Annotated in this window: 96 protein-coding genes and 1 pseudogene (2 of these 97 only partly in view); 43 read left to right on the plus strand and 54 right to left on the minus strand. The window is 69.0% G+C overall.

Annotated elements, in window-relative coordinates:
• Positions 1–1083: the 5' portion of a DUF4139 domain-containing protein gene (locus D8I30_RS00580; RefSeq protein WP_121481000.1), read on the minus strand. Its footprint begins 534 nt before the window's first position; only the first 1083 of its 1617 coding nucleotides appear in the window; it begins with the start codon at positions 1081–1083; its stop codon lies off the left edge, out of view.
• Positions 1084–1086: 3 nt separating this feature from the next.
• A complete protein-coding gene (locus tag D8I30_RS00585; RefSeq protein ID WP_121481001.1) occupies positions 1087–2514 on the minus strand; it encodes a DUF4139 domain-containing protein in 1428 nt (475 codons plus the stop codon).
• A gap of 127 nt (positions 2515–2641) precedes the next feature.
• On the opposite strand from D8I30_RS00585, the gene D8I30_RS00590 reads away from it, so the two are divergent.
• The 6 genes from D8I30_RS00590 to D8I30_RS00615 all read left to right on the plus strand — a co-directional run bounded on the left by D8I30_RS00590 (position 2642) and on the right by D8I30_RS00615 (position 9034).
• Positions 2642–3028, plus strand: coding sequence for a DUF2946 family protein (locus tag D8I30_RS00590; protein ID WP_121481002.1), 387 nt, complete (start codon positions 2642–2644; stop codon positions 3026–3028).
• A 78-nt stretch (positions 3029–3106) separates the two neighbouring features.
• The gene (locus D8I30_RS00595) at positions 3107–5191 is read left to right on the plus strand and encodes a TonB-dependent receptor family protein (protein WP_121481003.1); all 2085 of its coding nucleotides are present in this window, start codon (positions 3107–3109) and stop codon (positions 5189–5191) included.
• 14 nt (positions 5192–5205) lie between these two features.
• Positions 5206–5715, plus strand: a complete 510-nt coding sequence (locus tag D8I30_RS00600; protein ID WP_121481004.1) for a YcnI family protein — start codon at positions 5206–5208, stop codon at positions 5713–5715.
• Between the two features lie 20 nt (positions 5716–5735).
• Positions 5736–6233 (plus strand): copper chaperone PCu(A)C, encoded by a 498-nt coding sequence (locus D8I30_RS00605; protein ID WP_121481005.1) that lies wholly within the window; start codon positions 5736–5738, stop codon positions 6231–6233.
• Between the two features lie 301 nt (positions 6234–6534).
• Positions 6535–7632, plus strand: coding sequence for a redox-regulated ATPase YchF (gene ychF / locus D8I30_RS00610; RefSeq protein WP_121481006.1), 1098 nt, complete (start codon positions 6535–6537; stop codon positions 7630–7632).
• Positions 7633–7762: 130 nt separating this feature from the next.
• On the plus strand, positions 7763–9034 hold the full coding sequence (locus D8I30_RS00615; protein WP_121481007.1) for an O-acetylhomoserine aminocarboxypropyltransferase/cysteine synthase family protein: 1272 nt from the start codon (positions 7763–7765) through the stop codon (positions 9032–9034).
• A 3-nt stretch (positions 9035–9037) separates the two neighbouring features.
• Here the strand turns inward: D8I30_RS00615 and D8I30_RS00620 are convergent, their stop codons facing one another.
• The 6 genes from D8I30_RS00620 to petA all read right to left on the minus strand — a co-directional run bounded on the left by D8I30_RS00620 (position 9038) and on the right by petA (position 15863).
• The gene (locus D8I30_RS00620) at positions 9038–9517 is read right to left on the minus strand and encodes a hypothetical protein (protein ID WP_162938751.1); all 480 of its coding nucleotides are present in this window, start codon (positions 9515–9517) and stop codon (positions 9038–9040) included.
• A gap of 105 nt (positions 9518–9622) precedes the next feature.
• Positions 9623–11221 carry a M28 family peptidase gene (locus D8I30_RS00625; protein WP_121481009.1) on the minus strand — a complete coding sequence of 533 codons (1599 nt, stop codon included), beginning with the start codon at positions 11219–11221 and terminating at the stop codon, positions 9623–9625.
• Positions 11222–11320: 99 nt separating this feature from the next.
• Positions 11321–12970 carry a M28 family metallopeptidase gene (locus D8I30_RS00630; RefSeq protein WP_121481010.1) on the minus strand — a complete coding sequence of 550 codons (1650 nt, stop codon included), beginning with the start codon at positions 12968–12970 and terminating at the stop codon, positions 11321–11323.
• A gap of 141 nt (positions 12971–13111) precedes the next feature.
• Complete coding sequence (locus D8I30_RS00635) at positions 13112–13987, minus strand: cytochrome c1 (protein WP_121481011.1); 876 nt, start codon at positions 13985–13987, stop codon at positions 13112–13114.
• A 5-nt stretch (positions 13988–13992) separates the two neighbouring features.
• A complete protein-coding gene (locus D8I30_RS00640) occupies positions 13993–15291 on the minus strand; it encodes a cytochrome b (RefSeq protein WP_121481012.1) in 1299 nt (432 codons plus the stop codon).
• A 17-nt stretch (positions 15292–15308) separates the two neighbouring features.
• Positions 15309–15863, minus strand: coding sequence for a ubiquinol-cytochrome c reductase iron-sulfur subunit (gene petA / locus D8I30_RS00645; RefSeq protein ID WP_121481013.1), 555 nt, complete (start codon positions 15861–15863; stop codon positions 15309–15311).
• A gap of 195 nt (positions 15864–16058) precedes the next feature.
• On the opposite strand from petA, the gene D8I30_RS00650 reads away from it, so the two are divergent.
• Positions 16059–16514, plus strand: a complete 456-nt coding sequence (locus D8I30_RS00650) for a tRNA (cytidine(34)-2'-O)-methyltransferase (protein ID WP_121481014.1) — start codon at positions 16059–16061, stop codon at positions 16512–16514.
• 151 nt (positions 16515–16665) lie between these two features.
• On the opposite strand, the gene D8I30_RS00655 is transcribed toward D8I30_RS00650, so the two are convergent.
• Complete coding sequence (locus tag D8I30_RS00655; RefSeq protein ID WP_121481015.1) at positions 16666–17949, minus strand: dipeptidase; 1284 nt, start codon at positions 17947–17949, stop codon at positions 16666–16668.
• Positions 17950–18184: 235 nt separating this feature from the next.
• On the opposite strand from D8I30_RS00655, the gene hemF reads away from it, so the two are divergent.
• Positions 18185–19039 (plus strand): oxygen-dependent coproporphyrinogen oxidase, encoded by an 855-nt coding sequence (hemF, locus tag D8I30_RS00660; protein ID WP_205570757.1) that lies wholly within the window; start codon positions 18185–18187, stop codon positions 19037–19039.
• A 33-nt stretch (positions 19040–19072) separates the two neighbouring features.
• On the opposite strand, the gene D8I30_RS14620 is transcribed toward hemF, so the two are convergent.
• The 3 genes from D8I30_RS14620 to D8I30_RS00670 form a co-directional block, all read right to left on the minus strand.
• Positions 19073–19411, minus strand: coding sequence for a response regulator (locus D8I30_RS14620; protein ID WP_240387269.1), 339 nt, complete (start codon positions 19409–19411; stop codon positions 19073–19075).
• A complete protein-coding gene (locus D8I30_RS00665; protein WP_240387270.1) occupies positions 19384–21588 on the minus strand; it encodes an ATP-binding protein in 2205 nt (734 codons plus the stop codon). Before D8I30_RS00665 ends, D8I30_RS14620 begins: the two co-directional genes overlap by 28 nt.
• A gap of 87 nt (positions 21589–21675) precedes the next feature.
• A complete protein-coding gene (locus D8I30_RS00670) occupies positions 21676–22374 on the minus strand; it encodes a type 1 glutamine amidotransferase (RefSeq protein WP_121481017.1) in 699 nt (232 codons plus the stop codon).
• Positions 22375–22463: 89 nt separating this feature from the next.
• Between D8I30_RS00670 and D8I30_RS00675 the strand changes: the two genes are divergently transcribed.
• Positions 22464–22802, plus strand: coding sequence for an antibiotic biosynthesis monooxygenase family protein (locus tag D8I30_RS00675; protein ID WP_121481018.1), 339 nt, complete (start codon positions 22464–22466; stop codon positions 22800–22802).
• Here the strand turns inward: D8I30_RS00675 and rlmJ are convergent.
• Positions 22799–23620 carry a 23S rRNA (adenine(2030)-N(6))-methyltransferase RlmJ gene (gene rlmJ / locus D8I30_RS00680; protein ID WP_121481019.1) on the minus strand — a complete coding sequence of 274 codons (822 nt, stop codon included), beginning with the start codon at positions 23618–23620 and terminating at the stop codon, positions 22799–22801. The two genes, D8I30_RS00675 and rlmJ, sit on opposite strands and share 4 nt — an antisense overlap.
• 274 nt (positions 23621–23894) lie before the next feature.
• On the opposite strand from rlmJ, the gene D8I30_RS00685 reads away from it, so the two are divergent.
• On the plus strand, positions 23895–24299 hold the full coding sequence (locus D8I30_RS00685; RefSeq protein WP_121481020.1) for a hypothetical protein: 405 nt from the start codon (positions 23895–23897) through the stop codon (positions 24297–24299).
• Positions 24300–24470: 171 nt separating this feature from the next.
• Here the strand turns inward: D8I30_RS00685 and tdh are convergent, their stop codons facing one another.
• The 3 genes from tdh to D8I30_RS00700 form a co-directional block, all read right to left on the minus strand.
• Complete coding sequence (tdh, locus tag D8I30_RS00690) at positions 24471–25517, minus strand: L-threonine 3-dehydrogenase (RefSeq protein ID WP_121481021.1); 1047 nt, start codon at positions 25515–25517, stop codon at positions 24471–24473.
• A 115-nt stretch (positions 25518–25632) separates the two neighbouring features.
• A complete protein-coding gene (locus D8I30_RS00695) occupies positions 25633–26823 on the minus strand; it encodes a glycine C-acetyltransferase (RefSeq protein ID WP_121483329.1) in 1191 nt (396 codons plus the stop codon).
• Between the two features lie 51 nt (positions 26824–26874).
• Positions 26875–27732 carry a DUF4232 domain-containing protein gene (locus D8I30_RS00700; protein WP_121481022.1) on the minus strand — a complete coding sequence of 286 codons (858 nt, stop codon included), beginning with the start codon at positions 27730–27732 and terminating at the stop codon, positions 26875–26877.
• Positions 27733–27871: 139 nt separating this feature from the next.
• Between D8I30_RS00700 and D8I30_RS00705 the strand changes: the two genes are divergently transcribed.
• Positions 27872–29965, plus strand: a complete 2094-nt coding sequence (locus D8I30_RS00705) for a TonB-dependent receptor domain-containing protein (RefSeq protein WP_240387271.1) — start codon at positions 27872–27874, stop codon at positions 29963–29965.
• Positions 29966–30188: 223 nt separating this feature from the next.
• Entirely contained in the window at positions 30189–32996 is a 2808-nt protein-coding gene (locus D8I30_RS00710; RefSeq protein WP_121481024.1) for a TonB-dependent receptor, read from the plus strand.
• A 198-nt stretch (positions 32997–33194) separates the two neighbouring features.
• On the opposite strand, the gene mce is transcribed toward D8I30_RS00710, so the two are convergent.
• The 5 genes from mce to D8I30_RS00735 all read right to left on the minus strand — a co-directional run bounded on the left by mce (position 33195) and on the right by D8I30_RS00735 (position 40888).
• Positions 33195–33617, minus strand: coding sequence for a methylmalonyl-CoA epimerase (gene mce / locus D8I30_RS00715; protein ID WP_205570731.1), 423 nt, complete (start codon positions 33615–33617; stop codon positions 33195–33197).
• Positions 33617–35773, minus strand: coding sequence for a methylmalonyl-CoA mutase (scpA, locus tag D8I30_RS00720; RefSeq protein WP_121481026.1), 2157 nt, complete (start codon positions 35771–35773; stop codon positions 33617–33619). Before scpA ends, mce begins: the two co-directional genes overlap by 1 nt.
• Positions 35770–37146 (minus strand): methylmalonyl-CoA mutase family protein, encoded by a 1377-nt coding sequence (locus D8I30_RS00725; RefSeq protein WP_121481027.1) that lies wholly within the window; start codon positions 37144–37146, stop codon positions 35770–35772. The genes scpA and D8I30_RS00725 overlap by 4 nt, the downstream gene beginning before the upstream one ends.
• A gap of 208 nt (positions 37147–37354) precedes the next feature.
• Positions 37355–39343, minus strand: coding sequence for an acetyl-CoA carboxylase biotin carboxylase subunit (locus D8I30_RS00730; protein WP_121481028.1), 1989 nt, complete (start codon positions 39341–39343; stop codon positions 37355–37357).
• Between the two features lie 9 nt (positions 39344–39352).
• On the minus strand, positions 39353–40888 hold the full coding sequence (locus D8I30_RS00735) for an acyl-CoA carboxylase subunit beta (RefSeq protein WP_121481029.1): 1536 nt from the start codon (positions 40886–40888) through the stop codon (positions 39353–39355).
• Positions 40889–41040: 152 nt separating this feature from the next.
• Between D8I30_RS00735 and D8I30_RS00740 the strand changes: the two genes are divergently transcribed.
• Positions 41041–42453 (plus strand): short-chain fatty acyl-CoA regulator family protein, encoded by a 1413-nt coding sequence (locus D8I30_RS00740; RefSeq protein ID WP_121481030.1) that lies wholly within the window; start codon positions 41041–41043, stop codon positions 42451–42453.
• 200 nt (positions 42454–42653) lie between these two features.
• Here the strand turns inward: D8I30_RS00740 and D8I30_RS00745 are convergent, their stop codons facing one another.
• Positions 42654–44156, minus strand: a complete 1503-nt coding sequence (locus tag D8I30_RS00745; protein ID WP_121481031.1) for a CoA-acylating methylmalonate-semialdehyde dehydrogenase — start codon at positions 44154–44156, stop codon at positions 42654–42656.
• Positions 44157–44260: 104 nt separating this feature from the next.
• Between D8I30_RS00745 and D8I30_RS00750 the strand changes: the two genes are divergently transcribed.
• Positions 44261–45157: a LysR family transcriptional regulator gene (locus D8I30_RS00750; RefSeq protein WP_121481032.1), complete on the plus strand. Its 897-nt coding sequence runs from the start codon at positions 44261–44263 to the stop codon at positions 45155–45157.
• A 44-nt stretch (positions 45158–45201) separates the two neighbouring features.
• Here D8I30_RS00750 and D8I30_RS00755 read toward each other — a convergent pair whose 3' ends face one another.
• The 3 genes from D8I30_RS00755 to D8I30_RS00765 all read right to left on the minus strand — a co-directional run bounded on the left by D8I30_RS00755 (position 45202) and on the right by D8I30_RS00765 (position 49817).
• On the minus strand, positions 45202–45681 hold the full coding sequence (locus D8I30_RS00755; RefSeq protein WP_121481033.1) for a protein activator of alkane oxidation PraB: 480 nt from the start codon (positions 45679–45681) through the stop codon (positions 45202–45204).
• 181 nt (positions 45682–45862) lie between these two features.
• The gene (locus D8I30_RS00760; protein ID WP_121481034.1) at positions 45863–48829 is read right to left on the minus strand and encodes a TonB-dependent receptor; all 2967 of its coding nucleotides are present in this window, start codon (positions 48827–48829) and stop codon (positions 45863–45865) included.
• 277 nt (positions 48830–49106) lie between these two features.
• The gene (locus D8I30_RS00765) at positions 49107–49817 is read right to left on the minus strand and encodes a Coq4 family protein (RefSeq protein ID WP_240387272.1); all 711 of its coding nucleotides are present in this window, start codon (positions 49815–49817) and stop codon (positions 49107–49109) included.
• Between the two features lie 135 nt (positions 49818–49952).
• Here D8I30_RS00765 and D8I30_RS00770 point away from each other — a divergent pair, with 135 nt between their 5' ends.
• Positions 49953–50582: a TetR/AcrR family transcriptional regulator gene (locus tag D8I30_RS00770; protein ID WP_121481036.1), complete on the plus strand. Its 630-nt coding sequence runs from the start codon at positions 49953–49955 to the stop codon at positions 50580–50582.
• Between the two features lie 6 nt (positions 50583–50588).
• Here the strand turns inward: D8I30_RS00770 and gspM are convergent, their stop codons facing one another.
• From gspM to D8I30_RS00835, 13 genes are all read right to left on the minus strand, one after another.
• The gene (gspM, locus tag D8I30_RS00775) at positions 50589–51053 is read right to left on the minus strand and encodes a type II secretion system protein GspM (protein ID WP_121481037.1); all 465 of its coding nucleotides are present in this window, start codon (positions 51051–51053) and stop codon (positions 50589–50591) included.
• Positions 51050–52153: a type II secretion system protein GspL gene (gspL, locus tag D8I30_RS00780; RefSeq protein WP_162938752.1), complete on the minus strand. Its 1104-nt coding sequence runs from the start codon at positions 52151–52153 to the stop codon at positions 51050–51052. Before gspL ends, gspM begins: the two co-directional genes overlap by 4 nt.
• A 10-nt stretch (positions 52154–52163) precedes the next feature.
• Positions 52164–53120 (minus strand): type II secretion system minor pseudopilin GspK, encoded by a 957-nt coding sequence (gene gspK, locus D8I30_RS00785; protein WP_240387273.1) that lies wholly within the window; start codon positions 53118–53120, stop codon positions 52164–52166.
• 26 nt (positions 53121–53146) lie between these two features.
• The gene (gene gspJ, locus D8I30_RS00790) at positions 53147–53791 is read right to left on the minus strand and encodes a type II secretion system minor pseudopilin GspJ (RefSeq protein ID WP_162938753.1); all 645 of its coding nucleotides are present in this window, start codon (positions 53789–53791) and stop codon (positions 53147–53149) included.
• On the minus strand, positions 53788–54153 hold the full coding sequence (gene gspI / locus D8I30_RS00795; protein WP_121481040.1) for a type II secretion system minor pseudopilin GspI: 366 nt from the start codon (positions 54151–54153) through the stop codon (positions 53788–53790). Before gspI ends, gspJ begins: the two co-directional genes overlap by 4 nt.
• Entirely contained in the window at positions 54146–54559 is a 414-nt protein-coding gene (locus tag D8I30_RS00800; protein WP_121483331.1) for a GspH/FimT family pseudopilin, read from the minus strand. The genes gspI and D8I30_RS00800 overlap by 8 nt, the downstream gene beginning before the upstream one ends.
• A gap of 121 nt (positions 54560–54680) precedes the next feature.
• The gene (gene gspG, locus D8I30_RS00805) at positions 54681–55160 is read right to left on the minus strand and encodes a type II secretion system major pseudopilin GspG (protein ID WP_276118940.1); all 480 of its coding nucleotides are present in this window, start codon (positions 55158–55160) and stop codon (positions 54681–54683) included.
• A 50-nt stretch (positions 55161–55210) separates the two neighbouring features.
• The gene (gene gspF / locus D8I30_RS00810; RefSeq protein ID WP_121481042.1) at positions 55211–56425 is read right to left on the minus strand and encodes a type II secretion system inner membrane protein GspF; all 1215 of its coding nucleotides are present in this window, start codon (positions 56423–56425) and stop codon (positions 55211–55213) included.
• Complete coding sequence (gene gspE / locus D8I30_RS00815; protein WP_121481043.1) at positions 56425–57918, minus strand: type II secretion system ATPase GspE; 1494 nt, start codon at positions 57916–57918, stop codon at positions 56425–56427. The genes gspF and gspE overlap by 1 nt, the downstream gene beginning before the upstream one ends.
• Positions 57915–60035, minus strand: a complete 2121-nt coding sequence (gene gspD / locus D8I30_RS00820; protein ID WP_121481044.1) for a type II secretion system secretin GspD — start codon at positions 60033–60035, stop codon at positions 57915–57917. Before gspD ends, gspE begins: the two co-directional genes overlap by 4 nt.
• Positions 60032–60844, minus strand: coding sequence for a type II secretion system protein N (locus D8I30_RS00825; RefSeq protein WP_240387275.1), 813 nt, complete (start codon positions 60842–60844; stop codon positions 60032–60034). Before D8I30_RS00825 ends, gspD begins: the two co-directional genes overlap by 4 nt.
• A 250-nt stretch (positions 60845–61094) precedes the next feature.
• Entirely contained in the window at positions 61095–63800 is a 2706-nt protein-coding gene (locus D8I30_RS00830; RefSeq protein ID WP_121481046.1) for a TonB-dependent receptor domain-containing protein, read from the minus strand.
• An 89-nt stretch (positions 63801–63889) separates the two neighbouring features.
• Positions 63890–65398 carry a hypothetical protein gene (locus D8I30_RS00835; protein WP_205570732.1) on the minus strand — a complete coding sequence of 503 codons (1509 nt, stop codon included), beginning with the start codon at positions 65396–65398 and terminating at the stop codon, positions 63890–63892.
• 314 nt (positions 65399–65712) lie between these two features.
• Here D8I30_RS00835 and D8I30_RS00840 point away from each other — a divergent pair, with 314 nt between their 5' ends.
• The 5 genes from D8I30_RS00840 to D8I30_RS00860 all read left to right on the plus strand — a co-directional run bounded on the left by D8I30_RS00840 (position 65713) and on the right by D8I30_RS00860 (position 72544).
• Complete coding sequence (locus D8I30_RS00840) at positions 65713–67137, plus strand: amino acid permease (protein WP_121481048.1); 1425 nt, start codon at positions 65713–65715, stop codon at positions 67135–67137.
• 237 nt (positions 67138–67374) lie between these two features.
• Entirely contained in the window at positions 67375–69543 is a 2169-nt protein-coding gene (locus D8I30_RS00845) for a TonB-dependent receptor (RefSeq protein WP_121481049.1), read from the plus strand.
• A gap of 66 nt (positions 69544–69609) precedes the next feature.
• On the plus strand, positions 69610–70758 hold the full coding sequence (locus D8I30_RS00850; protein ID WP_121481050.1) for a hypothetical protein: 1149 nt from the start codon (positions 69610–69612) through the stop codon (positions 70756–70758).
• Between the two features lie 15 nt (positions 70759–70773).
• The gene (locus D8I30_RS00855) at positions 70774–71172 is read left to right on the plus strand and encodes a nuclear transport factor 2 family protein (RefSeq protein WP_121481051.1); all 399 of its coding nucleotides are present in this window, start codon (positions 70774–70776) and stop codon (positions 71170–71172) included.
• Positions 71173–71215: 43 nt separating this feature from the next.
• Entirely contained in the window at positions 71216–72544 is a 1329-nt protein-coding gene (locus D8I30_RS00860) for a spinster family MFS transporter (RefSeq protein WP_121481052.1), read from the plus strand.
• A gap of 95 nt (positions 72545–72639) precedes the next feature.
• Here D8I30_RS00860 and D8I30_RS00865 read toward each other — a convergent pair whose 3' ends face one another.
• Positions 72640–74175: an acyl-CoA synthetase gene (locus D8I30_RS00865; protein ID WP_121481053.1), complete on the minus strand. Its 1536-nt coding sequence runs from the start codon at positions 74173–74175 to the stop codon at positions 72640–72642.
• Between the two features lie 150 nt (positions 74176–74325).
• On the opposite strand from D8I30_RS00865, the gene D8I30_RS00870 reads away from it, so the two are divergent.
• The gene (locus D8I30_RS00870; RefSeq protein ID WP_121481054.1) at positions 74326–75489 is read left to right on the plus strand and encodes a CaiB/BaiF CoA transferase family protein; all 1164 of its coding nucleotides are present in this window, start codon (positions 74326–74328) and stop codon (positions 75487–75489) included.
• An 86-nt stretch (positions 75490–75575) separates the two neighbouring features.
• On the opposite strand, the gene leuD is transcribed toward D8I30_RS00870, so the two are convergent.
• The 3 genes from leuD to D8I30_RS00885 are packed head-to-tail and all read right to left on the minus strand — an operon-like array spanning position 75576 to position 78356.
• On the minus strand, positions 75576–76181 hold the full coding sequence (gene leuD, locus D8I30_RS00875; protein ID WP_121481055.1) for a 3-isopropylmalate dehydratase small subunit: 606 nt from the start codon (positions 76179–76181) through the stop codon (positions 75576–75578).
• A complete protein-coding gene (gene leuC / locus D8I30_RS00880; RefSeq protein WP_121483332.1) occupies positions 76181–77587 on the minus strand; it encodes a 3-isopropylmalate dehydratase large subunit in 1407 nt (468 codons plus the stop codon). The genes leuD and leuC overlap by 1 nt, the downstream gene beginning before the upstream one ends.
• 10 nt (positions 77588–77597) lie before the next feature.
• Complete coding sequence (locus D8I30_RS00885; RefSeq protein ID WP_162938754.1) at positions 77598–78356, minus strand: enoyl-CoA hydratase-related protein; 759 nt, start codon at positions 78354–78356, stop codon at positions 77598–77600.
• Positions 78357–78513: 157 nt separating this feature from the next.
• Here D8I30_RS00885 and D8I30_RS00890 point away from each other — a divergent pair, with 157 nt between their 5' ends.
• Positions 78514–80058, plus strand: a complete 1545-nt coding sequence (locus D8I30_RS00890) for a long-chain-fatty-acid--CoA ligase (RefSeq protein WP_121481057.1) — start codon at positions 78514–78516, stop codon at positions 80056–80058.
• 262 nt (positions 80059–80320) lie between these two features.
• Here the strand turns inward: D8I30_RS00890 and D8I30_RS00895 are convergent, their stop codons facing one another.
• From D8I30_RS00895 to D8I30_RS00910, 4 genes are all read right to left on the minus strand, one after another.
• Positions 80321–82492: a 3-hydroxyacyl-CoA dehydrogenase NAD-binding domain-containing protein gene (locus tag D8I30_RS00895; RefSeq protein ID WP_121481058.1), complete on the minus strand. Its 2172-nt coding sequence runs from the start codon at positions 82490–82492 to the stop codon at positions 80321–80323.
• 133 nt (positions 82493–82625) lie between these two features.
• Positions 82626–83828, minus strand: a complete 1203-nt coding sequence (locus D8I30_RS00900) for an acetyl-CoA C-acetyltransferase (protein ID WP_121481059.1) — start codon at positions 83826–83828, stop codon at positions 82626–82628.
• 21 nt (positions 83829–83849) lie between these two features.
• A complete protein-coding gene (locus D8I30_RS00905) occupies positions 83850–84914 on the minus strand; it encodes a CaiB/BaiF CoA transferase family protein (protein WP_121481060.1) in 1065 nt (354 codons plus the stop codon).
• A gap of 112 nt (positions 84915–85026) precedes the next feature.
• The gene (locus D8I30_RS00910; protein ID WP_162938755.1) at positions 85027–85479 is read right to left on the minus strand and encodes a MarR family winged helix-turn-helix transcriptional regulator; all 453 of its coding nucleotides are present in this window, start codon (positions 85477–85479) and stop codon (positions 85027–85029) included.
• Between the two features lie 130 nt (positions 85480–85609).
• On the opposite strand from D8I30_RS00910, the gene D8I30_RS00915 reads away from it, so the two are divergent.
• The gene (locus D8I30_RS00915; RefSeq protein ID WP_121481062.1) at positions 85610–86851 is read left to right on the plus strand and encodes an acyl-CoA dehydrogenase family protein; all 1242 of its coding nucleotides are present in this window, start codon (positions 85610–85612) and stop codon (positions 86849–86851) included.
• A gap of 86 nt (positions 86852–86937) precedes the next feature.
• On the opposite strand, the gene D8I30_RS00920 is transcribed toward D8I30_RS00915, so the two are convergent.
• From D8I30_RS00920 to D8I30_RS00935, 4 genes are read right to left on the minus strand one after another with little or no spacing between them, the layout of a single operon-like run.
• Positions 86938–87702, minus strand: a complete 765-nt coding sequence (locus tag D8I30_RS00920) for an SDR family NAD(P)-dependent oxidoreductase (protein ID WP_121481063.1) — start codon at positions 87700–87702, stop codon at positions 86938–86940.
• Positions 87699–88592, minus strand: coding sequence for a hydroxymethylglutaryl-CoA lyase (locus D8I30_RS00925; protein ID WP_121481064.1), 894 nt, complete (start codon positions 88590–88592; stop codon positions 87699–87701). Before D8I30_RS00925 ends, D8I30_RS00920 begins: the two co-directional genes overlap by 4 nt.
• Positions 88589–88951 carry a DUF6285 domain-containing protein gene (locus D8I30_RS00930; RefSeq protein WP_121481065.1) on the minus strand — a complete coding sequence of 121 codons (363 nt, stop codon included), beginning with the start codon at positions 88949–88951 and terminating at the stop codon, positions 88589–88591. Before D8I30_RS00930 ends, D8I30_RS00925 begins: the two co-directional genes overlap by 4 nt.
• A complete protein-coding gene (locus D8I30_RS00935; protein WP_121481066.1) occupies positions 88948–89979 on the minus strand; it encodes a phosphotransferase family protein in 1032 nt (343 codons plus the stop codon). The genes D8I30_RS00930 and D8I30_RS00935 overlap by 4 nt, the downstream gene beginning before the upstream one ends.
• Positions 89980–90083: 104 nt before the next feature.
• On the opposite strand from D8I30_RS00935, the gene D8I30_RS00940 reads away from it, so the two are divergent.
• The 3 genes from D8I30_RS00940 (at position 90084) to D8I30_RS00950 (ending at position 94155) form a co-directional block, all read left to right on the plus strand.
• Positions 90084–91235, plus strand: coding sequence for an acyl-CoA dehydrogenase family protein (locus D8I30_RS00940; protein ID WP_121481067.1), 1152 nt, complete (start codon positions 90084–90086; stop codon positions 91233–91235).
• A gap of 76 nt (positions 91236–91311) precedes the next feature.
• Positions 91312–91806 carry a MarR family winged helix-turn-helix transcriptional regulator gene (locus tag D8I30_RS00945; RefSeq protein ID WP_121481068.1) on the plus strand — a complete coding sequence of 165 codons (495 nt, stop codon included), beginning with the start codon at positions 91312–91314 and terminating at the stop codon, positions 91804–91806.
• Positions 91807–91977: 171 nt separating this feature from the next.
• The gene (locus D8I30_RS00950; protein ID WP_121481069.1) at positions 91978–94155 is read left to right on the plus strand and encodes a TonB-dependent receptor; all 2178 of its coding nucleotides are present in this window, start codon (positions 91978–91980) and stop codon (positions 94153–94155) included.
• Between the two features lie 151 nt (positions 94156–94306).
• Here the strand turns inward: D8I30_RS00950 and D8I30_RS00955 are convergent, their stop codons facing one another.
• On the minus strand, positions 94307–95473 hold the full coding sequence (locus D8I30_RS00955; RefSeq protein WP_121481070.1) for an alpha/beta hydrolase: 1167 nt from the start codon (positions 95471–95473) through the stop codon (positions 94307–94309).
• On the minus strand, positions 95470–96060 hold the full coding sequence (locus tag D8I30_RS00960) for a VOC family protein (RefSeq protein ID WP_121481071.1): 591 nt from the start codon (positions 96058–96060) through the stop codon (positions 95470–95472). The genes D8I30_RS00955 and D8I30_RS00960 overlap by 4 nt, the downstream gene beginning before the upstream one ends.
• Positions 96061–96186: 126 nt before the next feature.
• On the opposite strand from D8I30_RS00960, the gene D8I30_RS00965 reads away from it, so the two are divergent.
• The 4 genes from D8I30_RS00965 (at position 96187) to D8I30_RS00980 (ending at position 100288) form a co-directional block, all read left to right on the plus strand.
• Complete coding sequence (locus D8I30_RS00965) at positions 96187–97476, plus strand: acyl-CoA dehydrogenase family protein (protein ID WP_121481072.1); 1290 nt, start codon at positions 96187–96189, stop codon at positions 97474–97476.
• Positions 97473–97958, plus strand: coding sequence for a MaoC family dehydratase (locus tag D8I30_RS00970; protein ID WP_121481073.1), 486 nt, complete (start codon positions 97473–97475; stop codon positions 97956–97958). The genes D8I30_RS00965 and D8I30_RS00970 overlap by 4 nt, the downstream gene beginning before the upstream one ends.
• A 93-nt stretch (positions 97959–98051) precedes the next feature.
• Positions 98052–98543, plus strand: coding sequence for a flavin reductase family protein (locus tag D8I30_RS00975; protein WP_121481074.1), 492 nt, complete (start codon positions 98052–98054; stop codon positions 98541–98543).
• Positions 98544–98596: 53 nt separating this feature from the next.
• A complete protein-coding gene (locus D8I30_RS00980; RefSeq protein WP_121481075.1) occupies positions 98597–100288 on the plus strand; it encodes a sulfatase-like hydrolase/transferase in 1692 nt (563 codons plus the stop codon).
• 31 nt (positions 100289–100319) lie between these two features.
• Here the strand turns inward: D8I30_RS00980 and D8I30_RS00985 are convergent, their stop codons facing one another.
• Positions 100320–102500, minus strand: coding sequence for a TonB-dependent receptor (locus D8I30_RS00985; protein WP_121481076.1), 2181 nt, complete (start codon positions 102498–102500; stop codon positions 100320–100322).
• A 161-nt stretch (positions 102501–102661) separates the two neighbouring features.
• Here D8I30_RS00985 and D8I30_RS00990 point away from each other — a divergent pair, with 161 nt between their 5' ends.
• Entirely contained in the window at positions 102662–103402 is a 741-nt protein-coding gene (locus tag D8I30_RS00990) for a glutathione S-transferase (RefSeq protein ID WP_121481077.1), read from the plus strand.
• Here D8I30_RS00990 and D8I30_RS00995 read toward each other — a convergent pair.
• Positions 103397–104720, minus strand: a pseudogene (locus tag D8I30_RS00995) (cryptochrome/photolyase family protein). The gene D8I30_RS00990 and the pseudogene D8I30_RS00995 sit on opposite strands and share 6 nt — an antisense overlap.
• Positions 104721–104888: 168 nt before the next feature.
• Here D8I30_RS00995 and D8I30_RS14260 point away from each other — a divergent pair.
• From D8I30_RS14260 to D8I30_RS01050, 12 genes are all read left to right on the plus strand, one after another.
• Entirely contained in the window at positions 104889–105056 is a 168-nt protein-coding gene (locus tag D8I30_RS14260; RefSeq protein ID WP_162938756.1) for a hypothetical protein, read from the plus strand.
• Positions 105057–105067: 11 nt separating this feature from the next.
• Positions 105068–106261, plus strand: coding sequence for a hypothetical protein (locus D8I30_RS01000; protein ID WP_162938757.1), 1194 nt, complete (start codon positions 105068–105070; stop codon positions 106259–106261).
• On the plus strand, positions 106258–106833 hold the full coding sequence (locus D8I30_RS01005) for a TadE family protein (protein ID WP_162938758.1): 576 nt from the start codon (positions 106258–106260) through the stop codon (positions 106831–106833). The genes D8I30_RS01000 and D8I30_RS01005 overlap by 4 nt, the downstream gene beginning before the upstream one ends.
• The gene (locus D8I30_RS01010) at positions 106833–107219 is read left to right on the plus strand and encodes a TadE/TadG family type IV pilus assembly protein (RefSeq protein ID WP_121481080.1); all 387 of its coding nucleotides are present in this window, start codon (positions 106833–106835) and stop codon (positions 107217–107219) included. Before D8I30_RS01005 ends, D8I30_RS01010 begins: the two co-directional genes overlap by 1 nt.
• A 70-nt stretch (positions 107220–107289) precedes the next feature.
• Positions 107290–108267, plus strand: coding sequence for an ABC transporter ATP-binding protein (locus D8I30_RS01015; RefSeq protein WP_121481081.1), 978 nt, complete (start codon positions 107290–107292; stop codon positions 108265–108267).
• Positions 108264–109451, plus strand: a complete 1188-nt coding sequence (locus D8I30_RS01020; RefSeq protein WP_121481082.1) for an ABC transporter permease — start codon at positions 108264–108266, stop codon at positions 109449–109451. The genes D8I30_RS01015 and D8I30_RS01020 overlap by 4 nt, the downstream gene beginning before the upstream one ends.
• A 324-nt stretch (positions 109452–109775) precedes the next feature.
• The gene (locus D8I30_RS01025) at positions 109776–109958 is read left to right on the plus strand and encodes a Flp family type IVb pilin (protein WP_121481083.1); all 183 of its coding nucleotides are present in this window, start codon (positions 109776–109778) and stop codon (positions 109956–109958) included.
• 155 nt (positions 109959–110113) lie between these two features.
• Positions 110114–111004, plus strand: coding sequence for a Flp pilus assembly protein CpaB (gene cpaB / locus D8I30_RS01030; protein ID WP_121481084.1), 891 nt, complete (start codon positions 110114–110116; stop codon positions 111002–111004).
• 14 nt (positions 111005–111018) lie between these two features.
• Positions 111019–112482, plus strand: a complete 1464-nt coding sequence (locus D8I30_RS01035; RefSeq protein ID WP_121481085.1) for a type II and III secretion system protein family protein — start codon at positions 111019–111021, stop codon at positions 112480–112482.
• A 10-nt stretch (positions 112483–112492) separates the two neighbouring features.
• A complete protein-coding gene (locus D8I30_RS01040) occupies positions 112493–112786 on the plus strand; it encodes a hypothetical protein (RefSeq protein WP_121481086.1) in 294 nt (97 codons plus the stop codon).
• 51 nt (positions 112787–112837) lie between these two features.
• The gene (locus tag D8I30_RS01045) at positions 112838–114040 is read left to right on the plus strand and encodes an AAA family ATPase (protein WP_162938759.1); all 1203 of its coding nucleotides are present in this window, start codon (positions 112838–112840) and stop codon (positions 114038–114040) included.
• A gap of 2 nt (positions 114041–114042) precedes the next feature.
• Positions 114043–114718, plus strand: partial view of a CpaF family protein gene (locus tag D8I30_RS01050; protein ID WP_121481088.1) — the 5' portion only. 674 nt of this gene lie beyond the right edge of the window; only the first 676 of its 1350 coding nucleotides appear in the window; the start codon lies at positions 114043–114045; its stop codon lies beyond the right edge, outside the window.

A 114718-nucleotide genomic window follows, 5' to 3' on the forward strand; every position in this document is an offset into this window, starting at 1 on the left:
GCGCACCTGTTTAGTCTGGCGCGCCGCGACGGTCGTCGGTTCGGGCAGGGTATAAATCTTGTAGTCGCCCAGTTCACCTTGCCGGGCGATCCGACTGCCGGTGACGACGATGTCCTCGACCGCCGAACGCATGGCCATACGAGCGGGAGCAGGCATTCCCGGTACGATCACGGGCGGACCGTTGTATTCGACGCGATCCTGTTTGTAAGCCGGTTCGAGCCCGCTGCCGAGGGTCGTCGTCCCCTGCGGCCAGCATTCGTTCTGCTGATAGCGGACCATCGGCTCGACCGGCGTGGTGCCCGCATCCTTCCGCAGCGTCCCGGCCACCACCTGGACCGGGGCGTCGGGGAAGCCGGTGCCGCCGAAGTTGGCCAGCGTCACCCAACCAGTCAGATCCAGCGTGCCGTCCGTCGGGTCCAGCCGCGCCACATAGTCGGCCGACCACTGCAGCCCCGTGGTCAGATAGGCCAGCGTCACCTTGTGCCGCCCCGCCCGCTCGGCGCGCGTCCGCACCGACAGCACCGGCTGGTCGCCCAACCCCTCGGGGATGCGGTCGAAAACGACCCGCTCGGTCTGGCCCGAGCAGTCCAGCGCCTCGAACCGGCCGTCGATCTCCAGCACCGTGCCTTGCGCGCCCGCGCGGATCACGGCGGGCTTTTCGACCTGTTCGCCGGTCGCGGGGTTGGTGCGGACGACGCGCACCACCTCGCCGACGGACTTCTCCATCAGGCTGGCGGGCGACAGCAGGTCGAAGTCGGCGTTGCGCTCGACCACATGGGCCGGCAGGCCCTCCAGCACCGCGCTCTGCGGCACGACGCCGGTAGCCAGGCCGCGAAAGCGGATGATCCCCTCGCCCGCCGGAAGATCGACCGTGCGCGTCTCGACGATCAGGGCCAGGCCCTGCCGGTCCAGCCGATTCCATGGCTGACGCGACTGCGCCATCAGGGCGACCGTATCGACCGGCTGGTCGCGATAGATCACCACCGTCGCTGTGTCCGGCCGCGCGGACACGCTCTCGGTCTGCGCCCAGGCGGCGGGCGCCAGCAACGTCAGGGCCGTGGTGATCGCCAGCAGGCGGCGCATGGATCAGCCGCCCGTGGTGATGGTCGCGGTCAGCTTGGTCTCGCCGTTGGCGGGCACCGGCACGCGCCAGACGACGGTGCGCGCGTCGCGCATCTCGCCCGTGATGCTCTGATCCGACAGTTCGGTGTCGCGGCCCAGACCGCGCTGGCGCACCTCGACCATCACCGGCTCGGGCCGGGCGTTGCGAACGGTGTATTCCATCGCATAGCGGGTGCGGAAATAGTCGACCAGGCGCTTGGACACCCGCTCGGACGAGACCAGGCGCGGCTGCACCGTCACGTCGAAGGCGTCGCCCGTCGTCACCACGATCTCGGACCCGGCGGGCGAGTGGTCGACCTGGCTTTCGCCGATGAAGCGCGGCTCGCCCGCCTCGTCCTTCACATAGACGCGGATCACCCCGGCCGGCAGGGCGCGCGCGGCGGCGCCCGAGCCGTTGGCGAAGATGACCCCGACCTCGGCGGCGATCGGCTCCTCGGCGGTGGAGAACCCGTTGAAGACGTTCAGGTAGCGCTTGGTCGCCGGCACGCCCGCCGCGTCGATCAGGCCGACCTGCTTGGTCTGGTTGTTGGCGACGGTGACAGCCTCCGGCAGCGGATAGACATAGACGTCGGCCAGGGCGCCCTGCCCGCCCGTCTGCGTGCCGTTTCCGCGCGTCGGACGCGGCGGCTGGCCATAGCGGGGGTTGTAGCCGCCCTGGTTGACCAGGTTGACGTCGCCCGCCACCACCCGCGTCTGGGCGTTGCTGAAGGTCGCGCCGGAGTTGTTGGTGATCGTCACCCAGCCGGTCAGGTCCAGCTTGCCCGCCTTCTCGTCGAACCGGGCGACATAGTCCGCCTTCCACGCCAGGCCGGTGGTCAGGTAGCTGAGCGTTGTCTCGCGCCGCCCCGCGCCCTCGGCGTCCAGGGTGACGCTGAGCGTCGGGCGCGGGCGCAGGTTCTGCGGCACCCGGTCGAAGATGACGCGCGTGGGCACGCCGTCGTCGCGCAGCACCTCGATGCGGTTGCCGATCTGCAGCACCACGCCCTGATTCGCCGCGAGGACGCGGGCGCGCTCGGTCTCTTGCGCGCCCGAGCCGGGGTTGGTGCGGACGATGCCGATCTCGTTGCCGACGGCGCTTTCCATCAGCTTGCCCGGCGTCAGCAGGTCATAGTCGAAGTTCTGTTCCACCACCGACAGGCCGCGCCCGGACAGGCCGACCGTCTCGGGCCGGATGCTGGCGGACACGCCCGGAAACTCCTGACGCGAGCGCCCGGCGGGCACGTTCAGGGTCCGCACGTCCTCCACCAGGGCGATGTTCTGGTTGTAGACGGTCAGGGAGACGCGGTCGGGACCGCCCGGCCCCTCCTCCACCTGTTGCGCCGCTGCCTGAGAAAGACTGGGGGACGCGGCCAGCAGCATGGCGACGGCGAAGGGTCCGAGGGCGCGGATCATGAAGGGCCTCCTTGGCGGTCCGACGGCCACGCTGGCACGGAGAAACGGCCGTTGTCGAGGGCGCGCGGCGTCCGGTCGCCCCTGTCGCGTCTGGCTTCCCCGCATGGGAAGGTTTAAGCCCGACCGCGTGACCCGATCCCAGAGCGAAAACTGGTCGATGACGCGCTCGCTGGCCTTCCTGGCCGCGACGTTCGCCATCGTGATCGGCAGCCTGATGCCCTTCGCGGCCATGGCAGCGGCCCAGCCGGGCCAGCCCATCGTCATCTGCTCGGCCGAGGGGCTGCAGACCATCCAGACGGGCGGACTGGACGGGCCGATCAAGCAACAGGTCGGGGCCAAATGCGCCGCCTGCGTCATGCCCCTGCTGGCGGCCCTGCCCGCCCCGGCGCCCCCGCAACCGGCGCCGGTCCTGCGTCTCGCCGAGGCGGTGGTCTACGCGCCCTTCGTCGCCGCGCCCCCGCCGCCCGCCCGGGCGCCGCCGCGCCCGCCGTCCCGCGCTCCGCCCCACGCCTGAAACCAGAACCTTCGCCTCGTCGCGCGCGTCCAATGACGACGCCCGAGGCCGCACCTCTGTTTTCAGGATTCCAGTCTCATGTCCCTCAAGACCCATGCGGCGCCGTGCGCGCTGCTGATCGGCGCCTGTCTGGCGCCCGCCTCCGCCCAAGCCGCTGATCTGGCGGCCGACCTCGCGGCGGTTGAAGACCCCGTCACCGTCGTCGACAGCATCATCGTCACCGGCCGCCGCCACGCCGAGGATCCGGCCGTGGTGGCCGAGGCCCGCGACCGCCTCAGCCGCACCCCCGGCGCCGTGGCCGTCGTCTCGGCCGAAAGCTATGCCGACCGCTTCGCCCAGGGCTTTTCCGACACCCTGCGCAACGTCCCCGGCGTCCTGGCGCAGAAGCGCTATGGCGAGGAAAGCCGCCTCTCCATCCGCGGCTCGGGCATCGCCCAGGGCTTTCACCAGCGCGGCGTCCTGCTGGCCCAGGACGGCGTGCCCTTCGCCGACGCCGACGGCTTTTCCGACTTCCAGGGCGTGGACGCGCTGAGCGCCCGTTATGTCGAGGTGTGGAAGGGATCGAACACCCTGCGCTTCGGCGGGGCGCAGTTGGGCGGGGCGATCAACCTGGTCACGCCGACCGGCCGCACGGCGCGCCAGCGCGCCCTGATGCAGGTCGAGGGCGGCAGTTACGGCTTCCTGCGCGGCCACGCCGCCGTGGCCGGGACGCATGGCGACTGGGACCTCTACGCCGCCGCCACGGCGATGCAGGGCGACGGCTGGCGGGACCACAGCGAGCAGTCGCAGGGGCGTCTGACCGTCAACGCAGGCCGTTCGTTCGGCGAAGACCGCGAGGTGCGCCTGATCGCCCAGGCGGCGGACATCAAGCAGGACCTGCCCGGCCCCCTGACGCTGAAACAGGCGCTGGAGACTCCGCGCATGGCCTCGACCAGCGCCCTGTCCGGCGACCAGGCGCGCGATCTGACGGTCAAACGGCTGACGCTTCAGACCCGCTGGCGCTTCGACGAGTCGACCCTGTTCGAGGGCGCCGTCTGGGGCTGGGAGAAGTCGCTCTACCATCCGATCTTCCAGGTGATGGACCAGGACAGCGCCACGCGTGGCGCCTTCGGCCGCATCGACTGGACCGGCCAGGTCGGGGGCCTGCGCGCCGACGCCTTCTACGGCTTCTCCTGGCGCGACGGAGCAATCGACGCCCTGCGCTATGTGAACCTGGCGGGGCTGCGCGGCGCCAAGACCGCCGATGCGCGGCAGGAGGCGTCGGGCCTCGACGTCTTCGCCGAGGGACGGCTGTTCGTCACCGACCGACTGGCCCTGGTCGCGGGCGGGTCGTGGGGCCGAGCGACGCGCGACTACGCCGACCGCCTGACCCCGGCGAACGACGACAGCGTCGACTACGACTGGTTCTCGCCGCGCCTGGGCCTGCTGTGGGAGGCGGAAGACGGCGCCCAGGTCTTCGCCAACCTGACCCGCTCGGTCGAGCCGCCGACCTATGGCGCCCTGGTGCAGGCGCCGCTGACCGGCTTCGCCCCGGTTCGGGTTCAGGACGCCTGGACCGCCGAGATCGGCACGCGCGGGCGACGCGGCCCCCTGGCCTGGGACCTGACCGCCTATCGCAGCGAGATCGACGGCGAGATGCTGAATTTCATCACCGGCCCCGATATCCCGGCCGCGACCTTCAACGCCGACAAGACCCTCCATCAGGGGATCGAGGCCGGGCTGGACTGGACCCTGCCGATCGAGCTGGCGGGCGGCTCCCTGATGCTGCGTCAGGTCTATAACTGGAGCGACTTCCGTTTCGACGGCGATGCGCGCTGGGGCGACAACCGCCTGCCGGTCGTGCCTGAGCACCAGTACCGGGCCGAACTGACCTGGCGCCATCCCTCGGGTGTCTTCCTCACCCCGTCGGTCAAGTGGCGGATTTCGAGCCCCTTCGTCGACTACGCCAACACCCTGCAGGCGCCGGACTATGCGGTGCTGGGCCTGACCGGCAGCTTCAACGTCGGGGCGAACACCTCAGTCTATGTCGATGCACGCAACCTGACGGATGAGCGTTACGTCGGCGAGTTCTCGGCGGTGACCGACGCCCGAACGGCGTCCACGGCCGTCTTCTTCCCCGGCGAGGGCCGTTCGGTCTTCGTCGGCCTGCGGCTGGCCTATTGAGAAGGATCGGATCCATGACCCTTAGCCCCCTGATGACGGCCCTGGCGGCCGCCGCCCTGCTGCCGTCGGCCGCCTCGGCGCACATCGGCCTGACCCAGCGCCAGGGCGAGGCGGGCGCCTATCACGGCGCCTTCTCCCGCGTCGGCCACGGCTGGGGCGAGGCGGCGACCACGGCGTTCACCGTCCGCCTGCCCGACGCCGTTCCCGCCGTTCGGCCCCAGCCCAAGCCGGGCTGGACGATCACCGTCGAGCGCGAGCCGCTGGACCCGCCCATGATGCAGAACGGGCGGCCGCTGACCGAGCGCATCCGTTCCGTCACCTGGAACGGCGGCCCCCTGGCGGCCGATCAGTTCGACGACTTCGGCCTGCTGATGCCGCTGCCGTCCACGCCGGGCGACCTCGCCTTCACGGCCGTGCAGACCTGCGGCGCCGAGAGCGTGGCCTGGGACGGCGCCGACGCGGCCCATCCGCAACCCATCCTGACCGTGGCGCCCGCCGCGCCGACGGTCCATCATCACCAATGAGCCCTCTGGAGACCCCAAGCATGAAGACTGTTTCCGCCGCCCTGCCCCAGCCCCTGCTGCTGGCCGCCGCCGCCCTGGCCCTGACCGCCTGCGGTCAGCCGACGGAGAAGGCGGTCGACGCCGCCGCCGTCGCTCCGGGGACCGTCCAGGCGGCCGACGCCTGGTGCCGTCCGACGCCCAAGGGCGCCAAGGTCGGCGGCTGCTACCTGACCCTGACGGCGGGGTCGGATGATCGGCTGGTCAGCGTCTCGACCGCCCTGGCCCAGTCGGCCGAGGTGCATGAGATGAAGACCGAGAACGGCGTGATGAGCATGGGCCACCTGCACGACGGCCTGGCCCTGCCCGCCGGAACCCCGGTCGAACTGAAGCCCGGCGGGAACCACATCATGCTGATGGGCCTGCGCGATCCGCTGGTCGACGGCGGCGTGGCGTCCTTCACCCTGACGTTCGAGAAGGCCGGGCCGATCAGCGTCCACGCGGCGGTGAAGCAGCCGCCGGTGGTGGATTCGGAGGAGTAGAACCCTCTCCCAATGGGAGAGGGCTTGAGCCTCCAAGAGCCGAAGGCGATTGGTAAAGGCGAAAGGGTGAGGGTTCGCGGTTGAAGGCGGCCAAAGGCCGTCATGCAACGGCTCACGCCGACTGAAAGGACAAGCCCCTCACCCTTTGGCTGCTTCGCGCCGCCCTTCGGGTCGCGCCAGAACGACGGCTCTGCCGCCGTGCGCTCAAGCCCTCTCCCGCCGGGAGAGGGTTCCCTGTCTGTCGCCCGCACCTGACAAACCGGACCGAACCGGCTAAAGGCACGCGCTCACGAGGAATACCATGGCTCTTAAAGTCGCGATCGTCGGCCTGCCCAACGTCGGCAAGTCCACCCTGTTCAACGCCCTGACCAAGACGGCGGCGGCCCAGGCCGCCAACTATCCGTTCTGCACCATCGAGCCGAACACCGGCGACGTGGCCGTGCCGGAAGAACGCCTGAACGCCTTGGCGGCCATCGCCGGGTCCAAGGAGATCATCCCCGCGCGGATCACCTTCGTCGACGTGGCCGGCCTGGTGCGCGGCGCGTCCAAGGGCGAGGGCCTGGGCAACCAGTTCCTGGCCAACATCCGCGACTGCGACGCCATCGCCTTCGTCGCCCGCTGCTTCGTCGACGACGACATCACCCACGTCGAGAACCGCATCGACCCCATCTCGGACCTCGAGATCATCGAGACCGAGCTGATGCTGGCCGACCTGGAGAGCCTGGAGCGCCGCCGCGTCCAGATCGAGAAGCGCGCCAAGGGCGGCGACAAGGAATCCCAGCTGAACCTCAAGCTGATCGACGCGGCCCTGGCGCAACTGCGCGACGGCAAGCCCGCGCGTCTGGCCGAGGTGTCCAAGGAAGACCGCAAGGCCTGGGACATGCTGCAACTGCTGACCGCCCTGCCCGCCCTCTACGTCGCCAACGTCGAGGAAGGCTCGGCGGCCGAGGGCAACGACCTGTCGGCCAAGGTCGCCGAGCGCGCCAAGGCGGACAACGCCCAGACCGTGGTCATCTCGGCCCAGATCGAGTCCGAGATCGCCGTGCTGGACGACGCCGAACAGGCCGAATTCCTGGACACCCTGGGTCTGACGGAGCCGGGCCTGAACCGCCTGATCCGCGGCGCCTACGACCTGCTGGGCCTGCAGACCTATTTCACCGTCGGGCCGAAGGAAGCGCGCGCCTGGACCATCCCCGTCGGCGCCACGGCCCCGCAGGCCGCGGGCGTGATCCACACCGACTTTGAAAAGGGCTTTATCCGCGCCGAAACCATCGCCTTCGACGACTACGTCACGCTGAAGGGCGAAGCCGGCGCCAAGGAAGCCGGCAAGATGCGCGCCGAGGGCAAGGCCTACGTCGTCAAGGACGGCGACGTCATGCACTTCCTGTTCAACAACTGACGCCTTCCTGCAGGGCGGTTAGAAAATCTGACCGCCCTCGCAGAAAAACTGAAATCCCATTTCACGGCGGGCTTTGCTAAGCCTCGGGATGAATCGGCGCGATCCGGCGCCGCTCCTCCCGGGGACAGCCATGAAGTTCGACACCCTCGCCGTGCACGCCGGCTATGCGCCGGATCCGACCACCCGGTCGGTGGCCGTGCCCATCTATCAGACCACCAGCTACGCCTTCGACGACACCCAGCACGGGGCGGACCTGTTCGACCTGAAGGTGGCGGGCAACATCTACACCCGCATCATGAACCCGACGTCCGACGTGCTGGAGCAGCGTCTGGCGGCGCTGGAAGGCGGCATAGCGGCCCTGACGGTGGCCTCGGGCCAAGCGGCGATCACCTACGCCATCCTGACCATCGCCGAGGCGGGCGACAACATCATCGCCACCTCGACCCTGTACGGCGGCACCTACAATCTGTTCGCCCACACCCTGCCCCAGTACGGGATCACGGTGCGCTTCATCGACGCCGCTGATCCGGCGGCCATCGCCGCCAACACGGATGAGCGCACCAAGGCGGTCTTCTGCGAGTCCATCGGCAACCCGTTGGGCAATGTCGTGGACTTCGGCGCCCTGGCCGACGCGGCCCACGCGCAAGGGTTGCCGCTGATCGTCGACAACACCGTGCCGACCCCCTACCTGACCCGCCCGATCGAGCATGGGGCGGACATCGTCATCCATTCCCTGACCAAATACATCGGCGGGCACGGCACCTCGATCGGCGGCGCCATCGTCGACAGCGGCAACTTCCCCTGGGCCGAGCACAAGGCGCGCTTCCGTCGTCTGAACGAGCCGGAGGTCAGCTACCACGGCGTCGTCTATACCGAGGCGCTGGGCCCGGCGGCCTTCATCGGCCGGGTGCGGACGGTGCTGCTGAGGAACACCGGCGCCGCCATCTCGCCGTTCAACAGCTTCCTGATCCTGCAGGGGCTGGAGACCCTGGCCCTGCGCATGGATCGCCACGTCGAGAACGCCACCGCCATCGCCCAGTGGCTGAAGGCCCACCCCAAGGTGGAATGGGTCAACTACGCCGGCCTGGAAGATCATCCCTCCAACCCGCTGATTCAGAAGTATTTCGGCGGCAAGGCGTCGGGCCTGCTGACCTTCGGCGTGAAGGGCGGGCGTGAGGCCGGCGCCCGCTTCCAGGACGCGGTCAAGCTGTTCACCCGCCTGGTCAACATCGGCGACGCCAAGTCGCTGGTCTGCCACCCGGCCTCGACCACCCACCGTCAGCTGTCGCCGGACGAGCTGAGGAAGGCGGGCGTGACCGAGGACACGGTGCGCCTGTCGGTCGGCATCGAGCACATCGACGACCTGATCGCCGACCTGGATCAAGCGCTGGCGGCGGTCTGAGGGTCAGTTCGCCAGACTGGTGCAGCGGATCAGCCGGACCGGCAGAGCCGTCCCCTGGTCCAGCCAGGTCAGGCGTAAGGTCTCCTCCGTGGCCTCGAAGCGCACGCGCTCGCGGCTGGAGGCGCCCTCGGCTTCACAATCAAGCACGGCGTCATAGCCCATGCCCCGCTCGTCGATGCTCACGATGGCGCAGCGGTTCTCATAGCCCCGCAATTCAGTGGTGGTGATCTCGATCGGCACGCGATCGCCGCGTGGATTGGCGCACCAGTCGGCCGCGGCGGCCCAACGCCCGATGAAGCTGGCCGCCCCCGCGCCGCGCATCAGGGGCTCCATGCCCGGCGGCCGGGGCGGCGGGGCCGCCGAGGTTCCCGGCCCCTGGACAGGGAGCGCCGGCTCGGTCGGCGGGTTGACGCGCTGAGGTCCGTCGCAGGCGGTCAGGGCCACCGTCAGGCCCGCGACGGACAAGATAGGATGAGGTTTCATCCGCGTTCCAACGTCCGAAAGGTTCGGGACGTTGCGCCTGCCCCCCGGGCGCCGGCAGGCTTCCCCAGCCCGGCCTCCGTTGAGACCCGGCTTATGACTGCACGCCTACTGCCGCGCGGCGTCGCTGCGGGCGCGGACCTGGCCGAACTCGGAGGTCGGCTTCCAGCTCGGCCAGTGGTCGCCGTTGGCCAGTTGCAAGCCCAGGCGATACAGCAGCGTCAGGTTCTCGACCGCCGAGCGCAGGTCCCAGTCGGCCGACCATTCGTCGCTGGCGCGGTGATAATCGGCCCCGAACTTGGCCTTCCACGCCGCCAGCCCCGCCTCGCGGCCGCCCTCTACCCAGTCCACCCCGTGCCACGGCATCAGGGCGGGCACGCCCGCGCGGGCGAAGGGGAAATGGTCGGAGCGATAGTAGAAGTTCTGCTCGGGCTGGCCGTCGTCGGAGACGTAGCGGCCCTGGGCGTCGGCCAGGGTCTGCAGGTCATCCTCAAGGCTGGTCTGGCCCTTGCCGAAGATGGCCACGTCGCGCGTCGGCCCGCTGAGGGGCAGCATGTCGATGTTGATATCGGCCACGGTCATCTCCAGCGGGTAGACCGGATCGGCGGCATAGGCGTAGGCCCCCATCAGGCCCATCTCCTCGGCGGCCATGTGGGCGAAGACAATGGTGCGGCTGGGCGCGGGCGCGGCCTTCAGCTGGCGCGCCATCTCGACCACGCCGATGGTGCCCGAGGCGTTGTCCCAGGCGCCGTTGAACACCTGATCCGCGCCCGCTCCGTGGCCGCCGACGCCCAGATGGTCCCAGTGGGCCGAATAGATGATCACCTCGTCAGGCCGTGTCGTGCCGGGCAGCTTCGCCAGCAGATTGCGGGTGCGAAGGACCTTGATCGTCTCCTGGGCCGAGGCGGTCAGGCGAACGTCGGGAAGGGCGAAGGCGCGGAAGTCGCCGGTCTGCAGATGCGGCCGCAGCGCGGTCAGGTCCAGCCCCAGGGCCATGGCCGTCTCGCGGGTCAGCGCGCCGCCCAACTCCAGATCGGCGGCGCCGGGCGTCATGGTGCGGGTGCGCGTCGCGCCGTTCGTCTCGCGCCGCCAGGCCGCCTCATCGTCGATGACCGTGAGCACGGCCAGTGCGCCGCGCCGCTTGGCCTCGTCGGCCTTGTAGGAGGCGTATTGATAGGCGGTGGCGTAGGGGCCGTTGAACAGGTCGCCGTCCGGCTCGCCCGCCACGACCAGAACCACCTTGCCGCGCACGTCCAGGTCGCCGTAGTCGTCCCAGCCTCGCTCGGGCGCGAAGATGCCGTAGCCGGCGAAGACGACGGGCGCGTCAGCGACCGCGCCCCGGCCGCGCGGGTTCACGGCGCGCAGCGTCAGGTCCGTTCCCGGCGTCAGGGGATGGCGCACGCCGTCCATGCCCGTCCAGGCGGCGACAGCGGCTCCCGCGGGCGTCAGTTGCAGCAGGTCGACGGGCTGCAGCCACTGGCCGTTCGGGCCGCCGGGCGCCAACCCCATGGCCTCATACTGGGCCTGCAGCCAGTCCAGGGTCTTCTTTTCGCCGTCCGTGCCCGGATAGCGGCCCTGGAAGTCGTCGGCGCTGATGATGCGGATCTCGTCCGAAAGGCGCTGGGCCGAGAAGTCCTGGGCCGAGGCCGCGCCCGCGACGAGCAGCAGAGCGGCGGCGGCGACGCCGCGAATGAGACGATGATACATGGCGATTCCCTTGCCCCCTCGAGGCGCCTGCGCACAGTCATAGGGCGGCCCCTTGCGAGGCCGCCCCTAACTTTTTTGTAATGATCCGGGACCGGAGCGTCAGCGGCGCTGATCGGCGCTCTTGGCGCGTTCGAGGCCGAACTCGGAGCCCGGCTTCCACTGCGGCCAGTCACGGCTGTCAGCCAGGTCCCGGCCGACCTTGAACAGGACATCCAGATCCTGGAGCATGCCGGAATAGTCCCAGTCGGCCTCCCACTCGTCCGCTGCCTGGTGATAGCGGTTGGCGCGGTAGTCGGCGGCGCGGGCCTGACGCGGCTCGATCGGCGCGTCGACGAACTCGCCCGTCGAGGACAGATAGGCCATCGGCACCCCCTTCTTGGCGAGCGGGAAGTGGTCGGAGCGGAAATAGATGCCCGCCGCCGCGCCGGCGTCGCCGACGAAGCCGCGCCCTTGCGCCGCCGCGGCCGCGATAACCGGCTCGTCCAGTTCCGAATGGCCGTAGCCGGTCACGCCCAGCTTGCTCATCCGGCCGAAGACGGCGGTCGAATCCAGGTTGAACCCGCCGACCGTCTTCGCCAGCGGATACAGGGGATTGGCGGCGTAGAACTCCGAGCCGAGCAGGCCGCTTTCCTCGCCGGTGAAGCTGATCATGACGATGGTGCGCTCAGGTCGCGGCCCGGCGGCGAAGGCGCGCGCCAGTTCCAGCAGACCCGCCGTGCCCGAGGCGTTGTCGATGGCGCCGTTGAAGATGCGGTCGCCGTTGGCGTCCGGCTCGCCCATGCCGATGTGGTCCCAGTGGCCGGTGTAGAGGATGGTCTCGTCCGGATGGGTCGCGCCCTCCAGCTTGGCCACGACGTTGTGGGTGACGATGCGGTCGGTCTTCACGTCGAAGCTGGCGTCGAGGGTCGCGCCCTTCAGCTCAACCGGCTGGAAGTCGGGGCTGCGCGCCTTGATCTTCTCCTGCTCGAAATCGAGGCCGGCGCGTCGGAACAGGTCGACGGCCAGGTCGCGCTGGATCCAGCCCTCCATCGGCACGCGCTCGGCCGAGGGGTTCTGGCGCACGATGTCGAACTGCGGCACGCCCCAGGAGTTGGCGACCGTGGTCCAGCCGTAGGAGGCCGGCTTGGTCTCGTGGACGATCAGCACGCCCGCCGCGCCCTGGCGGGCCGCCTCTTCATACTTGTAGGTCCAGCGGCCGTAGTAGGTCATGGCCGAGCCGCCGAAGGTGTTCAGCGACGGGTCCTCGAAGTCGGCGTCGTTGACCAGGACCACGATGACCTTGCCGCGCACGTCGGTCTTGAAGTCGTTCCACTGGCGCTCGGGGGCGTTGATGCCGTAGCCGACGAAGACGAGGGGCTTGTCCTTCAGGTCCACGGCCGCGCCCGGCAGGCGGGTGGTCATGGTGACCTCCTGGCCCTGCGTCAGCGACTGGCTCCAGTCGCCCAGCTTGAGGCGGCCCGAGACGTTGGAGACGGCGAAACGGTTCAGGCCCACGGCCTGGGTCCAGCCGCCGTTCTCGCCGCCCGGGGCGAAGCCTGCGGCCGCATACTGGCGGCTCAGGTAGTCGATGACCTTCTGTTCGGCCGGGGTGGCGATGCCGCGCCCCTCGAAGCTGTCATCGGACAGGACGCGAATGTCCTCGGAGATGCGCCCGGCGTCGAACTGGGGCGCGGTCTGCGCCTGGGCTGCGGCGGCGCTCGCCAGGGCGGCGGCGAACGCCAGGACGGCGGCGGAAGAGGAAAGACGCATACAGACGAACCCTTCGGCAAATGACGGTGCGACCGTAGTGGTCGAAATCGCCCGAGTCGACAGGCGCAAGGGCTGGATCGGACACGAAAAAACCCGCCGGATCGCTCCGGCGGGTCTTGTCGTCTTGCAAAGGCGGACGCCTTAGTGGGCGACACCCTTCCAGATGCGGCGGTAGCTGGCGTAGGTCACGCCGGCGAAGCCCAGCAGGAAGATCAGCACGCCGAAGCCCATCTGCTTGCGCTCGACCATTTTCGGCTCGGACGTCCAGGCGATGAAGGCCGCGACGTCCTTGGCCATCTGGTCGACCGTGGCCTCGGTGCCGTCGTCAAAGGTGACCTGGCCGTTCTGCAGCGGCGCGGGCATGGCGATGAAGCCGCCCGGCGGCACGTGGCCCTTGCCTTCCCAGAACGGGGTCATGTCGCCCGCCATATAGGGGTTGTAGTGCTGGCCCGGCGCCATCTTCAGACCGGCCGGCGGGGTCGAATAGCCCGACAGCAGCGAATAGATGTAGTTGGCGCCGTCGTGGCGAGCCTTGGCCATGACCGACAGGTCCGGCGGCATGGCGCCGCCGTTGGCCGCCGCGGCGGCCGTGGCGTTCGGATAGGGATTGGGGAAGCGGTCGGCCGTGGTGGCGTCGCGCATCAGGGCCTCGCCCGTTTCCGAGTCGATGTCGGCGACCTGGATCTCCTTGGCCAGAGCCTTCACGACCGGGTTGTCGTTCGGGTTCGGATACTTCGGATTCCAGAACGGCCCGTGCTTGTCGCCCAGGTTGCGGAAGTGCACCAGGTCCATGCCGTGGCAGGAGGCGCAGACCTCGCGATAGACCTTGTAGCCGCGCTGCAGCTGGCCCTGATCGAAGGTGCCGAACGGCCCGGCGAAGCTGAAGCCGCCGTCGCGCGGATGCTTGGCGGCCCCGGCGGCCATCGCCGGGGCGGCGATGGCGACCAGGCCGACAGCGGCCGTCACGGAAACGAGGATCTTGCGGAAGGACACGGTCTTTTTCTCGTTGCTCATCATCGCGCTCAGGCCTTCTCGGCTGCGGTCGACGGGAGCACGGGCTCCGAGATCGTCGCCGGGATCGGCAGCGGCTTCTCCCGCAGGCCGATGAGCGGCATCAGCACCAGGAAGAAGACGAAGTAGTAGGCCGTGAACAGACGGGTCAGCCACAGGTAGGAGTTCAGCTGGCCGTCGATCAGGTTGAAGCTGGGCATGCCCGGGACCACCGGAGCGTCCGGCAGCTGCGCGCCGCACCAGCCGAGGCCGAAGCAGACGAACAGGAAGATGATGAAGAAGGTCTTCATCGTCGGGCGGTAGCGCATCGAGCGCACCTTGGACGTATCCAGCCAGGGCAGGACGAACAGCACGCCGATCGCCGCGAACATGGCCACCACGCCGCCGAACTTGTCGGGGATGGCGCGCAGGATCGCGTAGAAGGGCAGCATGTACCACTCAGGCACGATGTGCGCCGGGGTCTGCAGCGGGTTGGCCGGGATGTAGTTGTCGGCGTGGCCCAGGGCGTTCGGGTTGTAGAAGACGAAGACCGCGAACAGGATCAGGAACAGGATGATGGCGAAGCCGTCCTTGACCGTGAAGTACGGGTGGAAGGGCAGCATGTCCTTCTTCTGGCGGTCCTTCGGGATCAGGATGCCGACCGGGTTGTTCTGACCGGCGGCGTGCAGGGCCCACAGGTGCAGCACCACGCAGCCGGCGATGACGAACGGCAGCAGGTAGTGCAGCGAGAAGAAGCGGTTCAGGGTGGCGTTGTCGATAGCCGGGCCGCCGCGCAGCCAGACCAGGATCGGCTCGCCGACGACCGGGATGGCCCCGATCAGGTTGGTGATGACCTCAGCGCCCCAGAAGGACATCTGGCCCCACGGCAGGACGTAGCCGAGGAAGGCGGTGGCGATCATCAGGAAGAAGATGACGCAGCCGACGATCCAGATCATCTCGCGCGGCGCCTTGTAGGAGCCGTAGTAGAGACCGCGCAGCATGTGCAGGTAGACGGCGACGAAGAACATCGACGCGCCGTTGGCGTGCACATAGCGGATCAGCCAGCCGCCGTTCACGTCGCGCATGATGCGCTCGACCGAGGCGAAGGCCAGGTCAACGTGCGGGGTGTAGTGCATGGCCAAGACGATGCCGGTGATGATCTGCGTCATCAGGCAGAGGGCCAGGATGCCGCCGAAGGTCCACCAGTAGTTCAGGTTCTTCGGGGTCGGCAGGTTGGCGTAGTCCATGCCGAAACGGATGATCGGCAGGCGGGTGTCCATCCACCGCTCAACGGCGGTTTTCGGGACGTAGGTGGATTCGTGATCGCTCATGGTTCCTCGGTCCGTCCTCAGCCGATCTTCACGCGGGTGTCGGACAAGTATTCGTAGTTCGGCACGATCAGGTTCAACGGCGCCGGTCCCTTACGAATACGGCCCGAGGCGTCGTAGTGCGAACCGTGGCACGGGCAGAACCAGCCGCCGTAGTCGCCGGCGTTGAAGGTCGGCACGCAGCCCAGGTGGGTGCACGAGCCGATGACCACGAGATATTTCTCGTGACCCGGCTTGGTGCGTTCGGCGTCGGTCTGAGCCGGGCTGCCCACGGCGCCCTCGTCGATGACCTTCTTGAGCTCGGCCGGGGTGCGATAGCGCACGAAGACCGGCTTGCCCTGCCACTTGATGACGACCTGCTGGCCTTCCTGGACCTTGGTGACGTCGAACTCGATCGACGCCAGGGCCAGGGTGTCGGCCGCCGGGTTCATCTGATTGATCAGGGGCCAGGCCACCATCACGCCGGCGCCGGCCGCAGCCGCGCCCGCCGCAATGTGGATGAAGTCGCGGCGAGTGGCGTCGCCACCCCCGTGTTGGCCGTCAGGCCCGTCAGCATTCACGACCGATTCGGCCACGCGTTTCACCTCTGCAACGCCGGTCGCCCGTCCCGATATGGAACGTCCACCGGATGGAACCCTTCATGCGATGGCAAACCCCTGCCTGTCCGGCCTCGATTTCGACCCCTTCGGACAAGCTGGAAAGACAGCTTGCGAAACGGTCGCAACAAAAGCCGCGACAAGGCCCCGCCCCGCGCGTATGAGGGCCTTAGAATGCGTCTCGCCCTTTTTCAACCTGACATCCCCCATAATGTCGGCGCCTGCATCCGACTGAGCGCCTGTTTCGGCGTGGAATTGCACGTCATCGAGCCGACGAGCTTCCAATTCGACGACCGCGCCATGAAGCGGGCGGCCCTGGATTACGGCCCCTTGTCCCATATGACGCGCCACGCCGACTGGGACGCCTTCCAGCGCGACCGGGCGCCGGGGCGGCTGGTGCTGTTCACCACGCGCGCGGCCGAGCCGCTGACGGATTTCGTCTTCCGTCCCGACGACGTCCTGCTGTTCGGCAAGGAAAGCGCCGGGGCGCCCGACTACGTCCACGCGGCGGCGGATGCGCGAATCTTCATCCCGATCCGGGCGGAGACCCGGTCGCTGAACCTGTCGGTCAGCGCGGGAATCGGCCTGCACGAGGCGTTGAGGCAGACGCAGGCGTTGCCGTCGCGCTGATCCTTCTCCCCTTGTGGGAGAAGGTGGACGGCGCAGCCGGACGGATGAGGGGTCTCGGGACGCCAAGACCGTGGCCTATTCTCCGCTGAGAAACCCCTCATCCGCCCCTGCGGGGCACCTTCTCCCACAAGGGGAGAAGGCTTCTATCGGATCACTCCGGCGCGCCGTCGTTCGGCAGTTGCGCCAGGTTCGGGCGTTCGCCGCGCTTCGACGCCGCCACGCGCTCGACCGCGCGCATGACGCGCAGCAGGTTCTCGCCCGAGATCTTGCGGATGTCGGCCTCGCTCCAGCCCCGGCGCATCAGTTCGGCCAGCAGGCGCGGATAGCCGTCCACCCCCTCCAAGCCGACCGGCAGGCTGTCCACCCCGTCATAATCCCCGCCCAGGCCGACATGGTCGATGCCCGCGACGTCGCGCACGTGCTGGATGTGGGCCACCACGTCGTCCATCGTCGCCTTGGGCGCGGGGTTGGCCGCGACCCAGGCGTCGAGGCCCGCCTTGACCGCCGCCGGGTCGCCGGGGTTCAGGCTCTTCAGCCGCGCGTCCTCGGCCGAGCGAGCGGCGCCCCAGGCGCGCACCGGCTCGCTGATGAAGCCCGGCACGAAGGTGACCATGACGACGCCGCCGTTGGCGGCCATCTGGCGAAGCACGGCGTCCGGCACGTTGCGCGGATGGGCCGTCACGGCCCGCGCCGAAGAGTGGGAGAAGATCACCGGCGCCTCGGACACGCGCAGGGCGTCGACCATGGTGTCCTCGGACACGTGGCTGAGGTCGACCATCATGCCCAGGCGGTTCATCTCCTTGACCACCTCCTCGCCAAAGGCGTTGAGGCCGCCCCATTTGGGCGCGTCGGTGCCGCTGTCGGCCCAGGTCGTGCTCTTGGAGTGGGTCAGCGTCATGTAGCGCGCGCCCGAATCGTAGAACTCGCGCAGCAGGCCCAGGGAATCGTCGATGGAGTAGCCGCCCTCCATGCCGATCAGGCTGGCGATCTTGCCGCCGCGGTGGATGCGGGCCAGGTCGTCGGCGGTCGTGGCGATCTCGAAGGTCTCGGGGTGGGCGGCGACGATGCGCTTGACCGTGTCGATCTGCTCGAAGGTGGCCTTGGCGGCGTCGACCGGGGCCATGCTGGCGGGCACGTACACCGACCAGAACTGGCCGCCCACGCCCCCGGCGCGCAGGCGCGGAATGTCGGTGTGCAGACGCGTCGTGGCCGACAGATTCGCATTCAGATCAACGCGGTAGGGATCGTTCCCAAAGCCCTGACGCAGAGCCCAGGGCAGGTCATTGTGACCGTCGATCAGAGGGGTGCGCTTGAGAATCTGCATCACGCGCGCCTCATCGGCGCCCGCCTTCGTCGATTGAGCCAGGGCCGGACCGGACAGGACGGCGAGCGAGGCGGCGGCCAGCAGGGTGGCGCTCAGGGCGGTGCGGATCATGGGTTCCCCTCATATGAACTGGCCCGCGCGACGCCCCCGGCGCCGCTTGGCGGGCGCGGCACGCTGACACAGGCGGGCCGCCGAGGGAACCGCCTGCGGGGCTCGCTTGTGATCTGGATCAAGGCCCCCTCGCCCGCCCTGCGGCATCTGGCTTTCGTCCGCGCGATCAGCCCGGACTGTTCAGAAAGGCCGCGCCATGGTTGAAGCCCTCATGATCCAAGCTGACCCCGCCCTGATGGTTGAGCGCCGCGAGCGCGCCCGCGTCTGGTTCGAGACCCTGCGCGACAAGATTCACGCCGGTTTCGAGGCCCTTGAAGACGCCGCCCCCGCCGAGCTGTTCGCCGGAGAGGCCGGCCGCTTCGTCCGTACGCCCTGGGACCGGCCCGAGGGCGGCGGCGGCGTCATGGGCATGATGCGCGGCCGCCTGTTCGAGAAGGTCGGCGTTCACTGCTCGACCGTGCATGGGACCTTCCCGGCCGACTACGCCCGCAACGTGCCGGGCGCCGAGGAAGACCCGCGCTTCTACGCCACGGGCATCAGCCTGATCTGCCACCCGGTCAGCCCGCGCGTGCCCGCCGTGCACATGAACACCCGGCTGATCTCGACGACGAAGACCTGGTTCGGCGGCGGCGGCGACCTGACGCCCGTGCTGGACACGGACCGTCGTGACGACCACCCGGACACGGTGGACTTCCACGCCGCCATGAAGGGCGCCTGCGACGCCTTCGACCCGTCCTGGCACGCCAAATACAAGCAGTGGTGCGACGAGTATTTCTTCCTGCCGCACCGCAATGAGCCGCGCGGCACCGGCGGCATCTTCTACGACCACCACGACAGCGGCGACTGGGAAAAGGATTTCGCCTTCACCCAGGCCGTCGGCGAGGCGTTCCTCAAGGTCTATTGCGACATCGTGGCCCGCCGCATGAACGAGCCCTGGACCGCCGAGGAGCGCGAGGAACAGCTGATCCGACGCGGCCGCTACGTCGAGTTCAACCTGCTCTACGACCGCGGCACCATGTTCGGGCTGAAGACCGGCGGCAACGTCGAGGCCATCCTCAGCTCCATGCCGCCCGAGGTGAAGTGGCCCTGAGCCCGTCCTCGCATCACGGCCTGGGGTCTCGCCTCAGGCCGTGACCTGATCGGTCGTCCGTTCCAGGGCCTCGGCGACGGCCCGGGTCAGGCCCGCGACGCTGAGCGGCTTGGTCAGGTGGCCGTCGGCGCCCGCGCGACGACTGGCCTCGACGTGTTCGCTCATGGCGTTGGCGGTCAGCATGAGGATGGGCGTGGCCTCGGCCCCGGTGCGTCGCTCGTAAGCGCGGATTTCGACGGTCGCCGTCAGCCCGTCCATCACCGGCATCTGCATATCCATCAGCACCAGATCGAACCCGCCTCGCCGGAAGGCGGCCAGGGCCTGGGCGCCGTCCTCGACCGCCGTCAGTTCGACCCCCAGAGGCTCGAGCATGGCCTCCACCACCTTGCGATTGGCCGGATGGTCGTCGGCCAGCAGGATGCGCGGCGCCCCCTGACGGCCCGAAAGGACGGCCTGGGCCGGCCCGGCGACGGGCGCAGGCGTCGTGTCCGGCGCGGCCTCATCCTCCGCCTCCTCCACGAGCGGCAGAGCCAGATCGAACCAGAAGCGCGCGCCCTCGCCCGGCGGCGAGTCGCAATCCAGCCGCCCCCCATCAGCCGCACGAGATCGGCCGAAATCGCCAGACCCAGGCCGCTGCCGCCGAAGCGGCGGGTGATGGAACCATCGGCCTGCTGGAAGCGATGGAAGATGCGCGACTTGAAATCGGCGTCGAAGCCGATGCCGGTGTCCGTGACGACGAAGCGGACACGGCCGTCGTCCGTCAGCACGACCTCCAGATCGACCGTCCCCGCCTGGGTGAACTTCAGCGCATTGCTGACAAGGTTGGTCAGCACCTGCCGCAGCCGCACCGCATCGCCCGTGACCCGGCGAGGAAGGCGTGGATCCTGTTCCAGCCGCAACTCGACCTGCTTGCCGAGGGCCAAAGGCTCCCACATGGCGACGACGTCGCGGACCGCCTGACCCAGATCGAAGGGCGCGGGGTCGATGGCCAGCTCGCCCGTCTCGATCCGGGCCAGGTCCAGAATATCCGACAGCAGCCGCTCCAGGGTGACGCCGGACGAGCGAATGACGTCCACCAGTTCGCGGTCCCGTTCAGGCAGGCCCCGTTGGGACAAGGCGTCGGCCATGGCCACCACCCCGTTCAGGGGCGTGCGGATCTCGTGACTCATATTGGCCAGGAATTCGCTCTTGGCCCGGTTGGCGGCCTCGGCGCGCAGCTGGGCCTTCTTGAGACGTCGTGACTGCCGCCTCTGCCACAGCAGGACGAACAGCACGGACAGGGCGAAGACCAGGCTGATGCCCAGAATCCAGTTCTGCCCCCGGATCACGGCGCGCTGCAGCTGGGTGTTCGCCCTCGCCGTCTCCAGCTGGCGGCGCCGCTCGGCCAGTTGCTGCTGCATGTCGCCGGTGACCTGATGGATCCCGGCGCTGAAGCGACGCGCTGCGTGCACGTCGCGCTGGCGTTCATAGTCGCGCAGGACCGCGAACGCCTCGCTCGGGCGGCCCGAGCCGAACAGGAGTTCAGCCTCGACCAGGCGCTCCCTGGGATCGACGATGCCCGCCGGCGCCAGTTCGCGCAGCCGCCGCAGGTCGCTGCGAGCGCCGGCCAGATCGCCCAGCCGCGCCCGCGCCACGCCTCTGAGCGGCAGGATGTCGAGCGCCAGGAAGGCCTCGCCGTCGATCAGGGCCGTAAAGGGCGCCAGGCAGTCCAGCACGCCGCGCGAATCCTGGCGGCCATCGGCCACGAAGGCGCACAGGGCGGCGTCATAGGCCCTCAGGCTCTCCAGGCCGGCGCGCTGGGCCAGGCGATGGTGGGCCGCGTAATAGTGCTCGGCTCGCGGCAGGTCCCCGACCTGAAGGGCCATCCGGGTCAGGTTGTAGAGGCTGTCGAAATCCGGACGCGGATAGTCGGGGTTGGAATCGTCGATCTCGAACCGGCGAAAGGCGGCGGCCGCGCCGACCACGTCGCTCAGCTTCATCAGCCCCATGCCGGTCATTTCCCACACCCCGGCGCGGGCGGTGGCGGCGAAGGGATCGTCGACGGGGATTTCCGCCTCCGCCGTGGTGAGCAGGCGCAGCCCCTCGCCGATGCGGTCCTGGTCCATCAGCGCCAGGGCGCTCAACCGAGACGCATGAGCCTTGACGAACCAGTCCTCGGCCGTGCGGGCGACGCGCTCCAGTTCCGGGACGACCGACACGTCGCCCTGATCGTAGCGAATGGTCAGGCCGTTCAGCCGGGCGATGGCGAGATAGCGGTCGTCGCCCTGGGCCCGCGCGCGCGCGGCCAGGCGCTCGTTCCACAGGGTCGCCTTGTCGAAATCCCCCTGGTTCAGCACCGTCCAGGTCACATGATAGAGGCGATTGAGCCCTTCGCGGTCGTGACGCTTCAGGGCTTCCAGCCCGAAGGCCTCGAGGGCCGCGAAATCGGTGCCGGCGGCGCGCTCCTCGACCGCGCGCGCCAGTTCCACGACCTGCGACGGCGCCGCCGAGGCCGGCGGGGCCGCCACCAGCACGGCGGCGGCGATCAGGGACGTGCGAAGAATGGACATGGCGCTTCCAGACGGCATCCCCGTCACCCTAGACCGACGGAAGTTGAACAAGGCTTAGCGCCGTTCACCGAAATGCGACGTCGCGGCTCAGGCCGTGACGCCGAGGTAGGCGCGAATCCAGGCGCCCAGCACCGCCCGGTCGTTGGGCTCGGCCAGGCTGGCCTGGGCCTGGTCGATCATGGCGTCGGGAATGCGGCCGCGCCGCCCCTCGGTCAGGTCGGCGGCGAAGGCCGGCTCAAACTCCGGATGGCACTGGAAACTGATCGCGTCCTGCCCCCAGGCCAAGCCGGCGTAGGGCGTGAAGGCGCTGGCGATCAGCACCCGCGCGTCGGACGGAGGGACGATCACCTGGTCCTGGTGCGAGACCGGGATGGCGAGAGAGGCGGCCGGCGGCTGCATCCAGGCCTCGTCGCCGACCACGTCATAGCGGTGCAGGCCCACGCCCCAGCCCTTCTCCGACTTCTCCACCCGGCCGCCGAAGGCCTGGGCCAGAATCTGATGGCCGAAGCAGACGCCTACCAGGCGCGTCTTGCCGCGCGCCGCCCGCAGCCAGGCGGACAGGGGTTCGATCCACGGCAGATCCTCATAGACCCCGGCCGCCGAGCCCGTGACGATGGTCCCGGCGAAGGCCGCGGGATCCTCGGGCAGTTCGCCCGCCTGGACGTCGAAGCGCTGGGTGGCCGCGCCGTCGCCCAGCAGGACGCGAAGCTGGGCCGTGTAATCGCCGAAGACCTCGGCCAGATGGGCGGGTGGGCGGCCGGTCTCGAGGATGGCGATGGCGGTCATGAATTCTACTCGGTCAGCGAAGGCGAAAGGCAGCCTCCGCCCCTCGATTGAGGTAGAAGGAGGAGGAAAGCAATGAGGCCAAAGACGCCATGTCCTCCGACGCCCATCACGCCCATGACGACGCCGCCCGTGACGAGCCGGTGGTGCTGATCAATATCTTCAAGTGCGACGCCCGCCATCAGGACGCGCTGATGGAGGGCCTGGAGGATCTCGTTCGCACCCAGACCGCCCTGCCCGGCTTCGTCTCGGCGACCCTGCACAGGGGCCTGAACGGCCGGGTCGCGGCCAATCACGCCGTCTGGGCCAGCGCCGACCACTGGAAGGCCATGACCCGCCATCCCAAGGTGGTGGCCGCCATGGGGCCGATCCTGGCCATCGCCACCTTCGAGCCTCACCTCTATGAGCCAGGCGAGGTCATCAAGGCCTAGCCCGCGCGCCAGACCTCGGCCCGTCCCCCGGCGTCGCCCAGGGCCTGGACGGTCCAGCCGCAGATTTCGGCGGCGGCGGCCTCGGCGCCCGAGGGCGGATTGACCACCGTCATGGCGCAGCCGTTCATCTTCATCGGGTTGTTCAGCGGCCGCAGGCGCGCCTCGGCCACCAGCACCCGCGCCAGGCCCGCCTTCTCCAGTCGACGGATGAAGCCGTCGAAGGTCTCCAGGTCCTTGAGCGGCGTCCAGATCGCCACCGTCGCGGTCGGGTCGGCGCGCACCACCGCCGCCGCCGTCTCGGCCGAGCGCACATAGTCGTCGGGCCGCTCGAACGGCGGGTCGATCAGCACCAGGGGCGACTTGAGGCCGCGCGCCGCGCGCTGCGCCCCCTCATAGCCGTCGCCCGCCTGGCCCGTCGCATTGGGCCAAGTCGCCAGCGCCTCCTGGAGCAGGGCCTCGACCGGGGGGTTCAACTCGAACCCCCGATAGGAATCCTCCGGCCGCAGGGCGCGCGCGACCAGCACCGGTGAGCCGGGATAGAAGCGGACCCCGCCCTGGGGGTTCAAGGCCGCGACCTCGGCGGCCAGGGCCTCGATCAGCGGCGGCCGGGCCTCGGCCGTCATCAACCGCGCCACGCCCGCCTCGGCCTCGCGAGAGCGGACCGCGTCGCCCGACAGGTCATAGAGGCCGGCGCCCGCGTGGGTGTCCAGCACCGCGACCGACCCGCGCGCCTGCCGTTCCTTCAGCAGCCACAGCACCAGGGCGTGCTTGACCAGGTCGGCGAAGTTTCCGGCGTGAAAGCTGTGACGATAGTTCATGGCCGCTCGTCCCTCGGTCCGCGCGCGGGGTCAAGGGGAAGGCGCCGGTGGCGCGTGAACGGCGTGCGTCTTTCCTCTCCATTTCATGGGGAGGGGGACCGCGAAGCGGTGGAGGGGACGACGCCAACGTCCAATGTCGAGACGCCCCCTCCGTCACGGCGCTCGCGCGCCGCGCCACCTCCCCATGAAATGGAGAGGAAAGCTGAAATGACGGTTGTTTCAATTGACCAACCCTTGTTCCATGGAGGAGCCTCAACGCCTCACGAGGGCGCCCATGGACCAGCAGCTTTCCAACCGCTTCCTGCGCCTGGCCGTGGCCTTCGCCCTGATCGGCATGGTGTTGGGCTACTGGATGGGGTCCAGTCGGGACTTCACGGCCTCGCCGGTGCACGCCCACATCAACCTGCTGGGCTGGGTGTCGATGGCCCTCTACGGCCTGTTCTACCGTATCCTGCCCCAGGCCGCGCGCGGTCGGCTGCCCCAGGTCCATTTCTGGACCGCCCTGATCGGCCTGCTGATCTTCATGCCGGCCCTGACGGCGGAGCTGATCGGCGGCCCCGCGTGGGCGTCGTTCGCCCACATCGGCCTGATCGCGGGGCCGACCCTGACCCTGCTGTCGATGGCGGTGTTCGCCCTGATCGTGTTCCGCGCCACCGGGCCGCGCGCGGCGACGGCCTGAAGCGCTCGACCTTCTCCCGCCCCGTCCCGGGGAGGGTGGCTGAGCCTGTAAGGCGAAGCCGGGTGGGGCGGCCAAGCAAATCAACCGCGCCCTTAAATCACCCAGCCCTCCCCACCCGGTCGCTGCGCGACCACCCTCCCCGGGACGGGGAGGGAGAGAGGATGCGTGCCGTCAGTCAGCCCAGTTCAGAACCACCTTGCCCGACTGGCCCGACCGCATGGCCTCGAAGCCCTCGCGATAGTTCTCATAGGACATCTGGTGGGTGATCAGCGGCTGCAGGTCCAGGCCGGCCTTCAGCAGGCCCAGCATCTTGCGCCAGGTGGTGAACATCTCGCGGCCATAGACGCCCTTGATGTTCAGGGCCTTCAGGATGATGCGGCCCCAGTCGGTCTCGGTCGGCTTGGCCGGAATGCCGAGAAGCGCCAGCCCGCCGCCCATGATCAGGGTGTCGACGCACTGGTTGAAGGCGATGGGCGAGCCCGACATCTCCAGCGCCACGTCGAAGCCGACCTTGAGGCCCTGCTCCTTCATGACGTCGCGCAGATCCTCGCGCAGGGTGTTCACCGTGCGCACGCCCGGCGCCACCTTCTGCGCCAGCTCCAGCCGGTAGTCGTTGATGTCGGTCAGGACCACGGTGCGCGCGCCCGCGTGGCGGGCCACGGCGGCGGCCATGACGCCGATCGGCCCGGCGCCGGTGACCAGGACGTCCTCGCCTAGCAGGTCGAACTGCTGCGCCGTGTGCACGGCGTTGCCGAAGGGATCGAGGATGGAGCCGATCTCATAGGGCACGTCGTCCGGCAGCTCGATGACGTTGAAGGCCGGGGCCACGACGTATTCGGCGAAGCAGCCCTGGCGGTTCACGCCGATGCCGCGCGTGTCGGGGTCCAGATGGAAGTGGCCCGCGCGCGCCGCCTCGGAGTTCAGGTCGATGACGTGGCCCTCGGCCGAGACGCGCTGGCCGACCTTGAGGCGACGATCCACGTCCTTGCCGATGGCGACGATCTCGCCGGCAAACTCATGGCCGGTGATCATGGGGACCGGGACGTTCTTTTGGGACCACTCGTCCCAGTTCCAGATGTGGATGTCGGTGCCGCACACGGCGGTGCGGTGCACCTTGATCAGCACGTCCTCGTCGCCCGCGACAGGGATGGGCGCCTCGATCAGGTCCAGCCCCTCGGCCGGCTTCATCTTGGCCAGGGCCTTCATCATGTCAGCCATGTCGTTTCCTCATTCTTTTTCGTCACTCCGGAGGCCCGCAGGGCCATCCGGGGCCGCCGGAAGCGCCGGCATATGCTGCGGTCCGGATAGCGGCTGCGCCGCTTCCAGGATGACGTCAGATGACGCCCAGTTCCTTGCCCGCCTGGGTGAAGGCGGCCACGGCGGCGTCAATCTGCTCGAAGGTGTGGGCCGCCGACATCTGGGTGCGGATGCGGGCCTGGCCGCGCGGCACCACGGGGAAGCTGAAGCCGATGACATAGACGCCCAGCTCGAGCAGGCGCGCCGCCATGTCCTGCGCCAGCTTGGCGTCGCCTAGCATGACCGGAATGATCGGATGCTCGCCCGGCAGCAGGTCGAAACCGGCCTCGGCCATGGCCGAGCGGAAGCGCGCGGCGTTGGCGAACAGTTGCGTCCGCAGCTTGTCGCCCTCCTCACCCGAGGCGATGCGGATGGCCTCCAGCGACGAGCCGCAGACGGCGGGCGCCAGGGCGTTGGAGAAGAGGTAGGGCCGCGCGCGCTGCTTCAGCAGCTCCACGACGTTCTTGCGGGCGCAGATGAAGCCGCCCATGGCGCCGCCCAGGGCCTTGCCGAAGGTGCCGGTGACGAAGTCGACCTCGACGCCGCAATGGGCGAAGGAGCCCTTGCCCTTGGGGCCCAGGAAGCCCGTGGCGTGACAGTCGTCGACCATGATCAGGGCTTCGTACTGGTCGGCGAGGGCGCGGATCTGATCGATCTTGCCGATGTAGCCGTCCATCGAGAAGGCGCCGTCGGTGGCGATGATGATGTTGCGGGCGCCGGCGGCGCGCGCCTCCTTCAGCTTGGCCTCCAGGTCGGCCATGTCCGAGTTGGCGAAGCGGTAGCGCTGGGCCTTGGACAGGCGCACGCCGTCGATGATCGAGGCGTGGTTCAGGCTGTCCGAGACGATGGCGTCCTCGGCCCCGAACAGCGGCTCGAAGATGCCGCCGTTGGCGTCGAAGGCGGCGGCGAACAGGATGGCGTCCTCGAAGCCGAGGTAGTCGGCGATGGCGCGCTCCAGCTCCTTGTGGATCTCCAGCGTGCCGCAAATGAAGCGGACCGAGGCCGTGCCCGCGCCCCACTTCTCCTGCGCCTTGATCCCGGCCTGCACGACGCGCTCGTCGCCCGCCAGGCCGAGATAGTTGTTGGCGCAGAAGTTCAGCACATCGCGGCCGTTGACGGAGATCACCGGCCCCTGGCGCGAGGCGATGACGCGCTCGGGCTTGGTCAGGCCCTGGGCGTCGATGTCGGCCAGTTCGGCGGAGACGCGGTCGTAGAAAGCCATGTTCATGTTCTGGGTCATGTTTGCTCCGCTACGCTGAATCCCGGCAGGTTTGAACCCCTAGTTTGTCGCAGCTGGGGCGGGTCCGGTCGAGGCCTCGGCGACGGGCCGGACAGGGCTGACCTCGACCTGGCCGCCGCAGGGCGTGAAGGCCAGCGGCAAGTCGATCGGCGCCGCCGCCCCCGGCGCGACGACGCGCACCGTCCGGGCCGAAGGGCAGACCGTCTCGCCCTGGTCCTCATGCGGGATGACGCTCCAGGCCAGGTCGAACCAGGCCGCCTGCCCGGGGCGGATTGCGACCGGCGTCGGGGCGCGGCCCTGAACGAGATAGCCGCCTGTCGCCTGAACCGCGCGGACCGAGGTCAGGGCCCGTTCCTTGTCGTCCAGCAGGCTCACCGTCGGATAGCCGCTCACGGTGCAGGCCGCCGCCCCCGCGTTGCGCAACGCCAGGGTGGTGAGGCGATGGCCCATGCCCGCATCCCCGCCCTCGACCGCCAACCGCAGATCGGCGGCCGCGCAGGGCGCGCCGGAGGGGGGCGGGGCGGCGGCGGCGACCGGGCGACTGCATCGCTCGATGACCGCGCCGCCATCCGGGTCGAGACGGGTCAGGACAGCGCTCTCCTGCGCGCCGCGACTGGCGGTCCGCCATTCCAGCCCCTCGCCCGCATAACGCGCGCCGCTGGCCGAGACGGCGCTGGTCAGCAGATAATCGCGGCCGTCATAGGTCAGCCGGGCCGTCTGGGCGTCGGGATAGACGACGGCGATGGTCCGGCCGCTCTCGCAGGCATAGCCGACGGTCGCCAGAGGCTGCCCCTCCGGCGCCTCGACCGGCGAGGTCGGCTGCGCCGCATCCTGGCGCGAGCAGGCGGCAGCCAGAAGGCCCAGGCAGACGGTCAGGACAATTGCGGATCGTGTCATGGAGCCCCCGGAGTTCGCGGCCCTGCTGCAACGCCGGAGGATCAGGAAAGCTCCGCTTCAAGGAAATCGCGAGAGGCGGTTGCAGAGTGATATACTATAACATATCAAACCTCCCGTCATTGTAACGGGGATGCGTGCCATGCGACTTCAAACCCTCCTGCTGAGCGCCGCCGGAGCGGCCGTCCTGTCCGGCCTGGCCCTGGCCGGTCCGGCCCTGGCCGAGGATGTGGTCCAGCCCCAGAAGTCCCAGGCCGACCCGCATGACCACGCCACCGAGGTCGAAGAGGTCGTGGTGCGCGCCCTGCCGCTGGGCCGGACGGGCCACGACGTCGGCTCCCACGTCGCCCTGCTGAGCGGCGACGACCTGGTGCACCGGCGCCAGTCGACCCTGGGCGACACCCTCAGCGGCATTCCCGGCGTCAGCTCCGACACCTTCGGCGGCGGGGCCAGCCGCCCGGTGGTGCGCGGCCAGGCGTCGCCGCGCGTCAAGGTGCTGAGCGAGGGTGCGGGCCTGATGGACGCCTCGGAGGTCTCCCCCGACCACGCCATCTCGGGCGAGCCGCTGCTGATGGAGGGCATCGAAATCCTGCGCGGCCCGGCCGCCCTGCTCTACGGCGGCGGCGCCATCGGCGGGGCGGTGAACCTGCTGGACAAGAAGGTCCCCACCCGCGTTCCCGCGAACGGCGGCGAGGGCGTGGCCGAATACCGTCGCGGCTCGGTCGACAACGAGGAAGCCGGGGTGGTCGGGCTGACCGCCGGGGCCGGAAACTTCGCCGTCCGCGTCGAGGCGGCGGCGCGCAAGGCCGACGACTACAAGGTCCCCGGCTGGGACGAGCCGCGCCTGGACGGCTCCTACAACGAGACCTCGACCGCGACCCTGGGCGGGTCCTGGATCGGCGCGCGCGGCTATCTGGGCGCGGCCTATACGGAACAGACCAGCCGCTACGGCCTGGCCGGCCACGCCCATGAGTTCGAGGGCTGCCACCCGGACGGCGACCACCTGCACTGCGACAGCCATGACGGCCATGATCACGGCAGCCACGATGGCCACGACGCCGAGGAGGGCGAGGACGGTCACGGCGTGCCCGAGGTGCGGCTGAAGAGCCGCCGCGTCGATCTGCGCGGCGAACTGCGCGATCCCCTGCCCGGCATCGAGAACATTCGTCTGCGCGCCGGCTACACCGACTATGAGCACAGCGAACAGGAAGGCGGCGTCGTTTCGACCACCTTCACCAACGAAGGCTATGACGGCCGGCTGGAGGCGCAGCACAAGCCCGTCGCCGGCTTCAAGGGCGTCGTCGGCCTGCAGTTGAGCAAGAGCGATTTCGCCGCCATCGGCGAGGAAAGCTTCCTGGCCCCCAGCACGACCAAGAACACCGGCCTGTTCGTGATGGAGGAGTACGAGATCGGCCTGTGGCACCTGGAAGGCGCCCTGCGTCAGGAATGGCAGGAGGCCTCGGCCCTGGGCCTGCCCGACGTGAAGCACAAGCCCTTCTCCCTGTCCGGCTCGGCGGTGTGGCACTTCACCCCCGGCTGGTCGGGCGCCCTGTCACTGTCGCGCTCGCAGCGCGCGCCCTCGGCCCAGGAGCTGTACGCCGACGGCGTCCACCTGGCGACCAACACCTATGAGATCGGCGACGCCGGCCTGCACGTCGAGACGGCCAATGCGGTCGAACTGACGCTGAGGAAGAACGAAGGCCCCCTGACCGGCTCGGTCAGCGCCTATCACTACGTCTATGACGACTACATCTTCGCCCGCACTCTGGATCAGTTCGAGGACTTCCGCCTGATCCGCTACAGCCAGGCCGACGCGACCTTCACCGGCGTCGAGGGCGAGCTGACCCAGCGCTTCACGCCCTGGCTGTCGGGCACGGTGTTCGGCGACTATGTGCGTGGCGAGCTGAAGGGCGCCGGCGGCAACCTGCCGCGCATCCCGGCGGCCCGGGCGGGCGTGCGGCTGGAGGCCTTCCACGGCCCCTGGTCCGGCGACGTCGAATACGCCCGCACCTTCAAGCAGGCCGACATCGCCGCCTTCGAGACCGAGACGCCGGGCCATGACATGGTCAACGCCACCCTCGCCTATGACGTCGACCTGGGGCCGGTGCGGTCCCAGATCTTCCTGCGCGGGACCAATCTGCTGGACGAGACGGCGTTCAACCACGCCTCCTTCCTGGCCGAGACGGCGCCCCTGCGCGGCCGCAACCTGAGCGTCGGAATCCGCGCCCGGTTCTGATCGCTTCGCATCCGCGAAAATCGAGGCGGCGGCGTCCGACGGATTCCGCCCCCTTCTCCGTTGGAGAGAGGTCGGTTCGGGCAGGACTAAGCGCCTCATTACAGGGGTTTAATCCGGCGGGACGAAATGCGCCATTTTTCGGCGCACATCGGTCTCTAACGAGTCGTCGCGTGTCGGCGGGTCAGGGCGTCGGTCCTGATCCGTGGTTGCCTTAGGACTCCTCATGTCGCCAGTCGCCCTGCTGCTCGCCCTCGCCTCCCTGTCTCCGACGCCGGAGACGGCGCCCGCAACGCCCCTGGGCGAGGCTTCGCCCCAGTCCGCCCCCGGAACGCCTGGGACCGCGCCCGACGGCGCCTATGACCTGGGCACCCTGGAGACGGTGACGACGGCGCGGCGCGGCGCGGCCCTGGGCGACTATGAGCCCGAACTGACTCTCGATGAGGAACAGATCAAGGCCTACGGCGCCAGCACCATCCAGGAACTGATGGCCCTGCTGGAGCCGGTGACGCGCAGTTCGCGCGGCGGCTCCCCGGTCTTCCTGGTCAACGGCCGGCGCATTTCCGGCTTCCGCGAAATTCGCGGCATCCCGCCCGAGGCGATCGAGCGCACCGAGGTCCTGCCCGAGGAGACGGCCCTAGCCTACGGCTACAGCGCCGACCAGCGGGTGGTGAACTTCGTGCTAAAGGCCGACTTCCGCTCCCTGACCATGCAGGCCAGCCTGCGCCGCCCGGACCAGGGCGGCCGCACCTCCACCCAGCTCGAGAACAACGTCCTGCGCATCGCCGGGAAGGAGCGCTGGACGCTGGACCTGGGCTATCAGAACGACACCCCCCTGTTCGAGACCGAGCGCCACATCGTCCGCACGGCGACCGGCGCGCCCTATGACCTGCTGGGCAACGTCACCGCGCCCACCAAGGGCCAGGAGATCGACCCGGCCCTGTCCGCCCTGCTGGGCCAGACCGTGACGACCGCCTCGGTCGGCGCCGGCGCGGCGGGCGGAGCGACCCTGGCCGATTTCGGGGTCGGGCCGCGCACGGACGACCTGACCGCCTATCGCACCCTCCTGCCCAAGCGCGAGAACGCCTCGCTGAACGGCTCCATGGTCCGCGACCTGAACCGGACCATGTCGCTGACCCTCAGCGGCGGGCTGGAGGACACGTCGAGCCTGTCCTACCTGGGCCTGCCGGGGATCAGCCTGACCCTGCCCTCGACCAGCCCCTATTCGCCGTTCGGCGGCGACGTCCTGGTGAACCGCTTCATCGACGCGCCGGGCGCCATGACCCGCAACACCGACACCCGGACCGGCAACGCCAGCTTCCTGGTCGACGGCTATCTGGGGGACTGGCGCTGGACGGTGAACGGCGGCTACGACCGCACCGAGACCAAGACCCGCACCGGGCGCGGCGTCGACCCCGCAACGCTGCAGGCGGGCGTGACGGCCGGGACCATCGACCCGTTCGGCGACCTGGGCCAACTGCCGTTCAATCCGTTCGACACGGCGAAGTCCGTCTCCAGCAAGTCCAGCCTCGAAGGCGTGATTAACGGCGAGGCCTGGGACGGCCCGGCGGGGTCGCTGACCTCGACCTTCAAGATCGGCTTCGACAGCCAGTCGCTGGATTCGGAGACCCTGCGCTCAGGCGACTTCTCCGAACGCTCCCTGTCGCGCGATCGCGCCAGCGCCTCGGGCAACTTCAACCTGCCCATCGCCAGCCGCGACCGCGAGGTCCTGGGCGTCCTGGGCGACCTGTCGGCCAATCTGAACCTGGCCTATGAGGACCTGTCCGACTTCGGCGGGCTGAGCGCCTATACGGTCGGGTTGAACTGGTCGCCGTGGGAGCCGCTCAACTTCACCGCCAGCTGGGCCGACGAGCAGAAGGCGCCGTCGATGTCACAGTTGAACGACCCGACCATCTCGACGCCCAACGTGCCGGTCTTCGACTTCGCCAAGAGCCAGTCGGTGAACATCACCCGCATCGACGGCGGCAACCCCAATCTGTCCGAAGAAACCAAGCGGGTGCTGAAGCTGGGCGTCAACCTAACCCCGCTGAAGGACAAGGACCTGCGGTTCACGGCCAACTACACCCGGACCGAGACGGAGGGCTCCATCGCCGCCTTCCCGACCATCACGCCGGAACTGGAAGCCGCCCTGCCCGAGCGCTTCACCCGCGACCTGGACGGCAATCTGCTGTCGATCGACGCGCGGCCGCTGAACTTCCAGATGGCCGAGCAGCAGGAGATCCGCTGGGGCCTGAACTTCTCGACCGCCTTCGGCAAGCCGGACCCGGCGGCCATGGCGCGCATCAACGCGCGCGGCGGCGGTGGCCCGCGCGGCCCCGGCGCGCCTCAGGGCGGGCCCGGCGCGGGCGGCCGTCCCGGAGGGGCCGGCGCTCCCGGCGGCGGATCCCCCGCCGTGATGCGGATCGAAGGCGGCCCGCCTCCGGGCGGCGGCGCGGGGGGCCCTCCGCCGGGCGGCGGCATACGGATGCAGGTCGGCGGGCCGGGCGGCCCGGGCGGTCGCGGCCGGGGCGGCGGCATGCTGCCGGGCCAGGGGCGCTTCAACGTCTCGCTCTACCACACCTATCGCATCCAGGATGAGATCACGATCCGCAACGGCCTGCCGGTGCTCGACCTGCTGGACGGGGCCGCCATCGGCGCGCGCGGCGGCCAGCCGCGCAACGAGGTCCAGTTCCAGATGGGCGTGTTCAAGAGCGGCATGGGCGGCTTCCTGAACGCCAACTGGAAGGAATCCACGCGCATCAACGGCGGCGCCAACCCCAGCGACGACCTGACCTTCTCGGACCTGACGACGGTGAACCTGAACCTGTTCGCCGACCTATCGTCGCGCCAGAGTCTCGTGTCGCGCTATCCGTGGCTGAAGGGGGCGCGCGTCAGCGTCGGGGTCGAGAACCTGTTCGACCAGCGGCTGGACGTACGCGACGGCCTAGGGAACGCGCCGCTGTCCTATCAACCCGACTACCTGGACCCGCTGGGCCGCACGTTCCGCATCAGCCTACGGAAGATTTTGTACTGAAGCCCCTTCCACTGCCGTCATCCTCCGGCTTGACCGGAGGACCCAGCGGCGCCGAAGGCGATCTTTAGGACCAACGCGGCGCGCGGGCTTTTCGCCCTGACGGGCACCGCTGAGTTCCCCGGTCTGCGCCGCTGACGCGGCTTGCCGGAGAATGACGAATATCAAAAAGGCCCGGTCTCACGACCGGGCCTTTTATCTTCAGTGCGCCTCTTTCGGCGTCTCCATCAATTCGATCAGCACCCCGCCCATCTCCTTGGGATGCAGGAAGACCACCGGCGTCCCATGCGCGCCGATGCGGGGTTCGCCCGTGCCCAGGATGGTCACGCCCTTGGCGCGCATCTCGGCGATGGCCGCGTGGATGTCGGCCACCTCGAAGCAGACGTGGTGCTGTCCGCCCTTGGGATTCTTGGCCAGGAAGCCGGTGATCGGGCTGGTCTCGTCATAGGGCTCGATCAGTTCGATCTGAGCGGTCGGCGTATCGATGAAGCAAACCTTCACCCCCTGCGCCGGCAGGTCGAACGGCTCGCCGATCTTCGTCGCGCCCAGAATATCACGATACAGTTTGATCGACTCGGCGATGGAGGGCGTGGCGACGCCGACGTGGTTGAGAGCGCCGATCATCATTTCTTCTCCGCAGGCGCGGGCTGGGCATAGCCCAGGCGCTGGTTCAGCTTCTCGATCAGGTCCACGGCCGTCTCGGCGATGACCGAGCCGGGCGGATAGACGGCCGCCGCGCCCATATCGATCAGGGGCTGCACGTCCGACGGCGGGATGACGCCGCCGACCACGATCATGATGTCCTCGCGCCCCAGCTTGGCCAGTTCGGCCTTCAGCTCGGGCACAAGCGTAAGGTGCCCCGCCGCCAGCGACGAGGCGCCGACCGCGTGGACGTTCTTCTCGACCGCATCGCGCGCGGCCTCGGCGGGCGTCTGGAACAGAGCCCCCGCCGTCACGTCGAAGCCGATGTCGCCATAGCCAGTGGCGACGACCTTCTGGCCCCGGTCGTGGCCGTCCTGGCCCAGCTTGGCGATCAGGATGCGCGGCGGGCCGCCGTCGTTCTCGACGAAGGCCGCGACCATCGAGCGGGCGCGGGCGACCTTGGGATCGTTCCCGGCCTCCTTGGCGTAGACGCCCGAGACGGTCTTCACCGTGGCGATGTGGCGGCCGAAGGCGGCCTCCAGCGCGTCGGAGATTTCGCCGACGGTGGCCTTGGCGCGGGCGGCCCGCACCGACAGCTCCATCAGGTTGGCGTTCCCGCGCGCGCCCTCGGTCAGGGCGTCCAGCGCGGCCTGCGTCGCCGCCTCGTCGCGCTCGGCCTTCAGGCGTTGCAGCTTCTCGATCTGGCGGGCGCGCACCTCGGCGTTGTCGACCTTCAGCATCGGAATGTCGTCGACCACGGGGTTCAGATATTTGTTCACCCCCACGACCGTCTGCTGGCCGGTGTCGATGCGGGCCTGAGTCTTGGCGGCGGATTCCTCGATCCGCAGCTTGGGAATGCCCGCCTCGATGGCCTTGGCCATGCCGCCGTAGGCCTCGACCTCCTCCATCAGGGCGCGAGCCTTGGTGGCCAGCTCCTGGGTCAAGCGCTCGACGTAGAAGCTGCCGCCCCACGGGTCGATGACGCGGGTCAGGCCCGTCTCGGCCTGCGCCAGAATCTGGGTGTTGCGCGCGATCCGGGCCGAGAAGTCGGTCGGCAGGGCCAGCGCCTCGTCCAGCGCATTGGTGTGCAGGCTCTGCGTCTGGCCGCCCGCCGCCGCCATGCACTCGACCATGGTGCGCGGTACATTATTGAACACGTCCTGCGCCGCCAGCGACCAGCCCGAGGTCTGGCAGTGGGTCCGCAGGGACAGCGACTTCGGATTGACGCCGCCTTCGCGCTTGACCGCCTCGGCCCACAGCAGGCGGCCGGCGCGCATCTTGGCGACCTCCATGAAGTAGTTCATGCCGATGGCCCAGAAGAAGCTCAGGCGCGGCGCGAACCGGTCGATCTCCATGCCCGCCGCCTTGCCCGCGCGCAGGTATTCGATCCCGTCCGACAGTGTGTAGGCCAGTTCGATGTCCGCCGAGGCCCCCGCCTCCTGCATGTGGTAGCCGGAGATGGAGATGGAGTTGAACTTGGGCGTTTCCTTCGCCGTCCACTCGAAGATGTCGGCGATGATTCGCATCGAGGGCGCGGGCGGATAGATGTAGGTGTTGCGGACCATGAACTCCTTCAGAATGTCGTTCTGAATGGTCCCGGTCAGCTTGGCGTGATCGACGCCCTGCTCCTCGCCCGCCACGACGTAGAGGGCCAGGATCGGCAGCACCGCCCCGTTCATGGTCATGGACACCGACATCTGGTCCAGCGGAATGCCGTCGAACAGGGTCCGCATGTCCAGAATGCTGTCGATGGCCACGCCGGCCATGCCGACGTCGCCCTTCACCCGAGGGTGGTCGCTGTCATAGCCTCGGTGGGTGGCCAGATCGAAGGCGACCGACAGACCTTTCTGACCGGCGGCCAGGTTGCGGCGATAGAAGGCGTTGGACTCCTCGGCGGTCGAGAAGCCCGCATACTGGCGGATCGTCCAGGGCGCGCCCGCATACATGGTCGGATAGGGCCCGCGGACGAAGGGGGCGAAGCCCGGCAGGCCGTGGATGAAGTCCAGCCCCTCGACAGCCTCGGGGCCATAGGTGGTCTCGACCGTCAGGCCTTCGGGCGTGCTCCACGGCGCGCGCTCAGGCCCGGCGCCGGTGGCGTCGAGGTCGAGGGCGATCTTGGAGAAGTCAGGAAAGCTCATTGGGCGGCCTCCTCGAAGGCGGCGGCGAAGCGCACGGGAGCCAAGGCCTCGAACGCCCCGATGACGACAGGCGCGGCGGGCGCGGGCGTCACGGGCGCGGGGCGCACGTCCGGGTCGACGAATTTGGTGACGCCGACAATCTGGGCGACGCCGTCCTTGAAGGCTTTTTGCGCCATGTCGCGGGCGCGGGCGATGCGGGGCTGGATCACCCCGCCTTCCAGACAGGCGATGACGCCGCCTTCCGCCTCATAGACCTGAAACTCGGCCCAGGCGGCTTCCGCCAGTTCCCGGGTCCGCGCGTCCAGATACCAGGAGCCGCTGGCCGGATCATCGACGCGGCCCAGGTTGGATTCTTCCATCAGGATCAACTGGGTGTTGCGCGCCTGACGCTTGGCGAAGTCGTCCGGCAGGCCCGCCGCGCGGGTGAAGCCGTCCAGCACCAAGGCATCGGCCCCGCCCACGGCCCCGGCGAATCCGGCCGCCGTCAGGCGCAGCATGTTCGGCCACGGATCGCGCGCCGACAGCATCCGTCGCGACGAGCGTGCTTCGATGATCGCCGGAACCTCGGCGCCGAACGCCTTGGAAACGCTGGCCCAGATCAGGCGCAGGGCGCGGATCTTCGCCAGGGAGTCGAAATAGGCCTGGTCCACGGCCACGCCCAGAACCACGCCCTTCAGCGCCGCCTCGGCCGACAGGCCCGCTTCGACGGCCGCCTTCACATAGGCCACGGCCGACGATGCGGCGAAGGCCAGTTCCTGCGCGATGGAGCCGCCCGCCTCATGCGCCACGCGGCCCGAGGCCATGAACAGCGTCGCCTCGGGATAGGTCGCGGCATGGGTCGCCGCCGCCTTGGCCGTTTCGGTCATGATGGCCGCGAAGTCGCCCGGCGCCCCGCCCGCCTCGGCATAGGCCGAGATCGGATCGAGGTGGAAGGCCAGCTTGGCGCGGGGCGAGCCCTTGGCGGCCATCGACAGGGCCTCCGCCGCCTTCACGCCCTCGAACCCGGCATCCAGCGCCACCGGCGCCAGTTCCAGCGCCACGCCGTCGAGGGCGCGCGCCAGTTTCGCAGCGTCCGCCGCTGCCGGCCCAGCGATCAGGATGGACGCCGCCCCGTTCTCCAGATCGGTCAGGATAGCGCGGTTCAGGGCGTCCGCGTCCTCGCCCTCGTTCAGCGCCCGCACGTCCCAGGCCCGGCCTTCGGAGTCCGAGGGCCGGGGCGCGAACACCAGCTCGGCGCCGTTCGCCGCCCCATACAGCGGCTTGGTCGCCAGATGGTCCGCATCCAGATGGATGAGGCTTTCCAGCGGACGCTCTTTCAGCGCCTTGACGGCGGCTTCGCGCCACTCCAGCGGGGTGGGATTGGGGAAGGTCATGCGGCCGCTCCTTCTACCTTCGTCATCCTCCGGCCAGCCGCGCAGCGGCGCAGACCGGGGGACCCAGCGGCGCGCGAAAGCGCGAAGCTGTCACGCACGCCGTGCGCCCCATCGAAACGCGGCGCTGTCGCCTTCGCTTCGCTGCGGCGCCGCTGGGTCCCCCGGTCGCTCCTGCGGAGCGCCGGAGGATGACGAAAGAGAGGAAGCATCACTCGAACTCCACCAGCACGTCGTCGGCGGCGACCGGATCGCCGGCCTTGGCCTTCACCGCCTTCACCTTGCCGTCGAGCTCGGCCTTGAGGATGTTCTGCATCTTCATGGCCTCGATGATGGCCACGGTCTCGCCGGACTTGACCTCCTGGCCCTCGGTCACGGGGATGTCGACCACCAGACCCGGCATCGGCGACAGCACCTGCTTGGAGGTGTCCGCCGCCTGCTTCTCGGGCAGCAGGGCGTAGAGATGCGCCACGTCGGGGCGCAGCACGCGCACCCGCGCCTTGGCCGCGCGGTGGCGGATGTCGAAGCCATCGGCGGCGCGCTTCACCTCGGCGGTGAAGGCGTCCTCGTCCAGCACCGCCTTGAACAGCGAAAGGCCCGGACGCCAGTCGATCTCCGACAGGGAGACTTCCTCGCCGTCGATGGCCACGATCAGGTCTTCGGCCTCGTCATAACCGACCTCGACCTCATAGGCCGCCTTGTCGACCAGCACGGTCCAGTCAGTGCGCTCGCTGGGGTCGCCGTCCTGTTCGGCGATGACCTCGTTCATGGCCACGGCCGAGGCGATCAGGATCTTCACCTGCTCCGGAGTCGGCGCCAGGCCGTGGAAGCCCTCGGGGAACTCGTCCTTGATGTAGCTGGTCGACAGCTGGCCGGACCGGAAGCGTTCCTGATCCATGACCGCCGCCAGGAAGGGCACATTGTGGCCCAGTCCCGCCAGATGGGTGTCCTCCAGCGCGCGGGCCATGCCGCGCACGGCGTCGTCACGCGTCTCGCCCCAGGCGCACAGCTTGGCGATCATGGGGTCGTAGAACATGCTGATCTCGTCGCCCTCGCGGACGCCGGAATCGTTGCGGACGGTGTAGTCGCCCCCAGAATTGGAGTGTTCGCCCTCTTCCGGCTGCTCATAGCGCACCAGACGGCCGATCGACGGCAGGAAGCCGCGATAGGGGTCTTCGGCGTAGATGCGGCTCTCGATGGCCCAGCCGTTGATCGACAGGTCGTCCTGCTTGATCGCCAGTTGCTCGCCCCAGGCCGAGCGGATCATCTGCTCGACCAGATCGACGCCGGTGATCAGCTCCGTCACCGGATGCTCGACCTGCAGACGCGTGTTCATCTCCAGGAAGAAGAAGGACTTGTCCTGACCGGCGACGAACTCGACCGTGCCGGCCGAGTCATAATTCACCGCCTTGGCCAGGGCGACGGCCTGCGCCCCCATGGCGGCGCGGGTCGCCTCGTCCAGCAGGGGCGACGGCGCCTCCTCGATGACCTTCTGGTTGCGGCGCTGGATCGAGCATTCGCGCTCGAACAGGTGGATGACGTTGCCGTGCTTGTCGCCCAGCACCTGAATCTCGATGTGGCGCGGGTCGACGATGAACTTCTCGAGGAAGACGCGGTCGTCGCCGAAGGCGTTCAGCGCCTCGGCCTTCACGGCGGCGAAGCCCTCGGCCATGTCGTCGTCCGAATGGGCGACGCGGATGCCCTTGCCCCCGCCCCCGGCCGAGGCCTTGATCATCACCGGATAGCCGATCTCGCGCGCGATCTTCACCGCCTCGTCCGGCGTTTCGATCAGGCCCATGTGGCCCGGCACGGTCGAGACGCCGGCCTCGGCGGCGAACTTCTTGGAGGTGATCTTGTCGCCCATGGCGTCGATCGCCTCGGGGTTCGGCCCGATGAAGGCGATGCCCTCGGCCTTCAACCGCCGCGCAAACCCGGCGTTCTCCGACAGGAAGCCGAAACCGGGGTGCACCGCCTGCGCCCCCGTCTGCTTCACGGCGTCCACGATCTTGTCCTGGATCAGATAGGACTGCGCGGCGGGCGACGGGCCGATGTGAACCGTCTCGTCCGCCATCTCGCACGCCAGCGAACCGGCGTCGGCGTCGGAGTAGACGACCACCGTCTTGATGCCCATGCGACGGCAGGTCTTGATGACGCGAACAGCAATTTCGCCGCGGTTGGCGATCAGAATTTTATCGAACATTTCTGGGCCTTACAGCGGGATGTTGTCGTGCTTCTTCCAGGGATTTTCCTGGGTCTTGTTCTTCAGCGTCTTCAGCGCCTTGATCAGGCGACGGCGGGTGCCGTGGGGCATGATGACGTCGTCGATGTAGCCGAGCCCGGCCGCCACGAAGGGGTTGGCGAAGCGTTCCTTGTACTCGGCCTCGCGCGCCGCCAGGGCCTCGGGGTCGCCGGCTTCCTTGCGGAAGATGATCTCGACCGCGCCCTTGGCGCCCATGACCGCGATCTCGGCGGTGGGCCAGGCGTAGTTGACGTCGCCGCGCAGGTGTTTGGAGCTCATGACGTCATAGGCGCCGCCATAGGCCTTGCGCGTGATGACCGTCAGCTTGGGCACCGTGGCCTCGGCATAGGCGAACAGCAGCTTGGCGCCGTGCTTGATCAGGGCGCCGTACTCCTGCTTCGTGCCCGGCATGAAGCCCGGCACGTCGACGAAGGTCACCAGCGGGATATGGAAGGCGTCGCAGAAACGCACGAAGCGCGCGGCCTTGCGGCTGCTGTCGATGTCCAGCACGCCCGCCAGGGTCTGGGGCTGGTTGCCGACGACGCCGACCGGCTGGCCGTCCAGACGTCCGAAGCCGCAGATGATGTTCTTGGCGAAGTCGGCGCCGATCTCGAAGAAGTCGGCCTCGTCGACCGTCTTCAGGATCAGTTCCTTCATGTCATAGGGCTGGTTCGGATTGGCCGGGACCAGGGTGTCGAGGCTGGCCTCGTCGCGATCCGGCTCGTCATAGGTTTCGCGGACCGGCGGCGTCTCGCGGTTCGACAGCGGCAGGAAGCCGATCAGGCGGCGCACCTCCGACAGGGCCTCCAGATCGTTCTCGAAGGCGCCGTCGGCGACCCCCGACTTGCCCGCATGGACGCGGGCGCCGCCCAGGTCCTCGTGGCTGACGACCTCGTTGGTGACGGTCTTCACCACGTCGGGGCCGGTCACATACATGTAGGAGGTGTCCTTCACCATGAAGATGAAGTCGGTGATCGCGGGCGAATAGACGTCGCCGCCCGCGCACGGCCCCATGATGACCGAGATCTGCGGAATGACGCCCGAGGCCAGGGTGTTCTGCAGGAAGATGTCGGCGTAACCGGCGAGGCTCTCCACGCCCTCCTGAATACGCGCGCCGCCCGCGTCGAACAGGCCGATGATCGGCGCGCCCGCCGTCAGGGCCATCTTCTGGATCTTGACGATCTTGGCCGCGTGGGCGCCCGACAGCGAGCCGCCGAACACCGTGAAGTCCTTCGAGAAGACATAGACCAGGCGGCCATTGATGGTGCCGCGCCCGGTGACGACGCCGTCGCCGGGGATGCGCTGCTCGGCCATGCCGAAGTCGTGGCTGCGGTGCTCCACGAACATGTCGGTCTCTTCGAAGGAGCCTTCGTCCAGCAGGACGCCGATGCGTTCGCGGGCGGTCAGCTTGCCCTTGGCGTGCTGGCTGGCGATGCGCTTCTCGCCCCCGCCCAGCTTGGCGGCGGCGCGACGGCGCTCGAGCTCCTCGAGGATGGCCTGGCTCATGGTTGGGCGACTCCCTGACTTCGTTCAGGGTCCAACAAGCCGGTTCATCGCAGAAAGGCAATCGCAACTTTGCAAAAGGTGCGTAAGTGCGTAAGCCTGCCAAGGAGGGCAGGCATTTTTGCAAAGTTGCAACGCCCAGAGCGGCGCGGATTATGGCTGAGAAACTCTACTTCGGGACCAAGGTCCGCAAGCTGCGCGAGACGCGCGGCTGGACGCTGGAGCAGTGCGCCGGGCGGCTGGCGCTGTCGCCCTCCTACCTGTCGCAGATCGAGACCAACCAGCGCCCGGCCACGGCGCGGGTGCTGATCGCCCTGACGCGCGCCTTCGACGTGGACGCCAGCCTGTTCGACCTGGACGGCGACGCGCGCCTGATCGCCGACCTGCGCGAGGCGACCACCGACGTCGCTGGCCACGCCGAGGCGCCGACGGCGGGCGAGCTGAAGCAGGCGGCCATGAACGCGCCCCGGCTGGCGCGGCAGTTCCTGGCCCTGCACCAGGACTATCGCCGTCTGGACGAGCGGCTGAAGACGCTGAACGAAACCCTGGGCCGGGACGAGCGCGGCACGGCGGCCGCCCCCGCCCTGCCCTATGAGGCGGTGCGCGACTTCTTCCACTATCGCGACAACTACATCGACGCCCTGGACCGGGCGGCGGAGGACTTGGCCGCGCAGCTGAACCTGGGCGACGGCGTCCATCCGGAGCGCGCGCTTGAGGCCGCGCTGAACGACCTGTGCGGCGTGCGCGTCGCCACGGGTCAGGCGCGCGGCGCCATGCGGCGCTTCGATCCGAGCGCGCGCATCCTCTACGTCGACGCCAGCCTGCCGGGCGCCACCCGCGCCTTCCAGATGGCGCACCAGCTGGTGCGGCTGCGGTTCGAAGATCTGATCGAGCACGAACTGGATCACGCCGCCTTCGACATTCCCGCCGCGCGCGACGTGTGCCGGGTCGGCCTGGCCAACTACGCCGCGGGGGCGCTGCTGCTGCCTTATCGCGCCTTTCTGGAGGCGGCGCGGGAGCTGCGGCACGACGTGGACCGTCTGCGCAACCGCTTCCACGTCAGCTTCGAGCAGGCCTGCCACCGGCTGAGCACGTTACAGAGGCCCGGCTGGCGCGGCGTGCCCTTCTACTTCGCGCGGGTGGACATGGCGGGGAACATCACCAAGCGGCACAGCGCGACGCGCTTCCAGTTCGCCCGCTTCGGGGGCGCCTGCCCCCTGTGGAACGTGCACGAGGCCTTCAGCGCCCCGGACCGCATCCTGGTCAATCTGTCGGAAATGCCGGACGGCGCCCGCTACGTCTGCCTCGCCAAGAGCGTGTCCAAGCCGGGCGGGTCGTTCCTCGAGCCGGACCGACGCTATGCTCTGGGCCTGGGCTGCGAGATCGAGCACGCGGCGCAGCTGGTCTATGCCGACGGGCTGGACCTGAACGGGCCGCCGACGCGCATGGGGGTCAACTGCCGCATCTGCGAGCGGACGGACTGCACGCAGCGGGCGTTTCCGCCGATCGACCGCACGCTGGCCGTGCCTGAGAATGAGCGGGGGGTGATCCCGTATACGCTCACCTGAATCCTTCACACCCATAGGAATCCTTCTCCCGATGGGAGAAGGTGCCCCGAAGGGGCGGATGAGGGTTCCCAGCCACAGTCGGCGTAAGCCGTATCGCAACGGCTGCCGCCGACTGACAGCTTGAACCCTCACCCTTTCGCCTTAGCGGATCGCTTCGCTCTCCGAGGCTCAAGCCCTCTCCCATCGGGAGAGGGTCAGGATCAGCCCATCGTCGGGATGACGAAGCTGCTGTCGGCGTGCTCCAGCGCGCTGTCCGGCCAGCGGGCCGTCACGGTCTTGGTCTTGGTCCAGAAGCGGACGCCTTCCATGCCGTGCTGGTTGATGTCGCCGAAGGCCGAACGCTTCCAGCCGCCGAAGGTGTGATAGGCCACCGGCACCGGGATCGGCACGTTGATGCCGACCATGCCGACGTTGACGCGGGCGGCGAAGTCGCGGGCCGCGCGGCCGTTCTGGGTGAAGATGGCGACGCCGTTGCCGTACTGGTGCTTGCTGGGCAGGCTCAGCGCCTCCTCGAAGCTGGCGGCGCGGACGATCTGCAGCACCGGGCCGAAGATCTCCTCGCGGTAGGACTCCATTTCCGGCTTCACATGATCGAACAGCGACGGGCCGATAAAGTAGCCCTTCTCGTGCCCCTGCAGGCTGAAGTCGCGGCCGTCGACGACCAGTTCGGCGCCTTCCTGGACGCCCTTGTTGATCCAGCCGAGCACGCGCTCCTTGTGCTGGGCGGTGACGACGGGGCCGTAGTGGGCCTCGGCGTCGGTCGAGACGCCGACGCGCAGGTGCGGGATTTCGGCGACCAGACGCTCGCGCAGTTCGTCGGCCGTGCGCTGGCCGACCGGCACCACGACCGGCAGGGCCATACAGCGCTCGCCGGCCGAGCCGTAGGCGGCGCCGGTCAGGTCCTTGATGACCTGATCCATGTCCGCGTCGGGCAGGACGATGCCGTGGTTCTTGGCGCCGCCCATGGCCTGGACGCGCTTGCCGTGGGCCGCGCCCTTCTGGAAGACGTAGTGGGCGATGTCGGACGAGCCGACGAAGCTGACGGCGTGGATCAGCGGGTGTTCGAGGATGGCGTCGACCGCGACCTTGTCGCCGTGGACGACGTTCAGCACGCCGGCGGGGGCGCCCGCCTCCATCATCAGTTCGCCCAGACGCACCGGCAGGGACGGGTCGCGCTCGGACGGCTTCAGGATGAAGGTGTTGCCCGCGGCGATGGCCACGCCGAACATCCACATCGGGATCATGCCGGGGAAGTTGAACGGGGTGATGCCCGCGACCACGCCCAGCGGCTGGCGCATGGAATAGACGTCGATGCCCGGACCGGCGCCATAGGTGTATTCGCCCTTCGAGGCGTGCGGGATGCCGCAGGCGAACTCGATCACTTCCAGGCCGCGCTGGATGTCGCCCTTGGAGTCGGCGATGACCTTGCCGTGCTCGCTGGACAGCAGTTCGGCCAGTTCATTCATGTTCGCCTCGACCAGGCGCTTGAACTCGAACATGACGCGGGCGCGGCGCTGCGGGTTGGTCGCGGACCAGCCCTCGAAGGCGGCCTGCGCCGACTGGACCGCCCGATCCAGCTCCGACGGCGTGGCCAGCTGGACGCGGGCCTGAACCTCGCCGGTGTTGGGGTTGAAGACGTCGCCGAAGCGGCCCGACGCCCCCTCGAAAGCCGCACCGTCGATGAAGTGGCGAATGTCGCGCATTGGCGTCTCTCCCGCTGATTTATGGTTCTTCGTGAGCCTGCCCTAGCAGAGGGGCGCGGTCAGGCCCATTGCAATCTTGCAGGTGATGATGTGCATTTCTGCATATGTTCGATTGGGATGATCTGAGGGTGTTTCTGGCCGCCGCCCGCGCCGGGTCGCTGGCGACGGCGGCGCAGCGGCTGGGCGTGGACGCGGCCACGGTCGGGCGGCGCGTGGCGCGGCTGGAGACGGCGCTGAAGTCGACGTTGCTGGTGCGCTCGGCAACCGGCCTGCAACTGACGGCGACGGGCGCGCAGTTGCTGGAACGGGCGCTGGACGCCGAAAGCGCCATGGAGGCCGCCGGGCGCGTCACCCAGCCCGACCTGATCGCCGGGACGGTGCGGATCAGCGCCTCGGAAGGCTTCGGCGGCGCCGTCCTGGCCCCCGCCCTGCCCGGCCTGCTGGCGGCGCATCCGGGGCTGAACATCGAGCTGGCCGCCAGCTCCGGCTTCCTGTCGCCCAGCCGCCGCGAGGTGGACATGGCCATCACCCTCAGCCCAGCCGCCGGGCCGCGCCTGATCGTCGAGCCGCTGACACCCTATCAGCTGGCGCTCTACGCCGCGCCCGAGCATCTGGCCCGGCACGGCGCGCCCGACAGCGTGGACGACCTGCCGCTCTTCGACATGGTCGGCTACGTCGACGACCTGATCTATGCGCCGGAACTGCACTATCTGGACGAGATTCGTCCCAACCTGCGCCCGCGCCTGGCGTCGTCCTCGATCCGGGCCCAGCGGGACATGATCGCGGCGGGCGGGGGGATCGGCGTCCTGCCCTGCTTCCTGGCCGAGGGGCTGAGGCGGGTTCTGGCGGACGAAGTGCTGATCGAGCGGCGCTTCTGGCTCAGCACCCACCGCGAGGTGCACGGCACGGCGCGGCTGAAGGCGGCGCGGCGCTGGATCAAGACCCTTTGCCGCGAACAGGCTCATCGTCTGGCGCCCAGGCCGCGCGCCGCGAAGGGGTAGCCGTCCAGCCGGGCCGCGCCCCGACCGGACGGCCTGAACGCGCCTTAGGAAACGGTCAGCGACGACGAGCTGACCAGCGCGCCCGAGATGTGACAGGGTCCGGGAACGCCGGGAATGGTGTCGTCCAGCACGATCACCCCCGGACTGGAGATGGTGCCGCTCACATTGCCCGAGCAGTCGCCCGCGATCGACGTCGAGCTCAGGCCCGAGATCGTCACCGGCGCATCGCCGTTGGCGTCCGCATGGCCGATAGTCACGGCCCAGGGGAAGTTGGACGGATTGACCAGGGCGCATTGCCAGTCGCCCGGATCAATGCTGCCGCCCGTGATGCTGCCGGTATGGCCGTCAGCATTGATGGTCAGCGTAAGGCTGGCCGCGCAGTTGATATTCAGCGTTTGCGAAAGATTGAGAAAACCATCCAAGCTTACAGTGGTCGGAGCCGGCGATACGTGAGCGAAGGCCGGAGCCGAAAACGAGGCAGCAACAAGCAAAGCGGCCGAGACCGCGGCGATCTTCTTGTACATTTTATTACCTCCCTATTCGCATCCACTGATTTGAATGCCTGAAAACATCACCATGGGTTGATAATTATGTCAATATCAATCTTTGGTTGCATTCATGAGCTATGAAACTTCAACGGACAATGGAAACCACAGGCGCAAGGGATAAGCCGCCCCCGACGCGGGAGCGGCTTCTCTCGGCGGATCAGAAGGTCTTGGAGACGCTGACGGCGATCAGGCGGGGGTCCAGGGTGAAGACGTTGGTGGTCAGGCCGGTGTCGTCGCTGTTGGTGAAGGCGTCCGTGATCGGCGTCTTGTCGAACAGATTCTTGACATAGGCCTGGACGACCAGTCCGTCTTCAGGACGTTCCAGCGTCACCGACAGGTTGGCGTTGTCCCAGGACTTCAGACGATCATATTCGGTGTTGTAAACGCGGGCGTAGCTGCTGCCCTGATAGTAATAATCGCCCCGAACCGTCAGATCCCAGCCGCCCAGGAAGAAGGTGTATTGGGCGCCCAGGTTGGCGGTCCAGTTGGGCGCATTGGGCAGTTCGTTGCCGCCCAGATCCGCCGCGAACCCGCGCCCGCCGTTCGGAGCGTCTTTTAAGGGATTGTATTCAAATCCGTAGGTCTGCCAGTATTTCAGCAGCGACGGATAATCCGGGCTGAAACTGCCCGTGCGCTGGGATCCGCTGCACAGGGCCTGAAGCGCGATCACCGTCGAGGAGACATTCCCGCCCCGCGCCAGAATGGTTTCGACATGTCGGGTGGGCGCGATGCAGTTGGACGGCACCTGCAGCCACGGGCGCAGCACCATCCAGTCGGGATTGCCCTGGGTGCGGTTCATGACGTCGATGGAGCTTTCGCCGTCGCCGATCCGGGTCTTCAAATAGCCGAGGTTGGCGTCAAGCCGGAAGTTGCGGTTCGGCTGAAAGACCGTCTCCAGCTCCAGCCCCATGCTGCGGGCGTCGAAATTCTCATTCAGAGAAATGCGGTCGACGATCTGCGAGACCTGGTAGTCCGTATAGTCATAGTAGAAGGCCGTGAGATTCAGCCTCAGACTGCCGTCGTAAAGCGAATTCTTGGTCCCGATCTCAAAGGCGTTGACGTATTCCGGCTCGAACGTCTCGGCCAGCGGCTGATACTGGATCACGGCCGGATTGATGTCGACGCGCGGCGGATTGGCGCCGCCCCCCTTATAGCCGCGCGCAAAGGAGGCATAGACCAGGGTGTCGTCGGTGAAGCGAGTCACCGGCTTCCAGTCCAGGACCAGCCGGCCCGTGACCGCGTCCCAGCGCTGATCGATGTCGGGCAAGGCCGGATAGCCGCGGCTGACATAGCCGCCGGACGATCCGCCCGGATTGCCCCGGTCGGCGCCCAGCAGCAACTGGCTGGGATAGGGGGTGCTGACCTTGTGGTCATCGGTGTAGCGCAGGCCCGCGGTCAGCCGCACGTCCGGCGTCAGATCCCAGTACCCCTCGCCGAACACGGCCCAGGACCGGGTGTGGATGACGTTCTTGCTGCGGAAATAGTTGTGCCCGTCCCCGGCCAGATGACTGAGCGGCGTCGGATCGACGTAGATGCATTCCTTTGTCGTCTGAGGACCGCAAACCTGCGTCTGGCGCCCCATGTTCGTTGGAGAGCCGACAACAACGTTGTAAAAATATTCCGCCAACAGCGTGAAAACATTGTTGAAGACGTAATAATCATCCTGGGATTTGAAATCCAGATAGTTGGCGCCCAGGCTGAAATTGAACCGTCCATCGAAATCCGATTGCAGACGCAGTTCCTGCGACCACTGACGATTGTCGGACTGGCTCAGATCAGCCGACACCATGCGATTTGAGGTGCCGAGCTGAGGGTCGGTGTAATAGCCGCCAGGCAAGGCCGAAGGGCCGATGATCGGCTTCCCGAAGATATCGAACAATCCATCGGTGCTGGAGAACAGGGGATTGGAGACGAATCGGTTGTAATCCTGGGTTGAGTAATAGTTGTCATCGGCATAGGCTGTTTGTGAGATCAGCTTCAGCCGATCGTTGACGTCGAATTCCATGTTCAACTGGACCACGTCGTTCTTCACGCGAAAGAGCGGATCATAGCTCGTCGCGATCTCGCGCAGGTTGCGGGACTGCGTCAGGCCGGCATAGGGGTCGGTGCCGAGCCGGATCGTCGGCACAGCCTGCCTCTGCGCATTATTACCGAACGAGAACGAGGCGGAGAAGATGTGAGCGAAGGACCCGCCGTTGGGGACGCCGAAGGCCGCATCGTCATACAGGGATCCAGGCAGGCAGCCCTGGCTCAACCGATTGCGGAACAAAGGCTCGGTGATGGTGTAATTGCCGACCTTCGTCGGCCCCGGGTCAGTGGTGCAGAGCTGCTTGCCGGTTCGGGAGCGCCGGTCGTCCTCTTCGAAATGCTCCCAGATCAGGTTGCTGCGGAAACGATCGACCGGCTCCCACGCCGCCGACAGCCGCGTCGACCACATGTCGCGGTTGTTGACCCTGGTGTCCTTGAAGGTGTTGTGGTCGAAGCCCTCGCGCTTGGTCGTCGATGCGGCGCCCCGCAGCCACAGGGTCTCGGTCAGCGGGATATTGACCATCATCTGGCCGCGCATGGAGCCGTAGTTGCCGGCTTCGGCCTTGAGCATGGCGTCGAAGTCCGGCCCCGGCAGCATGGGGATCATGTTGACCACGCCGCCGGTGGCGTTGCGGCCGTAGAGCGTGCCCTGCGGCCCGCGCAGCACCTCGACCCGGTTCACGTCCAGATATTCCTGCTCGAACAGGCGGTTGCGGATCAGGGGGGTGTTGTTGAAGCTGACGGCCACGGCCGGGTCGCTGCTGGCCGAGATGGCCTTGGTCCCGATCCCGCGGATCGAGAAATTATACATGCTGAAGTTGGCCTTGGAGAAGCTGACGTTCGGGATCGCCCGCATCAGCTCGGAGCCGCCCTCGATCTTCAGCGCGTCCAGATTTTCAGCCGAAAAGGCCGAGACGGCGATCGGTACGTCCTGAATCGACTGCTCGCGCTTCTGCGCCGTGACGATGATGTCGCCGACGGCCGTGGCTTCCAGCGCCAACTCCTGCGCCAAGGCCGGCCCGGCGGCGGCGACGGAAAGAACGAAGGCCGATGCGGTGACGGCCAGACGCGCACGAGTACAGCCAGCAGACGCCATGAAATCCTCCCCGAAATCCACACAGCGCCCCGGCTGAATGGATGCACGTTTCCCCGCCCCCTGGATGATCGACCGTACGACGAGGCGGCGCCGCCGACGGCATAACCTCGTTACGATCCATCTATTCACCGACCTGTCAATACATTACTTACATTATTGTGCGTTACCTTAGGTAAGGCTTCAGCGAACGTTGTCATTTGATTTGACAGTAAAGGCTGCCCTTCCGACTCGGGCGCTTCAGACGCGCAAGACGCCGCCTCCTATTCCCCGGGCAGGCTCAGGCCCTGCCGCCGCGATAGGCGTTGCAAAGGGACGTCGGCACGCGCTCGTAGAGCGTCGGCCGCGGAATGCGCAGGCGCCGGCGCGCCTCGTCCAAAGGTTCGGCCAGCAGAGCTTCATAGTCCTCGCCCGGCAGCCAGGCCGCGCGACGCCCGTCGCCCCAGGCCCGGAAAACGGCGCGGGCGCAGGGATGGCCGGTCCTGGCCCGGGCGAACTGAATCGCGATCACGGCGGCGATCAGGCCGAAGCCCGCGCTGCGCGTCTGCGGCAGGGAGAAGGCGACGACGCAGGCCTCGCCCAGGGCGTCGGCGCGATAGCCCGTCAGCACGTGCCAGACGTCATGCACGTCGCGCAGGCGCCGCGCGAACCAGGCGCGAGGGTGCGCCGCCTCGATCTCGCTGTCCGGAATCTTGCGGCTCTCTTCCGCCAGGCCATAGGCCGAGACATCCTCGGCCTCCACGAAGGCCAGATAGGCGGCCCCAACGCTGCCCGCCGGAAGCCCCGCCAACCAGGCCCCGTCCTGCAGGCGGTCCGCCAACTCCTGGCGCCGATAGGCCTGACGGCCGCCCGACGGGGTCTTCAGAAGCTTCTCATAGCCCCAATCCACGGATCGGCCGGACAGGGCGTTCATGATCTCGAACACCTGTTCGGTGTCGTCCTTGTCGGCCACCAGCCGCCGCATGGCTCGAAGGGCGCGCAACGGCTGCACCCTGCGTGAGGAAGCGTTGGCCGGCGAGCGGACCGGCGCGTCATCGCCAGACTGAAATGAGTGCGCGACCGTCACTTGCAGTACCCCTAAACGCCCTTTAACACACACCTACCTACATGGCTGTCATTTACATAGATGTCAATTAATAAGACTGAAAAACCGCGTCGTCGGCGGCGTTCTCCTGAAGAAGCGCGCCGCGAGGCGGTCGTCTCGGCGCGCGAGTTGTTGCTGTCGGGCGGACCGAATGCGGTGACGCTGTCGGCGGTGGCGGGCGAGATCGGCGTGACCCACGCCAATCTGATCCACCACTTCGGCTCGGCGGCCGGACTTCAGTCGGCCCTGATGGGATCGATGGTGGCGGACCTGAACGAGGCCCTGGGCGCCGCCGTTGCGCGCCTCCGCACCGACGAGGGGGCGCCGCTGGAACTGATCAACGCCGTGTTCGACGCCTTCTCGACCGGAGGCGCGGGCCGACTGGCGGCCTGGATCGCCCTGTCCGGCGATCTGTCCCACCTCGAGCCGGTGCGCGCGGCGGTGCAGGATCTGGTCGTCGCCATAGAGGAAAAGGTCGGCCTGGAAGGTCCCCGGGCCGACGAGATCATCGGCTCAGCCGTCCTGTTCATCGCCCTCAGCGCCTTCGGCGAGGCCCTGATCGGCGGGCCCCTGCGCGAAATGCTGGATCAGCCCGAGGACGCCAGCCGAAGGGTGGTGGCCAGTCTGCTGCCGGCCTTCCTGACCATACGCCCGCACGACGACGCGGCTTGAGGTCGCTCATCCCCCGGACAGGGCGCCGGTGACGCCCAGCGTCCCGTCCGGATTCTCGACCACGCCCAGTTCCTCGATGCGCGCCCCGCCCTGCTCCAGCGCGGCCAGCCAGCCGAAGGCCTGGGCGCTCGTTGCGCGATCCAGTCGAAAGCCGAGCCGCCCGCCCTCGGACATGCCCAGCGTCGGCTGGACGCCCGCCGTCGGCGCGGTCGCGGCGACCAGGGTCTGAAGATCGACCGTCTCGGTCGGACGGACGCCGCGCTGAACCACGGCCGTCTCAATCTGCGCCAACTGTCGCTCGGCGGCGACGCGGGCGCGCGCCTGATCGTCCGTCCAGCCGTCCAGCGGGCGCACCAGGCCCAGCCAGCCGATGACGCCCAGCACGAGCGCGCCCATGACCGCCAGCATCCGCCGCTCGCGCAGCGACCGGCCGTCCCACCAGGCGGCGATGGAAGAGAATGGGGCCTTCATCGGGCGCCTCCAATCGTGAGCGTGCTGACCATGCGGCCTTCCTCCTCGGCGGAGGTTTCGTCGACCACGGCCAGACCGGCCTCGGCCAGGTCCGAGCGGACGGCGTCCAGGTCGTTGAAGGCCGGATGGGCCAGGGTGACGCGGAGGCCCTCGCCGCCCAGGGTCGCGTCGTCCAACTCAGCGCCCGGCACGCGCTCGACGGCGGCGAAGACGGCGGCCAGGGCGCGCGCGGTTCCGCCCGGCGGCGCTCCGGCGTCCAGGCGGCGCAGGGCTTCGGACGCCGCATCGGCCGCCGTCGCCAGTTCGGGGTAGAGCTTCACGGCCCCTGCCCTGGCGCCCGCCTCGGCGCGATCGGCCGCCGCGCGGTCGCGCAACCCCTCGGCGGCCATCAAGATCAGGGGCGAGATCAGCAGGGCCGCCGCCAGACCGGCCGCCAACCGCCAGCCCTTGGCCGCCTGCCCCCGCTCACGCCGGTCGTGGACCTGCAGCAGGTCGACCGGCGCCGCCAGCGCCCCCGCCGCCAGGGCCGCGTCCAGCGCCGCGCCTTCCAACCAGACCAGGGCGCGCCCGGCCGCCACGGGCTCGGCCAGATCCGGCTGAACCGTCGCGGCGAAGGTCGAGCCGCGCAGGGCCACGTCGGCGCCGACCCGGGCGGCGGTCAGGGTCTCGGCCTCCTGCGGCGCGGGCAGACACAGGTTGTCGGGCACCACGGCCTCGGGCCCGATGTCGAACGTCTCCATCCAGCGCAGCCAGGCCTGCAGCAGTGTGGCCGAGACCGCCGCCGTCAGGCGCGGGCCGCCGTCGGCGGGAGCCGCGCCCAGAGCTACATCCAGCCCCTCGACCTCGCCCGCCGCCTGATCGCGCAGCGCCCAGCGCGCGGCGGCTCTGGCCTGCGCCATATTGCCCGGCGGCAGCTCCAGCCAGCGCGTCATGACGTCCGCGCCGGGGGCCACGGCGATGGTCCGCATCGACGGCGGGGTCTCGGCCTGATGCGGGTCCAACTCGCCGCGCCCGACGACGCGGCCCTCGCGGTCGACCAGCAGGAAACGCGCGGGCAAGGTCGCGTTGGTCGGGATGAACAGGATGCGGGCGTGGCTCATTCTTCCATGCTCATTCTTCAGGCGTCCAGCGACGGATGACAGTGCGCGCCATGCCGTCGGGCGCGACATGGATCAGGGCGGTGCGCACGGCGCGGGCGTCGCCGTGCTCGATCTCCACCCTCAGGTCGAAATAGCGGTTGGCCAGGGTGATCTGGCCCTTGGTCTCTTCATCAACGACCACGCCCGCCAGGGCGGGTTGAGCCCAGAAGGCACCGGGGCTGCTCCACCCCGCCGCCGGGCGCGCGGCGATGGCCGCCTTGGCTGCGTTCAGCCCCACCACGCCCCGGCTGATCGCGACCAGCAGCACGGCGTCCTGCGGCTCCAGCGTATTGGGGTTCAGCGGCGACAGCCGCGCCTCCGGCAGGGCGCACAGATGGGGCCTCAACCGGCGATAAAGGGCCTCGTCCACCCCGGCGACGGCGCGCAGTTCGCTGACCTCGGCCAGCATGACCCCGCCCGTGCGATATGGCGTCTGGCGGCTGGCGTAGGTGGAATCTTCCGCCCCCTGCGCCGAGACCTCGGCGTCGCCATCCATCCAGTCGGTCAGCGCCGCCGCGACCGCCGCCATCCGTCCGCGCGGAACACCCAGGGCGGTGCCCAGGGCGATGAACTGCGCCGCCCCTTCGGGCCGTGCGATCAGGTCCTCGCCCTGGCCAAGCACCAGGCTGTTCAGGTTGAAGCAGGACTGGCCGTCGCGGATCACCGCCCGCCCCTCGCCGTCGTCCAGCGGCAGGGCGAAGACACGGCCGTTCCAGTGCGGCTGAAGCGGCGTGCGCGCGGGATCGGCGCGGACCAGATCGGACAGTCGTCGTCGCGCCAGCGCCTCGGCCCCCGCCGCAAAGCCTTGCGCCTGCGCCTGGCTCTCGGCGTTGGTCGTGCGGCGCACGGAAAAGCGCACATCGTCCAGCAGCACCACGCACAGCGCCGCCATCACCGCCACCAGCAGCAGGACAGTCAGCAGGGCCATGCCCCGGCGATCGCGCGCGCCCAGCTTCATGCGGCGGCGACCAGAAACAGCTGCTCGACCGGGCCGAAGCCGTCCAGCGTCAGCGTCACCCGCACCGCGTCCGGCAGGGGCCGGTCGCTGCTGGCGGAAAAGGCGGGCGCCTCCGATCCGTTCTGGATGAAGGCGACGCGGGCGTCCTTCACGCCGCGATACAGCACCTGCGGCGGTCCGGCCCGCGCGCCGTCCAGATACGGCGCCACCCGACGCTCCAGCCGCTCCTCGACCAGCCGGTATTCGACGCGCTGCAAGGAGGCGCGCGGCGCGCCGTCCGGATTGCTCCAGCCGCTGCGAGCCAGCACCAGCAGGGGATCGCCCGGCAATTGCGGCCCTATGATCGCCTGAGGCGCCGGACGCCCCGTCGGCCCGCGCACCCGCCGCCCCGTCGCCTGGGCCAGATCGGCGCGCAGCAGGGCGCGCGTGCGTTGCAGCGCCGCCACTCGGTCGGCGTTCGTCTTCACCGCGAACCGCGTCTCGATCGACTGCCCCAGCACCAGCGCGCCCGCCCCCGCCAGCAGGGCGAAGATCAATAGGGCGATCAGGACCTCAACCAGTGTAAATCCGGCTCTTTTTCTTCCGCTATCGCTCGCCGCGCGGCGGCTCGCTGCTTGAGCGGACAGGCGATCTTTCTTCATGCCCCCGCCGCCCGGAACAGCACGCGCTCGGCGGCCTGCTCCTCATCGGCGAAGACGCGCACGTCGATGCGGCCGACGCCGGGCATGTCCGTGGCGCTGACCACCCGCACCCAGCGCCAGTCGCGCCCGCCTAACGCCGCCTGCCCCGACGCCGTGCCGCTCGGCAGGTCGCGCGCGATCATCGCTTCGGCGGCGACATTGTCGGCGACGATGCCGCCCAGCGTCCGCGTCTCGACCCGCGCGGCGGAGCGCGTGCTCTCGCCGGACAGGTTCAGCAGCGCCATCGCCGCCAGACCGAACACGGCCAAAGCGACTAGACACTCGATCAGGGTGAAGCCCGCGCGGGACGAACACTCACTCATGGATCGTCACCTCGCCCGCCCCGTCGATGGCGACAATGACGGCCTGCCCTCCGCGCTCCAGCCGCACGCTGGCGGCGTCGGCCCCGCCGGTCGGGTCGAAGACGGCGCGCGCGGGCGCGGCGACGGCGGCGCCTTCCTCCCATGCCGTGGGAGCCAACACGCCAGTCAGCGGCGTCCAGACCGCGCCGTCAAAGGCCTCGAAGCCATAGCCCGCCGTGTCGGCGCGCAGCGCCACCGGGCGGTTGGTCATCACCGCCTCTTCGCGCGCCAGCGTCAGGCGCGCGGCGAACCGCTCGGCCTCGACCGCCAGCGTCGGGCGCGGGTCCGGCATGGACAGCACCAACGCCCCCGCCGCCACGCCGATAATGGCGATGACGACCATCAGTTCGACGAGGGTGAAGCCTATTCTTTGTTCGCTGCCGCGCGCGCCTCGGGCCCGCGCTGCTTGAGCGAGTTGTCGTGCGCTACCGCTCGCCGCTCGGCGGCTGCCTATTTGAGCGCGTTGTGCGCGCGCCGATCGAGCCCGATCAGCCCTGCCAGTTGCCGATGTCGGCGTCATTTCCCTCGCCCCCTTCCTGGCCGTCGGCGCCGAAGGACCAGATATCGAACTGGCCGCCATGCGCGCTGCGACGGCGGTATTGGTAAGGGTTGCCCCACGGGTCTTCCGGCAGGCGGCGGACATAGCCGCCCTGGCGATAGCGTTCCGGCCGCGCCAGATCCGCGGGCGGCGCGGTCAGGGCCTTCAGCCCCTGCTGGTCCGTGGGGAAGGTCAGGTTGTCGAGGCGATAGGTCTCCACCGCCTGTTCCAGCACCGAGATGTCGGCCCGCGCCTTGCCGACCATGGCCTTGTCCTGACTGGGCAGGACGTTGATCGCCACCACCGTCGCCAACAGGCCGATGATGACGATGACCACCATTAGCTCGACAAGGGTGAAGCCTTGTCGTGCGCTACCCCTCGCCGCGCGGCGGCTCGCTGCTTGAGCGCGTCGGGCGCGCGCCTTGGCGATGTGGCGCAAGCGTCGGGCGCAGGTCTCGAGAACGGACATCAATGCCTCTCTCACCCCAGGGCCAGGGTGTTGATCTGAAGGATGGGCAGCAGGATCGAGAGCACGATCACGGCCACGATCCCGCCCATGATCACGATGATCGCCGGCTCCAGAAGGCTGAGCATCACGGCGGTGAAGTTGGAGAACTCGCGCTCCAGATAGTCGGCTGCGCGCTCCAGCATGGGCTCCAGACGGCCGCTGCTTTCGCCGGACGCGGCCATGTAGACGAGGATGGGCGGGAAGACCTCGGCGCGGCGCATGGCGGCCGACAGGCCGCCGCCCTCGCGCACGGCCTCGGCCATCTGTTCGGTGGCGCGGCGCAGGGCGCGGTTGGAGACGGTGCGGGCGGTGATGGTCAGCCCCTCCAGCACCGGCAGGCCCGCCGCGATCATGGTCGACAGGGTGCGGGCCATGCGCGCCCCGTGCAGGTCGCGCGTCAGCCGACCGACCAGCGGCAGCCTCAGCACCCAGGCGTCCAGCCTCAGCCGCACCGCCTCGCGCCGCCTCGCGATCAACCCCGCGGCGACCACGGCCGCCAGCGTCAACAGGATCAGCCAGCCCCAGTCGCGCATCAGGTCCGACAGGCCGATGACCAGCCGCGTCAGCAGCGGCAGGGTCTGGCCCATGCTGTCGAACTGATCGACCACCTTGGGCACGATATAGGCCATCATGGCGACGATGACGCCCAGCGCCACCACCGCCAGCACGCACGGATAGACCAGCGCCGTCAACACCTTGCCGCGCACTTGTTCGTCCCGCTCCAGCCCGTCGGCCAGGCGTTCAAGGATGGGCTGAAGCGCGCCCGACTGCTCGCCCGCCGCCGTCATGGCGCGATACAGCGGCGGAAAAGCCGCGCCCTGCTGGCCCATGGCGTCGGACAGGCGCCGCCCCTCGATCACCCCGGCGTGGACGCCTTCCAGCACGCGGCGGACATTGGGCCGGTCGGCCTGAAGCATCAGATTGCGCAGCGCCTCTTCCAGCGGAGAGACGGAGATCAGCGTCGCCAGTTGCCGCGTGGTTAGCGCCAGCGTCTTGGGCGACAGGCGCCCGACCTTGCCGACCTTCGAAGGCGCGGCGACCGCGCCCGAACGACCGGCCGTCAGTTGCAACGGGGCCAACTGGCGCTTCGCCAGCGCCTTGCGCGCAGCCGCCTCATCGGCGGCAGTCACGGAGCCGCTGACCGTCCGCCCGGCCGCGTCGGCGGCGATGTAGTCGAAAGCCGCCATCAGGCCGCGACCTCTTCGGCGGCGGTCTCCTGACGCGCCACGCGCAGGGCCTCCTCGACCGAGGTGACGCCCTCCAGCACCAGCGCCCGCGCCCGGTCGGCCAGCGTCCCGCCGCGCGCGAAGGCGGCGTCGAACACCGCGTCCTCATCGGCGCCCGAGGCGATCAGGCGACGCAACTTCTCGTCCACCGCCAGCGTCTCATAAAGGCCGATCCGCCCGACATAGCCGGTCGAACCGCAGTCGGCGCAGCCGTGCGGCCGCCAGACCCGCACGCCTCCCTCGGCCCCGATCAGGCGCGCCGTCGCCTTGTCCGCCGTCTCCTCGATCCGGCAGTGCGGGCACAGGCGCCGCACCAGCCGCTGCGCCACCACCAGCCGCAGGGTCGAGGCCAGCAGGAAGGGCTCGACCCCCATGTCGCGCAGCCGCGTCACGGCCCCGGCCGCATCATTGGTGTGGACCGTCGACAGAACCAGATGGCCTGTCAGCGAGGCTTGAACGGCGATGGCCGCCGTCTCCGTGTCGCGGATTTCGCCGACCATGACCACGTCCGGGTCCTGACGCAGGATGGCGCGCAGACCGGCGGCGAAGGTCATGCCGACCTTGGGGTTCACCTGCGTCTGGCCCACGCCCTCCATGGCGTATTCAACCGGGTCTTCGACCGTCAGGATGTTGCGCGAGCCGTCGTTCAGCAGCGACAGTCCGGCATAGAGGCTGGTCGTCTTGCCCGAGCCGGTCGGCCCGGTCACGAGGATGATGCCGTTCGGCTCGGCCAGCGCATGGCGGAAGGCCTCCAGCGCCGCCGGGTCCATGCCTAGACGGTCCAGCGTCAGCCCGGCCTGATCCTTGTCCAGAATCCGCAGCACCACCCGCTCGCCCGCCCGCGACGGCAGGGTCGAGACGCGCACGTCCAGCGACTTGCCGCCCAGCGTCAGGGGAATGCGCCCGTCCTGGGGTTTGCGCTTCTCGGCGATGTCCAGCCGCGCCATGACCTTGATGCGCGACACCAGCAGCGGCGCCACGCGCGGATTCAGGCTCAGCGCCTCGCGCAGCACCCCGTCCACCCGCATCCGCACCAGAAGGCGCGTCTCATAGCTTTCCAGATGCACGTCCGAGGCGCCGATGCGGGCGGCCTCAGCGATGACGCCGTTGATCAGGCGGATGACTGGCGCGTCGTCCGTGGCGTCCAGCAAGTCCGCCGCCGCCGGAATGTCATCCACCAGACTGTCCAGCCCCACCGGCAGGGACAGGTCGTCGCCGTCGGCCGCCGTCAGTTGCTCTCCCGCATAGACTTCCGACAGCTTGCGGTCGAAGGCGGCGGCGCTCAGCGGCGTCGCCTCCAGCGGGCGGCCCAGCGCGCGGCGCGCCTCGACCAGCGCCAGAGGGTCTGCGCCCTCGCGCACCCCCACCGCCATCACTTCGCCCGCCGCCAGCAGCAGGACGCCGTGCGTCTTGGCGAAGCCGTAAGGCAGGCGTGGATCGACGACGGTGATCACCGGGCGCCCCCCGACACCGGCGGCAGCGGCCGGGCCGCGACCGGCGCGACAGGGGCGATGACCAGCGGCTCTCCCGCCGCCGGAGCCGCAGGCGGCTGGGCCTGCATATAGTCGCGCAACAGGGCGTCGAGGCTCGGCTCGCGATCGGGATGAACTCTCTGCTGCTCGCCGCGCATATAGCCCCAGCGGTCCGCCGCCAGCCCCTGCGCGTCCGCCGTGGTGCGCAATATGGTCGGGCGCAGGAAGACCATCAGATTGGTCCGCCCCCGCTCGCGGCTGGTCGAGCGGAACAGGACGCCGACGCCCGGAATGTCGCCCAGACCGGGCACCTTGCTGACCTCCAGCCGGTCGTTCTGATCCAGCAGGCCGCCCGCCACGGCGATGTCGCCGTCATCGACGACCAGCGTCGTCTCCAGCTCGCGCTTGTCCAGGATCAGGTCGTTGGCGCCGCTGGTCAGCAGGCCGTTGATGCTCGACACCTCCTGCCGCAGCGTCAGGGTGATGGAGCCGCCTGCGTTGATCTGGGGCCGCACCGTCAGGCGCACCCCGATATCCTTGCGCTCGGTCGTGGTGAAGGGGTTGGAGTTGCCGTCCAGAATGGTCTGGCCAGTGGTGATCGGCACCTCCTGCCCGACCAGGAAGGTCGCCTCTTCGTTATCCAGCGTCATGATCGACGGAGTCTGCAGCAGGTTGGAGCCCGCGTCCGTCTTGGCCGCGTTGATGATGAAGCCGAACAGGCCGTCGCCCCACTTGCCGCCCGCCCCGCCGACGAAGCCGTTGGCGCCCAGCAGGCTGTTCAGGGCCAGGTTCTGCAGCCGCTCGCGCAGGGGATCGTCCTTGTCGAGTTGGCCCGCCGCCGCCCCGCCCGCGAGGGGAACCAGCGGCGCGGCGCGATCGGAATAGTTGGTCAGGCCGACGCCCTGCTCGCCCGCTAACAGCCACTGCACGCCCAGATCGCGCACGGCCTTGTCGCTCAGCTCCACGACGATGGCCTCGATCAGCACCTGCTGGCGGCGCACGTCCAGTTGGCGGATCACCTCGGTCAAGGTGCGTTGCAGGTCCGCCGGGCCGGAGATGACCAGGGCGTTGGCGCCGGGGAAGCGGGCGATCGTGGCGCGCTGTCCGGTGGCGGTCACCGTGGTCGAGCCGATCGACCCGCTGTCAGCCTCGCCCGTCGTGGTCAGGCCGCCCTGTCCCATGCCGCGGGTCGTATTGGTCGCCCCGGCGCGGGCGGTGCGCAGGCGCGGGGACGAGGTCGCCGCCGCATCGGCCGGCTGGCCCACGATCTGTTGCAGCACGGGCAGCAACTGCTCGGCGTCAGCGTGCTCCAGGAAGACGACGTTGACGTCCTGACTGGCCCGCGCGCGTCCGTCCAGGTCGGCGATCAGGCCGCGCACCCGCGCCAGCGCCTGACCATCGCCGCGCAGGACCAGGGCGTTGGAGCTTTCGACCGGGGTGATCGTCACCAGACCCGGCCCGCCGGGGCCGCCCGTCACCTGTTGCAGCACGCCCGCGATCTCGCGCGCCGAGGCGTTCTCCAGCGCCACGACCTCATAGGCGGAACGGTCCACGTCGATGCGGCCGACCAGCGCCCGGATGCGCGACAGATTGTCGGCGAAGTCGGCCACCACCACGCTGTTGGCGCCGGGATTGGCCAGCACCTGCCCCTGCGCCCCGACCAGCGGCCGGATCGTCTCGGCGGCCGAGGCGGCGTCGATGTGGCGAAGGGTGAAGACCTCGGTCGAGAACCGCTCGGCGCCGACCGTGGCCGGGCCCTGCGCCGCGCCCTGGGCCGGACTGATGCGATAGGCGCCCGACGACGTCGGCGCCACCACCAGACCATTGGCCCGCAGCGTCGACAGGAAGACCTCGAACAGCTGGGCGCGGGTCAGGGGGCGCGGACTGGACACCGTCACCGTGCCCGTCACCGCCGGATCGACGATGAAGGTGCGGCCGGTGGTGCGCGCCACATCCTGCACGAAGGCGCGGATGTCGGCGTTCTGGACGTTCAGCGTCTGGCGCGCCTCCTGGGCCATCACCGGCGCGGCGGCCAGCGGCTGGGCCGCCAGGACGGCGGCGAGAACGCCGGTGAGCAGGGAGCGGTTACGGGCCTTCATGGGCGCGTCCTTACGGTGGTGGAGCGGACTTGGCCGTCGCGCTCGAACTGGATCTGGGCCGAGGGGGCGTCGGCCAGCTGGCCGCGCAGGGCGGCGATGGCCTGCGGGCTGTTCAGGGTCGTGCCGTTGACCGACAGGATGACGTCGCCTGAGCGCAGGCCGGCGTTGCGCAACTCGCCCCCGTCGCCCGAGGCGGAGACCGTCAGGCCGTTGACGCCGAGGCCTTTGATGCGCGGACGCAGGCCCGCCTGGGCGATCAGACGTTGGGGGTCGACCACCACGCCCTCGGCCGAAGCCGCTTCTGGCGCAGTCACGGCGGGTTGCGCCGCCGCTACAGGCGCAACGGGCGCTACGCCTGAGGCCAAGTCGGGAAAATCGAGACGGAACGGCGCGCCGCCGCGCGACAGCATGACGTGGTCGGGCGCGACGGCGTTCAGGGTGAGCCCCGGCTCAAGCTCTTCGCCCGCGCCGACCGAAACCTGGCGGCCGTCGGCCAGGCCTATGATGGCCGAGCCGCCGCCCGCGCCGTCCGCGCGCACGCCGAACAGGGTCAGGCCGCCGCCATCCGATGGCGTGGCCTCGGCCCCGCCCCCGCCGTTTCGGAAGAAGGCGTCGAAGCGCGACAGCACGCCCAGGTCGACCTCCGGCAGAGGCCGCGCCTGCGTCGCTTGCGGCGTCGGCGCGGCAAATAGCCAGATCAGCCGCCCGCCCTGCACCAGAAGAAGAAGGATCAGCGCCGCCTCGACCACGCGCCGCAGGGGGGGACGGCGAAGGGACAGGCCGCCCTTGCCCAACGAAACGGCGCTCAATTTGCGAAGGCCAGCGAGCAAGGAAAACATCCCCAACGGCCTCTCGCGGCCGCCTCGCCTCCCTAGGCGGATGCTCCGTACCCGGCTCGCTCCGAACCATGACAGCGTCGAGAAGTTGTCACGACACATGAAGCGGGTTCAGATGAAATGATGCGCAACCGTCACCCACCACGCCCGCCTATAGAGAGGCAATAAAAAGCCGGGAGACCGCTGAGGGCCTCCCGGCTCAAATGTCAGGCGCGGTCCGCGCCTAGAAACGCGCGGTCAGGCTGACCGAGGCGCTCTGGCCCAGGTCGTACTGGTTGATGCGGATCCGGTTGCCCTTCTCCTGATACTCCTCAAAGTCCGTCCCGAGCAGGTTGCGCAGCTCCAGGGCGAAGCCCAGGTCGCGGCCCTTCACGGTGAAGTCCTTGCGATAGACGAAGTCGAGGAAGGCGCCCGGCTCCTGCACATAGTCGGGCTCGCGCACCGTGCCGATGCCCGCGCCGCGCGCAGTGGTCCGCTCCGAGACGTAGTTCAGGATCAGCGTGGCCTGCGATCGGGCCGTATCGTCTTCCCAGCCCAACTGCAGGTTGGCGACGTGCGCCGACTGGCCTTGCAGGCGGCTGCCGTCCTGGATGAAGACCAAGGCCTGCTCAGGCTGACCGCCGCCGCCCAGCGTCAGGACGGTGTCGCCCGCGCCGACAGACACCTCAGAGTCCGACCAGGTGTAGTTGGCCTGCACCAGCCAGCGCTTGTTGGAGATGAAGGCCGCCTGATCGGCGAACTCGAAGTATTTCTTCACCTCGGCCTCGACGCCCATGACGGTCGCTTCCGGGGCGTTCAGGAAGGACTGCTGGCGCTGGTTGCCGACGTCGACGATCACGGCTTCGACCGGCTTGTCGAGCTTCTTGTAGAAGACGCCCGCCGTGACGAACTGCTGGCGGCCGAAATACCATTCCCAGCGTGCGTCCAGGTTCAGGATCTCGGTGTCCGTCAGATACGGGTTGCCGATGAAGACCCGGTCGCTTTCGGGATCGGTGTAGGCCTGGGGCGCCAGTTCGCGGAACTGCGGACGGCCGATGGTCTTGGACGCGCCGAAGCGCAGCTGCTGATCCTCGGTGAAGTTCCAGGTCGCGGTGAAGGACGGCAGCCAGTACTGCTCGTCGATCTCGGTGGCGTCGAAGGCCGCCGCCCCGCCGAACAGGTCGCGCGGGCTCACGCTCTGCTGGCCGTCCTCGAAGCGGACGCCGAAGGTGGTGCGCACGGTCGGCACGAACTCGGCGTCGACCATGGCGTAGATCGCATTGACCTTGAGGTCGGCGTCATAGGCGTTGGCGCCGTTCGAGCCGGCGATCTCGCGCAGCTGCAGCGTCCACGGATTGATGTTGTAGTCCGAGAACAGATAGTCGATCCGCGCCTGGCGCTGGCTGTTGCTCAGGCCGTTGACGGCCTCGAACTGCAGGTCGTGACGCTCGGCCGAGCGGGTGTTGTCCAGGGTCGAGGCGCCGACGCTGACGGTCGCCTCGCGGCCCGCCGCCATCGGCAGCTTGTAGGCCAGGTCCACGCCGCCGGACCAGATTTCGTCGTCCAGCTCGCTGAACGAGATCTGGTTGCCCTGGACGTTGTGGATGAAGCGGTCCTGGGCGTCGACGCCGTACTGGAAGCGCGATTCATAAGGGGCGTCGCGCGAGGTCTTGGCGTAGGCCGCGCGCCAGTCCAGCTTCCACGCGCCATCGGCGCCGAAGTAGTGCTCGCCCGCCAGTTGGCTGGTGAACAGCTGGCGCACGAACCACTCGGTGTGGTCGTTGCGGATCACGCTGCCGCCGGCGTCGAAGTCCGGCCCGGCCGAGGTGCGTGCGCGCTTGGTCGTGGTGCGAACGTAGAGGTTGGTCCACTTCACCTCGTGATCGTCGGTCGTCAGCGACAGACCGCCCAGGAAGTTCAGGCGCACGTCGTTCTGGTTCGACTCGACGTCGAAGGTCGACACCGGCACCAGGTCGTCGCCCTGGAACTGGCCCTCTTCCTGGATCGCCTGACGGGTGCGCCAGGAGTTGTCGTAACCGGCGACGGCGATGACGCCCAGGTCGCCGATCCCGGTCGGGGTGCGGAAGCCGCCCGCCAGCTCCAGGCTGCCGTCGACGGGCGTCTGCTGACGCTGCATCAGGCGCAGCGGCGCATTGACCAGCGACCGGCCCATGGCCTGAACTTCATCGGCCGAGAAGTTGGCCAGGTTGATCTGCTTGCCGGCGCGGAAGGCCTGGTCGATCAGGCCCGGAACCTCGCGCGTGTTGTCGTCGAAGCCGGTCCAGTCCGTGTCCGAACCGTAATAGACGAGGTTGTCGCGGCCGGTCGTCTCAGTGTTGCCGCCGACGCCCGCCTTGAAGGTCAGGAAGGGCTCGGCCGGGGCGTCCACTGTGCGCAGGTCGATGACCCCGCCGCCGAACTCGCCCGGATAGTTGGGGGAATAGGACTTCTGGACCGTCACGCCCGCCAGGATGCTGGACGGGAACAGGTCCAGCGGCACCACGCGCTGCAGCGGCTCGGGACTGGGCAGCGGCGAGCCGTTCAGCAGGGCCGAGGAATAGCGCTCGCCCAGGCCGCGCACATAGACGAAGCGGCCTTCGACGATCGACAGGCCGGTCACGCGGGTCAGGGCGGCCGCGGCGGTGGAGTCGCCGGTGCGCTGCAGGTCTTCCGACGTCAGGAAGGCGGCCACCTCGGCGCTCTGACGGTTCGGTTGCGGGATGTTGCGGCCCAGGACGACGATGTCGCCCAACTGGGTCGCCGGGGTCTGGGCGACCTGTTCGGGGTCGTTGGCCGGATCGGCGGTCAGGTCGCTGTTCAGTTCATTGCTCAGGGCCACGGCGGCGGCGGGCGTCGCGGCTTGCGCCAGGGCCAGGCTGGGCGCGCCGAAAGCGGCGACGAGGGCGCTGCTGGCCAGCAGCACCCCGTTACGGGTCAGGGTCTTCTTCATGTTCGGCTGCCTTGCGAAGGACGAGAGAGGCTGGACGCTCAAAGGGTCGGCGGCGGCCCTTTCGGACCGCCGCCTCGCCAGAGGGTTCATCAGCACTTCGAGTTGGCCGTCAGGCCGCAGGTCCAGCCCTGCCACCAGGTGTCCGAGGCGTTCTTCACGGCGCCGATGTAGTCGGTGTCGGTGAAGGCCGAGTGGACGGCGGAGGCCTTGACTGGGGTCACGGCGGCTTCGTTGGCGCCGTTGATGAAGGTCAGGACCTGGTTGGTGATGGTCACGCCCGAGGTCGGCGCCGTCAGGGTCGAGGTCCCCAGGGCGGTGTTGCCGGTCCCCGCCGTGAAGGTCGTCTGCGAACGGGCCGCGTTGTTCGGGCGGTAGGAGATGCCGCAGGACATGAAGACCGAGTTGAACAGCGGGTTCACGCTCGCGGTGTCGGCGTCGGCGATGTCCAGGCAGCCGGCCAGCGAACCGGCCGCGCTGGTGAAGACCGAGTTGACGACGGTCGCCTTCGTGCCCGTGTCGAAGTGGGCGACGGTGTGGGCGTCGGTCGGCGAGTTGCGGCCCACCAGGGTCCAGTTGGCGATCTTGGGCTGGGAGTTGTAGCGCTGGGCCAGCGGCGTCGAGGCCGGGGCGGCCGAGAACTCGAACCCGGCCGAGCGGCTGGTCGCGTTCGGGGCGCGCTGGGTCACGATGCCGAACTGGGCGCCGCCGCGCCAGCCGGTGTCGGTGTCGAAGGCGTCGTCGTCGGCGCCGTTGATGACGATGTGCTTCAGGTTGACGTTGCCGCCGAAGATTTCGATGCCGTCGTCCGACGAGTTGAAGGACTGAACGTATTCGATGGTGGTGCCCGCGCCGACGCCGGCCAGGGTCAGGGCTTGCAGTTCGTTCCCGGTCGAGATTTCAAAGCCCGAATAACGGATCTGGACGTAACGCAGACGGCCCGAGTTGTCGTTGGCGTTGCCGCCGCCGTAGAAGGCGTTAGTGCCCTCGACCTGGCCGGTGCAGGTGACCGGGGCGGTCAGCTGGCAGTTGGCCTGGGGCGCGCGGCCGGCGATGACGATGCCGCCCCACTGACCTTGCGAGGTCTCGGTCGTCGTGCCTTCGACGTTCTGACGGCTGGTGAAGATGATCGGCTGGGAAGCCGTGCCTTCGGCGTAGATCTGCGAGCCGCGGTTCACCAGCAGATAGTCGCCGCCGCCCGAGGCGAAGATCGTCACGCCCGGCTCGACCGTCAGGATTCCTTGCGTGCCGGCATTGGCGGAGGCGTCGACGCCGCCGTCGGTGCCCACGGCCGTGCGGCCCGAGATCGAGTAGATGGTGCCGGCGCGCAGCGGCACGGTCAGCGAGCCGTTGATCTGCTGCGGCAGCTGGCAGTTGCGCAGCGTGCCGTTGGCGATGGTGCCGACGTTGGCGAAGCCCGTCGGACAGTCCGCCGCGGCCTGGCCGTTGCCGGGATTGCCGCCGCCGCCGCCGTTGCCGCCGCCGTTGCCGCCGCCGAAATTGCCCTCGCCGGGCGAGGCCACCTCGGCCGAGCCGCCGCAGGCCGCCAGGGCGAGCGCGCTGGCCGCCACGGCGAGCAGGGATTTGAAGCTGCTGGTCATCGTCATTCCACCGGTCTGGTCAAAGGATGCGACAGGTGGCGGCCGATCCGTCCGGATGGCTTCTGGGTCCCTCCTGCCCGGCGGCATGGATAGCGACTGTGCACGCCGAAGCTTGCGCGCTTCAGTGACGGATCGGCTTAGGTTTCTTGCCGGTTTGTCTCCGCTCTCGTGACAGATGTTCCGGCGACGGAGCGTGACGGCGGGATGCGCCCAGGTCCGCAAAGCCAACGCTTGTATCTGGACCGCGTCTGTCGCAACACGGCGCGCCGGGCTCCCCGACCGGCCGAGAACCCCAAGGAAGAACAGGATACCGGATGGGCGGTTGGAACGTGCGTAAACGCATCACTGTCAACGCGCAGGAGCGCGGGCTCGCCCGCAGTCTCAGTTGGCCGCACCTGGTGGCCATGGGCGTCGGCGCCATCGTCGGCACCGGCATCCTGACCCTGATCGGCATCGGCGCCGACAAGGCCGGCCCCGCCGTGCTTCTGTCCTTCCTGATCGCCGGCTTCGTCTGCGCCTGCGCCGCCCTGGCCTACGCCGAAATGGCCACCACCATCCCGGCCTCGGGCAGCGCCTACACCTACAGCTACGTCGTTCTGGGCGAGGTCGCGGCCTGGGTCATCGGCTGGAGCCTGATCCTGGAATACAGCCTGGTGGTCAGCGCCGTGGCGGTCAGCTGGTCCGGCTACGCCGCACCCCTGCTGCACGACTGGCTGGGCCTGCCCATGGCGCTGATGCAGGGGCCGCACGCGGGCGGCGTGGCCAATCTGCCGGCCCTGTTCATCATCGTGGTCATCGGCGGCATGCTGATCATCGGCACGCGCAAGAGCGCCACGCTGAACCTGGTCCTGGTAGTCATCAAGCTGTCGGCCCTGGCCCTGTTCGTCTGGTTCGCCCTGCCCCACTTCAACGCCGCCAACCTGGAGCCCTTCAGCCCCTACGGCTTCGCCCGTCACATGGGCGACGACGGCGTCGAACGCGGCGTAATGGCGGCGGCGGCCATCATCTTCTCGGCCTTCTACGGTTTCGACGCCATCGCCACGGCGGCCGAGGAGACCCGCAATCCCAAGCGCGACCTGGCCATCGGCATCGTCGGCTCCATGCTGGCCTGCGCCGCCATCTATACGGTGATCGCCATGGCGGCCCTGGGCGCGACCAGCTTCACCAGCTTCGCCAACAGTCCCGAGCCCCTGGCCCTGATCCTGCGCGAGATCGGCCAGCCCGGCGCCGCCCACTTCCTGGCGGTAACGGCCGTGCTGACCCTGCCGACCGTGATCCTGGCCTTCTTCTACGGCCAGAGCCGCATCTTCTTCGTCATGGCGCGCGACGGCCTTCTGCCGCACGGCCTGTCGCGCCTGTCGCCCAAGGGCGCGCCGGTGCGCATCACCCTGTTCACCGGGGCCGTCGTCGGGGCCATCGCCCTGTTCTTCCCGCTGGACGAGATCGTCGCACTGGCCAACGCCGGCACCCTGGTGGCCTTCAGCGCGGTGGCGCTGTGCATGCTGATCCTGCGCCGGCGCTCGCCCGAGCTGCAGCGCGGCTTCCGCACGCCCCTGGCCTGGATCATCGGCCCCATCGCCATCGGCGGCTGCCTGTATCTGCTGGCCAGCCTGCCGCAGAAGACCCAGCTGTGGTTCCTGATCTGGAACGTGGCCGGGGTGGCCGTCTATCTGCTCTATGGTCGCCGCTTCAGCGTCGCGCGCCGCCAGAGGGACGCGGACGAGTCGAACGTGGACTGATCGCCGGATGTCGACGGAGGGCCGCGTCTGATCACGCGGCCCTTGGTCGCCCGCGCGCGCCGTGCGGCGGCCGCCTTTCGCTCGTGCCGCAAGGGTTCGGGGGCTCGGCACGGCCGCGGACAGAATGACTTTTTGGTCAAATTTGTTACCTTTCTCGTCAGATTGTTTGACAAGATAGAGATCTGCTGCGCCAATCCTTCCATCTCGCATTCAGAACGAGAACACGGAGGGATCAACATGAAATTCTCACACTGGCTCAAGTGTAGCGCGGCCCTGGCCGTCGTCGGCGCCTCGCCCGTCATGGCGCAGGAAGCCCCTGCCACGGACACCCCGGCCGCCGCCGTCGCCGACATCGTCGTGACCGCCCAGCGCCGCGAACAGCGACTGCAGGACGTGCCCCTGGCGGTCAGCGCCTTCAGCATGGAATCGCTGGAGGACGGCAAGGTCGAGAGCCTGCTGAACCTGGACGGCAAGGTGCCGAACGTGGTCCTGGCGCCGGTCGGCGCCTACCCCTTCGCCAGCGCCTTCTACATTCGCGGCCTGGGCTATTCCGACGTCGAATCGAGCTTCGAGCCCTCCGTCGGGGTCGAGCTGGACGGCGTCTATCTGTCGCGCAACGTCGGCGCGGTTCAGGACTTCTTCGACATCGGCGGCGTCACCATCCTGCGCGGGCCGCAGGGCACGCTCTACGGCCGCAACACCATCGGCGGCGTGGTTAGCGTCCAGTCGCGCCGTCCGTCGTTCGATTTCGGCGCGCGCGGCCAGGCCACCTTCGGCTCCAACGGCCGCCAGGAGTTGCGCGCCGGCGTCGAGGGCGCCCTGATCGAGGACCAGCTGGCGGGGAAGTTCTCGCTCCTGACCAAAACCTATGACGGCTACGTCAAGAACGATGACGGCCGGGACATGGGCGCCCAGGACGTGCTGTCGATGCGCGGCGCCCTGCTGTGGCAGCCGACCGCGACCTTCGACGCCACCCTGATCGTCGACTACACCAAGGACAAGGGCACGGGCGCCGCCTTCGAGAACGTCAGCCTGCCCCACATGGTCCTGCCGGCCTTCGGCGAGCCGGCCGACACGGACGGCGATCCCTTCCTGAGCCATGTCGGCGACGACATCTTCTCGGACCTGGAGGCCCTGGGCGTCACCCTGAACGCCAACTGGGACCTGGGCCCGGTCAAGCTGACCTCCATCACGGGCTACCGCAAGACCGACACCGAGGTGCTCAGCGACTTCGACGCTACGCACACGCCCTTCATGACCGTCCACCGCGACGAGACCCATGACCAGTTCAGCCAGGAATTCCGCCTGAGCTCGAACACCGAGGGCCCGCTGACCTATGTGATCGGCGCCTACTACATGACCCAGGAATACGACATCGCCACGGCTCAGTACGGCCTGGTGTTCGGCGGCCCCACGGCCGGCTCGACGATCTACACCAGCCAGAAGGCCGACTCCTGGGCCATGTTCGGTCAGGCCGACTATGAGGTCCTTCCGGGCCTGACGCTGACGGCGGGCGGCCGCTACAGCAAGGAAAAGAAGAGCTTCACCACCCAGCCGCTCTTCTATCCGAACGCCCAGACCTTCGACGCCAGCTTCGACGACTTCTCGCCCAAGCTGGGCGTCAGCTACAAGTGGTCGGACACGCTGATGACCTACGCCCAGTATTCGCGCGGCTTCCGCGCGGGGGGCTTCAACGGCCGGGCGGGCTCCTTCACGGCGGTCGGCCCCTATGACTCCGAGACCGTCGACTCCTATGAAGCCGGGGTGAAGAGCGACCTGTTCGACCGTCGCCTGCGCCTGAACGCCGCCGTCTTCACGACCAACTACAAGGACATGCAGCAAAGCGTCCAGCAGTTGATCCCCGGCACCCTGATCAACCAGACCCTGGTCGCCAACGTCGGCAAGGCCACCATCTCGGGCTTCGAGGCCGAGGCCACCGCCCTGCTGACCGACGTCTTCACCGTCACGGCCAGCGTCGGCTACCTGGACGCCGGCTATGACGAGTTCGTCGCCAACCTGGGCGACGGCCGGGGCACGATCGACCGCACCTATCTGCCGATGCCCTACACGCCCAAGTGGAGCAACAGCATCACCTTCAATTACAAGGATGATTTCGATTTCGGCCGGGTCACGGCCCAGGCCAGCGTGCGGCACATGACCGACATGTTCACCAGCTTCAACACGCTGAACACCACGACGGACCTGACCGTGCGCCAGGCCAACACCATCGTGGACGGCAGCCTGTCGCTGGAGCTGCCGGACGGCCGCTGGCGCGTGAGCCTGTGGGGCAAGAACCTGACCGACGAACTGGTGATCAACAACACCTTCGGGGTCGGGGCCCTGCTGGCCTCGAGGGTCTATCAACCCCCGCGCGAGATCGGTGTCGACCTCAGCCTGACGTTCTGACCACCGGGGGCCGGCGCCGCGAGGCCCGGCCCCTTTTTCATCCGCCCTTCGCCTTTTCGAGCCGCCATGACTTCCTCCTCCGAACTGATCGGACGGGCGCGCGAGTTGCTGCCCACGCTCAAGGCCCGCGCGGCCGAGACCGAGGCCCTGCGCCGCCCGCACGACGACACTATCCGCGACCTGATCGACGCCGGCATCGTGCAGATGCTGGTCCCCAAGCGTTGGGGCGGCGCCGAATCCGACCTCAAGACCATGTACGAGGTGGTCGATGTCCTGGCTCAGGGCTGCGTGTCCTCGGCCTGGATCGCCGCCTTCTACATCGGCCACAACCTCTACGCCGCCAAGCTGACGCCCAAGGCGCAGGACGAGCTGTTCGGCGCGCGGGGCTTCGTCCTGCTGCCGGCCGCGACCGCCCCGACCATGAAGGCCGAGCCCGTCGAGGGCGGCTGGCGGATCAGCGGCCGCGCGCCTTGGGGATCAGGCGTTATGCACGCCGACTGGGTCATGGTCTCGGGCATGACGCCGGAGAAGGCGCCGCGCAGCTTCGTCATGCCCGTCTCCGACGTGACCGTCGACGACGTCTGGCGCTTCACCGGCATGGCCGGCACCGGCTCGAACGACATCGTCGTGGACGACATCTTCGTGCCTGACTATCGCTCGCTGGACGGAGTGGACCTGCGCAAGGGACCGACGGACGGGACGGCGCTGTACGACAATCTCCTGTACGCCATCCCCCTGGTGCCCATGGCCTACGCCACCATCGTGCCGGTGCTGACCGGCGGACTGAAGGGAGCCCTGACCGCGTTCGAAAGCATCGTCGACCGGCGCGTGCGCAACTTCTCGGGCGACGTGGTCAAGGACCAGCAGCACGCCCACATCGTCATGGGCGAGATGCAGATCGCCACCCGCGCCGTCGACGTGCTCGGGCGCGCCCACATCGACCGCACCGAGGCCCTGGTGCAGACGGGCTTCACCACCGAGGACCGCATCGCCCTCAAGGGCTCGGCCGCCTATCTGGCGCGCACCGGACGCGAGGTGATGCAGGCCATGATGGCCAGCGCCGGCTCGTCCAACTATCACCATGACCAGCCGATCCAACGATTCTGGCGCGACCTGGCGACCGTCACGTCCCACGCCTTCTGGGACTGGGACATCGCCCGAGAACAGGTCGGCCGCCGCCACTTCGGCCTGCCGATCAGCCACCCCATCGTCTGAGCCGGAGCCGCCCCGATGACATTGCCCGACGACATCCTGGCCCTGGCGAACCGCTTCATCGAGGCCATCCAGGCCGGCGACCTCGAGTCGGTGAAGGACTGCTACCACCCCAAGGTCGAGGTCTGGCTGAACACGACCGGCGTCGCCGTGGACCGCGAAGCCAGCCTGGCCGTCCTCAGCGGCTTCGCCGCCAGAACGTCCGAACGACGCTATGAGGACCGGCGCCTGCGCCTTCTGACCGACGGCTATGTGCAGCAGCACGTGCTGCGCGCCGTGCACATTGCCGGGCCGGTCCTGACCCTGCCCGCCGTCCTGGTCTGCAAGGTCAGGGACGGTCGCATCGTCCGGCTGGAGGAATATTTCGACTCCGCCCCCCTGGCCGTCTGGCGCGCCCAGGCCGCCGCGGCCGCCTGATGCCTTTTCCTCCGTTCCAGTTCCAGTATTCAGGAGTTCGCGGATGACCGCCGCCTCGCCCCCCTCCGCCTCGCGCCCTCGCTACGCCGTCTACGTCGTCCTGGTCCTGATGGTCGCCTACATGCTGTCCTTCATGGACCGGGTGCTGATCAGCCTGATGATCGACCCCATCCGCACGGAACTGGGCCTGGGCGACACCCAGGTCGGCCTTCTGGTCGGCTTCGGCTTCGTGCTGCTCTATTCGATCATGGGCATTCCCTTCGGCGCGATCGCCGACAGCGGCAATCGTCGCAACCTGATGGTGGGCGGCGTTCTGGGCTGGAGCGCGGCCACCGCGGTCAGCGGCTTCGCCGGCGGCTTCATCAGCCTGTTGGCGGCGCGAGCCATGGTCGGCATCGGCGAGGCGACCCTGTCGCCGGCGGCCTATTCCACCATCGCCGACCGGTTCGAGAAGCGGAAGCTGGGTTTCGCCGTCAGCCTTTACAACATGGGCGTGTCCCTCGGCGGGGGCGTGGCCATGCTGTTCGGCGGCGTCCTGGTCGCCTGGGCCATGGCCACCGCCGTTCCTCTGCCCTGGGGCGAGTTGACGGGCTGGCGCCTGGCCTTCGTCGCCGTGGGTCTGCTGGGCGTGCCCCTGGCCGCCGTCATGCTGCTGACCGTGCGCGAGGCGCCGCGCCGCCAGGGCGGGATCAAGCCTCCGCCGTTGAGCGCCCTGTGGGCCCTGGCCATGCGTCACAAGGCAGCCTTCGCCGCCGTGGTGATCGGCTATTCCATCCTGGTCATCGCCGCCTATGGCGCCATGCTGTGGGCCCCCGTCCACTTCGCCCGCGCCCATGGCATGAGCCCAGCCCATCTCGGCCTGGCCTTCGGAGTCATCATCGGCCTGTTCGGCACTGTCGGCCTGGCTATCGGCGGCCTGCTGTCCGACCGCTCGGCCAAGCGCGGCCACCCGGACGCTCCGGTCCGCATCGTCCTGGCCTCGGCCGTCCTCCAGTTTCCGCTGATGATGGGCGCCTATCTGGCCAGCGACACCACCGTCGCCCTGGTTCTGGCGGCGGCGGGCATGGCCACCGTCTCGACCATAGGCGGCCTGCAGGCGGGCACGCTGCAGATCCTGACGCCCGCCTCCATGCGCGGGCGGATGACCGCCATCTATCTGCTGGTCGCCAACATGGCCGGCATGGGGCTAGGTCCGCTCGTCACCGGCTTCGTCAGCGAGCACCTGTTCGACGGCCCGACCAGCTTGGGCAAGGCCCTAGCCCTGGTGACGGCCGTGTCGCTGACCATCGGCGTCGCCCTGCTGCTGCTGGCCCGCAAGGCCATCATCGCCGCCGTCCTGGACAATGATCGCGCCGAGGCGGAAGCGGGCTGAGGGCCTGTCCCGATCCGTCACAGCAAAAACCCCCGCCGGTCGAACCGGCGGGGGTTTTCTTTTGTTCGCCGGGACGAGCGGGTTTCGCCGTCCCCTCACCCCGCCGCCTTCACGTCCTTCCAATACTCGTCGCGGATCAGTCGCTTGTAGAGCTTGCCCGTGTCGTGACGCGGCAGCTCCCGCATGAAGTCGAACTGGCGCGGAGCCTTGATCCCGGACAGCGATCGCCGCGCCCAGGCGGACAGCGCCTCGGCGAATTCAGGCGTGGCGTCGGCCCAGTCGGCGGGCTGGATCACCGCCACGACGCGCTCCCCCATCTCGGGACAGGGCGCGCCGATCACGGCGGCGTCGGCCACCTGCGGGTGTTGGATCAGCAGGTTCTCGATCTCCTGCGGGTAGATGTTCACCCCGCCCGAGATGATCATGAAGCTCTTGCGGTCGGTCAGGAACAGATAGCCGTCCTCGTCCAGCCGCCCGACATCGCCCAGGGTCGTCCAGCCGCGCGCGTCATAGGCCGTCGCCGTCTTCTCCGGGTCGTTGTGATACTCGAACGGATGGTCGCCCTGAAAATAGATGTTCCCGACCTCGCCGGGCGGCAATTCGTTCCCCTCGTCGTCGCAGATATGGACGACGCAGAAGTTGGCCTTCCCCACCGAGCCGGGCTTCCTCAGCCACTCCTCGGAGGTGATGATGGTCATGCCGTTGCCCTCGGTCCCAGCGTAGTATTCGATCAGGATCGGGCCGAACCAGTCGATCATCGCCTGCTTGACCGGAACCGGGCACGGGGCCGAGGCGTGGATGGCCAGCTTCAGGGTCGAGACGTCGTATTTGGCGCGGACCTCGTCCGGCAGTTTCAACATGCGGATGAAGTGGGTCGGCACCCACTGGCTGTGGGTCACGCCATGACGGTCTATGGCCGCAAGGGCCAGTTCGGCGTCGAACTTCTCCATCAGAACCACTGTGCCGCCCAGGTGCTGCACCGCCATGGACCAACGCAGCGGCGCGGCGTGATACAGGGGCGCCGGGCACAGATAGATGCTGGCCTCGTCCACGCCGAAGCGGGCCTTGGCCACCACCGTGGTCATGGGCATGGCGGTGACGTCGCCGTCCTTCGGCAGTTCCGGTCGGATGCCCTTCGGCCGCCCCGTGGTGCCTGAGGAATAGAGCATCTCTCCGCCCGCGACCTCGTCGGCGATGCGGCTGGCGGGCTGCGTCGCGACCTCGTCCTCCCACACGCGATAGCCCGGCACGACGCCGCCCAGCGAGAATAGCGCCAGGTCCGACAGCCCCGCCGGCAGGGCCGCCGTGTTGGGCAGGTCCGCGCCCGCGATCAGCACCTTGGCGCCGCAGTCGCGAGCGATGTAGTCGACCTCGGCGAGAGTCAGCCGCGACGACAGGGCGACGAAATAAAGCCCCGACCGCTGCGCCGCCCAGGCCAGGGCGAAATAGTCGGGCGTATTGCTCAGGCACACCGCGACCGCGTCGCCGGGCCTCAATCCCAGCGCGCGCAACAGATGAGCGGCGCGGTTGGAGGCGTCCTCCAGCTCACGAAAGGTCGTGACCGCGCCCGACTGGGCCATGATCAGGGCGGGCTTGTCGGGGGTGACGGCGGCGAAATGGCTGGGATGCATCGGCTTGCTCGAATGACGCGGGGCTCGGCCGCCCGTCGGGACGGACAGAGTTTTGTCAATTTATTTGTCAACTTCAACCCTCGACCTCGGCGTTGACTTTCGCGCCCGGCCCCGCCAGTGCTTGTAAGATAAATTGACATTTTGGAGCGCATGACCTTGACCAGCCCCTCGCTGAACGGCCCCCTGGACGGCCTCAAGGTCGTGGAGATGGGCCAGCTCATCGCCGGCCCCTTCTGCGGCCAGCTGCTGGGCGACATGGGCGCCGAGGTGGTCAAGCTCGAGGCGCCAGGCGTCGGCGATCCCATGCGCCACTGGGGCCAGGGCGAGGTTCCGACCTGGTGGCGGGTCATCGCCCGCAACAAATTCTCGGTCGCCGTGGACCTGCGCTCTGCCGAGGGCCAACAGACGGCGCGCGACCTGATCGCCCAGGCCGACATCCTGATCGAGAACTTCCGCCCCGGCACGCTCGAGAAGTGGAACCTGGCGCCCGCCGACCTGATGGCGGCCAATCCGCGTCTGATCGTGGTGCGGGTCTCCGGCTACGGCCAGACCGGCCCCTATTCCTCGCGCGCGGGCTTCGGCGGCATCGGCGAGGCGATGGGGGGCTGGCGCGCCATCGTCGGCGAGCCCGACCGGGCGCCGTCGCGCATGGGCGTCTCGATCGGCGACACCCTGGCCGCCACCTACGGCTGCATGGGGGCCCTGGCGGCGCTGCAGGCCCGCGAGCGCACCGGCCGGGGCCAGGTGGTCGACAGTTCGCTGTATGAAAGCGTGCTGCAGGTCATGGAAAGCCTGATCCCCGAATATGCGATCAACGGCCACAAGCGCACGCGCACCGGCTCGGTCCTGCCCAAGATCGCGCCGTCGAACGTCTATCCCTGCGCCGACGGCGAATATCTGATCGGGGCCAACCAGGACGCCGTCTTCGCGCGGCTGTGCACGGCCATGGGCCGCCCCGAACTGGCCAGCGACGCGCGCTACGCCACCCATCTGGCGCGCGGCGACCATCAGACGGAACTGGACGGTCTGGTCAGCGACTGGACCCGGACGCTGAAGGTGCAGGAACTGGAAAACCTGATGATCGAGCACGCCGTCCCGGCGGGCCGGGTATATGACGCCGAAGACATGATGGCCGACCCCCACTTCGCGGCGCGCGAGGCCATCATCAGCGTGCCTGATCCCGTCCTGGGCGAGGTGCCGATGCAGAACGTCTTCCCCCGGCTGTCGGACACGCCTGGAGCCGTGCGCCGCCCGGCCCCGCTGGAGGTCGGCCAGGACACGGCGGAAATCCTGTCGCGCTGGCTGGGGGCCTGATCCGCCAACACCGTCATCCCGGAAGCCCGCAGGGCTATCCGGGACCGCCGGAAACGCGGCGTCTGCGGCCGGGATGACGGCGAAGGTTAGCCCAGGTGCGGGGCGGCGTAAGCGATCCGGCTTTCGAACCGCTCGATCTCGGCCATGCGCGCCCGGGCCGCGTCGATCTCGTCCTTGCCTTCCAGCAGCTTGGTCTTGTCGCCCGGCGCGATGGCGAAGGGCCAGACGCGACCGCCCGCCCTCACCGTCTGGTCCGGCAGGGAAACGCTGAACCGCGCCGTGGCCGGGTCGCGCGCCAGCGTCATCAGCGCCAGGCATTCCGCCTCGGCCATAACCAAGGGCAGGATGCCGTTCTTCAGGCAGTTGTTGCGGAAGATGTCGGCGAAGCTTGGCGCGATGACGCAGCGGATACCGAAGTCCAGCAGCGCCCAGGGCGCGTGCTCACGGCTGGAGCCGCAGCCGAAATTGTCGAGCGCGACCAGGACGCCCGCGCGATCCCACGGCGTCTGGTTCAGCACGAAGTCCGGGCGCGGCCGGTCATCGGCGTCGAAACGCAGCGGATGCAGCAGGATGCGTCCCAGGCCGGCGCGGGTCACGCCCTTGAGGAAGCGACCGGGCGCCAGCTTGTCCGTGTCCAGGTTGGCGATGGGCAGGGGCGCCGCGACGGCGTCCAGGGTGATGAAGGGCTGCATCAGACCAGGCTCCGGACGTCGATCAGCCGCCCCGCCACGGCGGCGGCGGCGGCCATGGCGGGCGACATCAGGTGGGTGCGGCCGCCCGGCCCCTGACGGCCCTCGAAATTGCGGTTGGAGGTCGAGGCGCAGCGCTCGCCCGGCGCCAAGCGGTCAGGGTTCATGCCCAGGCACATGGAGCAGCCCGCCTCGCGCCACTCGAACCCGGCCTCGATGAAGACGCGGTCCAGCCCCTCGGCCTCGGCCCCCGCCTTGACCCGGCCCGAGCCGGGCACGACCAGGGCGCGCACACCCGCGGCCGCCCGCCGCCCCCGCGCCACGTCGGCGGCGGCGCGCAGGTCCTCCAGCCGCCCGTTGGTGCAACTGCCGATGAAGACGACGTCGATCGGCAGGCCCGCCAGGGGCTGGTCCGGCGCCAGGCCCATATAGTCCAGCATCCGTTCGACCTGGGCGCGCCGCGCCGGGTCCGCCACGGCGGCGGGATCGGGCGTGCGGCCGCCGATGGGCGTTGTAGTCTCGGGGCTGGTGCCCCAGGTGACCATGGGCTCGACGGCCGAGGCGTCGATCCGAACCACCTTGTCGTAGGTCGCGCCCGGATCGCTGGCCAAGGTCCGCCAATCGGCGACCGCCGCCGCGAAGGCCTCGCCCCGGGGCGCATGGGGACGGCCCTCCAGATAGGCGAAGGTCGTCTCGTCCGGCGCGATCAGGCCCGCGCGCGCGCCCGCCTCGATGGACATGTTGCAGACCGTCATCCGCCCTTCCATGTCCAGGGCGCGGATCGCCGGACCCGCATATTCGATGATGTGACCGGTGGCGCCGTCCGTGCCGATGCGGCCGATAACGGCCAGGATCAGGTCCTTGGCCGTGACGCCGCGGCCGAGTTCACCCTCCACCTCGACCAGCATCGACCGGACGCGTTTCTGCACCAGGGTCTGGGTCGCCAGGACGTGCTCGACCTCGGAGGTGCCGATGCCAAAGGCCAGAGCGCCGAAAGCCCCATGGGTGGCGGTGTGGCTGTCGCCGCAGACGATGGTCGTGCCCGGCAGGGTCAGCCCTTGCTCCGGCCCGACCACGTGGACGATGCCCTGGTCCGGGCTGTCCAGAGGAATCCACGGCAGGCCGAACTCAGCCGCGTTCGCCTCCAACTGCTCGATCTGCGCCCGACTTTCGGGATCGAGGATGCCCGCCCCCCGGTTCAGGGTCGGCACGTTGTGATCGGCTACGGCCAGGGTCCGGTCGGGCGCATGGACTCCGATCCCGCGCTGGCGCAGGCCCTCGAAGGCCTGGGGGCTGGTGACCTCGTGGACGAGATGGAAGTCGACGTACATCAGCATATCGCCGTCGCCGAGGTCGGCGACAAAGTGCCGGTCGTAGATCTTGTCCAGCAGGGTGCAGGGCGCGGTCATCTCAGCCTCCTCAGCGGCCAGTGAAGCGCGCGGGGCGACGGGCGATGAAGGCGGCGGCGCCTTCACGGAAATCGGCCGTGCGCCCCGCCTCCCCTTGCGCCTCGCGCTCGAGATCCAGGGCCTGAGCGAAGCCGAGATCCAGAGCCGCCCGCGCGGTGCGGCGCACGGCGGCGTAGGCCTGCGTCGGCCCGCTGGCCAGCCGCTCCAGCAGGGCCTCGGCTTCGCTGACCAGCACTTCAGGATCGACGGCCTTCCAGGCCAGGCCCCAGTCCAGCGCCTGGTCCGCCGTGATGCGCTCGCCGGTCATCATCAGGCTCATGGCCCGGTGCCAGCCCAGGGTCCGCGGCAGCAGCCAGCTGGCCCCGCCGTCCGGCGCCAGCCCCACCTGAGCGAAGGCGTAGGCCAGGAAGGCCGAGCGCGACATGACGATCATGTCGGCGGCCAGGGCGATCGACGCCCCCGCCCCGATCGCCGGGCCGTTGACCGCCGCGACCAGGGGGATCGGCAAGTCCGCCAGCTTGAGCAGCAGGGGGTTGATGTGGCTTTCCAGGATGGCCCCGGCGTCCTGGGGCAGCGGCTCCGACAGCGTGCCCCCGGCGCAGAAGGCCCGGCCCGCCCCGGTGATCATCAGGGCGCGGGCGCCCGAAGCCACGGCGGCGTCGACGGCGGCGTCCAGCGCCTCGACCATGGGTTCGGTCAGGGCGTTCATCCGCTGGGGCTGGTCGAGACGGATGATCGCGCCTTCGCCCTTGCGTTCAAAACCGATCATCGCACACCTCGCCGCGCCGCCCCGGCCGCGCAACCGACGGCCCGGACAACGAAAAACGCCTGAACATGAGTTGACAGACATGGTTCGGGACGGGATTAGATGTCAATAGATTTGACAATCTTTCCCGCCCTCCGCGGCGGCAGGAGCACCCCTTTCGATGAGAATTACGCAGGGCCTGGTGCGCGCCGTCGTCACGGCCGCGAACCGCACCGCCACCATCGATGGAGACCGTCGCCGCACCTGGCGCGAGGTCGGCGACCGCGTCGCCCGCCTGGCCGGCGGCCTGCGCGGCCAGGCCGGGTTGAAGGCCGGCGACCGGGTCGCCATCCTGGCCCACAACTGCGACCTCTATTTCGAGACCTATTTCGGCGTGCTGTGGGCCGGAGGCGTGCTGACGCCGATGAACACCCGCCTGGCCACGCCCGAGTTGGCCTTCCAACTGAAGGACGCCGGGGTCGAAACCCTGTGCTTCGGCGAGGAGTTCGCCGCCGTCGCCGAGCAGCTGCTGGCCGAGGGCGCGGTGCGGCGCCTGATCGCCATGGACGGCGCGGCAGACGAGGCGCGCCTGACCCACGAAGGCCTGATCCGGGCGTCGGAACCCGCCGAAGAACATCTGGCCGCCAATGACGATCTGGCGGGCATCTTCTACACCGGCGGCACCACGGGCCTGCCCAAGGGAGTGATGCTGAGCCACGGCAATCTGCACGCCATCGCGTCCAACCTGCTGATGACCATTCCGTTCGACGAGACGGGGGTCAATTTCCACGCCGCGCCCATGTTCCATCTGGCGGACATCGGCATCCTGTTCGCCACCATGACCGGCGCGACCCACGTCTTCCGCCGCAGCTACAACGCCGAGACCATGCTGGAGGCGATCGCCGAGCACGGGGTGACGCACTGCTTCACCGTGCCCGCCGTCATCGACCGCATGGCCAAGTACGAGCGGCTGGACCAGCTCGATCTGTCGAAGCTGCAGATGCTGGGCTACGGCGGTTCGTCCCTGCCCGCCGCCACCCTGGCCCTGGCGCGCGAGAAGTTCCCGCACGTCGACTTCATCCAGGGCTTCGGCCAGACCGAGATGGCCTCCGTCACCGTGCTGACGCCCCAGGACCACCAGTGCGCCGACGACCACCCGCGTCTGCGCTCATGCGGCAAGGTCGCGCCGGGCTTCGAGATCCGCATCGTCGACGAGGCCGGAAACGAGGTCCCGCGCGGCCAGATCGGCGAGATCGTCGGGCGCGGCGACAACGTCATGATGGGATATTGGAACCGCCCGGAAGAGACCGCCGACGTCATGCGCAACGGCTGGCTGCATACCCGCGACGCCGGGTGGATGGACGAGGACGGCTATATCTACATCACCGACCGGCTGAAGGACATGATCGTGTCCGGGGCCGAGAACATCTATTCGATCGAGGTCGAGAACGCCCTGTCCTGGCACCCGGCGATCGAGGAAAGCGCCGTGATCGGCGTGCCCGATCCGGTCTGGGGCGAGCGGGTCCACGCCCATATCGTCTGCAAGGCGGGCGTGGAGCAGCCGAGCTTCGAGGAGTTGTCCGCCTTCTGCCGCCAGCGCATCGCCGGCTACAAGACGCCCAAGAGCGTCAGCTTCAGCGAGACCCGCCTGCCGCGCAGCGCCGCCGGCAAGATCCAGAAGGGCCCGGTCCGGGAGGCCGTGCTGAGGAATCTGAATCTGGCCTGAGAAAACCCTCTCCCGATGGGAGAGGGCTTAAGCCTCCAAGAGCGTAGCGATTGGAACAGGCGAAAGGGTGAGGGTTCGCGGGGGAAGTCGGCCGAAGGCCGTGGTGCGACGGCTGACGCCGACTGATGGGACAAGCCCCTCACCCTTTCGCGCAAGGACGACGGCTACGCCGCCGTGCGCTCAAGCCCTCTCCCGCCGGAGAGGGAAAAAGGGCGGGACGCTTGCGCCCCGCCTTTCCTTGTTCACGTATCCGCCAAGGCGATCAGGCCGCCAGCGGCTTCGGCGCCGGATAGAAGCGCTCGCCCTTCTCGGCCATGGTCTTCAGCAGGGCCGGCGGCGCGAACCGCTCGCCGTACTGCGCGGCCAGGGCCTCGCAGGCGGCGGTGAACTCGGCGACGCCGGTGCTGTCGATCAGGCTGATCGGGCCGCCGGTCCAGGGCGCGAAGCCCCAGCCCAGGATGGCGCCGACATCGGCGTCGCGGGCGGCGGTGACGACGTTCTCGTCCATGCAGCGCGCGGCTTCGACGGCCTGGCGGTATAGCAGACGCTGCTTCAGGTGCTCGATCAGCTCCGGCGACGACTGGCTGATCTTGACCGGATGCATTTCGGCCAGACCGGCCCACAGGCGCTTGGGCTCGCCCTGCGGATAGTCATAGACGCCCTTGCCGTTCTTGCGGCCCCAACGCTCCTGGCCGATCATGTCGATCAGGAATTTGTCGGTGTCGCCCGCCACAGGCGCCGGCAGGTTGAGGTCGATGCGACGCTGGCCCGCCACGCGGTCCACCAGATCGATGGCCACGTCGTCCAGCAGCTCCAGTGGGCCGCGCGGCATGCCGGTCATGCGGCCGACGTTGTCGATGATGGCGGGGGCGATGCCCTCGATCAGCATCTCCAGACCTTCGCGGATGTAGGTGTCGAACACCCGGCTGGTGAAGAAGCCCCGGCTGTCGTTGACGACGATCGGCACCTTCTTCAGCTGCTTGCAGTAGTCCAGCGCCTTGGCCAGCGTCTCCTGCGAGGTGGCCTTGCCGACGATGATCTCCACCAACTCCATCCGGTCAACCGGCGAGAAGAAGTGGATGCCGATGAAGTTGGCCGGACGCTCGGCCGCTTCCGACAGGCCGGTGATCGGGAGGGTCGAGGTGTTGGAGGCGAAGACGGCGTCCGGGCCGATCTGGGCCTCGGCGCGCTTGGTCACATCGGCCTTCAGGGCGCGGTCCTCGAACACGGCCTCGACCACCAGGTCGGCGCCCTTGATGGCGTCATAGTCGGTGGTGGCGGTGATGCGGCCGACCAGGTCGTCGGCGGCCTGCTGGCTCATCGCGCCCTTGGCCACGGCCTTGGCGACCAGACCTTCCGAATAGGCCTTGCCCTTGTCGGCGCCGGCCTGGGCCACGTCGATCAGGACGGTGTCGATGCCGACCCGCGCCTGGGCGTAGGCGATGCCCGCCCCCATCATGCCAGCGCCCAGGACGGCGGCCTTCTTGACGGCATAGGTCGGCACGCCCGCCGGGCGGGCGCCGCCCTTGGCCAGGGCCTGCTTCGACAGGAAGAGCGAGCGGATCATGGCCCGCGCCTGGGGCGACTGCTGGGTGTCCAGGAACAGCCGCGCCTCGACGCGAAGCGCCGCGTCCATCGGCAGGTTGAAGCCCTCATAGACGCAGCGGGCGATGTTCTTCTGGGCCGGATAGTTGCCGTAGGTCTTCGACATGATCCGGGGCGGAACCATCATGAAGACAGGCGAACCGGCTTCCGAATAGGGGCCGTCCTTCATGACATAGCCCTTGCGGTCCCATGGCTGGACGCCCTCGCCGCCGGCCAGAATCCAGGCCTTGGCGGCGGCCAGGGCCTGACCCGGCTCGACCACTTCGTCGATGATGCCGATGGCCTTGGCCTTTTCAGCGTCGACCGGCGCGCCGGTCAGCATCAAGTCGAGCGCGGCCTGAACGCCCGCCAGACGCGGCACGCGCTGGGTGCCGCCGGCGCCCGGCAGCAGGCCGATGGTGACTTCCGGCAGGCCGACGCGGGCCTTGGTCGAGGCGACGCGATAGTGGGCCGCGAGCGCGAACTCGAAGCCGCCGCCCAGGGCGACGCCCTCGATGGCGGCGACCACCGGCTTGCCGACGGTTTCCAGGGCGCGCAGGGCCCAGGTCATGCGCGAGGTGGCGGGCAGAGCCGCTTCGCGCGCCGCGCCCGAGGCCTGCCCGCCGGCCGTCTCGCCCAGTTCGCCCAGGTCGGCGCCGGCGCAGAAGCCGTTCGCCTTGCCCGAGGCGAGGATGGCGCCCTTGATCGAGTCGTCGTCGCGGATCTTGGCGACGATGGCGTCGATGTCGGCCACGGCGCTGTCGGTGAAGGTGTTCATCGTGCGACCCGGCACGTCGAACAGGAAGGTGGCGATGCCGTCGGCGTCCACCGAAACGGTGAAGTTGTTCATTTGGGTTCAGTCCCTTTTCTTCGTCATCCCGGCCGTCGCAAAACGACAGAGCCGGGACCGCCGGAAACGCCGGCGCTTGCCGTGGTCCCGGATAGGCGCTGCGCGCCTTCCGGGATGACGGCGTGGGGTTGGATCAGACGCGCTCGATGATGGTGGCGGTGCCCATGCCGGCGCCGACGCAGAGGGTGGCCAGGCCGGTCGACTTGCCGGTGCGTTCCAGCTCGTCCAGCAGCGTGCCCAGGATCATGCCGCCCGTGGCGCCGAGCGGGTGGCCCATGGCGATGGCGCCGCCGTTCACGTTCATCTTGTCGTGCGGCACGTTCAGCTGCTGCATGAAATACATGACCACCGAGGCGAAGGCCTCGTTCAGCTCGAACAGGTCGATGTCGTCGATGCTCATGCTGGCGCGGGCCAGGGCCTTCTGCGTCACGGCCACCGGCCCGGTCAGCATGATGGTCGGCTCCGAACCGATCGAGGCCGTGCCGACGATGCGGGCGCGGGGCTTCAGGCCCATCTTCTCGCCCATCTCCTTCGTGCCGACCAGCAGGCCGGAGGCCCCGTCGACAATGCCCGAGCTGTTGCCCGCGTGGTGGACGTGGTTGACCGCTTCGATCTCGGGGTAGCGCTGGCGCATGATGGAATCGAAGCCCGCCGCGCCGAGCCCGGCGAAGGAGGCCTTCAGCGCGCTCAGGCTCTCGACCGTGGTGTCGGGGCGTATGAACTCGTCGTGCGCCAGCACCGTCACGCCGCAATGCTTGACCGGGACGATGGAGTTCTTGAAGCGGGTGTCGGCCCAGGCGGCGGCGGCGCGCTTCTGGCTCTCGGCGGCGTAGGCGTCCACGTCGGTGCGGCTGAAGCCCGACAGGGTGGCGATGGCGTCGGCGCCGATGCCCTGGGGCGCGAAATAGGTGGTGAAGGCCACGTCGGCGTCAGTCGACCAGGCGCCGCCGTCCGACCCCATCTTGACCCGGCTCATGCTCTCGACGCCGCCGCCGATGGCCGCGTCGGCCTCGCCGAAGACGACCTTGGCCGCCGCGGTGTTCACCGCTTCCAGGCCCGAGGCGCAGAAGCGGTTCATCTGCACGCCGGCCACCGTCTGGGCCAGGCCGGCGTTGATGGCGGCGACGCGGGCGATGTTGGCGCCCTGTTCGGCGATGGGCGCGACGCAGCCCAGGATCACGTCGTCGATCAGCGAGGTGTCGAGGTTGTTGCGATCACGCAGGGCCTGAAGCACCTGGGTCGCCAGGGAGATGGCGGTCACTTCGTGCAGGCTGCCCTTGGCGTTGCCCCGGCCGCGCGGCGTGCGCACGGCGTCGTAGATGTAGGCTTGTCTCACGGTCGTTTCCTCGTGCAGGGATCAGGCGTCGCCAGGCGCGCGCGGTTGCGGCGCAGGCGTCAGGGAGAAGCGGGGGGCCGGGGCCGGCTGCACCACGCCGTTCAGGGTGATGAAGGCCTCGCGGACCTTGTTGTGCGGATGCTCGGGCGCCTCGGCAAAGGACAGGACCGGCGCGAAGCAGGCGTCCGTCCCCTCCATCAGTTCACGCCATTCGGCGCGGGTCTTGCGACGGAAGACGGCCGTCAGACGCTCGCGGCGCGCCTCGACGCCGTCCGGCGCGTTCTGGTCCTCGAACAGGGGATCGCCCGACAGGCCCACAGCCTGCAGCATCCGCGCGTAGAAGGGCGGCTCGATCGAGCCGATGGCGATGAACTCGCCATCGGCGGTCTCATAGGTGTCGTAATAGGGCGCGCCGGTGTCCAGGTAGTTGGCGCCCCGCTCGTCGCTCCAGATTCCCTGGCCGCGAAAGCCCCAGATCATCCCCATCAGCAGGGAAGCGCCATCGGTCATGGCGCAGTCGATGACCTGGCCCTTGCCGGTCGCGCGGGCCGAGAGGATGCCCGCCAGCATGCCGAAGGCCAGCATCATCCCGCCGCCGCCGAAGTCCCCCACCATGTTGATCGGCGGGGTCGGCTTCTCACCCTTGCGGCCGAAAGCGTTCAGGGCGCCGGTGATGGCGATGTAGTTGATGTCGTGGCCGGCGGCGTGGGCCAGCGGCCCTTCCTGGCCCCAGCCGGTCATCCGGCCGTAAACGAGGCGCGGATTGTCGGCCAGCAGCGCCTCGGGCCCCAGGCCCAACCGCTCCATGACCCCAGGACGATAGCCCTCGATCAGGCCGTCGGCGTCGCGGATCAGGGCGCGGGCGGCCGCCCTGCCCTCCTCCGACTTCAGGTCCAGTTCGACCCGCGACCGCGACCGCGCCAGCACGTCCGAGGGATCGATGCGGACGCCGGGACGGGCGATGCGGATCACCTCCGCCCCGTGGTCGGCCAGCATCATGCCGGCGAAGGGGCCGGGCCCGATGCCCTCCATCTCGATGATCTTCAGCCCGGCCAAGGCGCCGCCGGAAACGATGCCTGCGCTCATCGGCGCAGGCTTCCGCAGATGTGGTCCGTCATGACCCGTCCTCCCGCTGATCCCCTCTGCGGGGCTTCACACGGTGATCGGACGGGCGACCAATCTTGTCAAGAAATTTGACTTAAGCGATTTCCATTCTTCGCTCGGACAGGGTCTCCGAACCGCCTAGGAAATTGCGCAGCCCCTGGCGCAGGGCCTCCAGATTCTCGCCCCCCACGGCCTCTTCCAGCTCGCTTTCCAGTTCCCGCAACACCTTCTGGGCGTCGTCGCGAATGGCCTGGGACTCGGGGGCGAAACGGACGATGCGGGCGCGCTTGTCATCCGGGTCGGGGGCCAGCTCCAGCAGCTTGCGATCGACCATCTCGGTCAGGAACTGGCTCATGGCCTGGCGCGAGACGCCCAGGTTCTCGGCCATGCGGGCGGCACGGGTCTCACCGTTGGCGACGTTGACCAGGATCAGCGACTGCGACCGGCCCAGCCGCCCCCAACCGCGCGTGTCGAGACGCGACTGCAGCTGTTCGTCGAACCAGTAGAGGGTCCGCACCAGGTCGAGCATGAGCAGGGGGCGATTCATCGCGCCAGTGTCGCCGCCCGCCGCGCGCCGGGAAAGCCCCAAAACACCGTCATGTCGATTTTTAGTCAACTTACTTGACATTCATATTCTTCCGAAGCGAACCTGACCGTCCCAAGAGGGAGGATTCAACATGACGGGCGAAAAGCTCGCGGACCGACGCATTCCTGTCGGAGACGATTTTCTGGCCCCCGAGGCCGTGGCGGCCCTGACCCCGGCCGACTTGGTCGCCCGGGTCACGGCGCTGAAGCCCATGATCGCCGCCGCCTCCGCCGAGGCCGAACGCCTGCGCCGCCCGGTGGACGAGGTGTGGAGCGCCCTGCGCGCCACCGGCTATTTCTACATCTATGTGCCGCGCAAGTTCGGCGGGCTGGAGTTCGATCCCCAGACCTATATCGACGCCACCCTGGCCATCTGCGAGGCCTGCCCCTCGACCGGCTGGACGGCCAGTTTCGCGGCCGAGCACAACTGGCTGATCGCCCAGTATCCCGAACAGACCCAGGCCGAGGTCTGGGGCCGCACCCCCTATGTCATCGCCCCCAGCGTAGCCGCCCCTCCGGGCAAGGCGGTGCGCATGGACGGCGGCTTCCGTCTCAGCGGCCGCTGGAAGTTCGGCACCGTCGTCATGCACGCCGACTGGGCCATGCTCAACGCCATGGAGGACATGGGCGAGGGCAAGCCGCCGGTCGTGCGCATGATGCTGGTCCGCGCCGAGGACGTGAAGGTGCTGGACACCTGGTTCATGAGCGGCATGGCCGCCACCGGCTCCAACGACATCCTCGCCGAGGACCTGTTCGTGCCCGAGGCCTATACGTTCGAGGTCGGGCCGGTGCGCACCGGACGCGGCAACGGCGGCAAGGTGCATGACAATCCCCTCTATGCGGCGCCCATGCTGCCGCAGCTGTGCGTCACGGCGGCCCTGCCCTCGGTCGGCGCGGCCAAGGCGGCGGTCGAGCTGGCGCGCAAGCGGCTGACGGTCCACACCAAGATGGGCGGGCAGTCGACCCAGGTGGACAAGCCCGCCGCCCAGATGCGCCTGGCCCGCGCCGACCTGATGGTGCGCTCGGCCGAACTGTCGATCCGCCAGGCGGCGGACGAGAACCTGACGCTCTCGGCCCTGAGCGACGAGGAGCAGTTGCCCCATCGCCTGCGTCTGCGCGCCCAGATCGCCTATGCCGTCAGCCAATGCCTGGAGGCCGTTCGGACCTGCTGCGAGGCGTCCGGCTCGGGCATCTACGCCATGGACAATCCGATGCAGCGCATCCTGCGCGACATCGAGGTCATGGCCAGCCACATCGTCTATGACATGGACGTGTCCACCGAGCTTCACGGCCGATCGATGGTCGGCCTGGCGCCGAACTCCCTGCTGACCTAGGCAGGCTCAGAAGATCCCTTACTCGGGGGCCGCTTGCGGCCCCCCTTTTTTTGCCCCTCTCCCGACGGGCAGAGGGGCATCGTTCATCAATCCACGTGCTGGGCGTCGTCGATCTTGATCACCGCGCCGGTGGTGTAGGCGGCAGCGTCCGAGGTCAGGAAGCCGATCATCGGCGACAGAGCGTCTATGGGCATCAGCCGCTTGCGCGGCAGCTTGGAGATCATCTTCTGGCCCGCCTCGCTGGTGAACCACTCCTCGTTGATGTCGGTCAGCATATAGCCGGGGCAGACCACGTTGACGCTGATCCGCGCCCGCGACCATTCATTGGCCAGGGACCGGCCCAGCATGACCGCCGCCGCCTTGGAGGCGCAGTAGGCGACCAGGCCCGTCAGGGCGTGCAGGCCGCCCATCGAGGCCAGGATAACCACCCGCCCCCGCTCGGACCGGCCGCTGGCCAGCAGGCGCCGCCCGCCCTCGCGCGCGGTCAGGAAGACGCCCCGGCTGTTGACCGCCTGGATCTGGTCGAACTCCTCGATCGACAGGTCCGTGGCCGGGCCGTCGGCGTTGACCCCGGCGTTGGCGATGACGGTGTCGACCAGGCCGAAGCGCGCCTCGGCCGCGTCATAGCCGGCGATGACCGAGGCCTCGTCCGACACGTCCATGGACACGGCCAGGGCCTCGCCGCCCGCCGCCTCGATCTCGGCGACCAGGGCCGCCAGCCGGTCGGCCCGGCGCGCCGCCAGCACCACCTTGGCCCCGCCCTTCGACAGCAGGCGGGCGAACTCCGCCCCCAGGCCCGAGGAGGCGCCGGTGATCAGGGCCACGCGGCCGTGGTGAGACAGTTGGGTCATGCTTGTTTCCTCTCAGCCGCGGCCAGCCAGGCGCGCGTCATGGCGCTGGTGCGCGTGCGTTCCAGTTTCTCGTTGAGCCAGACGGCCGCCGCGCACAGGGCGTCGACGTCGACCGCCATGCGTCCGTTCAGGGCGTAGGCCACGTCCTCGCTGGCGACATTGCCCGCCGCCCCGGGCGCGAAGGGACAGCCGCCCGTGCCGCCGATGGAGGCGTCCACCGTGACCGCCCCCGCCGCCACGCCCGCGACGGCGTTGGCCACGCCCGTGCCGCGCGTATCGTGGAAATGCACCCTCACCGGAAGGGGCCGCACCGCCTCGACCGTCGCCGCGACCAGGCGCGACACCTCGTCCGGGCGAGCGACGCCGATGGTGTCGGCCAGGGCGATCTCCAGCGGACCGAAAGCGGCCAGGCGCCGCGCCATGTCCACCACCCGCGTAGGATCGACCGCGCCAGACAGCGGACAGCCGAAGGCGACGGAGATGGTGACCTGGGCGTCGCGGCCGGTCGCCCTCGCCTGTTCGATCACGCGTCCGGCCATGGCGACGCTCGCGTCCACGTCCAGGCCCTGATTGGCCAGGCCGAAGGCGTCCGAGGCGGGGACCACGACGCCGAGTTCGTCCACCGCCGTCGCCAGGGCGCGCCCGGCGCCGCGCTCGTTCAGGACAAGGCCGATGGTCCGCACGTCGTCGCGCTTCGGCAGGGCGGCGATCACCGCCTCGGCGTCGGCCATCTGCGGCACCAGCCTGGGATTGACGAAGCTGGCGACCTCCAGCCGCCGTGCGCCCGCCGCGATCGCCGTCTCGATCAGGGAGACCTTGTCGGCGGTGGACAGGATGGTCTTTTCGTTCTGAAGCCCGTCGCGGGCCGACACTTCGACCAGTTCGATCATGCCTCGACCCCCTGCGACAGTTCGTGGCGATAGCGCGGCTGGTCGATCGCCAGCATGGCCAGGGCGGCGCGGCGCAGATGGTCGAACACGGCCGGATCCTCGGCGCTGACCGTCCCCTTGCGCAGGGCCTCGGCCAGGGCGGCGTTCAGCGTGGCGTAGTCGCCGTCGCAGCCCAGGATGGCTTGCATCCGCATGACGGCCGCGGCCTCGGCGGCGGGCCATTGGGCGAGTTCGCGTGACACCATGCCCAGGGCATTGGCCGCCACCCTGCGGTGGAAGCCCTCGACAGGGGAGGAAGCGTCCTCCAGCCAGGCGGTCGTCGCCTGCAGCAGTTCGTCCCGGCTCGGTCCCTCGATCATCGCGACGCCTCCATCAGGGCCAGCAGGTCGACCTCGCACTCGCTGAGGCGACGGCCGATCACGGCGCGCTCGACCGACCGCGAGGCGCCGGTGGCGAAGGTGCGGTACATCATCATCGTCACCACCGCCCATTTGAACGTGCCTACCGCCTGCCAGAAGCGCACGCGCTCGACCGACGGCGGCTCTCCTCCCGCCGCGCGATAGGCGTCGAGCAGGGTCTCCAGATCGGCGAAACCCCCGACCGTCCGGTGGGTCACGCCGAACCGCCAGCTGTTTACGCACAGCCAGCCCAGGTCCTCGGCCGGGTCGCCCAGGTGGGCCAGCTCCCAGTCCAGAACGGCGGCGAGGCCCCTCTCGGGATCGACCATCAGATTGCCGTTGCGAAAGTCGCCGTGGACCAGGCGCGGCGCCACCGGCTCCGGCAGGCGCGCCTCCATCCACTTCAGCGCCGCCTCCATGACCGGGCGCGGGCCGCTGCTCTTGCGGTAGATGTCGGCGTAGCGGTCCAGCACGGCGCGGGCGTCCTGCGTCTCCAGCGGCGGCAGGGCTTCCGGACCCACGGCGTGGATGCGCGCCAGGGCCTCGCCGCACTGGCGGCCCAGACTCTCGCGGGCGAGGGCGAAGGCCGGATCGGCGGCGATGCGGCGGCCCAGGGTCTCGCCGGCCACGCGCTCCACCACATAGGCCTCGCCGAGGCCGTCCTCGGGCCGGCAGTCGCGCACCAGCCGGGCCACGGGCACGCCCGCCTCCTCGGCGGCCTTCAGCAGCCTGGCCTCGACCGGCAACGGCAGGGAGGTCTCGAACACCTCGGCCTCGCCGCCCCCGCCCCGACGACGCAGGATCAGGGCCCGCGCGGGTCCGTCGCCCTCGACGTCGAAGGCCCAGGTCTGCAGGCTGGCCCCGCCGGTCAGCCGGCGCAGGCCGGTCGCCTGCCGCCCTCCGCTGGCCAGGGCCGCCGCTAGGGCGGCGAGGCGCGACTGGACGAGCTCTGCCGTCTCGGATGCGGGCGGTGATGCGGAAGCGGACATGACGAATGGATGGCCGAAGCTGAGGATATTTGTCAAATAGATTGACGTTTATCGTGAGGGCGTCACAGGATGCCCCTATCCTAATTTCAGTTTGAGAGTCTCCGATGAGCGCCCATTCCGGCCCTTCTCCCTACACTCAGGAAGACGTCGACCTGTTCCGCGAGGGTTTGTCCAAATTCCTCGACGCCGAGTGCCCGCCGGAGAAGATCGAGGCCTGGAGCCGCAACAAGATCGTCGAGCGCGAGATGTGGACCAAGGGCGCCGAGTTCGGGCTACTGGGCCTGTCGGTCCCCGAGGAATACGGCGGCATGGGCGCCGACTTCCGCCATGAGCGCGTGGTCATCGAGGAGTTCGGCGCGCGCGGCATGGAGGGCTGGGGCGTGCCGCTGCACAACATGATCGTGGCCCCCTACCTGATCGCCTTCGGCACCGAAGAGCAGAAGCAGAAATGGCTGCCCGGCGTGGTCTCGGGCGAGATCGTCCTGGCCATCGCCATGACCGAGCCGGGCACGGGCTCAGACCTGCAGGGCATCCGCACCCGCGCCCGGCTGGAGGGCGACGAATGGGTGCTGAACGGCCAGAAGACCTTCATCTCCAACGGCCAAACGGCGGACCTGATCCTGGTGGTGTGCCGCACCTCGGACAACGGCTCGCGCGGCATCTCTCTGATCGCGGTGGAAGGCGACCGCGCGGGCTTCGTGCGCGGCCGCAACCTCGACAAGATGGGCCGCGCCGCCCAGGACACCTCCGAGCTGTTCTTCGAGGACGTGCGTGTTCCCGCGTCCAACCTCGTCGGCGGGATCGAGGGCAAGGGCTTCGGCCAACTGATGCAGATGCTGCCCCAGGAACGCCTCGGCATCGCCGCCATGGGCCTGGCCATCCTGGAGCGGGCGCTGAAGCTGACGGTCGACTACACGCGCGAGCGCCAGGCCTTCGGCAAGACGTTGATGGAGTTCCAGAACACCCAATTCACCCTGGCCGACATCAAGGCCAAGGCGGTGATCGCCCGCAGCTTCATCGACAGCTGCACCGAAAAACTGATCCGCGGCGAACTGGACGCGGCGACCGCCTCCATCGCCAAGCTGTGGATCACGGAGACCGAACTGGAAGGCGTGAACAAATGCCTGCAGCTGTTCGGCGGCTACGGCTATATGAACGAATATCCGATCGCTCAGCTGTATAAGGACGCGCGGATCGACACCATCCACGGCGGCACGTCCGAAGTGATGAAGATGCTGATCGCCCGCACGCTCTGAAACGAAGGCGCGCGCGCCAGTTTACACTTGGCGGGCCAAGCGGAGCAGCGGCATAAGTCGATATCGGGAGAACGCGATGATCATGAATTCCGACTATCTGATCGTGCCGCTGCTGGCGGGATTTGAATGGTTCGACGAAAGCCTGCAGATGAGCCTGCGCGAGGCTGGCTGGCCGCATCTGACCCGGCCCGAGTCGATGGTCATGATGCACGTCCAGATGAACGTCGTGCGCCCCGCCGACATCGCCCGCAGCCTGCGCCTGACGCGCCAGGCGGTGCACTCCACCATCAACTCCCTGGTCGAGCGCGGCGTGTTCGAGATGGCGGACGATCCCACGGACGGCCGCATCCGCATCGTCCAGCTGACCCCCATGGGCAGGGCCATGCGTCAGGACGCCCAGAGGATCGTCGCCGAGCTGACCGAAGAGCTTGGCCGTCGCATCGGCGCCAAGCGGGTCAAGGCCCTGCGTGAGGCCTTCGGCTCCGACTGGGGCGCCCCCATTCTGTGCAGCCTGGGCGAGCCCGGCGGGCGCGCGGCGGATTTTCGGCAGACCGCGAACAAAAATCAGTAAAGTAACTTGACGATCAAAACGGATCGAGTTTGTCTAGTTTCTTGACAAGCAGCTCGGCAAGAAGCGGCGGTCAGGGAGGGAGGGAAACATGGTCCGTTCGCGGTCTCAACGCCTCCTCGTAGCAAACACAGCTCTGGCCTCCGGGCCGGGGCCGCATGGGGAGGAATACGCATGCGTTGTCGTTATGTGATGCTGCTCGCGTCGAGCAGCCTGGTTCTCAGCACCGCCGCCATGGCCCAGACGGCGCCTGAAGGGCCCGCAGCCCAGGCCGATACGACCACGGTCGCCGATATCCTGGTCACCGCGCGCAAGCGCACCGAGCGCCTGCAGGACGTACCGATCTCGGTCAACGTCACCAGCGGCGAGGAACTGGCCAGCCAGGACGTGCGCAACCTGGAGGCCCTGTCGGGCTCGGTGCCGAACCTGCACATCCAGGCCACGCCGGGCAACAACGCCATCTACATCCGGGGCATCGGCTCCTCGCCAGGCAACCTGGCCTTCGAGCAGTCGGTCGGCCTGTTCGTCGACGGCGCCTACGCCGGGCGCGGCCGCCAGTTCGCCGCCCCTTTCCTGGACGTGGCCAGCGTCGAGGTGCTGCGCGGCGCCCAGGGCGCCCTGTTCGGCAAGAACACCGCCGCCGGGGCCATCAACATCACCTCGAACGGCCCGCGCGCCACGCGTGAACTGGCGACCACCATCACCGGCACGGTCGAGGGCGACAACGGCTATGAGATCAGCCACATCGTCTCGGGTCCGATCACCGACAAGCTGCTGGTCCGCCTGGCCGGCAAGTACAGCGACAACGAAGGCTGGGTCGAGAACACCACCACCGGCGACCGTAATCCGGGCCGCGAGGACCTGATCGGCCGCGCCGTCGTCGACTATCTGGCCAGCGACACCCTGTCCTTCCGTCTCAAGCTGGAAGGCGCGCGCCAGGAGCTGACTGGCCAGCCCATGAGCAGCGTCCCCGTCGGCGGCTCCAAGTCCTTCACCCGCACGACCACGGCCGGCGTGCCGGACTATGACGACACCAACAGCTTCAACGGCGTGCTGACGATCAACAAGGATTTCGCCAACGGCGTCACCCTGACCGCGATCAGCGCCTATTCGGCCTTCGGCTACGACAAGCAGATCGACAGCGACTTCGTCGCCGCCCCCCTGCTGCGCACCATCTTCCAGGAAGACTTCAGCCAGATCTCGCAGGAAGTGCGCCTGACCTCGTCCAACGAGGGGCCGCTGACCTGGATCGTGGGCGCATATGCCCACAAGAACGAGATCGACATGCATCAGGAGTCCGCCATCCTGATGGGCGCCCTCAACGGGACCAGCAAGCGCGATTTCAACCAGACGAACGAGAGCTATTCGATCTACGGTCAGGCTACCTATGCCTTCAACGACCACTGGAAACTGACCGCCGGCCTGCGCCAGACCTGGGAGGACAAGGCCGCCGACCAGACGCGCCAGACCTCGGGCGTCCTGCCGCCGTCGTGGGTGAACACCCCGCTCAGCGGCCAGCGCCGCGAGAGCCAGCTCGATCCCTCGGTCCAAGTCCAGTACGTCGTCGACCGCGACATGATGTTCTACGCCTCCTACGCCAAGGGCTCGAAGGCGGGCGGCTTCGTCGGCGCCCAGTCGACCGGCGGCCAGGACGCCTTCGAGTTCGAGGGCGAAACCTCCAACTCGATCGAGGTCGGGACCAAGCTGACCCTGCTGGACGGCCGCGCGACCCTGAACCTGGCGGCCTACACCTCCAAGTTCGAGGACCTGCAGGTGTCGGGTTTCAACGCCGCGACCAACGCCTTCATCACCACCAACGCCGCCAGCGCCAAGAGCCAGGGCGTCGAGGCCGAGGGCACGCTGCGCATCAACCCGTCGGTCACCCTGTCGGGCTCGGTCGCCTACAATGACGCCCGGTACGATTCCTACCCGACGGCGCCCTGCGTCTATAAGAACGGCGTCGCTCCCGCGGCTAACTGCGTCGAGGACATCGGCGGCGTGCGCCTGCCGCGCGCGCCCAAATGGTCGGGTGCCCTGACGCTGAACGTCGACCATCCGCTGGAGAACGGCATGCGCCTGCTGGCCGACGCCACGGTGCGCGGCCGCAGCGGGACCTATCTGGAAGAGAACCTGAACCCGCGATCCTATCAGGAAGGCTTCTCGAAGGTGGACCTGCGCCTGGGCGTGGCCTCGCCCGACGACCGCTGGACCCTGGCCCTGATCGGCCGGAACCTGACCAACGAATGGACCGCCTCACACTCGTTCGGCACGCCCTTCCTGGCCGCCTCGTCGCAGACCTATGTGGTCGATCCTGGCCGGGTCGTCTCGATCCAGCTGGGCCTGCGCTACTGATCTTGTCCTCGTCCGGGGCCTGATCGGGGCCCCTGACACCCTGGCCGGAGCGTCCCCCGACGCTCCGGTCTTTTTTTGTCATCTCTCCGAATTGATGACGGCCGCCCCTGCGAGGAGGCGGCCGTTTCCACAGGTCGACTGTCGCCGAGCGTCAGAAGGTGGCTTTCATCCACTCCACGAAGACGGCCGCGCCTTCGGCGGCCTTGTCGGGCTGGCCGGAGTAGTAGTGGTTGGCGCCCTTGATGACCGCGTGGGTCTGCGGCGCGTTCACGGCCGCCTCCATCAGGCGGGCCGCGTGGCTGGGGGTGCAGGCGTCGTCGGCGCTGTTCTCGATGACCAGCATGGGCACGCTGATCCGCGCCGCGCACTTCAGCCCGTCGGCGTTTGAGTCGTCGTAGGACCACTGCGACAACCATGAACGCAGCGTCGAGAAGCGCGCCAGGCCGACCGGGCCGTCGTTGACCACTTCGGGGTCGCCGAGCATGCAGTAGTTGGGACGGCGGTCGCTGGGCTCCAGCGTCTCGTCGATGAAGCGCGGGTCGGCCATCGTCCCCTGCACCACGAAGCCGCGTTCGTGGTTGTGCAACCCTCGCGCCTTCAGCTCGGCCAGCTGCGCCTTCACCCAGGCGGTGATGCGTCGGTTGCGGGCGATCTGGGCCTGGCGATAACGGGCGATGTATTCGGCGCTGTAGGGCGCCTGGTTCGGATTGGCGGGGTCGTAGATGTTCAGTTCGGGATCGCGCTCGAACGGACGGCTCTCGTCCGTGACCGAGGGGTCGATCCACTCGGTCAGGGTCAGGTTGCGCGACAGGTGCGCGGCCAGAAGAGCGATGCCGTCGGCCGGGATCAGGTTGGCCTTGGTCAGGTCGATCGGATCGCCCGCCGGGGTCTGGGTCACGGTCGGGTTCTCGGCCTCGGCCTGATAGAAGAGCGACAGGGCGCCGCCGCCGGACCAGCCGCCGAGAATGACCTTCTTGTAGCCCAGCCGCTCCTTGGCGTCGCGGACGCAGGCGCCCAGGTCCAGGGCGCACTTCTCCATGATCAGGGCGTTGTCGATGCCCCGATAGCGGCTGTTGCAATAGATGACGTGAACGCCCTGCTTGGCCAGCGCCGCCGGCAAGGGCAGCCAGGCGCCGCCGCCGATCGGGTGCATCATGACGACCACGGTGTCGGACGGCGTGTCCGGCTTCAGCAGGTGCGCCTCCAGCGCCACCGCGCCCTCGGCCCCGCCATAGGTGTCCTTGAACGTCGCCTGTTCCTGAAAGACGATCAGATAGGGGATGCGCTGGTATTTCTTCTTCACGGGCGCCTCGCTCATCCCTTCAGCTCCGACTGGGGCTTGCCGCGGCGGTCCAGGGCCTCGGCGCCGAACTTGGCTTCCTTCTCCGCGCGGGTCTGAGCCGACCAGGCCTTCAGCGTCTGCGGCAGGGCGGCGCCCTCCTCGCCCAGGATGCGGTCGTGGTCGGCGGTGCGGGTGGTGATCTCCACCTGGATGCCGTTCGGGTCGTACATATAGACCGAGCGCACGAAGTGATGCTCGACCGGGCCCAGGCAGCTGACGCCGTGGGCGCGGATGCGCTGCTGCATCTCCAGCATGTGCGCCTCGTCGCGCGCCTGGATGGCGATGTGCATGTCGAAGCTGTCCTTGCGCTGGAACCAGGCCGGATCGGCAGTCGAGGGCGCGTCGAAGAAGGCGACGAAATTGCCGTCCCCCATCTCGAAGAAGATATGCATGTAGGGCGTCGGCTCATGGGTGCCCGGCACCTCGTCCAGCACGATCCCGGCCGAGGCCTTCAGCCCCAGAACGTCCTCATAGAACCAGCGCGTCTGCTCGGCGTCGCGGCAGCGGAACGCCGCGTGATGCAGCGAGCGCAGCCCGCTCTCGGTGGTGACCGGCGTGGCCATGGGACTCATCCTTCCTGTCGTTTCCTTATGAAATCGACTCCATACGCGCCGCCGATGTTTGTCAAATTGCTTTACGTTATTCCTCCTGCGTCATAGGCTCCGATCAAAGAGTAAGGAGGAGCGCGCATGGACTTCGAACTGCCCGCCGAAATCACCGACTACCTGGCGGAGCTGGACGCCTTCATCGAGGCCGAGATCGCTCCCCTGCAGGCGCAGGACGACAACGAGCGCTTCTTCGACCACCGCCGCGAATGGGCGCGCACCGACTTCGACAACGGCGGCCTGCCCCGCCACGAGTGGGAGGCCCTGCTCGGCGAGGCCAAGCGCCGCGCCGACGCGGCCGGCCACCTCCGCTTCGCCCTGCCCGCCGAGTTCGGCGGCAAGGACGGCTCGAACCTGGCCATGGCCGTGATCCGCGAGCATTTCGCCGCCAAGGGCCTGGGCCTGCACAACGACCTGCAGAACGAGCACTCAATCGTCGCCAACTATCCGCAGGTGCTGATGTTCCGCGACTTCGGCTCCCAGGCGCAGAAGGACGAGTTCATCGCCGGCATGCTGGACGGGACCCGTTCGGTCTGCTTCGGCCTGACCGAGCCCGAGCACGGTTCGGACGCGACGCACATGGACACCACGGCCGTGCGCGAGACGCGCGACGGCGTCGAGGGTTGGCGCATCGACGGCGAGAAGATGTGGACCACGGGGATGCACGTGGCGACCCACGTCATGGTCTTCGCCCGCACCTCGGGCGAGGCAGGCGACGCGCGGGGCATCAGCTGCTTCCTGGTCCCGGCCGAGGCGGAGGGCGTCAAGGTCGAGGAGTATCTCTGGACCTTCAACATGCCGACCGACCACCCGCGCGTCAGCTTCACCGGCGTCTGGGTGCCCGACAGCGCCCTGTTCGGCCCGGCCGGCGGCGGGTTGGAGCTGGCCCAGCATTTCGTCCACGAGAACCGCATCCGCCAGGCCGCCTCGTCCCTGGGCGCCGCGGATTACTGCATCCGTGAGGCGGTGAAGTACGCGCGCGAGCGCAAGCCCTTCGGCAAGCCGCTGGCCGTAAACCAGGCCATCCAATTCCCCCTCGTCGAACTGGCCACCCAGGTCGAGATGCTGCGCCTGCTGATCCGCAAGACAGCCTGGGAGATGGACCGCATGTCCAAGCCCGAGGTGGCGACCACACTCTCGGACCGGGTGTCCATGTGCAACTACTGGGCGAACCGCCTGGTCTGCCAGGCGGCGGACACGGCCATGCAGGTGCACGGCGGCATGGGCTATTCGCGCCACAAGCCGTTCGAGCACATCTATCGCCACCACCGCCGCTATCGCATCACCGAGGGCGCCGAAGAGATCCAGATGCGCAAGATCGCCGCCTGGATGTTCGGCTTCGCCGGGCCGAACAAGATCGCGAGAAAGGCGTGAGCGGCGGCGCGCGCGTCGTCGCTTTCGCCGACCTGCCCGGCCTGGCCGGGCGGGACCTCGGCGTCTCCGACTGGCTGGCACTGGACCAGGGCCGCATCGACCGCTTCGCCGCGGCCACCGACGACCGCCAATGGATCCATGTCGATGTCGAGAGGGCGCAGCGCGAGATCGGCGGGCCGATCGCCCATGGTTTCCTGACCCTGTCGCTGCTGCCGCGCCTTCAGGACGACCTGTTGCGCATCGACGGCGCGGACCGGGTGCTGAACGTGGGCGTCAACAAGGTGCGCTTCATCGCCCCCGCGCCCAGCGGCGTCCGAATCCGCCTGCGCCAGACGGTGGTCGCCGTGGAAGCCCGCGCGGGCGGCTGGCAGATTGTCAGCGACTGCGTGATCGAGGGCGAAGGCCAGGCCAGGCCGCTGTGCGCCGCCCAGAGCGTCATGCTGGCCCTGCCGCCCTCCGACGCCGAAAGTCACGCCGCTTGATAGTAAAGTAACTTGACATACTGACCAGCCATCGCAGTATCGACGACGTCATGTCCGGCAACAGGGCAGGCGCAAGGAGGAGACGAGACCGCCATGGATGACGCCCTGGCCCCGGCGCTGAAGAGCGCCCTGCGCAATCTGGTCCGCTCGGTCGTGGTGGTCACCGCCCAGCACGACGGCCGCCCCTTCGCCATGGCCGCCACGGCCGTCAGCGAGGTCAGCATGGACCCGCCTTCCATGCTGGTCTGCATCAACCGAGACGCCGCCATCTTCCAGGCCATCGACGCCGGGTCGGACTTGGTGCTGAACGTGCTGAGCGCCGACCATGAGGCGGTGTCGCGCGCCTGCGGCGGCGGGGTGCGCGGCGGCGAACGCTTCGCCATCGGCGCCTGGGACGGCGGCCAAGACGACCGGCCCCCGGCCCTGCGCGACGCCTGCGCCGTCATCCGCCTGAAACAGGCCCATGTGGTCGACCACGGCAGCCACCGCATCGTCATCGGCGACGTCCAGACAGTGGACCTGCCCTCGCCCATGCCGCCCCTCGCTTACTTCGACGGCCGCTATGTACAGGTGGCCGCCGCCTGACCATCCTTCGCCCCTGGGCCGCGAAGACGGCCGGGCTTTCAGTGGAGTGAGACATGCCCCGGATCGATCGTCGTTCCCTTCTGGCCGGTATGGCCGGCGTCAGCGCCGCCGCCGGCGTCGCCCCGCCCGTGCGCGCCCGGCCCCGCGCGCCGCGTGACCCGAACAAGCCGCTGAACATCCTCTTCATCATGACGGACCAGGAGTTCGGCCTGCGGTCCTATCCCGACGGCCTGTTGGACCATCTGCCCGGGCACAAGGCCCTGCTTGAGCGCAGCCTGCACCTGCCGAACTACCATGTGCACACCACGCCCTGCACACCGTCGCGGGCGGTCATCTACACCGGCCAGCACACCCAGAAGACCAAGGTCTATTCCAACGCCGAACAGGGCGCCGTGCTGACGCCCGAGATCGACACCCTGGGCGACATGATGCGGGCGGCGGGCTACTACACGACCTACAAGGGCAAGTGGCACCTCTCGAAGCTGCCGACCGCCGCGCCGGGCTTCCAGCGCGAGTTCCCCGACACCACCGACGCCATGGAGCCGTTCGGCTTCTCCGATTACAACTTCTACGGTGAGGAAATCGGCCTGACCTGGGCCGGCTACCGCACCGACCGGGCCGTCACCGGCGACGCCGCCATGCTGATCCAGGACCTGGCCAGGGACCCGAAGAAGCGCCAGGACAAGCCCTGGTTCATGGCCGTGAACCTGGTCAATCCGCACGACATCATGTTCTACGACGCCACCGGCGAGCAGGCCGAGACGCGCGCCGTGTGGAACCTGGCCGGGGTCATGCGCGCCGAGCCGGGCGACGAATTGTATCAGACGGACCTGGGCTTCCCCCTGCCCCGCAGCTTCCGCCTGGACGACCTGTCGACCAAGCCCGAGGCGCATCGCGGGATCGCCGCCCTGGACGTCAAGACCTACGGCGCCATGCCGCGCGAGGACGAGGCCGCCTGGCTGCGCTTCGTCAACTACTACTGCAACTGCCTGCGTGACGTGGACCAGAACATCCTGACCCTGCTGTGGGCGCTCGAGAAGTCGGGGCAGATGGACGACACCATCATCGTCTACACCTCGGACCACGGCGAGCGGGCCGCCGCCCACGGCATGCGCCAGAAGGGCGGCACCATCTACAAGGAAGAGACCAACGTCCCGATGTTCATCGCCCACCCCGACGGCGCGCGCGGCGTGACCAGTCAGGCGGTGATGAGTTCGGTCGACATCGCTCCGACCCTGCTGGGCTTCGCGGGCAAGGACGAGGCCTGGAGCACGGCGAACTTCCCCCAGTTGGTCGGCCACGACCTGTCGGGCCTGGCGCGCACGCCCGACGCCCGCACCCGCCGCGACGAGGAAGGGCACCTGTTCAACTACGGCGTCCTGCTGTCATGGGACCGGCTGAACAAGAACTACCTCGACCGTCCCATCTTCGACCTGTCGAAGCGGCGCGTGCATCGCGGCGTGTTCGACGGCCGCTACAAATTCGCCCGCTATTTCGCCCCCAGCCAGCACCATACGCCAGCGACCTGGGAGCAGCTCCTGGCGCACAACGACCTGGAACTTTACGACACCCACGCCGATCCGGACGAGATCATCAATCTGGCCGCCGAGCCCGAGCGCCACAAGGCCTTGATCCTGCGCCTCAACGCCATGACCAACGCCCTCATCGCGCGCGAGGTCGGCGAGGACCGCGGCGGCGAGTATCCGGGACCGATCGAGCAGTACAACACGCTGCATCTCGCATAGAGGCGGTCCCCCAGCAGGGGCCTGCTCGGGTTCAGAAGCGGCGTTGCAGCGTCAGGCGCGCCGTTCGCCCGATCGGGTCCTGAAGGTCCCGCCCAAAGCCGGGCGCGGGCGAGCCGTCTCCCAGGCGCGCCCCGGGACGCGCATCGAACAGATTGTCGATCTCGAGGCTCAACTGCAGCCCGCCGCCTCTTCTGGACGGCGGGCCGTCCTCGCCGTCCTGGCCAGGCCGGGCCGACGACGGAATCACCAGATAGCTCAGCTTCACGTCGACGGCCGTGAACGGCTCCATGACCAGGTCGCGCGGGTCGTCCCGGCCGCTGACGCGCCGGGTGCGATAGCTGTCCTGCCATCGCGCCGAGGCGTTGACGCCCCATCGCCCTCGCCGCGCGTCGAGCGTGCCCCTCGCCTCCTGCCGGGAGACGCCGCCGCCGTCGCCCCTCAGGCGATCCAGATCCGGCCGTCCTTCCAGCAGCGCGACCGTATTCCTCAACCGAAGGCTGTGGCTGAGCGCCACCCGCAGGACCATCGCTTCGTTCGCGGCGACGCCCGCGGGGCGCGGAAGTTTGAAGTTCAGGCTGGTCGACAAGGTTTCCGACAGGCTGGACCGCGAATTGATCGGTCGATAGTCGATGCTGATCAGACGGCCGTCGGCGTCGCGCTGAAATCGATCGGGCAAGGCCGCTTCGACGTCCTCCGTCAGGTCCGGCAGAGCGCCGATCCCATCGGTCGACGCCATGCGCTGGTAGCCAAGGTTGCCGGTCACGCCCCAGGGGGTGAACGGCCCCGCCGCCGCCGTCAGGGACACCCGTTCCGAACGGGGCGGCCGCAAGTCGGGATTTCCGCCCCGGATGGGCACGACCTCGACCGCCTGCCCGGTCCTGAAGTCAAACACGATCGTCGGCGTCCCGTGATGGAGGGGCTCGAACCTCTGCAGATCCGGCACGCTGTCGCTCGACGCGGACCAGACGCCGTTCAGGCGCAGCCCCTTGCGCGGCGTCCAGGCCAGGGCTGCGTTCACCTCATCGCCGGAACCGGCGCTGCTTTCCCGGACGCCGCCGCCCACGGTCGCCAGAAGCTCGCCGAACAGACGCCCCGTCCCTTCTTCCCCGGCCTTGGACAGCGGAATCGCCAACGACCCACGCGCCTCTCCCGTGTGAAAGTCGGTGCTGGCCCGGACATGATCGCGATGGATGGTCGACCAGCTTCCCCTGAGGTGACCGTTCAGATTCACCACCACCGCGCCGGTCGGCAATTCGAACAGGGCGCGATTGGCCGAGCTGGTCAGCCCCAGCGACCGGCGCTCGTTTCGTGTGTCGGCGAAGCCGTCTTCCCGAGCGCGCGACGCCTGGCCGTTCATGTTCGCCTGCAGGGACCAGCCGGCCGCCCGTCCGCTGAATCCCGCCGATGCTCCAAGGTTTTCGGATCGCCCACGGCTGTCGACGATCCTTTCGCCGAAACGGGCCACGGACCGACTGTCGCGCGCCTGGCCGTTCAGGCTGAAGACGCTGGACCAATCGCCCAGCGGCCGCGTCATGTTGGCGTTGACCGAAACGGCGTCGACGCGGGGGCGCAGGGTGATCGCTCCGTCGTTCGCCCCTTCGTCGACAAGGCCCCGCTCGCGTTCTTCAGCGCGAAGAGCGGTGTCGCGCGAAACGCGCAGGCCCAGTTGATGGGTCCTGCCGCCCGTGATGGCCGATCGGCGCAGATCGGCCGACAGGGAGGAGGTTCCCCCCTGGGTCGGGCGTGCGCCGCTCATGCGGCCGTCGTGGCTGGAGAAGCGTTTCTGGAGAACCAGGTTGACGACCCTCTGGCCAGGCGCGCCGCCATAGAGGGCCGCCGCCTCGGGCGGCAGGACTTCCGCCCGCGCCAGGGCATCGGGCGGAAACCCCGAAAAAACGGCTGAATTGGGCGCCCGCTTGCCGTTGATCAGGACCATCGGCTCTTCGCCGAGGTCCAGGGTCTCGTTCATGCGCCGCAGCACTTCGCCGATGTCCCAGGCGCCCAGGGCGTCGATGTCGGCGCCGTCCAGCTCGGTCTCGGGCGGCACGAGGGCGACGCCCCGACGGCCACGGACCTCGATGTCATCCACTCGCACAGGGTCATCGAGGCGCTGGCGGCTCCCCTGCCAGTCCGCATGGCCCGGGGCGACCGCCAGGCTCGACGCTTGCGGCTGTTCCACCATCATCACGGCAGCCAGCGGCAGCCATAACATTCAGACCCCCACCGCAGCCGTCACGCCCTCCTATTTACATCTACATCAACTTCTTTCCCACGCCCAGCGGAAGTAGGCGGCAAGCCGCCGCCGAGATCGGCGGCTCTAGAACGCTCCTCGCCTGATCGCGTTGACCAAGGCGCGACGTCAGCGAGGTCAGGATGCCCTACGCCCTCTATTACTGGTCCGCCCCCTTTCGCGGCCAGTTCGTGCGCGCCGTCCTGGCCTTTGCCGGCGAGGACTGGGCCGAGCCCGGCGACGGCGCCATCGCGGCCTTGATGGCGGGCGCGCCGGAAGACATGCCGATCCCCTTCATGGGACCGCCGGTGCTGGTCGACGCGGCCGCCGACGTCGCGATCTCCCAGATGCCGGCCATCGTCTTCTACCTCGGCGAAACCCTCGGGCTCCTGCCGTCGACCCCAGCCCTGCGCGCGCTGACGATCAAGGTGGTCAACGACGCCAATGACGTCATCGACGAAATCACCCTGGACGGCGGACGCCAGATGTGGACCGAGCAGCGCTGGACCGCCTTCGCGCCGCGCCTGAGACGATGGATGGCGCTGTGGGAGGAGCAGGGGCGCCGACACGGGTTGCGCGCCCGTTCCGGCTTTCTGCTGGGAGGCGACGCGCCCGGCATCGCGGACGTGGTCACCGCGACCCTCTGGTCGACGCTGTCCGAGCGCTTTCCGAAGATCGGGGCCATGCTTGAAGACACGGCGCCCCTGACCGCAAACCTGGTTCGCCGCGTCTCCGCCGTCCCCGCCCTGGCCGACCTGGCCGCGCGCGCCTGGCGCGACTATGGCGAGACCTATTGCGGAGGCCGGATCGAGATTTCCTTGCGCAGGGTGGCGGGATCGGACGTCGCTAACGACAGGGACCAGGCCGCGCCGGAAGGGTCATAGCGGCTCGTCATCGTGAGGACGCGTGGCGATCGACTTCAGGGCGTGCAGCCAGCGGCCCGGCAACGCCCGGAGTTCGGGAACCCAGCGGCGGACATAGCGCCCGGCGGGGTCGAACTTCTCGCCCTGGGCCACCGGATTGAAGATGCGGAAATAGGGCGCGGCGTCGGCGCCGGACCCGGCGACCCACTGCCAGTTCTGCACATTGCTGGCCAGGTCGGCGTCCACCAAGGTGTCCCAGAACCAGGCCTCGCCCTCGCGCCAGTCGATCAGCAGATGCTTGACCAGGAAGGAGGCGACAGCCGGTCGCCCACAACTCCCGCATCCCCGCGTCGACCAGCGGATAGCCGGTGCGCCCCCGCTTCCACGCCGCCAGCCCCTCGGGGTCGGTCCGCCACGGCATGGCGTCGAACTCGGGCCGGAAGGCGCGCTCGGCCATGTAGGGGAACTGATGCAGCAGATGGGCCGAGAACTCGCGCCAGCCGACCTCGGCGACGAACTTGTCCGCCTGGGCGGGGGCGACGCGGCCCTGGGCGGCGGCGGCGCGGACAGCCCGCACCACGCTGCGCGGACTGATCTCGCCCCAGTGCAGGTGCGGCGACAGGGGCGAGGCGCCCCGGCGCTCCGGAACATCCCGGCCGACGGCGTAGTCCGCCAGGCCGCCCTCGAGGAAGGCGGACAGGGCCGCGGCGGCGCCCGCCTCGCCCGGCGTCCCGTCGAAGCCTTGCGACCAATCGGGCGCGGTCGGGTGCAGACCCCAGGCGTCGATGTCCTCGCCGGCCAGGCCCTCGGGCGTGGCCAGGGTTTCGGGCGCGGGCGTCGCCGGCCTGTCGGGCGCGGCCTGGAGCAGCGCCTTCAGGAAGGGGGTGAACACCCGGTAGGGCTTTCCAGCGCCGGTCAGCACGGCGCCCGGCCGGGCCAGCAGGCTGCCGTTGAAGCCGTGGCAGGCGATGCCCTCGGCCTTCAGGGCGTGGGCGATGTCGGCGTCGCGGATGAAGGCCTCCGGCTCGAACCGGCGGTTCATGAAGACCTGGTCGGCGCCCGTCTCGTCGATCAGGCGGCGCAGTTCGGCCTCGCTGTCGCCCCGCCGCAGGATGAGCCGGCCTCCGCATCGCCCCAGCGCGGCGTCGAGGGCGGCGCCGGGTCGACGCCCTTCGCCGCCCTCGTCCAGGACATAGACCGGCAGGATCGGCCGCCCGGTGTCGATCGCGGCGGCCAGGGCCGGATTGTCCGCCAGCCTCAGGTCGCGGCGGAACCACAGGATGACGGGGCGCCCGCCCGGCGCGCGGCCGCGAAACTCATAGTCCATCTTCATCGCCATGACGGCTCGCACAGCCGCCGGCCGACCGTGGGCGCGTTGGTCCCGATAATAGACTGATGGGATTGGCGTCGTCAGCAAACGTCGCGCCCGCTACTGACGGAACAGAGTTCCTCGTGACGCATTACTGCCACGATCGTCCGGCCGCCAACCGATGCTCGGGGGAACAGCATGCCGCGTATCCTGGAAGTCATTCTGACCCGCGCGGCGCGCCTGAGCCGGACGTTTTCGCGCGCCCTGCGTCGGGAAGACGGCAATGTCGGGCCGCTGGGCGCCCTCATGATCGTTCCCCTTCTGGGTGCGCTGAGCCTCGCGATCGAGGGGGGAACTGGTACCTGACCCAGCGCTCGATGCAGCATGCGGCGGACTCGGCCGCCCTGGCCGCGGCGACCAACGGCGACGTCGGCTATCTGATCGAGGCGCGGGCCGTCGGCGCCCGCTACGGCTACGCCAACGGCGCGCTCAACACGACGGTCGACGCCATCGACACCGCCGCCTGTCCGCCCCCCTCGACCGCGACCAACTGCTATCGGGTGACCATCAGCCGCCCGGTCCCCCTCTACATGATGGGCATCGTCGGCTTCTCGGGCGACACCGCCATCGGCGACCGGCGCGCCCAGACGGTCAGGGCCCAGGCGGTCGCCCGGCCGCGCGGGCGCGGCGAGAACTATTGCCTGATCGGCCTGAGCTCCAGCGGAGAGGCGATCCGGATCAACGGCGGCCCGAACGTGGACCTGGCCGGCTGCGACATGTTCAGCAACAGCAACCTGCGCTGCAACGGCGCCAATTCGGACAACGGCGTCTATTACGGCGACGCGGTCGGCACGTCGAACTGCGGCCAGGTGCAGCGCGGCGGCCAATCGCCGATCGTGGATCCTTTCGCGCAGCTGTCGGCCAATCCGCCGATCCCGGCGAACACCTGCGGCGCCTATCCCCAGGGCGCGAGCGGGCCGGTCCTGTCCACCTCGGAATCCTGGGCCTCGCCGGTCAAGAAGTGCGGCGACACCCGCCTGACCGCGGACGTCAACGTCACCGCGCCCAACAGCGTCCTGGTGGTGTACAACGGCAAACTGGACCTGAACGGCCACAAGCTGCAGACCTCGGGATCGGGCAGCCTGACGGTGATCTTCTCGGGCACGCGGACCCAAGGCGGCTCGACGACCTACAGCCACTTCCCGGCCAACTCGACGGGCACGGGCCGCCTCGACATCGCCGCGCCGAAGACCGGGGCGCTGAAAGGCGTGGCCATCCTTCAGGACGGCCGCCTGACAGGCAACAAGAACGACCTGGACATGGTCTACAAGGGCAATGATCCGACCCTGCTGATCCAGGGGCTGATCTATATGCCGAACGGCAATTTCCAGATTAACGGCGCGATCAACCACAAGACCGACGGCCTGTCCTGCATCGGCATCGTGGCCAAGACCATCCTGGTCAGCGGCACGGGCAGCATCTTCGACAACCCGACCTCCGAATGCCGCGAGGCGGGACTGGAGTTGCCCGCCGTGCCCGGCACGGCCAACCGGCTGAGGCTGGTGCAATGAGGGGGCGCGGAGGCCTGCGGCACGGACGGGACGGCGCAGCCGGGGTCGAATTCGCCCTATGGCTCAGCGTGCTGACCATCCCCATCCTGAACGTCATCGACATCGGGCTCTACGTCCATCGGCGCATGCAGGTCGAGGAGGCCGCCCAGGTCGCCGCCCAGATGATCTGGGAGACCTGCGACACGCGCGCCAAGCTGCCCGCCACGGATGCGACGCGCTGTCCGCTGCTGACGGCGCCGACCAACCGCATCCTGGCGGCGGCGCAAAGCACGTCCCTGGGCGCCGCAGTCCAGTTGCGCAATCCGGATGAGCCGGACGCTCCGATTCAGCGGGTCGGCGTGACCGAAGGTTATTTCTGCATCACCCCCTCGGGCGATCGACAGCAGGTGGCCGCGCCGCCCGCCGCCCGCCCGGCGGATTGCACTTCCGTCGGCGGTGCCGCGACGACCGTGCCGGGCGACTACGTCACCGTGACCGTCTCCTATCCCTACGCCCCGCTGTTCAACGGCGTAAGCCTGGGCGGCATGCTGACCACGCCGATCGTGAGAACCTCGACCATGAGGCTGGACTGATGCGCCCGCGCGCCGCGCGTCGGCCGGTCGGGGATCGCTGCGGCGCCTCGGCCGTCGAGTTCGCCCTGGTCGCCCCGGCCTTCCTGGCCCTGACCATCGGCTCGATCTACATGGCCATGCTGGTGTTCGCCTACGCCAACCTGCAGAGCACGGCGCAGGAAGCGGCGCGCTGCGCCTCGGTGCGGACGGCCGTCTGCTTCGACCAGACCAGCGTCGCGGCCTTCGCCAACGGTCGCTATCGCGGCCTCGGCGTGAGCCCCGTCTTCACCTACGCCATCGCGCCGTGCGGCCACCGCGTGACCGCGTCGGGGTCGCTGACCCTGATCAGCGGCCTGCCCGGCGCCGGGGGCGTAAGCCCGTTCACCGTGACGGCCTGCCATCCCTGACGCCGCGAGCGAGCATCCCCGTCAATCGCGGTTATCAGCTTCTTAACCGCCCCAGCCGTCTCATCCGACCATGCAGCAGACGTCGCCCCACCTGGCGCTGGAAGTCCGCGGCCTCGCGCATCGCTACAGCGGCGGTCGCGGCGTGACCGAGGTGTCGATCGGCGTGCCGCGCGGGTCGATCACCGGCTTCATCGGCGTCAACGGGGCAGGCAAGAGCACCACCCTGCGCTGCGTCCTCGGCCTGCTGTCGCCGCACGCGGGCGAGATCCGGCTGTTCGGCGGCCCCGCCGACGCGGCGCGGCGGCGGCGGGTCGGCTTCCTGCCCGAGGAGCGCGGCCTGTTCGCGCGCGACCGCGCGCGCGACGTCATCGCCTTCAACGCCCGCCTGAAGGGCATGGAGCGCAAGGCCGCGCTGGCGGCCGCCGACCGGCTGCTGGGCCGCATCGGCCTGGGCGGGCGCGAGCGGGCGCGCATCGAAACCCTGTCCAAGGGCAACGCCCAGCGGGTCCAGCTGCTGTGCGCCCTGGCCCACGGCCCGGAGCTGCTGGTGCTGGACGAGCCGCTGTCGGGGCTGGACCCCATCGCCCAGAGCGAAATCCTGTCGCTGTTCGCCGAGTTTCGCGCCGGCGGCGGCGCCATCCTGTTCTCGACCCACTCCATGGCGGCCGCCGAGGCGATCTGCGACCGGGTGGTCATCCTGTCGAACGGCCGCACCGTGTTCGAGGGCGCGGTGGCCGAGGCCGCGGCCCTGGCGCCGCACGGCGCGATCGTGGTGACCGACGACGACGCCGGCCTGATCGCCGCCGCCGACGCCGTCGGCGGGCGCACCCTGCCGCTCGGGCGGACGACGGTGCGCCTGGGGGCGGCGACGCGCTGGCAGGTCGCCCTGCCGCAGGACGTGACGCCTCCGGTCCTGATGCGCGCCCTGTCGGAGCGCTCCGTGCCGATCTTCGCCTTCGAGCCCATTCGCCAGGATCTCGAGGGCGCCTTCTGGAGCCTGACCCGGGCCCCGGACGCCGCCCGCGCGCCTGACCGGCGGGCGGCATGAGCGGGCCTGTCCGGCTCATCGCCGAGCGCGAGTTCCGGACCTATGTCGCCACGGCCAGCTTCTGGATCGCCCTGCTGGTCGGTCCCGTCCTCATGGCCCTGGCGGCGGGTCTGCTGGCGGCCTCGGCCGCGCCGACCGCGCCGGCGCCGATCCACGTGGTCGCCGACGCCCCCGCCCTGGCCCGCGTGACGGCCGCCGCGCTGGAGGAGGTCGTCGGGCTGGACGGGCGCGCCGCCGTGGTCCGCATCGGCCCGCCGCCCGCCTCGCCGACGCCGCCTCTGACCATCCAGGTGCGCCGCACCGGCCCGGCTGAGGTCGAGCTGGCCCAGTCCGGCGCCCCGGCCCTGGGGCCGCTGCCGTGGCGCCTGCTGACGCGCACGGTCGAGCGCGACGTGGCGCGCGGCGTCCTCGCCGCCTCGCCCCCGCCCCGGCCGGAGGCGGCGCCGCCGCCGGGGGACTCGCCGCCTTCCGTGGGCGCGGCGGCGGCGCTGGGGCGCTTCGCCCTGGTGCTGACGCTGTGGATGACCCTGACCGGGTCGCTGGGAATGTTGCTTCAGGCAGTCGTCCGTGAACGCGGCAACCGGTCGCTGGAAAGCCTGCTGGCCTCGGTGCGCCCCATGCAGATCGTGCTGGGCAAGGTGGTCGGCGTGGGGGCCGTGTCGCTGCTGGTGCTCGGCGCCTGGCTGGGCTCGGCGGCGGCCCTCGCCATGCTGGCGCCGGGCGTGCGGCAAGCGGGCGGCGCCGGGCTGGCCGACAGCCTGGGCGATCCGGTGTCCCTGGTCCGCGCCGCGGCGATCTACCTGCTGGCCTTCGCCTTCTATGGGCTGCTGACCGTGGCGGTCGGCGCGCGGGCCCGCGATGCGGCCTCGGCCCAGAACCTGACCCGTCCGCTGTTCGGCCTGTTGCTGGCGACCTTCTTCGTCGCCCTTGCTGTCCCGCTCGGCGCGGGCGATCGCCTGGACTGGCTGTTGTGGGTTCCGCCCTTCACGCCCTTCGTGCTGCTGACCAAGGCGCCGGGCGCCCTGCCCCTGGTTCAGGAGGTCGCCGCCTGCGTCCTGCTGGCGATCGGCGCCGTCCTGGCGGGCCGGGCCGCCGCACAAGGGCTGGCGGCGCAGCCGATCGAACGGCGTCGCCAGATCATCGGCCGCCGCGCCGAAGACCGCGACCCGGCCTCCATCCCCTAGACCGCCGCCGCGACGCCTCGCGCCACGACGATGACGCGCATCTCAATAGTTGAGACGCCGAATTCATGGCCTCCGCGCATCGATCGGCTGACAAAACAAGCTTGGCAGTAGAAATTAATGTTTTCGGATGGAACCAAATCACGAGTTGCTAATACGCGTAGAAGACGAAAACTTGGCGTTAACTATCTATTAGGGTTTACACTTGGTAAAAGCGGTGCTTTAAAAACAGTCACGGTAGGCGATAGGACCGCCTGTCCCTCACCGGAATGGTAAGCGACCCGCGTCCCAGGGTCGGATTCTCAATCTGATGAAGGAGACACTCCCATGAGCAAGCTCATGTCCTATCTGGCTGACGAAAACGGCGCCTCGGCCGCCGAATACGCCCTCATCCTGGCCATCGTCGGCGTCGGCATCGCCGTCGCGGCGATCGCGCTGGGCGGCAGCATCAGCGACGCCATGACCCGCGCCAAGGAATGCATCGACACGAACGGCGGCACCTGCTCCTGACAGCGAGATTACGGCCCGCGGCTTCGGCCCGGGCCGTATTTTTCCTAGTCCGTTCGCGTGCTTATCGGTTTGGTAACAGTCCTAAACGATCCTTGTTCACTGAGGACAGTTGAACAACGGATGCCCTAGACCTCGTTTCGGGGGAGCGGTCGGCCATGTCCACCTCAACGCGATCTCTGGTCGCCCTTCTGGCGGCGGTCCTGATGGGACTGGTCGTCGTCGTCCTTGTCCGCGGATACGTCAACTCGACCCGGTCGACGCCGGCCCAACAGGCCGCGAACACCGCCGCCGTGCCCGTCGTGGTCGCCGCGGGACCCATTCCGCGCGGAACCCAGCTGACGCCCGCCATGCTCAAGGTCGTCCATTTCCCCGCCGACGCCGCCCCGGACGGATCTTTCGGCTCTACTCAGGCTTTACTCGCGGATACAGAACCGAGGCGCGCCCTGCGCCCGCTGTCGCCCAATGAACCCATCCTCAGCAACCGGGTGTCCAGCTCGACCACGCGCCTGAACCTGTCGGCCGCGCTGGGCGACGGGATGCGCGCCGTCAGCGTGCGCGTCAACGACGTCGCCGGGGTCGGCGGCTTCGTCCTGCCGGGCGATCGGGTCGACGTCCTGCTGACCCGCGCGGCCGAGGGCGACAAGCCCGCGATCACCCAGGTCCTGGCCGAGAACGTCATGGTCCTGGGCGTCGACCAGTCGGACGACGACGAGGCGGACAAGCCCGTCGTGGCGCGGGCCGTCACCCTGGAGGTGTCGCCCGACCAGGCCCAGACCATCTCCCTGGGCGGGGTCGTGGGCACGGTGTCGCTGTCGCTGCGCCGGATCGAGGACGGGGCGCTGCAGTCGCCCGCAATGATCACCACCGCCGACCTGGGCCTGCCCGGGCGCCGCGCGGTCTTCACGCCGGTCGCCGCGACCTACGCCTCCGCGCCGCGCGCCCGACCGGCGCGGTCGCCTTCGCCGAGCGCCCCGCGCGGCCCGGCGCCGGTCGAGATCAAGGTCACCCGCGGCACGGAAACGTCCGCATATTCCGTCGGCTTCTAACGAGAGGCGGGGGCATGAAAAGCCACAACGCACACGCTATCCAGCACCGCGCCGGCCGCCTCGCGGCCGCCGCCGCCTCCGCCCTTCTGCTGGGCCTGACCGGCCTGGCGGCCGAGGCCGCGGCCCAGGACCGCCCGACGCCCTACCCGGCGATGGAGGACCGGCAATCCGGGGAACTGTTCCTCAGCCCCGGCGCCGCCCGCACCGTCGACGTGCCAGAGGGCTACACGGCCCTGATGATCGGCGACGCCGAGATCGCCGACGTCATGCCCCTGAACAGCCGTTCGGTTCATGTGGTGGCCAAGAAGATGGGCTCCACCACCCTGACCGTCCGGGGCGCCGGCGGCCGGGCGATGGCCAACATGGCGATCACGGTCGGCCCGGACGTCAACGGTCTGAAGCAGCGGATCCATGAGATCCTGCCCGCCGAGACCCGCGTCGCGATCCGCGCCTCGAACGAGTCCATCGTCCTGTCCGGCCCGGTGGGCAGCCCCGTCGCCCTCGGCCAGATCATGACCCTGGCCGAAAGCTACGCGCCCGGCCATGTGGTGAACCTGATGTCGGTCGAGGGCACTCAGCAGGTGATGCTGAACGTGCGCTTCGCCGAGATGCGCTCGTCGACGGCCCGCGACCTGCGCCTGAACGTCAAGCGCGACCCGACCGGCGGCAACCCGTCGCTGGACATCACCACCGGAGACACCCTGACGGCCACGGCGGGGAACCTGCTGCGGACCTTCGGCAAGGCCTCCCTGGTGTTCAGCGCCGGGGACGGCGACCTGACCCTGCTGTTCGACGCCCTGGAGACGCGCGGCCTGGTCAAGACGCTGGCCGAGCCCAATCTGGTCGCCATGTCGGGCGACACCGCCAGCTTCCTGGCGGGCGGCGAGTTCCCCATCCCCGTCGCCGTCGACACCCAGCGCGCCAACGGCCCCAACGTCACGATCGAGTTCAAGCAGTTCGGCGTCTCCCTGGCCTTCACGCCGACCATCCTGGCCGACGGCATGATCAACCTGGTCGTCGCCCCGGAGGTGTCGAGCATCGACCCGTCGGTGTCGATCACCAACGGCGGCATCATCATCCCCGGCCTGCGCGTCAGCCGGGCGAACACCACCGTCGAACTGCGCGACGGCGAATCCTTCACCATCGCCGGCCTGCTGCGCAACGACTACCAGAACCAGATCCGCCAGTTCCCCTTCCTGGGCGACCTGCCGATCATCGGCGCCCTGTTCAAGTCGACGGGCTTCCAGCGCGACGAGACCGAACTGGTGATCGTGGTGACGCCGCATCTGGTCACCCCCCGGCGCGGACGCCTGCAGACCGCCGCCGACAACTACATCCCTCCGTCGGACTTCGAGCTCTTCCTGCTGGGACGTCAGACGGGTTCGGCCGGCTCCGTCCGCCCCGAAGACCGGGTCCTGCTCCGCTCGGCGCCGGGCGCGGGCGGCATCGAAGGGCCGCACGGCCATGTCCTCTACTAAGGCGCTCGCCATGACCCCTGCCCCCAGCCTCATCGCCCGCGCCGCCCTGGCGGCGGCCCTGCTCGCGCCGCTCGCGGCCTGCACCCAGAGCCAGATGCACGTCACGCCGGACCTCGGCGTCGCGCTGAACGCCGCCCTGGCCGCTCAGATCGCCGATCCGGACGCCCAATATCCGGCAGGTCCGCCGAACGCCGACGGCTCCCGGGTGGGGCTGGCGCAGGCGCGCTATCGCACCGGGACCGTCATCCCGCCCCGCGTGGTCGACACCACCGCCATCCGCGCGACGACAGGTTCGCCCCGCTAACACTCAGGAGACGCCGACCGGCGTCTATCGCGTCGGAAGGCGCAAGGTACCGTGGTCAGTCAACTTCTCTCCAGGTTCGGTCGACAAGGGTCTTCAACGACCAACGCCCGCCAGGCGGGCCCCGCCGCGCGCCGGATCGGCGTGGTGGACGGCGCCCTGGGAGACAGCGGCCTGCACATGGTCGCCGGGCTGTTTCCCCACGCGGCCTTCGTCCCCCTCGGCGCGGAATGGCCGTCGACGCCGCCGCCGGGGCTGGACTTCATCATCGCCGCGGTCGACGGCGGTTCGGCCACCGAAGTGGAGGCCGCGCGCGCCCGCATCCTCGCGACGCGCCACATCGGGATCATCGTCGTCCTGCGCCAGGCCGACGTCATCACCACCCGCCAGCTGATCCGCGACGGCGCCGTCGACGTCCTGCCCGCGCCGGTGTCGGAAGCGGCCCTGGCGCTGTCGCTGGAGCGCCTGCTGGGCGTCGGCGAGGCCCGCCCGCAGGGCAAGCGCGACAATCAGGTCGTCGCCGTCATCAAGGCCGGCGGCGGCGTCGGCGCCACGGCCCTGACCGTGCAGGTCGGCGCCATCCTCGCCGGACGGCGCGCGGGCGACGTCTGCGTGGCCGACCTGGACCTGCAGTTCGGATGCGCGGGCCTGTATCTCGACATTCATGACGCCGTGTCCCTGACGGACTGCATGGCGGCGGGCGGAGAAATCGCGGACGTGCCGCTGGGCGCCGCCCTGGCGCGCCATGCCAACGGCCTGCGCGTTCTGGTCGGCCCCAGGGAGGTGACCCCTCTGGAGGCCCTGTCGTCGAAGCAGATCGACGCCCTGCTGGCCGGCCTGCGTCGCGATTTCGCCCTGACCCTTCTGGACATGCCCTCGGTCTGGACGGCCTGGACCAATCGAGCGCTTCAGCTGGCGGACCGGATCGTGGTGGTGACCGCCCTGTCGGTGCCGCACATCCACCTGCTGCGACGGCAGCTCGCGGTCATCGCCAAGCAGGGCCTGAGCGATCGCCCCCTGACCCTGGTGCTGAACGCCGTCTCGCCCGAACAGACCGCCGCCCTGTCGGTCCGGGCCGCCGAGCATGCGCTGGGCCGTCCCTTCGACCTGTGCCTGCCCCAGGACGGCGCCATGGACGTGGCCGTCAACCAGGGGGTCGAGCTGTCCAGCATCCGCCGCGGCACGCGGCTGGAAAAGGCGCTCGGACAGTTCGCCGACATCCTCCACGCCCCGATGCGCCTGACCGCGGAGTCATAGACATGTTGTGGACGCCCGACGACGCCGGCCTTCCGACGCCTCGCCCGCCGCGGGACGATCAATCCTCGGGCGTTGCGTCGCCGGACGGCGTCGCCCTGAGGGTGCGCATCCATCAGCAGCTCCTGGACCTCCTGAACCTCAGCGCCCTGGAGCGCGCGTCGCGCGAGCAACTGCGCGGCGAGGTGCGCGGGGTCGTCACGCGCCTGCTGGCCGAGGAGAAGCGCCTGCTGTCGCCGGCCCAGACCGACGTCCTGATCGACGACGTGCTGGACGAGCTTCTGGGCCTGGGGCCGCTGGAGCCGCTGCTCGCCGATCACACGATCAACGACATTCTGATCAACACCCATTCGACGGTTTACGTGGAACGGCAGGGGCAGCTCGAGCTGACCGACGTGCGGTTCGAGGACACGCGCCATCTGGTGCGGATCATCAACAAGATCGTCTCCGCCGTCGGTCGGCGGGTGGACGAGTCCCAGCCCATGGTCGACGCCCGCCTGCCGGACGGCAGCCGGGTCAACGCCATCATCCCGCCCCTGGCCGTCGACGGTCCGCTGGTGTCCATCCGCAAATTCGCCCACGACCCCATCCGCATGGGCACCCTGGTGGAGCTGCAGTCCCTCACCCAGGAGATGGCGACCATCCTCGAGGGCGTCGTTCGCGCACGCCGCAACATCCTGA

This window comes from Brevundimonas naejangsanensis, from assembly GCF_003627995.1.
Classification (GTDB): Bacteria; Pseudomonadota; Alphaproteobacteria; order Caulobacterales; family Caulobacteraceae; genus Brevundimonas; species Brevundimonas naejangsanensis_B.

Excerpts from the sequence above, each read along its gene's own strand:
- D8I30_RS00665 (WP_240387270.1), bottom strand. The coding sequence starts at position 21,588 with ATGTCCATTCTTCGCACGTCCCTGATCGCCGCCGCCGTGCTGGTGGCG.
- D8I30_RS00850 (WP_121481050.1), top strand. The coding sequence starts at position 69,610 with ATGACTTCCTCCTCCGAACTGATCGGACGGGCGCGCGAGTTGCTGCCC.
- D8I30_RS00585 (WP_121481001.1), bottom strand. The coding sequence starts at position 2,514 with ATGATCCGCGCCCTCGGACCCTTCGCCGTCGCCATGCTGCTGGCCGCG.
- D8I30_RS00965 (WP_121481072.1), top strand. The coding sequence starts at position 96,187 with ATGGACTTCGAACTGCCCGCCGAAATCACCGACTACCTGGCGGAGCTG.
- D8I30_RS00905 (WP_121481060.1), bottom strand. The coding sequence starts at position 84,914 with ATGAGCGCAGGCATCGTTTCCGGCGGCGCCTTGGCCGGGCTGAAGATC.
- D8I30_RS00895 (WP_121481058.1), bottom strand. The coding sequence starts at position 82,492 with ATGAACAACTTCACCGTTTCGGTGGACGCCGACGGCATCGCCACCTTC.
- D8I30_RS01040 (WP_121481086.1), top strand. The coding sequence starts at position 112,493 with ATGACCCCTGCCCCCAGCCTCATCGCCCGCGCCGCCCTGGCGGCGGCC.
- leuC (WP_121483332.1), bottom strand. The coding sequence starts at position 77,587 with ATGACCGCGCCCTGCACCCTGCTGGACAAGATCTACGACCGGCACTTT.
- D8I30_RS00635 (WP_121481011.1), bottom strand. The coding sequence starts at position 13,987 with ATGATGAGCAACGAGAAAAAGACCGTGTCCTTCCGCAAGATCCTCGTT.
- D8I30_RS00615 (WP_121481007.1), top strand. The coding sequence starts at position 7,763 with ATGAAGTTCGACACCCTCGCCGTGCACGCCGGCTATGCGCCGGATCCG.
- D8I30_RS00980 (WP_121481075.1), top strand. The coding sequence starts at position 98,597 with ATGCCCCGGATCGATCGTCGTTCCCTTCTGGCCGGTATGGCCGGCGTC.
- D8I30_RS01005 (WP_162938758.1), top strand. The coding sequence starts at position 106,258 with ATGAGGGGGCGCGGAGGCCTGCGGCACGGACGGGACGGCGCAGCCGGG.
- gspD (WP_121481044.1), bottom strand. The coding sequence starts at position 60,035 with ATGAAGGCCCGTAACCGCTCCCTGCTCACCGGCGTTCTCGCCGCCGTC.
- D8I30_RS00640 (WP_121481012.1), bottom strand. The coding sequence starts at position 15,291 with ATGAGCGATCACGAATCCACCTACGTCCCGAAAACCGCCGTTGAGCGG.
- D8I30_RS00595 (WP_121481003.1), top strand. The coding sequence starts at position 3,107 with ATGTCCCTCAAGACCCATGCGGCGCCGTGCGCGCTGCTGATCGGCGCC.
- D8I30_RS00760 (WP_121481034.1), bottom strand. The coding sequence starts at position 48,829 with ATGGCGTCTGCTGGCTGTACTCGTGCGCGTCTGGCCGTCACCGCATCG.
- D8I30_RS00770 (WP_121481036.1), top strand. The coding sequence starts at position 49,953 with ATGTCAATTAATAAGACTGAAAAACCGCGTCGTCGGCGGCGTTCTCCT.
- D8I30_RS00915 (WP_121481062.1), top strand. The coding sequence starts at position 85,610 with ATGACGGGCGAAAAGCTCGCGGACCGACGCATTCCTGTCGGAGACGAT.
- D8I30_RS00955 (WP_121481070.1), bottom strand. The coding sequence starts at position 95,473 with ATGAGCGAGGCGCCCGTGAAGAAGAAATACCAGCGCATCCCCTATCTG.
- D8I30_RS00925 (WP_121481064.1), bottom strand. The coding sequence starts at position 88,592 with ATGATCGAACTGGTCGAAGTGTCGGCCCGCGACGGGCTTCAGAACGAA.
- D8I30_RS01015 (WP_121481081.1), top strand. The coding sequence starts at position 107,290 with ATGCAGCAGACGTCGCCCCACCTGGCGCTGGAAGTCCGCGGCCTCGCG.
- D8I30_RS00855 (WP_121481051.1), top strand. The coding sequence starts at position 70,774 with ATGACATTGCCCGACGACATCCTGGCCCTGGCGAACCGCTTCATCGAG.
- D8I30_RS00845 (WP_121481049.1), top strand. The coding sequence starts at position 67,375 with ATGAAATTCTCACACTGGCTCAAGTGTAGCGCGGCCCTGGCCGTCGTC.
- D8I30_RS00860 (WP_121481052.1), top strand. The coding sequence starts at position 71,216 with ATGACCGCCGCCTCGCCCCCCTCCGCCTCGCGCCCTCGCTACGCCGTC.
- D8I30_RS00705 (WP_240387271.1), top strand. The coding sequence starts at position 27,872 with ATGCGACTTCAAACCCTCCTGCTGAGCGCCGCCGGAGCGGCCGTCCTG.
- D8I30_RS00605 (WP_121481005.1), top strand. The coding sequence starts at position 5,736 with ATGAAGACTGTTTCCGCCGCCCTGCCCCAGCCCCTGCTGCTGGCCGCC.
- D8I30_RS00945 (WP_121481068.1), top strand. The coding sequence starts at position 91,312 with ATGATCATGAATTCCGACTATCTGATCGTGCCGCTGCTGGCGGGATTT.
- gspJ (WP_162938753.1), bottom strand. The coding sequence starts at position 53,791 with ATGAAGAAAGATCGCCTGTCCGCTCAAGCAGCGAGCCGCCGCGCGGCG.
- D8I30_RS00735 (WP_121481029.1), bottom strand. The coding sequence starts at position 40,888 with ATGAGCCAGGCCATCCTCGAGGAGCTCGAGCGCCGTCGCGCCGCCGCC.
- D8I30_RS00630 (WP_121481010.1), bottom strand. The coding sequence starts at position 12,970 with ATGCGTCTTTCCTCTTCCGCCGCCGTCCTGGCGTTCGCCGCCGCCCTG.
- D8I30_RS00935 (WP_121481066.1), bottom strand. The coding sequence starts at position 89,979 with ATGTCCGCTTCCGCATCACCGCCCGCATCCGAGACGGCAGAGCTCGTC.
- D8I30_RS00600 (WP_121481004.1), top strand. The coding sequence starts at position 5,206 with ATGACCCTTAGCCCCCTGATGACGGCCCTGGCGGCCGCCGCCCTGCTG.
- D8I30_RS00840 (WP_121481048.1), top strand. The coding sequence starts at position 65,713 with ATGGGCGGTTGGAACGTGCGTAAACGCATCACTGTCAACGCGCAGGAG.
- scpA (WP_121481026.1), bottom strand. The coding sequence starts at position 35,773 with ATGAGCTTTCCTGACTTCTCCAAGATCGCCCTCGACCTCGACGCCACC.
- D8I30_RS00940 (WP_121481067.1), top strand. The coding sequence starts at position 90,084 with ATGAGCGCCCATTCCGGCCCTTCTCCCTACACTCAGGAAGACGTCGAC.
- D8I30_RS00835 (WP_205570732.1), bottom strand. The coding sequence starts at position 65,398 with ATGACCAGCAGCTTCAAATCCCTGCTCGCCGTGGCGGCCAGCGCGCTC.
- D8I30_RS14620 (WP_240387269.1), bottom strand. The coding sequence starts at position 19,411 with ATGCTCGAGCCTCTGGGGGTCGAACTGACGGCGGTCGAGGACGGCGCC.
- D8I30_RS00700 (WP_121481022.1), bottom strand. The coding sequence starts at position 27,732 with ATGACACGATCCGCAATTGTCCTGACCGTCTGCCTGGGCCTTCTGGCT.
- hemF (WP_205570757.1), top strand. The coding sequence starts at position 18,185 with ATGGTTGAGCGCCGCGAGCGCGCCCGCGTCTGGTTCGAGACCCTGCGC.
- D8I30_RS00650 (WP_121481014.1), top strand. The coding sequence starts at position 16,059 with ATGCGTCTCGCCCTTTTTCAACCTGACATCCCCCATAATGTCGGCGCC.
- D8I30_RS00930 (WP_121481065.1), bottom strand. The coding sequence starts at position 88,951 with ATGATCGAGGGACCGAGCCGGGACGAACTGCTGCAGGCGACGACCGCC.
- D8I30_RS00910 (WP_162938755.1), bottom strand. The coding sequence starts at position 85,479 with ATGAATCGCCCCCTGCTCATGCTCGACCTGGTGCGGACCCTCTACTGG.
- leuD (WP_121481055.1), bottom strand. The coding sequence starts at position 76,181 with ATGCAGCCCTTCATCACCCTGGACGCCGTCGCGGCGCCCCTGCCCATC.
- D8I30_RS00620 (WP_162938751.1), bottom strand. The coding sequence starts at position 9,517 with ATGAAACCTCATCCTATCTTGTCCGTCGCGGGCCTGACGGTGGCCCTG.
- gspI (WP_121481040.1), bottom strand. The coding sequence starts at position 54,153 with ATGAGTGAGTGTTCGTCCCGCGCGGGCTTCACCCTGATCGAGTGTCTA.
- D8I30_RS00750 (WP_121481032.1), top strand. The coding sequence starts at position 44,261 with ATGTTCGATTGGGATGATCTGAGGGTGTTTCTGGCCGCCGCCCGCGCC.
- D8I30_RS01025 (WP_121481083.1), top strand. The coding sequence starts at position 109,776 with ATGAGCAAGCTCATGTCCTATCTGGCTGACGAAAACGGCGCCTCGGCC.
- D8I30_RS00885 (WP_162938754.1), bottom strand. The coding sequence starts at position 78,356 with ATGATCGGTTTTGAACGCAAGGGCGAAGGCGCGATCATCCGTCTCGAC.
- D8I30_RS14260 (WP_162938756.1), top strand. The coding sequence starts at position 104,889 with ATGCCGCGTATCCTGGAAGTCATTCTGACCCGCGCGGCGCGCCTGAGC.
- D8I30_RS00695 (WP_121483329.1), bottom strand. The coding sequence starts at position 26,823 with ATGAACATGGCTTTCTACGACCGCGTCTCCGCCGAACTGGCCGACATC.
- gspL (WP_162938752.1), bottom strand. The coding sequence starts at position 52,153 with ATGAGCCACGCCCGCATCCTGTTCATCCCGACCAACGCGACCTTGCCC.
- D8I30_RS00710 (WP_121481024.1), top strand. The coding sequence starts at position 30,189 with ATGTCGCCAGTCGCCCTGCTGCTCGCCCTCGCCTCCCTGTCTCCGACG.
- gspF (WP_121481042.1), bottom strand. The coding sequence starts at position 56,425 with ATGGCGGCTTTCGACTACATCGCCGCCGACGCGGCCGGGCGGACGGTC.
- D8I30_RS01020 (WP_121481082.1), top strand. The coding sequence starts at position 108,264 with ATGAGCGGGCCTGTCCGGCTCATCGCCGAGCGCGAGTTCCGGACCTAT.
- ychF (WP_121481006.1), top strand. The coding sequence starts at position 6,535 with ATGGCTCTTAAAGTCGCGATCGTCGGCCTGCCCAACGTCGGCAAGTCC.
- tdh (WP_121481021.1), bottom strand. The coding sequence starts at position 25,517 with ATGGCTGACATGATGAAGGCCCTGGCCAAGATGAAGCCGGCCGAGGGG.
- D8I30_RS00830 (WP_121481046.1), bottom strand. The coding sequence starts at position 63,800 with ATGAAGAAGACCCTGACCCGTAACGGGGTGCTGCTGGCCAGCAGCGCC.
- gspK (WP_240387273.1), bottom strand. The coding sequence starts at position 53,120 with ATGGCCCTGCTGACTGTCCTGCTGCTGGTGGCGGTGATGGCGGCGCTG.
- D8I30_RS00655 (WP_121481015.1), bottom strand. The coding sequence starts at position 17,949 with ATGATCCGCACCGCCCTGAGCGCCACCCTGCTGGCCGCCGCCTCGCTC.
- D8I30_RS00670 (WP_121481017.1), bottom strand. The coding sequence starts at position 22,374 with ATGACCGCCATCGCCATCCTCGAGACCGGCCGCCCACCCGCCCATCTG.
- D8I30_RS00740 (WP_121481030.1), top strand. The coding sequence starts at position 41,041 with ATGGCTGAGAAACTCTACTTCGGGACCAAGGTCCGCAAGCTGCGCGAG.
- D8I30_RS00960 (WP_121481071.1), bottom strand. The coding sequence starts at position 96,060 with ATGGCCACGCCGGTCACCACCGAGAGCGGGCTGCGCTCGCTGCATCAC.
- D8I30_RS00890 (WP_121481057.1), top strand. The coding sequence starts at position 78,514 with ATGAGAATTACGCAGGGCCTGGTGCGCGCCGTCGTCACGGCCGCGAAC.
- D8I30_RS01010 (WP_121481080.1), top strand. The coding sequence starts at position 106,833 with ATGCGCCCGCGCGCCGCGCGTCGGCCGGTCGGGGATCGCTGCGGCGCC.
- D8I30_RS00625 (WP_121481009.1), bottom strand. The coding sequence starts at position 11,221 with ATGTATCATCGTCTCATTCGCGGCGTCGCCGCCGCCGCTCTGCTGCTC.
- D8I30_RS00725 (WP_121481027.1), bottom strand. The coding sequence starts at position 37,146 with ATGACCTTCCCCAATCCCACCCCGCTGGAGTGGCGCGAAGCCGCCGTC.
- cpaB (WP_121481084.1), top strand. The coding sequence starts at position 110,114 with ATGTCCACCTCAACGCGATCTCTGGTCGCCCTTCTGGCGGCGGTCCTG.
- mce (WP_205570731.1), bottom strand. The coding sequence starts at position 33,617 with ATGATCGGCGCTCTCAACCACGTCGGCGTCGCCACGCCCTCCATCGCC.
- rlmJ (WP_121481019.1), bottom strand. The coding sequence starts at position 23,620 with ATGAACTATCGTCACAGCTTTCACGCCGGAAACTTCGCCGACCTGGTC.
- D8I30_RS00865 (WP_121481053.1), bottom strand. The coding sequence starts at position 74,175 with ATGCATCCCAGCCATTTCGCCGCCGTCACCCCCGACAAGCCCGCCCTG.
- D8I30_RS00675 (WP_121481018.1), top strand. The coding sequence starts at position 22,464 with ATGTCCTCCGACGCCCATCACGCCCATGACGACGCCGCCCGTGACGAG.
- gspM (WP_121481037.1), bottom strand. The coding sequence starts at position 51,053 with ATGAAGGCCCCATTCTCTTCCATCGCCGCCTGGTGGGACGGCCGGTCG.
- D8I30_RS00745 (WP_121481031.1), bottom strand. The coding sequence starts at position 44,156 with ATGCGCGACATTCGCCACTTCATCGACGGTGCGGCTTTCGAGGGGGCG.
- D8I30_RS00990 (WP_121481077.1), top strand. The coding sequence starts at position 102,662 with ATGCCCTACGCCCTCTATTACTGGTCCGCCCCCTTTCGCGGCCAGTTC.
- D8I30_RS01035 (WP_121481085.1), top strand. The coding sequence starts at position 111,019 with ATGAAAAGCCACAACGCACACGCTATCCAGCACCGCGCCGGCCGCCTC.
- D8I30_RS00755 (WP_121481033.1), bottom strand. The coding sequence starts at position 45,681 with ATGTACAAGAAGATCGCCGCGGTCTCGGCCGCTTTGCTTGTTGCTGCC.
- D8I30_RS00920 (WP_121481063.1), bottom strand. The coding sequence starts at position 87,702 with ATGACCCAACTGTCTCACCACGGCCGCGTGGCCCTGATCACCGGCGCC.
- D8I30_RS00985 (WP_121481076.1), bottom strand. The coding sequence starts at position 102,500 with ATGTTATGGCTGCCGCTGGCTGCCGTGATGATGGTGGAACAGCCGCAA.
- D8I30_RS00950 (WP_121481069.1), top strand. The coding sequence starts at position 91,978 with ATGCGTTGTCGTTATGTGATGCTGCTCGCGTCGAGCAGCCTGGTTCTC.
- D8I30_RS00975 (WP_121481074.1), top strand. The coding sequence starts at position 98,052 with ATGGATGACGCCCTGGCCCCGGCGCTGAAGAGCGCCCTGCGCAATCTG.
- D8I30_RS01000 (WP_162938757.1), top strand. The coding sequence starts at position 105,068 with ATGCAGCATGCGGCGGACTCGGCCGCCCTGGCCGCGGCGACCAACGGC.
- D8I30_RS00685 (WP_121481020.1), top strand. The coding sequence starts at position 23,895 with ATGGACCAGCAGCTTTCCAACCGCTTCCTGCGCCTGGCCGTGGCCTTC.
- D8I30_RS00870 (WP_121481054.1), top strand. The coding sequence starts at position 74,326 with ATGACCTTGACCAGCCCCTCGCTGAACGGCCCCCTGGACGGCCTCAAG.
- D8I30_RS00730 (WP_121481028.1), bottom strand. The coding sequence starts at position 39,343 with ATGTTCGATAAAATTCTGATCGCCAACCGCGGCGAAATTGCTGTTCGC.